The organism is Rhodopirellula sp. SH410 (assembly GCF_055811895.1).
The window spans coordinates 4725001-4840343 of record NZ_CM147949.1; the positions used below are offsets into that span (position 1 = coordinate 4725001).

Consider the following 115343-nt stretch of genomic DNA (forward strand, 5'->3'; position numbering starts at 1 on the left):
GGCCCGACCGAGAGCTTCGTAGTCATGCCAGTTGTGCTCCGAAAACGCATAGGGACGAATGGTGGCGTTCGGGTCCGCATAGAGCGGCACCAGTGATCGGCCCTGGAAGGTATTCGGTCGCTCGATGCCCGCAAGCTCGACGATGGTGGGAGCGATATCGATCACGCTGACCAACGAATCGGAAACCGAACCGGCTGAGGTCACTTGGGGACCCGACAAAATCAGGAACGTTTGCATGCCATCGTCATTCAGGCGAGTCTTGCCGCGAGGGAACGGCCGCCCATTGTCGGACAACACGAATAGATAAGTATTATTCCACAGGCCTTCTTTCTTGAGTTCGTCAACCACTTCGCCGACATAGTGATCAAACCGCGTGACTTCGTTGAGATAGGAAGCGAAGTCCTCGCGGGTTTGCGGTGTGTCGACAAACGCGGGTGGCAATTCGAGTTCCTCGCCACGATGCAGCGGCCCGTATTTCGATTCATCCCACTGGCCATCTGCGTCCCAATTCCGATGCGCATCGAAGCTGGCTAACCACAACATGAACGGCTGGTCGGTGGGCCGGTTTTGAATCGTCTGCACCCAGTTCCCATGCCCGCCACTGTTTTTGGGGGAAGCATTTTTGTCGATTCCCCGGTCAATGTGATCGAACGCCGATGGTGGCGAAACGGCGTCTTCAGGAGTGGGTGTCCACGAGATATGGTTCTTGCCCGAGAGTGCCGTGTAATACCCATTGTCACGCAAGACGCCTGTTACCGAAGGCAGATGCCATGGGATCGGTTTATGCAGTTCGCAGGCTGGGCCATTGTTGTGCGGATAGCGTCCCGTGATGATCGAAGCACGCGAGGGACTGCAACTGCTCGCCGTCAGGAACGCGTTGGTCAGACGTAGACTTTCGCCGGCGAGTGCGTCGAGTCGCGGCGTGCGCGCGTTCACGCTGCCATAACATCCAATGTCTCGGAAGCCAATGTCATCGGCGATGAGCAAGACAAAATTGGGCCGATCAGCTGATTTCGAATCGGTCGATTCGGCTCGTCCCGGCGAAGCCCACAGTAACGACAGCGTGAGGGCGAGAACGGCGGGTGCGGCCGCATGGACAGCGAGCATGGATGAAACCCCAAGAGAGCAATGAGAACATGACAGCTCGCAGCATAGATCCCCCCACCTCCACATTCAACTGATGAAGAGAGTCGGGGCGTCTGCCGAGAAGGTGCAGGCAATTTCCCAGGTGGCTCTCAGTCGACTCAACCCGGATGCGTTTGCAAACGACGTTGATCAGTTTACCCGGATCATTCCCGTGGACAGCATCTCGCGGCTACGTGAAAGTTTTCAATCGCTGACAACGGAGGAACCCGATGCGGTCGCGAACATGGTTGACAATGAGCACTGGAAAATGGCGGTGCTCCGCATCCACGCCATCGGCCAGATCGAGCACGAGGATCTGACGGAAGCGGGGTTTTGGCATTTGGTTTTGCACGGACCGATGGAGTCCTGACTGAAGGAGTAGGGTGATCCATCGGTCCATCTGCCGATTGGCATTCGGCGTTGCAGACCACCGTGGCTGGCGGACGATCCAATGGAATGGGGCCGAATCACAGCACGGACGGTTGATTGAGTCGTCTTCGCGATGTGTGCCGCTGAAGGGGCCCCGGGCGCGTCGGCGAGCCCCCGAATCGAATCTCTCCTCAACACGTCGGGTTGCGACATCAACAAGCCGGCAAGGCGTCGAGTATTGCCCGGTGCCTGACGACGCTCAGTTCACCACTGCGGCACCAAGTTCGATTAAGATCAACGGCCCGCTATCACCGAAGGGGCTGATCATGTCGTCAAACTGATCCCGAGGTGATCTCAACAGCGGCTGGCCTCATTTCAATTTCCCCCAGGGTATCTCTGATGCGACTTCGATCCTCTTTCGCAATCTGTGCCGCAATCGCTTTCGCATGCTACGCGATTGCTCCTGCTGCGCACGGGCAAAGCACCTCCCCACTCTCGGTGATGCCCGATGGGCAGCGACCGCCGGACGGTCGGCTCGGTGAATTGCAAACACTCAACGGGCACTTTCCCTTTGATGTGCCCGAAACGAAAGCCGAGTGGATGTCGCATGCTGAGCATCTGCGGAACACGATCCTGGTGGCCACCGGGTTGTCTCCCATGCCGGAACGGACGCCGCTCAATGCTGTGATTCATGGACGACTGCAACGTGACGGATTCACGATCGAACGGGTGTACTTTGAGAGTCTCCCCGGACACTTCGTGACCGGATTGCTGTTCCGTCCCGACGGTGCGAGCAGCGATCAGGGCAATCCCACCAATGGCCAGCACGCGGGTGTGCTGAGTCCACACGGTCATGGGGGGCGAATGCAAAGATATACCGACGAGCAGATCAAGGAACAGATTGAGGGCGGTGCGGAGCGTTTCGTTCAATCAGGGCAAACCCCCAAACTAGCTCGCTGTGCACAGTTGGCGAGAATGGGCTGCGTGACATTTATCTTCGACATGCTCGGCTACGGCGATTCAAAGCAATTTTCTCAGGACACCGTGCACCGGCATGCGGCGCTGCGTCCGGAAGACCAACGTCCCGCCGACGGTTCGCTGCCCACGTCGTGGCCACTGTTCAGCATTGATGCCGAACTGCGTCTACAGACGGTGATGGGCCTACAAACATGGAATTCGATTCGCGCCTTGGATTTTCTCGCCAGCTTGCCCGATGTCGACGCCGAGCGACTCGGGGTGACCGGAGGCAGTGGCGGTGGAACCCAGACGATCTTGCTCGGCGCGATTGACCCGCGGGTGAAAGTCAGCTTCCCCAACGGCATGGTATCGACATCGATGCAGGGTGGCTGCTATTGCGAGAACTGTTCACTACTACGTGTCGAGGCGGGCAACGTGGAGCTGGCGGCCCTGATGGCGCCGCGGCCCATGGCATGCACGGCAGCCAATGACTGGACGAAAGCCATGCTCGAGGACGGGTACCCAGAACTGCAGCAGTTGTACGGATTGTTTGGCGTTACCGAGAACGTTCATTGCTCAGACCTGTTGAGATTTCGGCACAACTTTAATTACGTTTCGCGTGACGCGTTGTACCCGTGGATGAATCAACATCTTGGACTCGGTATCGACACCCCGATTGTCGAAGCCGACTTTGCAGTGATCACGGATAGCGACGGTGCGGTCTGGAACGATGAGCATCCTCAGCCGACCGAGGTAGGCGTCCAACACGAACAGGCTGTCTGCGACTGGATGGACGATCAGGCGGCCGCTGGTCTCCAAGCATGGTGGCCGAATTCACCGGATCAGATCGCCGACTATCAAGCGCGACTGGGGTCGGCTTGGCGGGCGATTCTCTCGCTCCCCGCCCATTCTGAAGGCGAGCTAAAAATATCCCATGTCAAGGAACAGGGTGAAGCACTCGATTTGGATCGCGTCGAAGTGTCGTCGGGCTTGATCGTGAACTCGCCACGAAAATCGGCGGTACCGTTCGTCTCCCTACGCTCGAAGTCTGCGGCTGACTCCGGCAGCGCCCCAGGAAACACGGTGGTGTGGTTGCGGGATGGCGGCAAAGAATCGCTCAATCAAATGTCCGCTGACGAACGTGAGCTCGTTCAACAATTGGCTGACTCGGGATACGAGATCCTCGTCCCCGACCTGTTCGGACAAGGGGAGTTGTCGTGCGACGGTACCACAGCGGAACGACAGCGAGTGATCGCCGACGAGCGTCCATTCGCGGCGTTCACGTTTGGCTACAACCGCACGTTGATGGCGGATCAAGTCGCCGATGCACTCGACGTACTCGCCTACGGCAGCGAACTCGATGGGAAGACCGTCACGGTCCTCGGCACGGGAGCAGTGGCTCCGGTCGCACTCGCCGCTGCGGCGTTGACCGACACCAACATCGCCGGCGCGGCAGTGATGCTGGACGGGTTCCGCTTCATCGACGCCAATTCGTATCACTCCCCTCGCTTCGTTCCGGGGGCGGTGAAGTACGGTGACATCGAATCCTTGATGACCCTGGCGGCGCCGCGATCGCTGCTGATCCGCGATACCGCGGTTGGCACTGACCGGGCCAGCCAAATCTACGAGTTGTCGGACCATGCCGATCACTTACAGCGATTGGCGACGACCGATGAGGAACTGCCGGTTGATGAATTGATGGAGTTCATGCGAACCTCGACCCATTGATCACGGCTTAGAGCGATTCGCGGGCACGTCAATCCGATCCTCTCGCGGCGATCGCTCGCGGGGATTCCGCGCCACCCAATCGAGTGAAGAGTTCATCGCTGGGTAGCGTGGATGAATGGTGCCTGCCAACTTGGGCCGAGCGACGCATCATCGAGTGTCACGCCGGCCTCGAGAAGGCCGGCGTTATTGACCAGGGGGTTGTCGGGGATCTTGTCCAGCGATCCGGTTGGCAGGAAACCAACATGGCCATCTTCGTAGAGCACATTGATACCGCGGCCACCATGGCTCGTCACGTTGAACCGATAGGAAGCGTGACCGGCAGTCATCGGATTGGGCGGATTGACTCGCACGACCGCCGCATCGCTCATGACTGCAAATCGCGTTCGAGATTCGAACCGTGGCGAGGAGAACTGACCGCCATCGCGGACTCCCAGTGTGTATGCATAATCTCCGCCGGCGGTCATCTGGATCCAACGAAGTATCTCGATGGCCTGCATCTTGCGTTCTCTCGCGTCGGGTTCTCCGATCATGACGCTACGGGCGAGCGATACTTCCCGCCCGATCTCGTCGAGAGTTTCCAGCGTCACCAACACCGAGCGGCTTGGCAGGACAGCGTTTAGTTCCTGCGGGGCTCTCTCAGGTGCCCACCTCTCGCTCCAAAACTCACGGGGACCGATGGAGGGACAAAAGGTTTGTTGGCGGCGATCGAGCAAGCCGCTCCCATGGAGTCGAGGTGCATAGATCCCGGCGAATGCTTGGTATCCGTAAGGTGCGACGGAGGGTAGACGAGACTGAGCATTGCGATCAGCAAACTGCGTCATCGCCAAACCGAGCTCTCTCAGGTTGTTTTGGCAGGCCGCCTTGCGGGCAGCGAACCGCCCTTCGAGCAGGGTTGGCAACGCGAGCGCCAGAAGGATGATCGCCGCAACGACCGACGCCCCCCAATCACGCAGGTTCCATGTCTGGCGACCACCGTCCTCGTCGGTACTGCTTAACGATAACGCACCGAAATCGCTCGCGGGATGCGGTGACTCCCGCTCGTTCGGCCCCCATCCCGCAGGTTCCAGCTCCTCAGCTCCGAATTCCTCAGGCCCCGATCCGGCCGGGACAGGAGCATGATCGAGGGGCGGCAGCGGAGGTAGATTCGCTAATGTTCGTGAAACAAGATCCGCCGGTGGGGCAAGATCGTCGGAATCCAGCGACTCATCGCCATCGAATTCCTCGGCTTCCTCTAAACGCTTGAGCACACGCTCCAATTCGGCCATTTCCCGCCGCGCTTCAGCGTCCTCGCGCAGCCATTGCTCGACTCGACGCATTTCGTCAGGCTCGAGGGCACCGAGCAGATAGCCGAGTAAATCTTCTTGCATCAGCAAGTCAGCCTGGGAAGTGGAGGTGAGAATGTCGTTGGGCTCTCCGAGCCGAACGCGGAGGGTGTTCGCGTTTGACTGAGCGAGAGTCCAAGGGCGTTGCGATACCATGGCTCTACGGAGGTCCTCGCCCGGCGGTTCAGACGGCCTTGGGAACTGGCAATTTGGCCTGTCCAACAGGCTCAGAGCGACGAAAACATCCGTCTACAATGATAGCAGTTTGGCTGCATGCCATTGGTACGGAGCGGGTAGGGCATCGCGTGGGGCGAACTCCAGATGGAGCACGCGGCGGCGCAGGTCCGTGGCGGGGTCGGTAGCGTGGGAACCGTGGCTGAGTAGCGGACGCATGGCAAAAACGTCCCCCGCACGGCAGTAAATGGTCTGGATCTCCTCGGTCGCGGCTGGTTCGGCCCCACCATTTTGGGTCGTCAGATGCGATCGCGGGACGATATACAGCGGGCCATTGTCCGCCCGCATCGGATCCAAATGAAGCCGCAACGTCAGCATTTGCGACATGATCTCGTCGGTCGCTTCGACATGGGGAACCCCCGCTTTGCAGGTCGGCTTCGAGAAGGGCTCCGCAGGCTCGTGATGCTCACGGACCGCGATCGTGCGATCACGATGCAGCGACAACGCCCACCCCTGTCCCGGCGGTTTGTCGAAGTACAAAACTCTCACGACGCAGGCCTTGGGGCCGGCGTAGTCTCGAATCATGCGGGCAATCTGGATATTGTGAATCCACGGTTTCCAGAGCGAATCGTGCTCGATCAAGTTCCGCCCGCCAACGATGTCTCCCTGACGATTCTCGATCCGACTGGCAGCATCCGCCTCGAGGAATTCGGTGATTTCGTTGCCCATCCGCTCACAATCCTCCGGTGAGACGACCTCACGGACGATCCGGTAGCCAAATCGATTTAGCAGTCTCATCGGCATGGTTAGCGGAAATCCCGGGTAGTGGTGGACAGGTTGTTCATCATCTCACTGATGTCTTCGACGCGGCCGACAACCACATGAATCACGCCTTGGCGGTTTTCCAGCTTGCCATCGACCATCCACGCGTTGCTGGCGCGTGCAACCTTGAAAAAGCGTTTCCATACCGCAGCGAATATCACTAAGTTCATCCCCCCCGTTTCGTCCTCGATCGTCACAAATGTAATTCCTTTGGCCGTTGCCGGACGCTGCCGCATCAATACGATGCCTGCGACGCGAACATGCCGGCCATCACGCAGCGACGGTAACTCCTCTGCGGCACGACAGCCCCGTTCTGCTAAAGCACTGCGAAGAAACGATACCGGATGCGCTTTCAAACTCAATCCCGTCGTCTGGTAATCTCGATGAACTTCTTCGACCGGCGTCATCGCGACGAGTTCGTCGGGAACGCTGCAGTCCGGTGCCAGGGACGCCAAGAGCGGCATCGACGCGGACGTGTCATCGGTGGCCAACGACTGCCAAACGGCCGCCCGACGGTCCGCAGCAATGGATGCCAGGGCATCAGCGTCGGCGAGGGTCGCGATCACGCCGCGCGGCAGTTCGGCCCGCCGTGTGAGGTCGTTTAGGTCCGTGAAAGGGCCGCCCGAATCGCGGGCGAGACAAATCCGCTCCGCTGCCGCCGACGCGAGCCCGCGAATCATCTGCAGCCCCAAGCGTATCGCCGGCCCCTCCCGAGTCGCGTCCGCGACCAAGCGCGTTCGCACATCGCTGTGATTGACATCGACGCCATGGACGCCAACGCCGTGTTTCTGCGCATCGTTGATGAGCTGTGCGGGAGCATAGAACCCCATGGGCTGACTATCGAGCAGCGCCGCACAAAACGCGGCGGGGTAATGACGCTTTAAATAGCACGAGGCGTAAACCAACAGCGCAAAACTCGCTGCATGCGATTCCGGGAACCCATATTCGCCAAACCCTTGGATCTGGTGGAACACCTGCTCGGCAAATTCCTCACTCAACCCGTTGGCGGCCATCCCGTCGAGTAGCTTGACACGAAATGCGTCGATCATGCCCGGCCGGCGCCATGCCGCCATGGCGCGGCGAAGCTGATCGGCTTCGCCCGGCGTGAATCCGGCGGCCACGACGGCCAAGCGCATCGCCTGCTCTTGAAAAATCGGCACACCGAGCGTTTTCTCGAGCACCCGCCGGACCGCATCATTGGGATACATCGCCGCGGCGGGGTTCTCGCGGGCGGCCAGAAAGGGATGCACCATGTTGCCCTGGATCGGCCCCGGGCGAACGATCGCGACTTCGATCACCAGATCATAAAAACAACGCGGGCGAAGCCGCGGCAGCATGCTCATCTGCGCCCGACTCTCGATTTGAAAAACGCCCATCGTGTCAGCGGCACAGATCATGTCGTACGTCGGTGTGTCGTCAGCGGGGATCGTTGAGAGCGATAGGTCGCGGCCATGATGTTGTCGGACCAGCTCAAAGCATCGCCGGATCGCCGACAACATGCCCAGGGCCAGCACATCGACCTTCAGAATCCCGAGTTCGTCGAGGTCGTCCTTGTTCCACTGGATGATCGTGCGGCTGGCCATCGCCGCATTCTCGACAACGCATAGCTCGCATAGATTCCCCGCCGTCATCACCATCCCACCGACGTGTTGGGATAGGTGACGTGGGAAACCTATGAGTGTCTCGGTGAGGTACAGAAACCGTTTGCCCAGCGGCGTGTCTGGATCCAGGCCCGCGTCGCGGCACCGCTGGGGCAATTCCGGCTCACTGCTGTAGCTGCCTGCGAGTTTCGCCACCGCGTCGATAACGTCCGGAGAAATGCCGAGCGATTTGCCGACCTCCCGAATCGCACTCTTGGCACGGTAGGTCGTCACCGTGGCCGTCAAACCAGCTCGATCGCGACCGTACTTTTCGTATAGATACTGCAGCACCTCTTCGCGACGCTGATGCTCGAAATCAACATCGATATCAGGAGCTTCGTTTCGCTCGCGGCTGATAAACCGCTCAAACAGCAAATCGGTTTGAGTGGGGTCGACAGAGGTAACCCCCAAACAATAACAGACCGCGGAATTGGCGGCCGAGCCACGGCCCTGGCACAGGATATTTTGCGACCGCGCAAATCGGACCAAATCCCACACCGTTAGGAAGTAAGCCTCGTAGTGCAGCTCCTCGATCAACGCAAACTCATGACGCAGCATCTCGATCACGCGCGGGGCTACCCCATCGGGCCAGCGCTGCTGCGCTCCCTCCCATGCCAGCCGCTTGAGATGCTCGATCGGTGTTTTACCGGGCGGAGCCAGCTCGATGGGGTACTCGTACCGCAGCTCGTCGAGACTGAAGCGGCAGCGAGAGGCGACCTCCACCGTGCGCGCGATCGCATCGGGGACATCACGATACAACTCGCTGATTTCATCCAAGGTACGGAGGTGGTGCTGACTGTTGCGCAGTCGCTCGCGGGCGATTTCGGCGATCGTACTGTGGTTGGCAATCGCGGTGAGGCAGTCGTGCAATACCATTCGCTGCGCCGAGTGATAGCGCACATCACCACTGGCCAACAGCGGCACGTCGCACGCGAGCGAGAGATCCCGTAGCCACGCCGCTTTGCCCGCATCATCGACACCGCGGTGAAACGACGCGAGCATGTAGCCGCCATCATCGAACACGTCGCGAAACGGACCTCGTAAGAAAGATCGCGAATGATTGAGCGCATGTTCATCGCTGCCGGAGTCGACAATCACCCCCGCTAAAATACCCTCAGCGAATCCGGCGATGTCGTCGAAGCTAAGTTCGCAGCGGCCTTTCTCGCAGCGCATCCTGCCCAGCGACAGCAGCCGGCACATGCGCCCGTACGCCGCCCGGTCGGTCGGCCATAGCACCATCGCAGGCGCATCGAGCGGATGCACCTCAGCGCCGACGATGTACTGCAGTCCGAGTTCCTTGGCGGGAGCATGCCCGCGCACCACGCCTGCAATCGATTCGCGGTCGGTCAGGGCCAGCCCCGCGTACCCCAGTTCGGCGGCACGCTGCACCAGTTCATCGGGGTGCGAAGCCGCCTCGAGGAAGGAAAAGTTGCTACGGCAGTGGAGCTCGACATATTGCATGGACGGTTTACTCATGCTGGCGAGTGGTCTTAATACGCTGTTTCCTCATCTTGCCGTACAGGGTCGTCGGCTTGAGCCCCAATGTTTCGGCCGCGCCGCCAGGTCCGTAGATTTTCCCATCGCAGCGTTGGAGTGCGTCCAAAATCGCGTGCCGTTCGATTTCCGCCAGCGTCGCGGGAACACCTGGGGTCCCCGCGAGCGGCCCCTGCTGAGCGAGCGAGCCCTGCTGAGCGCTGCCGGGCGACGATCCACCACCCGCTAACCACGAGGACTCGATCGACAGGGTGTCGCCGCGACTGATGATCATCGATCGTTCGATGATGTTCTCAAACTCACGAACATTGCCTGGCCACTCGTATTGCATCAGAATCTCCATCGTATGGCGATCGACGCGCGTGATCGGCTTATTCATCCGTTTGGAAAAGCGAGCGACGAAATGATTCAACAGTGCGGGGATGTCTTCACGCCGCTGACGCAGTGGTGGGACGAGGATGGGAAAAACGTTCAGCCGGTAATAAAGATCATCTCGAAATTCGCCGGCCTCCGCTGCGGCCTTCAGATCGCGGTTGCTCGCCGCGATCACGCGTGTATCGATCTCGATCGGTTCACTACCGCCGACCCGTTCGATCTCACGCTCCTGCAATACCCGTAGCAGCATGACCTGGGTCTCGGCAGGTACCTCGGAGATCTCATCGAGAAAGATACTGCCGTGATGGGATAACTCAAAACGACCTCGCCGACGCTCGGTCGCCCCTGTAAACGCACCGGATTCATGGCCAAATAGTTCACTGGCGATCAGTGTCGGGGCGAGCGAGGCGCAGTTGACTTTCACCAACAGATTTTTGCTCCGTGAACTGCTCTCGTGAATCGCCCGCGCGATCAACTCCTTGCCCGTCCCGGTCTCGCCGAGAATCAACACGGTCGAATCGGTCAGCGCGACCTGTTCGACGGCAACTCGAACCTGCCGCATCGCGGGCGAGTCGCCGATGATGTTGCCAAAGTCATGATCCGTTCGAATCTCGTCACGCAGATAGACGTTCTGCTGCTCGAGCTCTCGCTTGAGGCGGTCGATCTCGCTGTACGCTGACGCATTGTCCAGTGCGATCGATAGCTGGCTGCATATTTCACGCAATAGCTCAAGGTCCCAATGATCGGGTTGTTGCTCGTCCCGCGAGACAATTCCCAACACCCCCACGCTCTGATCACGTGAGAGCAAAGGCAAGTAAACCTTCGATCCGTATCCCGTTTCAAAAAGTCGCTGATCTTCGGGAAAAGAATGGTCCTGCCGCAGCGATCGAACCACCTGCGGCACATGATGCTGCATCACCCAATCGAATGCCGAACCCGGCAGCGCCTGGGTGGGAACATCAGGCCAGTATTCTCGGTCCCCTGTGAACTCCACCGCGAACCCATGGCGTGTCGGCGACTTTGACGAGGTCAGCAACAAACTGACGCGATCGCAGCCCAGCTGTTTGTGAATCTGCACGGCGGCATGCTGGAACACCTCGCGGATGTCGAGGCTGGAGTTCACCACCCGGCTCATCTCAACGAGCAATCGATACCGGCTTTCGGATTGGCGAAGTTGCTGCGTCTGTTTGTCAACTTCGCTCTGGAGCGTATCGAGAAAGTCATCTTTGGCAGAGTTCGCCAACGCGAGCTCCTGATTGCTCTGCCGCAACTGCCCAATCAAACGAGTCTTCTCAACACCAATCGCAATCGGGCTGGCCAGGCGGCCGAGCAATTCGGCGTGGGCCGCCGTGTAGGTATTCGCCTCTCGCGAGGAGAAAAAGATCACCCCGATCGGCTGGCCATCGGCGAGTAGCGGGAGCGTCAAACTCGACCGCATGCCTTCGCGGACGATCAATGCCGTGGAACTCGACGTCGGCTTGCGACGGGAATACTCGCCGAGGTCGGCGATGATTCGTGGCTCGCCCGTCTCGAGCAGCGGCGCCAGCGTCGACCCCTGGACTCGCGCCGCGTAACCGGTCTTCAGATTCACGTCCCCATCGGACCGACAGGCGACCAACCGAAGGACATGCGCGGGCTCTTCAAGAAGCGCCACGGCAATGCGGTTGTAGGGAACGACCCCCGAGAGCTGGTCGAACACCGACGCCAACAGCTCGTCCAAGCCATGCCCCATATTGAGCTGGCGGAGCATCCGCTCAAGGAGCCGTTCGTAGGTCGGAGTCGAGGCGGTGGGAGTGGGGGCGGTCGGAGTCGAGGCGGTCGGAGTCGAGGCGGTGGGAGTCGAGGCGGTCGGAGTGGGGACAGGCACAGCAATCTTCCTCGGGGCGGACCGGCAGCATCCAACTCAATATCACCACATGACCACATTTCGTCAACCGCAACCTCTAGCGACAAATAGGCTGTCTTTTCGTGTCCGATGCCCCTGCCGCCACCAAAACCAACCATATATGGTCACGCGTGTCCTTTCACTTAAAACTCACTAGGATCCGTAAGTTATTGATGGCAATGGGTTTGCGGGCGATTAAGAAACTTGTTCCGTGAAACTGGCGCACGATATGCATCTAAGGGTTTCGCTGAACGTCCACGAGTGACGTCACGAGCTGTCTGCAGTCGCTGCATCGCGAACGCTTCGTTCTACTGAACCCTTCATTTTTCCATGACCCACGTTGTTGCCGAGCCGTGTTACGAGTGCAAGCACACCGATTGCGTCGTGGTTTGTCCGGTGGAGTGCTTTCACGAGGGGCCGAAGATGCTGTACATCCATCCGGACGAATGCATCGATTGCGAAGCGTGCGTGCCGGAGTGCCCGGAGGAAGCGATCTTTCACGAGGATCACTTGCCGGCAGACTGGGTCCCATTTCGTGACCTAAACGCCACGATGGCTCGACAAACTCCCCCCATGACGGGCTCGATCGAACGCACACCTCACGGTGGTGGTTCACCATAACCGCCCTGCGGGCTAGGCTACGCTTCGGCTCGAAACTCATCCATAATCTATTCTGATCGACCTCATTCGTCCTGCTCTGAATCGACATCCAAGGCCACCCCGGAGAATCAATCATGTCAACTGAAAACGCGATGCTGGAAGAATACGCCCAGCGCGAATACGAGCACGGTTTTGTCACCGACATTGAGGCCGATGCGATTCCAGCCGGTCTCAGCGAGGACGTCGTGCGACTGATCTCATCGAAGAAGAACGAACCGGAGTGGCTGCTCGAATGGCGGCTCAAGGCGTATCGGCATTGGCTGACGCTGGAGGAGCCTACCTGGCATAATGTTCATTATCCGAAGATCGATTACCAAGCCTCGGTCTACTACTCAGCCCCCAAAAAGAAGCCACAGCTGAGCAGTCTCGACGAGGTCGACCCGGTGCTGTTGGAGACATACGAGAAGCTCGGCATCCCGCTCGAAGAGCAGAAGGTGCTCGCCAACGTCGCCGTCGACGCGGTATTCGACAGTGTTTCGATCGTGACCACATTCCGCGAGACGCTGGAGAAACACGGGGTCATTTTCTGCCCGTTTTCCGAAGCGGTCCATAACCATCCCGAACTGATCAAGAAGTATCTCGGCTCGGTGGTCCCCTACTCCGATAACTTTTTCGCGTCCCTGAACTCAGCTGTGTTCAGCGACGGATCGTTCTGCTACATCCCCAAGGGTGTTCGCTGCCCGATGGAGCTCTCGACGTACTTCCGTATCAACGCCCAGAACACAGGCCAATTCGAGCGGACGCTGATCATTGCCGAGGAAGGCAGTTACGTCAGTTACCTCGAGGGCTGCACCGCTCCCAAGCGAGACGAAAACCAGTTACACGCTGCGGTTGTGGAATTGGTTGCCATGGACGACGCCCAGATCAAGTATTCGACGGTTCAGAACTGGTATCCCGGCGACAGCGAAGGCAAAGGCGGCATCTATAACTTCGTGACCAAGCGAGGTGCGTGTCGCGGCGAGAACTCGAAGATTTCTTGGACGCAGGTCGAAACCGGCTCGGCGATCACCTGGAAATACCCCAGCGTGATCTTGCAGGGTGACAACTCGGTCGGCGAATTCTACAGCGTCGCCGTGACCGCCAATCACCAGCAAGCCGACACCGGCACGAAGATGATCCACATCGGCAAAAACACCAAGAGCACCATTATCTCGAAAGGTATCTCGGCGGGCGTCGGTCAGAACAGCTACCGTGGCGAGGTGAAGATCATGAAGGGTGCCACCAACGCACGTAACTTCTCCCAATGCGATTCGATGCTGATCGGCGATCGCTGTGGTGCCCACACGTTCCCCTACATCGAAGTTCGAAACACGACCGGCAAGGTCGAGCATGAAGCGTCAACGTCCAAGGTCGGTGAAGATCAAATCTACTACCTCCGGCAACGTGGCTTGTCCACCGAGGACGCGGTCAACATGATCGTCAACGGATTCTGCAAGGAAGTCTACGACGTGTTGCCAATGGAATTCGCCGTCGAAGCACGCAAGCTTCTCAATGTCAGCCTCGAAGGCAGTGTCGGCTGACCCGTGTCGGCGCACCATTCCAAAACACAAAACACTACTCCACCATCCAATTCATTTTCAACCATGTTAGAAATTAAAAACTTACACGCTCGCAGTGAAGACACGGAGATTTTGCGAGGCATCAACTTGAGTGTTGCCGCGGGCGAAGTCCACGCGATCATGGGCCCCAACGGCTCGGGCAAGAGCACACTGGCACACGTCCTCGCCGGGCGGGAGGACTACGAAATCACCGAGGGTGAAGTACTCTACAACGGTAAAAACTTGCTCGACATGGAAATCGAAGAGCGGGCCGCCGAAGGTGTGTTCCTCGCTTATCAATACCCCGTCGAAATCTCCGGCGTCAGCAACAAGTACTTCCTCAAGGCGGCAATCAACTCGATTCACAAGTATCGGGAAGAGCCCATCATCAGCCGCAAGGACTTTGTCGCCATGCTCAAGGAAAAACTTGAGCTGCTCGGCATGGACAAATCAATGATGGACCGCAGCGTGAATGAAGGTTTTTCGGGCGGCGAGAAGAAACGCAACGAAATCCTTCAAATGGCGATGCTACAACCTAAACTTGCGATTCTCGATGAAACCGACTCCGGCCTGGACATCGACGCGTTGAAAATTGTCTCCGAAGGCGTCAACGCGCTGCGAAGCCCTGAGCGAGCGATCATTGTGGTGACGCACTACCAACGGCTGCTCGACTACATCGTCCCCGATAAGGTCCATGTGCTGGCCGGTGGCAAGATCGTCCGTAGTGGCGACAAATCGCTCGCCCTCGAACTCGAAGACAAAGGCTACAGTTTCTTGCAATCGGGTGCCGAACCCGTCGCCGCCAGTTAGGCAAGTGCAGGGAGTCGTTGCCGCACGATTGCAGCGCCCGCCTCGCCAGACGGCGCGGGATCGCAGTCCCCGTCAAAATCCACGCTCCAACGAGCGTAACGGCGATTTGCAACGATCGGTAAATCGACCCTGACAGCGGCCCGCGCCGCCCGCCTCGCCCCCGTGGCAAATCGAAACACCCCACCACTCAATCACTCTCAACGATCATCATGATTGCTACTCAATCCGACGCGTTTCAAGAATCCTTTGCGGCGTTCGAGTCCGAACAGTCTGCGACGTCACCGACTTGGCTGAACGAAGTTCGCGAATCCGCCTGGGAACGTTTTCTTGCTGAGGGGATGCCGACGCGGCGTGACGAAGATTGGCGATTCACTCCGGTTGCATCGTTGGCGGGGCGTCCGTATCGCAACGTGCAGTCCCTGACACTGGCGTCCGATGCCGTTGACGATCTGCTAGGTCGCGCCAAGCTTGACGACAATTTCCACCGCCTCGTGTTCGTCAACGGCCATTACATTGAGCGTGGCTCGTCGAGTCACGAGCTGCCCGCCGGCGCAATCGTCGAAAGTCTGGCTAGCTCGATTCGAGAGGGCCGTGAACCAGCACGACAACTGCTCTCCCAGCCTGTCGGCAAAGAACAATCAACCTTTACCGACCTGAACACCGCGTTCGTGAGCGACGGAGCAGTGATTGACATCGCTGACGAAGTGGCCTTGGATCGCCCGGTTCACCTGATTTTTCTGTCGGTCGAAGACGGTTCGACGGTCTGCCATCCACGCAACCTGATCCGGCTCGGCAAAGGCAGCAGCGCCACCGTCATTGAAACCTACATCGGGCGTGAGGGCGACGGCTACTTCACCAATGCGGTCACGCAGGTGGAGATCGCCGAAGATGCTGACCTGGACCATCACAAGTTGCAGCATGAGCAACGCGATTCGCTGCATATCGCCAGCACGCATATCGATCAAAAGGATCGTAGTAAATTTCGCTCGCACTATTTCTCGTTCGGCGCGGCGTTGGCACGTAACGAACTGAACTGCATGCTCGATGGCGAGGATATCGTTTCGACCCTCAACGGGCTTTACATGCCCACCGGTGAGCAGTTGATGGACTGCCGCACGCGGATCGATCACGCCAAGCCGAACTGCAACACGTATGAATTGTACAAGGGCATCTTGGACGATCGAGCCCGCGGGGTATTCAACGGCAAGATCTTCGTGCACCAAGATGCCCAAAAGACCGATGCCAAGCAGAGCAACCAAGCCCTGCTGTTGTCCGACGATGCGATCGTCAACACGAAGCCGCAGTTGGAAATCTATGCCGACGACGTCAAGTGCACACACGGCGCAACGATTGGTGAACTTGATGAACAGGCGCTTTATTACCTGCGTTCACGGGGCATCCCAGTCGGACTGGCGCGGAAGATGTTGATCTTTGCCTTTGCCAACGATGTCGTGCAAGGCGTCCAAGTCCCCGCGGTCGTCGATCACCTCGAAGCGATCTTGCTGTCGAGCCATGGACTGCCTGACGTTTAGGATCGAACGCCCCTCGGAATGAGTTTCTTTCGCATTGCTGCTCGCTCCCCATCGGTGAGCGAGAATTGGCCGAGACGTGCCGACGCCGCTCGGAGGCTGTTCGCGCTGCTATACTGTCGGGCCATCCGCACTACGGCCGCCACAATTCACCCGACCAACGGACCTTAGGACACCAGGAACAATAAGTGACGGGTTTACCGTAGTGGATCTTGTTAAAGATCCTGTTCTGGATGGATCTTTAACAAGATCCACTACGCCAGTTATTGATCTCACGTTGCTTATCTTCGGGTTCGCTGACATCAATGGGCGTCGCGGTTCCAGCCTCTCCCTCGTTCAGCATGCAATTCCATCATGAAACGATTTGTCGTCACCCTGAGTCTGTGTTTTTCGGCGTTCGCCACCACTGCCTACGCCAATGAGTCAGCATCATCCGGCCCCGCGGCAACGCCGCCCGTGCTGTTTAACGGCGAGACCCTGTCGGGTTGGCACGTCGCCCCCAAAAAACTGGCGAACCAATGGAGCGTTGTCGATGGGATGATCGCCGGCGACAACGCCGACAAGAAGGGCTCGGTTTTGTGGTCAGACGCAGACTACGGCGATTTTGAATTGACCCTCGAGTACCAAACCGATTCGCCTGATTATGATTCCGGCGTCTTCCTGCACGGCGATTCGCATCAAGTTCAAATTGGCATTTCACGATCCTTGAAAGTCGACCTGACCGGATGCATCTATGCCCCCGTCGACAAACAGGGTGCGTACCCTGCGAAATCGGATCGAGTTGAAGCGGTTCACGACTTGGGCAAGTGGAATAAACTGCGGATGATTGTCAGCGGCAAACGCATCCAAACATTCCTGAACGACCAACCGTTCGTGGACTACACCGCGATCAAGTTTCCCGCCCAAGGTAAAATCGGCCTGCAACTGCACCAGGGCGTCCATCAGAAGATGCTGTTCCGAAACATCGTTCTCACCACTGAGTAGTCAACGAACGACGAGACGCATTTCAATGAACTGATTGCAACGCCCCTTGGGCCGTTTGGGTGTCGTGCTAATCGTGGCCGGCCGCCGGTTCACGCTCAAATTGTTGCCATTTCGGATCGGCGTTGAGGTCGTTGTGACCGGATGCGATTCTGCAAAAGGACTGCGTGCGACCGCCCCCCTCTTCGGCCTCATCCAGGTTCTTGCGGGCATCGAGCAGTTGCTCAAGAGTGCGGCCATTTCAATCGCGTCAGGGGATCTCTCGACCGGCGGATCGACTCAAGCGGCGTGACGACACCCATTCTCTGGCACACAAACCAACCGCAAATGTTGTATCGGAACGACGAGGTAGATCGCATCATGACTCCCATTTGGCAAACATCACAGCGCACGATCACATTCACGGGGCGACCGCGTGTGATGGGAATTCTCAACGTCACCCCGGATAGTTTTTCCGATGGGGGACGTTTGTTCAACGAGGATTCGACGTTGCAAATCGATGCGGCCGTCGCGGCAGGGATCCAAATGGTCGCCGATGGAGCAGACATCATCGACATCGGCGGTGAAAGCACACGTCCCTACAGCGATCCGGTCGATGCATCGGTCGAAATCTCTCGCGTCGCACCGGTCATTGAACAACTGGCGAAGCGGATCACAATTCCGATCAGCATCGACACGAGCAAGTCCCTGGTCGCGGCAGCAGCCATCGACGCGGGAGCGGAAATCGTCAACGACGTTACTGGGCTCGAAGGCGACCCCGCCATGGCGAATCTGGTGCGTGACCATGGCGTTGGGGTGTGCGTGATGCATATGCAGGGTACGCCGCAAACGATGCAGGATGACCCTCGCTATGAAAACGTAGTCGCTGAAATTCGCAGCTACTTAATCGCTCGCCGCGAAGCGTGCCTGGCGGCGGGGATTGAGCAATCCCGCATCTGCTTGGATCCGGGCATCGGATTCGGCAAGACCCACGACCATAACATCGACCTGGTGCGTGGGATTGCCGCATTTACCGATCTCGGATGCGCGTGTTTGATCGGCCATTCCCGCAAAGGATTTATTCGCAAGAGACTCCAAGAGATCGTGGACGCGTCGGGCCGGGAATTTGATCCGCTGGCGGGCAGCCTGGGCGTTTCTCTGGCCGCCGCCGCTGCGGGCGCGCACCTGTTACGCGTTCACGACGTTGCCGAAACGGTACAAGCTCTGACCATGTTCGATGTGTGTGGTGCGATCAATCATCGTCGGTAACTTCGACCACCCAGACTTCACTATTCCAATTCACTTCGTCCCCGGTGTGCAACTGCCGCCGCCGCCGCGTTTCGATGACGTCATTGACCAGCACCTCACCGGCCTGGATACGAACCTTCGCTTCCCCGCCGGTGCCGACAATGCCAGCGGCTTTGAGGAAGTCATCCAAACGGATCATCGGTTGGGCATCACTCATCTAATTTCAAACTCCGCAATCAAAGGATAGTGATCACTGAGATCACGGCTCGCCGCGTCGATTTCCCAGTAGTGGTTCCAGTGTTCATCGGCGACGTCCACACCGCCGCGGATCGCCAGATCAGGACGCACGGCGACACTCCGCAGACAGAGGTCAGGCCGGCCGGATTCGTCTTCGAGCAGCGATTGGCTGACGAGGATCCGATCGAATTGTTTTCCCGCGAGGAGATGCGTCTGGCGATCAGCGGCCGGAACCTGCTCGAGCAAATCCACAAGATCGTCGCGTGGATCGGATGTTCCGCGCGTCATGAGGACTGACATTTCACTGCCGCCTGCGACATGTTCCGCGGTGGTTTCCGTATTGAGGTCCCCGAGCACGATGACATGCGTGGGCTGCTGCCAAAGCTGGAGCCAACGATTCAGGCTCGCCGCTTGCTTGGCCCGCAATTTTGCTCCCGCGACGCCACTTCGCAAATGAACGTTGACGATCAAAATCGTTTCCGTCTCGCCGTCGACGACGACTTCGACAATCGCCGCGAGATGCTTGGGCACGCTCGCATAGGTACCCTCGCGGCGCATCCGCTGCGTCACCTCACCCCGCATCAGCGAAACCACCTCAGCGGGCTGCGTCGTGAGCAGGCCTACATCTTGCTCGGTGTAGCGGTCATTGCCTTCGATCGCATCATCCTGGTATTTCAGCGCATGCTCCCGATCGAGTGCCCGCGACAAATACCACAGCACACGCGGGCCTTCGATCTCCTGCAACGCAACAATTGAGGGCTTCACCTTTGCGATGGAGGCGGCGACGGCGTCGCGACGCCAGTCCCACAAATCTCGCGTCGGGGCTGATTTTTCTTGGGCGAGGTCGCTGAAGTTTCCCTGCTTCGATTCATCAAAGAACCATTCCAGATTCCAACTCATCACTGACAACGCCGGTTCCGCTGCCGACGAGGTCGAACTCGGCACGCTGGCGAGCAGCAGCAACACGAGTAGCGAGTGGATTTTCATGGAATGAATGTTCCGATTCGGAAAAAAACGGTCGATCGAGTGATCCCAGACGCGCAGGCGGCCGGTTCCTCGACGCTGCCCGGTGCCGGAGGGCACTCGGCTCACCGGTGTCAAGTTGATTGACAACCGGCTAACGGTCTGGTGTTGTATGAGGGTTCATGCGGCGCGACGGACGAATCGGGCCGTTCCATCAACCGCCCGATAACCATTCGTTACCATACACGCACTCACTTCAATTTGTCAGCACAGAGAGAATTTCATGGACCCGGTTTTGTTTCGCAGGAATGCCTTCTCCCTGCTTGAGCTCGTTGTCATCCTCACGATCGTCGCCATTCTGCTGGCGATCTCCATCCCAGTCGTCCGTGACATGCGATCGCTCGCGCGACGCAGCAATTGCGACCAGAACCTGACGCATCTGTTGCTGGCCTGCCAAGCTTATGCGCTCGATCACGAGCACTTACCGAGCGGCACGTTTACCGGTTCGGCGGAGGTTTTTCAGGGCGGGAGCATTTCCGACTCCGAAACCGGGGCAGGGCTGAGCATTTCGAGTCTGCCCGATGGCTATCATCAAAATTGGATCTCGTCCCTACTGCCGTACCTCGATCGCAATGCCCTGTACGACACGATCGATTTCGAAGTGGGCGTCTATGCGCCGGCCAACGAAGCCGCACGGGAGACCGACCTCCCATTCCTACGCTGCCCCGCCTCCTTTGGCGAGCAGGTTTCCAACACGACCAGCTATGCAGGTTTGCATGCCAGCGAGAGCAAACCGATTGGTGTTAACGACGATGGGCTGCTGATGCTCAATCGCTGGATTGTGCCGGGTGAAGTCCCTGACGGTATTTCGTACACGATCCTCTTGGGAGAAAAACTCTCTCCACGCGAATACGATCTGGGCTGGATGAGCGGCACCCGGAGTAGCCTGCGCAATGCGGGCACGGCGATCAACGAACCCGTTCCTCTGGAGATCTACCACGACCCCACCTTCGTTGGCGGTCTCGGCAGCCTGCATGCTGGCGGAGCCTCCGTCGGAATGGCTGATGGAGCCGTCAAGTTCTTGCAAGATTCCATCGACATGGACGTCTACCGAGCCATGGTCAACCGCGACGACGGCGATCGACAGCCCGAATAGAAACATCACCGGACGGAAGTTCGCAGCGGGGGCCCCTTGTCCCGAGCGCGCAGTTAGGTCGTGGGCCGAACAATGTTTCATCCACCATCGAGATGGCTAAAACAACGGTACCGCGTCACCATCGGCCGTCATCTGCCATGGTGTCCACACGATCATTGGATCGCTGACTTTCAGGTCGCTCTTGCGTGGCGGAATCTCGGTCGTCTCCAGTTCAAGGTTCTCGATTTTGAGCGAGTTCGTCAAATCCTCCAGTTCGGCTTCCAACCTTACATGCATGTCGTCCATGTCCAGACGGCACTCTTTGAGCTGTTGTTCTGCCCGCTCAACGTCGGCGTGTTGCTGCGCCGTCCGGCCGGCACCTCGGGCGGCGGTGGATACCTTGGAAACATTCGTTTTGCTGAAAACTTTTCGTCCCATGAATGCGCCGAGAACGGACGCTCCCAAGGACACCCATGAACTCACCTTGGCATGATCGTACTGCGCCGATTCGCGTGACAGGCGATCTTCCGCTGTCCGAATCTTGCTCTTGATGGATTCCATTTTCCGTCCATACTTCGCCCGCAATTTGTCTGTTTCCAAGTCCCGCTGCTCCCGTGCCGATTGCTGGAAATGCAGCCGAGCGTCGCTTTCACTCATTCCCGGCGGAGCGTACTCGCCCAGCGCCGGACTCTTGTACAGCTGCATCGGATGATGGCGATACAAGTAGTCCTTGAAATCTTTGAACAGGGATTTTACGGTCGCCTTGCCTCGCAGTGCATCAGGCAGGGGCGAGAACGAAAAGGTCGAATCGGGCTGTTTCTCGAGCTCGGCATCCGGATCGAGCATCTCACTGGATTCCCATGCATCGTTGGGTACCGCCTCACCACAGTCGAGTAACCGTCGCACGTCCACCCAGGAATCGATACCGGCGCGGCTGCGAATGAAATGCAACGTCCCTTCGCCCAACAATGCCGCCCGATAGATTCGCTTGCCCTCACCCCGCACGAACACATTTGGTACCAGGAACGACTCATTCATCCCCGCGGGCAGCACCGGTCGTGTCGGCGTCACAGAACTCTTCGCGACCGACGCGTTTTTGTCTTTGGCTTGTTGGGCCAGGTCCGCCTTGCGGTCGGCCATCAAAGTTTGAATTTGCCCGCGTGCCAAGGGCCCCGCCAGAAACGACATCGCCCAGCGTGTCTGGAAAATGGTCGGGGCTGAGTCGTGAACGTTATTCATCAGGAACACACGGCTGCCCAAAGAAGCGAGCAACTGCTCCATCTCGCCGCGATGGAAGGGTTTACCTGATTGGGCGGCCGCACCCTCGAGCCCCTCGAGCACCCTCGCTTTGTCTCGCTCGGTCTGCAAACGACCGAGAAACCAGGTGCCAATATTCGACAATCCCTTGTAGTCGAGGTCGACGGGATTCTGAGTCGCCAGCGTCACGCCCAGCCCATAGGCGCGGGCCTGTTTGAGCAACGTCAACATCGGCGGCTTCGATGGCGGATTGGCGACGGGTGGAAAATAGCCGGCGACTTCGTCCATGTATAGAATCGCACGGAGGGAACTCGTGCCACTCTGAGTCCGCATCCACGCGACGACTTCATTGAGTAAAATCGTCACAAAAAACATCCGCTCCTGCTCGCTCAAATGTGCGATCGAAAGGATTGAGAGTCGTGGTTTTCCCTCCGCGGTATGCAGCAATTTCTTGATCGACAACGGTTCGCCCTCGAGCCACGACGAGAACGCGGGAGAGGCGAGCAGATTATTCAGCATCATCGCGAGTTTGCTTCGCTCGCTCGCTGGCATGAACGACTCCAGATCCAACACACCGACGCGGGTCATCGGGGGCGCATTGATCAGGCCGATCAAATCACCCACTGAAACGTTACGATGCTCACGCCAGCAATGCTCGAGGATCGAACTGACCAAAATATGTTCGCGTGACAGCAGCGGGTCGGCTTCCATGCCCAAAAGCGTCAACAACCCTGATGCCGCACCGGTGACGCGTTCGCGCATTGCATCGGCGTCGTCAAGTAGTTCCGGAGGCGGTGCGTCAAAGCTTTTTAAGACCGTCAGCGGCAATCCAATATTGCTGCCGGGCGTGTAGATGGCGATGTCCACCGCATCTTTGTACTTCGCAACTCGCTCCGGCGACTCGCCCCAAGACGCTAAACCGTCCTTCCAGGTCTTCGCCGTCGAAGCCGCAAATGCCTCCGGCGTGACGCCCCTCCGACTGGCCTCGCCGGCCTCCAACCAAGGCTGGAAATCGACGGGCTGCATATTGGGAAAGGCCAGCATCAAGTTGGCAAGATCGCCCTTGGGGTCAATGCAGATCGCCGGGATCCCATCGATCGCGGCTTCCTCGAGCAACGAAATGCACAACCCCGTCTTGCCGCTGCCCGTCATGCCGACGCACATCGCATGGGTGCACAAGTCTTTCGCGTCGTAGAGCATCAGGTCGTCGAGCAGTTTGCCGTCCGCTAAGTCATAGTGACGTCCCAAATAAAACGTCGCGAGCTTTTCAAACACATCAGGCGAAGGAGCGGCCATGGCAAAATCAGTCGTCAGAGGCAATGCAAAGAATCATCGTGGCTGATAACATACCCAATTCAAATGTCTTTCGTAGCAGAACTCGTCCACAGCCAAACTATTTCATGCTTCATCTTTACGACAAGATTCAAGAAACCTGCGCCTACATTCGCCAGCACACCGAGCTGACTCCGCGAGTGGGCATCATCCTCGGCACGGGGCTCGGCGGATTGGTCGGAGATATCGACGTCGAAGCGATTCTGGACTATGCCGACATCCCGAATTTCCTCAGTTCGACCGCTACCGGGCACGCCGGTCGGTTGGTGATCGGCACGCTCGCCGGCGTTCCAATCATGGCGATGGAAGGCCGCTTTCATTTTTACGAAGGCTATTCGCTGCAGGACATCACGCTGCCCGTGCGTGTCTTTAAAGAGCTCGGTGCCGAACTGCTGATCGTCAGCAACGCCTGTGGCGGACTGAACCCGTATTTTGAAAACGGGGACATCATGGTCATCGAAGACCAGATCAATCTGCTGGGCGGCAATCCGTTAATCGGCATTAATGACGATCGGCTCGGCCCGCGGTTTCCCGACATGTGCGAGCCCTACGATCACGAGTGGATTGAGCGGACGATGAATGTCGCGCACCGCGAGGGTTTGTACCCGCAGAAAGGCGTTTTCGTCGCCGTGGCCGGCCCGTGCTTGGAAACCCGCGCCGAATACCGCTTCCTACGCAATGCCGGCGCCGATGTCGTCGGCATGAGCACCGTCCCCGAAACAATCGTGGCGGTTCACTGCGGATTGAAGGTCGTGGGACTCAGCGTGATCACGGACATGTGTTTGCCCGATGCGATCGAACCCGCCAATGTCGCCGACATCATCGCCACCGCCAACGCTGCCGAACCCCGACTCCGGGCCATCGTCCGGGGCGTCGTCGGCGAAATCAATAACAGCGACTCTCCGAGTCGTTGAATCCAAGCGAGCGGGCAGCTGGAATGAGCCGCGTCAGCGGTTTGATGGGCAGCGGCTTGGTGGGCAGCGTTATCCGTCTACCGACCGATCATGCCCGGTGCCCTACAGCCCCCCACTCACCGCTACGGCGTCCCCAATCGATGGCACCTATCAGACTGCCGCAGTGGAATCGAGGATCGCAGAAACTCGGCGGCTCAGTCCGATTCTCTGTCGCTGCCATTCTGCTAAAATGCGTCGCTGCTCCTCTTTTCAATCACTATTCGCGAACCCCCCCGGCTCCTATGAGCGACCCCACCTATACCGAGCGTCAACGGCACCTTCGCAATATCGTCGTGATGGCGTTAGCCGATGGCTCGATTGGCCAGCGTGAAGTCGAGTGGGTGGCCGACCGCTGTGTTGGACTCGGTCTCGGGCAAGATGACTTGCAATCGGCACTCGCCTACGGGCTCGGCGATGATGCAGCGCTCGAACTGCCCGCCGAGGAAACGTCGCGGGAAGCCTTACTCGCTGATCTGATCTCGATGATGGCCGCTGATGGTCATCTTGCGGAATCAGAAAAGCGTCTCTTTGCGCTCGCGGCCGCCCGCATGAACATCGTCGGCGAGCGACTCGATCAAATCATCACGTCCGTCATCAGCGGCAATGATGCGTCCCACGGATCCAAGGCAGACCGGACGTGAGCGACGCCACCCCGCGCCGTGCGAGAATCCTGATCACCTCCGGACCCACGCGGCAGTACCTCGACCCGGTTCGATACCTCACCAACGCGTCGAGCGGACGGATGGGCGCTGCCCTTGCCGCTGCCGCGCTCGAGCAGGGGCACGACGTCGTGATTGTGTCCGGTCCCGTCGCGGTGGACTATCCAGCGGCTGCCCAAGTGATTCAGGTGGTCACGACCGAAGAAATGCTCAGCGCTGCGGGCGACGTTTTCTCCCATTGCGATGGGGCGATCGGCGCCGCCGCTCCCTGCGATTACAAGCCACTGGAGGTGTCCGATCAAAAGTTGTCGAAAACCGGTCAGCCGCTTGCGTTGGAGCTCATCGAGACCCCCGATGTGATCGCAGTTCTCGGCCAAAGCAAACGCAGCGATCAATGGGTTGTCGGTTTCGCACTCGAGACCGATGATCGCCACTTTCGCGCCACCGTCAAACTGCAAAAGAAATGCTGTGACCTCATGGTCAGCAACGGTCCCGAAGCGATCGATGCCGCGGATAACAACGTCGAACTGTTGGGGCGTGACGGCCATATCATTGAAACAATTTCGGGCAGCAAACAACACGTCGCCGACCGACTCATCCATCAAATTCATCACCGCTTGATTCAGCCATGACCGTTCCCACGCTGCAAACTACTCTCGGCCGGCTCACGCTGCCCAATCCGATCATGGTCGCGTCGGGCACGTTCGGCTATGCCCGCGAGATGCAGTCGATCGTTGACCTGAATCGGCTCGGCGGTATTCTGCCTAAAACCATCACAGCCGAACCACGCATCGGGAACGCTCCTTGGCGAACGGTCGAAACGTCCGCTGGCTTGCTCAATGCGATCGGGCTCGACAACGACGGCGTCGACGCCTTCGTTGAACACCATCTGCCCTATCTCGCCACGCTCGCCGCACCCATCGTCGTCAGCATCGCGGGACGCACCGTGGACGACTTTACCCAGCTCGCCGCACGCATCGGTCAATGTGAAGGCGTCGCTGGAATCGAGCTCAATCTATCCTGCCCCAACGTCAGCGGCGGAATTGACTTTGGTACCAACGCCGAATCCTGTCAACGCGTCGTAGCCTCGGCACGAGCGGCCACGAACGTCCCGATCCTGGCCAAGCTCACCCCGAACGTCACCAGCATCGCGGACATCGCCCGCGGGGCCGCAGATGGCGGAGCCGATGCGGTCTGCCTTACCAACACTGTGCTCGGCATGGCCGTCAACTGGCGAAAACGTCGCCCCATCCTCGGCAATGGCATGGGCGGGCTGAGCGGCCCCGCAATCAAACCGATCGCCCTCCGCTGTGTCTATCAAGTCCGCCAAGCCGTCGAGATCCCCATCATCGGGATCGGTGGCATCGCCAGCCTCGATGACGTGATGCAGTTTCTCGTCACGGGCGCATCGGCGGTGCAAATCGGGACCGCCAACTACTACGATCCCACGCTCTCGATGCGCCTCATCGATGAACTCCCCGCTGCCCTCGCCGAACTCGGTGCCACGACCATCGCCGACATCGTTGGCACTCTCGAAGTCTGAGCGGCGCGAGTCCGCGCAACAGGCAGATCGCTCTCGGCGAGAGGCCACTCCCCCATGGTGCTTGGCCGGTCGACTCGCTGCCCAGCAAGCTGTTGATTTCGTTGCATTCGCGTTCTTGGGGTTCAGTGGCCGAACGCTCCGCGGTCGGAATGGTCGACCGCAGAGCGTTCGACCACAATTTTAGACCGTCATTTTCTGCACGTTCCTTAATTGGATTCCAATCGCTGCTCGATCCCCAGGAAGGCTTTCAAACACTCGCTGAGCAGCGCCGTGTCCTGTCCGCCCATCCCTGCGAGGGCTTGTTCAATCGCGTTGCGTCGAATCTTGACGTATTCGAGAGGCGTGAGCCCTTCATCGTTTTTCAACGAATCATCAACGCCATGTTCCAGTAAACATGAAACGACTTCGACGGATTGAATGATGACGGCGTGATGCAACAACGATCCGTTGATCGAATCGAATTCGTGTCGGTCAGCCCCCAGTTCGATGAGTACGGACACGTTCGCAGCGTTGCCGGACTGCACCGCAAACATTAACGGTGAAACGCCTTCGTTGCCTTTCCTTTGCAGATCCGCGCCGCGGGAAACGAGCAGGCGGATCGTTTCTGGACTCCCATAACTCGCTGCCATCGCCAGGGCGGTCACTGTGAAGCCCCGTGGAATCCCGTTGACGTCGGTGCCGCTGGCGATCAGTTGCTCAATCGTTTCGAGGTCGCTGCTAGAGGCCGCCGAGTGCAGGGCGGCTCCCGGCAAATCGACCGTTAGCCCTTCGCCATCGATCGGATGGGTGCCGTCACCCGCCCCATCCGTGTGCGCGTAGAGCAAATGGCGATGCTGCACCAAGGTTTGAGCACTTGCGGCTTCCAACCAATAGCGGTAACTCAGGTGCGCCAGCGAAGGATCGCACCCCAACAATCGGAGAAACGCCGCCAGTCCCTCCTCGCCGCTCGCGAGCGAGCCATTCGGGAGTGTCGAAAGGTCGACCGGTGTCAGTGCCTCATCGAACGCAGTTCGAGTGACGTCCTCACCGAGGCAATCAGAGAGGTATCCCCAACGCTCTTCGAAACTGGCCGTGGCCCCATCGGCATTCTCGTCGGGAATATCATCGACATCGCCGAGCACGCCACCGAAGTACTCACGCTCATCCATACTGGTGAATTGATCGACCGTCTCGCCCTGTCGAAAGAATGTATACGTCCAGAAATCGCTGTCGTGAACATGGAAATTGAAGGCACTCGTGGCAAGTGCTCGCGAAAGATTGGCCGGCGTTTCGCTGACCATCGCAGCGGAGTCGATCACGGCGACCCATCCACCCACCGCCTCGCAAACGATGATTCCACGCCGCGCGCCGCCCACACCCCATGTATCTTCGTCATCTAACGGTTCGGTACTCTGTTTCCATCCCTCCTCTGCCAAGAGTCGCTGCAGTTCTTCGGCGACAGACTCCGCATCGGAGGCTCGCACCAAATAGCTCGCTGAAAAACCACCCATCTTCAGAACTCCTAGTAAGGCAATGTCACCATGGGTGACTCAGATTTCTCTTCGGTATAATCGAAGTCGCGGTCGAAGTCATGCGGAGGACAGCATGTTTGCCACCGCAGTCGTGTCGGCCCCGGGAAAACTGCCAACCGCCGGGGACCTGCTCACCATGCCGCCGATGTTTCGCCCGGGGGTGGGAAGGCATGGGAGTTCCGATTGTGTGCCCCCGGGCGGATTCGCAGACGTCGCACCTCGCCACTGGCGCAGGCGTCGGGCATCGCGCATCGGGACATCTCGCATCTCGCATCGGGGCCTCGGGCGGCAACCTCGACGCCTTCTGCTCAGCGGCAGGGACCATCCACACGAGTTTTTTTCGGAGCGTGCCGATTGACAAACCGCGGCGGCCCCATCATTCTGTGATGAGAATCATTATCACTAAGCCGATTTTGATCGCCGACGACGCAGCCAGCCTCCTTGGATGCATCGACCCACTCCGCAATTGCGGATGCTGTGCGTTCGATCTTCTTGCCAGCCACGCTCGGAACTGAAACTGACGTTTCAACGTGAACCGATCAGTGAGTCCGTTTTGGTTTTTCCCCGGTCCAGTGCGCTACCAATGTCTATGAGCATGGTCTAGCGCCCTGACGAGCCGAGGGTTTCAAGGAGCAGAGTATGAGACGTTCTATTGTGTCCGGTATGCCGCATTCCACCCCCCGCGGTTTTACTTTGGTCGAGTTGCTAGTGGTGATTGCGATCATTGGCGTTTTGGTCGGTTTATTGTTGCCAGCGGTGCAGTCGGCGCGGGAAGCCGCCCGGCGTATGTCCTGCCAAAACAACATGAAACAAATCGGGCTGGCGACTCACAATTACCACAGCACCTTCAACCGGTTTCCCACGGTCAACGCGAACAGCACGCTCAGTGGCGGCAGCATCTTCACGTCGATTCTCCCGTTGATCGAACAGGGGGCCGCATTTGAGCAATACGATTTTTCCCTTAGTAATTCCGATCCCAAAAATGTCACCGTGACAGGTCAACGGATTCCGTTTTTCCTGTGCCCGTCATCGCCGATGCGAAGAGATGTGCCGAGTTGCAGTTCCGATTCGGGACGCGCTCCCGGGAACTATGCCGCCTCAATCGGATCAACGGACTACAACCAATACTGGTCGTACTATGGCACGCCACGGCCGAGCCTGAACGGTGCGATCGTGTACAGCGATACCGTGGAGAAACAGACAGGGTTTCGGGATTTCCTTGATGGCTCTTCGAACACGATGATGTTTGGTGAAACCGCCTACAATCTGCCCGACTACAAGTTCAGCAGCGGTGACTGCGCGGGCTCTTCACGATTCTCATTCACCTACTGGGGCAACCCCTACCCCGGCTCAACGGGCATCACAACCCAGTTTGCATTCAACCCCAAGGACATCCCCAACGATGGCATCTACGACAGCGGGTGGGTTCGCTCGTTCCGTAGCGATCATGTCGGCGGGCTGCAGTTCCTCTATGCCGACGGGTCAGTGCACTTTCTGACGGACAGCTTGGACGCCACCATTGTCGATGCCCTTGCGACGCGCAATGGAAGTGAGATCATCGATGCGTTCTAAGCAAGATACCGCGAGGCCATCAGGTCCTTGGTGTCGCGGGATGGTGATGGTGGCGATCGTATCTTGTGCTGGCTGTCATTCCCGCGTCCCACATGACTGGGAAACCGCAGCGGTCAGCGGCAGCGTCACCGTCAACGACAAGCCTCTGGAGGATGGAACGATTCGGTTCGTACCGACCGGTACGACGCTGGGGCCCAAAACGACATTGGAAATTCACGCAGGTGAGTTCCAAGCCGATGCGGAGCATGGCCCGAGTATCGGTACTCACCGCATCGAGATTGAGTATGCCGACGATCAACAATTTGCTCACGACGACGAGCATGTCTTGGCAGAACTAAAAGGCAAACGAATGCCTCGGGGAACCCATCTCGTTCTCCCTGCCATCTACAACACCCAAAGCAGGTTGACCGCCACGGTAGGCATCGACACGCAGCCACTCCATTTTCCATTGAGCAGTAAGTAGCGAACCATGTCCCACACCACTCCCGCTCGCCCTAGGATACCAGGAACAATAAGTGACGGGTTTACCGTAGCGGATCTTGTTAAAGATCCTGTTCGAATTGGATCTTTAACAGACGGAACCGACATTAGGTGGCTTTGCTGCGGGCGACTTTTTTTGGTGGTGCAAAATTTTTTAGCCGGGGCCTCTCTGGAGGCCCTGGTTTGACTGTCGAGGAGTCGCAGGCTCTACATGAACCGTCGTCCTAGTCGCCTATTGCCCCTGTTCCTCCTAGTTGATGGCCAATTGGAGCGAATTCTTTCGCTGGCGGCGCATTGCCACCGCTCGAAGCAGATTCCAACCGGCCAGCTTCAGTAGGATCGAAAGCTTCACCGCATTGTGGCCGCGAACGCGGAGCCGACCCAAGCCCATCATTCGCTTGAGGCAACCGTTGGTCCCTTCGATACCCGACCGCCAACGGTAGCGATCGCGGAACTCGTCGCTCTGCTCGTGGCGACGACGCGCGTCGGCTCGAACCGCACTGCCGGTAAATTGAATGCGGCCGGTCGGCTGCGCGGTGTCCCGATTGCGTTGAACGCGGCAGTGTGCAAGCAGCGGACAGTGCTGGCACTTCTCGGGATCCATCTGTGCGAAAGTGTAGTCGCCTTTGGCGTTGTAGTTGGTCGACTCGGGAGCGTGACCAGCCGGGCAAGACTCCAGTTCACCGGCGCAGTTGAGCTTGAATTGGTCGTAGCCGATTTCATCAGCATCGTACTTCTTCGAGCCTGGCACCGGAGCGACCAATTCGACGCCTTCTTGCTTAGCCGACTCGACGTTGGCGTCGCCACCGTAAGCGGTATCAGCCAGCAGTTCGTCTGGCATGGCGTCCCGCTTTTTCAAGTCCTCCAACACCGGCGAGACCGCATCGGCGTCGTTGTCCGCAGCGGTTTCGACTTTGGCCGAAGTAATCAAGTTCGGCTCGCCGTCTTCGTTGAACGTCTCGGCGATTTGAACCTGGTATCCGGCTCCTTTGTGACCGCTGTAGGTCGCGTCGGGATCCGACGGATTGACGATCACATGGCCGCCGGTTTTCTTGCGAACTTCGACGAATTCTTCCCGAAGTTCGCACTGCTGGTTAAAGATCGTTTGCAGTTGTTTGAAGGAGTCCCAGTCGCAGATCGGTTTGGTTTCGGTTAATTCATTGAGGATTAAGCAGAGGTCTTCGGCGGCTTGCTGCAACGCAATTTTCCGCTGTTCGGTAGTGCGTGCGTCGCCAAAGATTCGGCTGTCGGATTGCTTGCGGTAGCGGGCCAAAAGCTCGTCGTCAAATCGGTCGATCAGCCTAGCCGAACCCGACTGAGCGTCGTGCTTTTCGACTTTCTTGAAGAACCGCCGCAGGGCCACGCCGATCATTTGGGCGCGTCCCAGGGTGGCCATGTCGCTGAGCACATGGGTGGAATCGAGACGCTGCTTTTTGACTTTGACTTCCATGCTTTGCAGCAGGGTGTCGGTAACGCCTGCGAAGATCTCCTCACTGATCTTCTCGTTGCTTTGCATTCGAGCGATGTAGCGTTCAATGGTTCGCTGAGTGACTTCGGTGCTTGGCTCCAGGTTCAGTGCGTACTGGATGTCGGTTCGGAACAGCAGTGCTTCGTGGGCCTGGGGGACAGTCCAACCTTGAAAGTCACGGATCCAAAGGAGCGCGATGATCGCGTGCAACTCAAAGGTTGGTCGTCCTTGATCGTCACTGAGATGCTCACCGACGAGGCCGATGGGCATCTGCTCCAAGAGCACGTCGCGAAGGAGGCCCTGCCATCCGTTGTCGATCATCTTTCGCCCCATGGGGCCGATGACGCCCTCGAACGGGTCGAAAAGTCTTTGCTGCGTAGGTAGTTCGATGGTTTTCACTGACTAACCGACCACTCGAAGAAAAAAGCTAAATCCAGACAGCAAAAGGTAACGCATCTCGCCCACGAAAGATGCTGGTAGCATGAGACTTTTGTCGGGCGCGTCTTAACAAGATCCACTACGGTAAACCCGTCACTTATTGTTCCTGGTATTCTAAGCACATGGGTGGAATCGAGACGCTGTTTTTTGCTTTGACTTCCATGCTTTGCAGCAGGGTGTCAGTAACGCCTGCGAAGATCTCCTCACTGATCTTCTCGTTGCTTTGCATTCGAGCGATGTAGCGTTCAATGGCTCGCTGAGTGACTTCGGTGCTTGGCTCCAAGTTCAGTGCGTACTGGATGTCGGTGTCGGTTCGGAACAGCAGTGCTTCGTGGGTCTGGGGGACCGTCCAGCCTTGAAAGTCACGGATCCAAAGGAGCGCGATGATCGCGTGCAACTCAAAAGGTTGGTCGTCCTTGATCGTCACTGAAATGCTCACCGACGAGGCCGATGGGCATCTGCTCTAAGAGCACGTCGCGAAGGAGGCCCTGCCATCCGTTGTCGATCATCTTTCCCCGCATGGGGCCGATAACGCCCTCGAACGGGTCGAAAAGTCTTTGCTGCGTAGGTAGTTCGATGATTTTCACTGACTAACCGACCGCTCGAAGAAAAAAGCTAAATCCACACAGCAAAAGGCAACGCATCTCGCCCACGAAAGATGCTGGTAGCATGAGACTTTTGTCGGGCGCGTCTGTTAAAGATCCATCCAGCATCAGGATCTTTAACAAGATCCACTACGGTACACCCGTCACTTATTGTTTCTGATGTCCTTAGCGGATCGCGATCGCGGTCTGCAGCGGTTGTAGCACCGATTCAATCAGGTATTCATCGACCAGATCGCGGCAAAGACTCGCCAGACGGTCGAACTCGGCGGCAAAATTCTCGTCGACGCCTAGCGAATCGTAGCGGCGAACCATCAGGTAAACACTCAGGGGTTCCTCCGGGAATTCTCCCGAGCGGACTTGGAACGCCGTCGTCCGAGTTTCGAAACTGATCCGGCATTGGGTGCGGCAGTCATCATCGAGAGAAAACTGAATCGCGGGCTCGTTGGAGAGAATTTTTCCGTAGGGCAGATTGGTGAATTTATCCAATCCAGGGGCGATGCCGATCGCATCCTGCAAGATCTCATTGTGGTTCCCTTTGCAGATGAAATCGAACCCCAGCATGACGCTGAGCGATTCACAGTCCAATGGGCTGATCGACAATTCGTACGGAACCATCTCCAGGACCGCGTGATGCTGCTCGCAGGCGTCCGCGAAAGACTCCGGATTCACCATCCCACTGCTAATCCGCTTCGGCTCGGTTGAGACCCAGCGGTAGGCGCCGCTGTCCTTTTCCTCCTCAAGGACAAATTCGTCCTTCTCGCGGCAATAGAAGTTCGACATGTTCGGATATCGCTTGCGAACCTGTTCGAAATAGTGCAAGACCGACTCACGACCTTGCGGCAGTTCCATTTCGGTGGACAAGTTCATGTTGACGTAATATTCGTCACCGAAGATGCCGTAATCACTCATGTCGTGAATCCAGGAAAAAGAGAAGAATCAGAGGTTCCGGATTCAGGACGCGCCGAATTGGAAATGCTCTCACGGTCATCATAACCGGTTTGAGCTGCTCGAAGCTACAAGCTAGTGGCTGATTGCCAATGAGACGGGGGATTCTTCGAATTCCTGCTCACCGAGCCGATAGGGCAATGTCACCCAGAACGTACTGCCCCGGCCGAGCTCGCTTTCAAAATCGATCTCGCCCCCGAGCAGGATCGAGAGCTCCTTGACGATGGAAAGTCCCAGCCCGGTGCCGGCGAATTCGCGGGTCAACCCGTCGCCCTCGAGCACCTTCCTGCTCTGACGAAACTTCTCAAAGATGATCGGTTGGTCTTCCTCGGCAATCCCCACACCCGTGTCGATCACGGACATGCGGAAGCGACCATCGCCCAGATCGACCACCCGGATCGTGATCATCCCGCCTTCGGGCGTGAATTTGATCGCGTTGCTGAGCAGGTTATTGATGATTTGGCCTAGCTTGTTGGGGTCCTGATAGGCGCTCGGCAACTCATCGGGGACATCCATCGAGAGGGAGATGTTTTTGTCTTCGGAGAGTGACTGGATCATGTCGCACTGAGCACTGATCAGACGCGAAATCTGGAACTCGCTGCGTCGCACTTCCATCTTGCCCGCTTCGACTTTTGCCAAGTCGAGAATGTCGTTGATCATCTCCAGCAGCAGGCGTCCACTCTTCTGGATGTTGGTGGCGTAGCGGCGCTGCTTGTCTTCGAGCGAATCGATGCCCTGGAGCACCTCAGAGAACCCGATGATGCTGTTCAGGGGCGTGCGCAGCTCATGGCTCATGTTGGCGAGGAAGTCCGTTTTTAAGCGGTTGGCCTCGTAGAGCTGCAGGTTCAACTGCGCGAACTGGTCGACCCGGGCGTCGAGTTCACGGTTGACACTCTGGAGCTGCGTTTGAGTTTCCGTGAGGTGCCGGAGCATTCGATTGAACGCGTCGGCGAGTTCGCGAAACTCATCCTCGGTATCGATCACAGCACGCTGGTTGGTGTCGCCGTGTGTGATCGCATCGCTGACATCTCGCAAATGCAACAGCGGCTGCAGAACGAGGTAGCGAACGATCGCGTGTAGCACGAATAGCGTCACCGCGACGATTAACATCGCCATCGCGACCACCGCGGCGCGAATTTGATTGGTGTCGTTGAGAATCTTTTCATCGGGCATACTCACCCGCTTCACCCGAAATGGTAATTCGGCGGCCCGGGTTTCTGGATCGACTTCGGGCGATAAGGCGATTGCTGCGCCAGTCGGTGTATGGCAGGCAATGCAGTCTTGGGTGAGAAAAACGGGCTCGTAGTAGATGTATCGGCCCTGGATCGGCCCGATGGCTTTGAACAGGGGGCGATTGCCCGGTCCGATCCGGCTCATCGCCGCGTCTTCGGCGAGGTTGACGGGTTTTCCGAGGCCCGGCTGGTCCTCACTCAATCGACTTGCCATCCGGGCGCGAAACATCACCTCGAGTTCTTCGAGAAGTTGACGCTCCGAAGGTGACCCCGGCGGTGTTGCCGCAGCCAGATTGTCAAAGGGGTGGGGGTCTTCTAACCCGAGAATGTCAAATTCAATGTCCTCGCTGAGCAGCTGCGATCGCAGCCGCGAGACCTTCTGTTGTGCCCGTTCCAGGCGTTCCTGCGGCACGCCGTCCTGGTACGCCGCGCTGGCGTGCAGCAGCATCATTTCGGTGGCCGCCACGTCGCGTGCCTGTTGCTGCGTCGTCATCCGCACGAATCGGTCAGCTAACAGCAAGACGACGCAAAACGCGCCGCACATCAACACGACCAGCGCCGAGCCAAAGAACAGCAAGCATTTGCGTTCTAGGCTCATCGAGGCGAATAGGCTTTGGAAAAACCGCAGCATCAGCAAAATTGGTGCAAGGGGAATGGGCTGAACGTGCGAATCGATTTTCGAGGGCAGCACTGCTAGTTTGACTGAAACTTGTCACCGTGACGAGACGAATCCTCCCAATAGTTACTTTTCCCGTCATCGGGATACTTTGCCAGCTCGCTAAGGTCTCCGTCGCCCGCATGATTCGCAACCAAAAATAATGCTTGTTTCGCCGCGTGCTGACAACTAGGATTACGTGGGTATTGTCACGGAAGACTGTGAAGAAATTGCCCACGCGGCTGATATTAACTGAATCTGTCCCCCCGCTTTGACCTCTGTAAAACCCTCCGAGACAATGATGAAGCGTTCAATTCGCCACTCCCTGCGATGGAGCCTCGTGGTAACGTTGGCCACCTTTCTAGGCACCGGCCCTGCCGCCGCTGGTTGGCTGCACCGTCACCTGTACGGCTCTCCAGGCGATCCTGTTTGTGCCCCCGCACCGATCTGCTGTGAGCCACCGGCCGAGCCCCTGTGCTGTGGCGAACCCGTTTATTCTCCTCCTGTGATCAACTGCTGCGAGCCTGACCCGTGCTGCGGTGGCGAAATGGTCGGTGCCGTGTCGTCGCCTGAAGACGCTTCGGCCTGGGGGCACACCGTTCTGCAAGAATCAGGTTCGGACGTCGATGCTGAGCCGGCAACGGACGCTGAGCACACGGCGCCAGAGCCTGATGCAAACACCGATAAAACGCCGGAATCAAACGAAGACGCCCAGAACCCCACGTCCACCACGGATCCTGCCTCGACGAATCAGGATGATGCGACAGACGTAACGGACGGTGACAGCGCCGCTGTGAATCCACCAGCACCCGAACCGAAGGCTCCGCCCGAGCCGAAGGCTCCGGCCGAGCCGAAGGCGGCTCCGGAACCACCAGCCCAGCCTGAACCGAAAGCCCAGCCCGAGCCACCAGCCCAGCCCGAGCCAGCAGCACAGCCTGAGCCGAAAGCCCAGCCCGAACCACCAGCCCAGCCCGAACCACCGGCTCAGCCCGAATCGATACCTCAGCCCGAACCGATGCCCGAACTGTTGCCGGAAACGGACTCCAATGCGGCGATCGACGATCTGTTTGGTGGTGCTGAGGGTTCCGAAATGGAATTGCCAGCGGAAGCTCCAGCGGTTGTCCCTGAGCCCGTTACTCCGCCAGCGGATACCGCGATCGACGACCTGTTTGGCGGACCCGATGAACTGGACATGACTGAGCCCGCCCTCGGCGACCTACCCCCGGCAGCCGAACCGGTGGAGTCAGAATCCATCGATGATCTCTTTGGTGCACCTGCCGAAGAGATCACCGCACCAGCGGAAATGCCCGCGCTGCCAGCGGAAGCGGACAGCGTCGACGATTTGTTTGGTAGCGATGGCGATGCCTTCGCACCTGAACCCGCCATGCCCGCTGACGACGCTGCTGGTGACGATCTCTTTGGTGAACCACTCGATCTCGACGCGGCGCCCGCAAGCGATTCGCCCAACGGTATTGACGACCTCTTCGGTAATCCGCCTGCTCAGCCCGAAGCGACGGAACCCGCCATGCCAGAAACACAGGACGATTTGTTCGGCGAGCCGCCCGCGGATGATGCCAACGAGGGTGCCTTGGATGATCTGTTCTCACTTTGGGGCGACGATACCGAGGTGGTCGACTCAGCCGCTGCAGTCGCTACTGCCGAGACACAACCCGCGCCGCAAGAAACTGCTGTCGTACCACAGGCAGTGGATACGCTCGTTGGGCTGGAGAACACCGAACCGCGAACTTGGGTCGATAACACTGGCGGTTTCCGGACCGAAGGTCGCTTGATCAAGATCGGTGACGATTATGTCAAGTTGCTCAAGAACAATGGCAAAACCTGCACGGTGCCTAAGAACCGATTGAGCGATGAGGACAGCGACTACGTGCAGTCGGTTTCCCATCGTGTCGCTTTGTTCGTGATGGCTACCCCCAGCCTGTAAGACTTGAAAAGTCTCCGACACTCAGCACTGCGAGCAAGTTATCTGCTCGCAGTGCTGAGCCGATTGTTAGTTGGGCCGACAGGCCAATTCGAGATCACGAGGGGCACCATTTCTGTGCCCTGAAATGTGGTGGGTCACTTGTCAACGCATGGGAAGCTGTGTTCACTTGTTGCTGGTGCGATAGTCCCCGGCACTTATGGTCTATACTTGATTTATTCGGTGATGACACTGCCCTCACCCAGTCCTGGGGAAGCTCATAGTGGAACACCGGGTGCTGTTGGCTTGTTCTTCTTGTTCGCTGTCGCTCCTGTCTTCGGCTTCAGTACGTTTTTGGTCACGTCGGCAATTGGGGCTGTTCGGCGAAAATGGGACCAATCAGTAGAAGATTAGAAGCCATCTCATGGGAGGAACGCGGTGATCGGCAACAGGAAATGCCACGTGATGCACTGGCGCGTCGAGCTCAAGGGGTAGCCGATAGTCTACCGTTTTTCCTAGGCGGGCAGGGTGTCGCCCATGCTTCGGATCTTCCGATGTCGAAGCGAACGGGCGAATCACACGAAGTACATTACGGCTGTTTCTGCACGAGGCGGCGTACCGCACATCTGCCACCACAGAGGGTCACCGCCGGATGTGTGAGTGTGTTGGCAATCCCGTGCCGGTTCACAGGGCACGTCTTTACAGCCGCACGCTGCGCCTTCCTCGCATTCCCGTAATTCGAGTTGAGGGCGACGAGGCAATCGTGCGATCGGTGGAAGAGTTTTCGGCGAAGTCAAAATGTCCGCCGCCCCACCGTCAAATTCCATGGGCTTCGGCATCTTTACGGAGTCATCTCGCTTCCCCTTGAATGTGCACCTTGACGTGTATGTTTTGTTTGTGTACCTTTGGGTGTAGATAGGAGGTTCGTCTTCTTGGGCGAGCTGACCTGCCGCGATCCCTGACGTTTCAGTCCCTCTACTGCGAGACCCCACTGCCATGCCAACGATCAACCTTCAATCCACTGTCGGCGAGCTCGTCCGCGCCGTCCCCAGTCGCGCTCGCCTCTTTGAATCGATGAAGATTGACTATTGCTGCGGCGGGAAGATTCCGTTGGCGGACGTCTGCGCGAAGAAACAGATTGCCCCGGATGACCTACTCAAAAAGCTGCAGGAGTCGGATGCAACATGCGGCGCCCAAGCCGTCGTTGACGCCGATACGATGAGTCTGACGGCGCTTGCCGATCATATCGAGCAGACGCATCACGCCTTCCTGCGCGAGGAATTGCCGCGATTGGATTTCATGACTGAGAAGGTCGCGCGTGTCCACGGGGAGCACGAACCACGATTGGCAGTGGTTCGCAAGGCGCTGGTGTCGCTCAAGAACGAACTCGAACCCCATATGATCAAAGAGGAACAGGTCCTCTTTCCGATCATTCGCCAGCTCGAGGCGTCTGCCGATCGACCCGAGTTGCACTGCGGTAGCGTTGCCAATCCGATTCGCCAAATGGAACACGAGCATGATCAGGCCGGCGATGAACTCGCCATCCTCCGCGACGCCACCGATGGGTTCGTTCCGCCGGAATGGGCATGCAATACCTACCGTGCGATGCTCGATTTACTCGAGCGACTCGAGGCTGACCTGCACCAGCACATCCACAAGGAAAACAACGTGCTCTTTCCCAAGGCGTTGCAGATCGAAGGCACCCCACATGCAACGCTTCGATGAAGCGACGGGCGTGACGCGGTTTTCAAACGTAGGATGGGACCATTGTCCCGTCCGAGCGATCTCCGCACGAAACGGTCGATGAATGGATCGCGCGGGGGCAATGTCCCGAGCGAGCAGAGGGGATCATCGGGCTCAACGCCCATTTCATCGAGACCCGACCCCTTTTTTGGGGGGCGAGATGGCTTGCCGATGACTGGCGGGGACCCATGATCCCCGCCTCACTTCTCCGTCTTTAACCCCGGCAACTGATAGCATTTCGCGATCGCTTGCCGCGCGTAATCGACTGATTCGGCGAGGACACGGGCAGCTTCTTGGCTGGCGTGGAACCCTTTGCTGTTCTCGCTAGAGATATAGTCGAGTCGCCACATGGCTTTGCGTTGCAGATCCCGAATCGGTTTCAATTCTTCCTCCGTCGCGCCCGCAGCTTGTGCGGCGATGATCGCATCGAACATTTCCATGGAAGCAGCGGCGGCGCGTTCGATGAGCGCACGGGTTCGATCTTGGATCAAATCCACCCGATCTTTGAGTTCTTGCTCCGGAAAATGGTGGCAGGTTTGGCAGGCTTTGTTGATGTTGGTCATTGGGCTACGCACCCAGTGGCTGCTAACCTTGGTGGCTCCGACCTTTTCGTAGGGCATGTGGCAATCACTGCAGCTAACGCCTGAACGGGCATGGATACCCTGGCTCCACAGTTCAAACTCAGGATGCTGGGCCTTGTAGACCTTCGTGCCGGTTTCCTTGTGAACGTAATCGTAGAACTCGCCACCGCCCTTGCCGTCAGCGTCGGTGGGGAATTCGGTTTCGTCCCATTCTTGTTCGAGATCTTCGACTTTCAGACCGTTGCTCCAGGGGTAGGTGAGCGTCATTTTGTTGGCACAGTAGTACTCGACGTGGCACTGTCCGCATACGAACGAGCGAAGCTCTTGCCGTGTTGCGTGCACGTTCGGATCGTAATTTCCCTTTGCGCCATCATCACGCCACTTTTGAATGCTCGGCAGGTGTGGAACGGGATCGTCGCTCTTGGCCAGTTTGTCGATACCGAGAATGAAACCGGGGCGAGTGACACGGATAGCCATCGTCGCGGGGTCGTGACAATCGATACAGGCGACGGGGTGGACATTGCCCAAGTGCGGATCGCCGGCTTCGGCATGGACAACTCCATCGGGTGTCTTCTCCAGTTCCGCATGAACGTCTTCATAATTCTGCTGGCTCACGGCTTGGAATCCCGCCATCACAGCGTCTTGGTTGAACGATTCCGCCAACATCGCCTCGGTCGGCTCGAGACCGGCTTCTTCCATCCCGATGCGCCGGTAGGTGGGGATAATTGAGGTATGGCAATGCAAACACGCCCCGGCCTGTTGAACTTCCGTCACGCGGGGGCTGACCTCTTGGTCGGTCAGCATGTGTGCATGCCCACGAGCTTCCCGATATTCGATGCTGAATGCGTAACCGGCGAACAATCGTTTCAGCCAAGGATGCTCGGCCAGCTTACTGGGAGGCAACGCATGGTTGCCACCATAGTCGGTGTAGTCATCGTCAACCGTTTTGAGGTAATCCTCGTATTGTTGAGGAAAGTTCAATCCCCATGGCGCGGGGTCCGTGCTGACCTCGTTCACCTCGACCACTCTCACGAAGGGCGTACGTGCTTCCTGTTTGCGTTCAAAGATATTGACCAACAGCAAGGCGACACCCACGGTTGCCAGGGCAACTAATCCTGTCAACAAAGCGAGCCATCCATAGCCACGTTTTTGTTCTGTACTCATGTGACGCAATAACTGGTGAGAGGGAGGAGAGAGTGTCGAAGAGCGAAGTTACCGAGCGGCATGGCCAACGTCGGCATGGCAGTGCACGCACGATTGCATGTCTTGACCGGCGACAGCGGGTAACAGGGGGTGAACAAAGTCTTTGTGGCAGGAGATGCAGGCATTTTGCGTCACCCGCTTATTCCGCGGCTTGATCTGGATGGGATCCTTGAAGTCGCCCATTGTGAAGGCCAGCGAGTGGAAGAAGCCATTGTCGGCTTTCGTCACCAGTTTGCCCAATAGATAGTGCGGCAGGTGGCAGTCATTGCACACCGCGACGGCATGATGGGAACTCTGCTGCCATGAGTCCATATGACCCTGCATCACGTGACAGTTAATGCACGTTTTCGGGTCATTGCTCATGTAGCTCGCACCTTTGCCGTAGCCGAAGGTGAAGAATCCCATTCCCACCAGCATTCCAACGCAAATGGAGAACAAGATCGCCCATTTGCTGAGGTGAAACGGCGGCGCAGTCTCGGCCACCGTCGAGCTGGGTTTCGGTTGATGCCCCATGGGTTCATTTTCCGACATGGAATACTTCCGAAAAGGAGATGAGAGAGCTCTTTATAGCTGGTGTCTCACACCGCTGAAATACCCGGGATTTCAAATCCTGGATTGTCAGCGTCTTTGATCAATGCGTTCGCTTCGTCCGCAAAATCTCCCGTGAACCGTTCGGTCGTCGGATCGAATGTCAGCTGTTTGCCCAGTTGGTATTCGGTGCTGTTTTCTGAGATGCCAACACCATCGCGCATGATCGTATGCAGCTTGTCAAAGTGCTGTGCCGCGTCTGCATTTTTGAAAACTTTGCCAGCATCGGCATTGAATGGGATCGGCTCGCCGAGCCGGTAGGAGTTGTTCATCAGGTGCCCGAGGACGCATCCGTAGTGTGCGTCCAGCGCATTCCCGTTGGCCATGTTCGGGTCACCGGCGCGAACGGCTGAGATGAACGAGTTCCAGTTCCCTCCCGGCGTCACGTGGCCTTGCGCCAGTTTCAATTTCTCTGGGCGTTTCGCACCGGGATGGAGAATCTGATAGTTTCCCTCGCCGGTGATGACGCTGCCGTCCTCGAGGTAGTACTCGTTGAAAACCTGATTCTGGTATCCCTTGTAATTCACATTGCGAACGTTGAAAAACACCATTTGACCATTGGGATACTCTGCGAATGAGAACATCGTGTTGGGCGTCTCTCCCTGATCGTCCCACTCGAATCGACCACCGATGGACATTGCGCGAACAGGGTGCGTTTGGTCATCGTCGATGGCCCATCGTGCCACGTCGAGTTGGTGAGTGCCCTGATTGTTGAGATCGCCATTGCCGGTTTCCCAAAACCAGTGCCAATTGTACGGGTGATAGTTGGCGTGGTACTGATCGATGACGGCGGGGCCCTTCCACAGATCCCAGTTCAGCTCAGCCGGGGGCGGCCCGGTGGGTTTGGTACCGATGCCGCCACGGGGCTTGCAGCAATATCCATAGGCGATCTTCAGTCGTGGCAGTTCGCCGGATTTCAACGCTTCATGGAGTCCGGCGATTCCCGCACTGCTACGGCGTTGGGTACCGTGTTGCACGACGACGCCATATTTCTTTTGCGCTTCAACGGCGACTCGCCCCTCACCCACATCGTGACTCATCGGCTTTTCGACATACACGTGTTTGCCGGCTTGGGCAGCCTGGATGGTGATGAGTGAGTGCCAGTGATTCGGGGTCGCAACCGAGATTGCATCGAGGCTTTGGTCGTCGAGGGCCTCGCGAAAGTCAGCCACTCCCTTCGTCGTCAGTGGGCCTTCGGATCTCTTTTCCAGCCCTTGCATACGACGCTGCAGCACATTGGCAGCGGGATCGATCACGTAGGCGATTTCCACGTTATCGGCACCCAACCAACCGCTAATGTGACTTTGGCCACGTCCATTCAGGCCCGCCACCGCGATCCGAACGCGATCGTTGGCACCCTTAATCCCTGCAGTTGCCTTCGTCCCCATGATGATAAACGATCCGCCCACGGCAGAGGTTGTCTTCAGGAACTGACGGCGAGTGGCGGGCGTTTGGGAGGGAATTGGCATGAGTGGATCTTCCATATGCGGTGGGAAATATGTGTTCAATGCAACGGGTCAATATACCACAGTCGCGGGCGCAAGGTTTGCAGCGGGATAATTCTGGACAGTGCTTGGTGGGGTGGATAGAATACCTTGCGTACCCAACGTTCTATGCCTATCGTTCTCCCATGCAGCTTGGATCCATCCTACCGAATCGCCGCCAAACGATTGCCCAATGGCAACGGGGTTTCATCCTGGTCGTTTGTGTTGCGATGCTGCCGCTGCCTGTGCCGAAGATGCACCGTCATGAGGAGATCGATTCACGCGGCGGGCTCGCCTGCCATTTGGTGAGGCAACATGATGTTGCGTTGCAGTTGGGGGCCGATTTGGGAGCCGGTGTCGAGGCGTGTGATGCCACATGCCACGATCCGACGCTCAACGAACCGCATTGGCATTTTGTATTGCCCGCCCAATACCGCGATGCGGGCGAATCCGAGGATGAAGTTCCTCCCGCTGAAAATGCGTTTCTCGCGTTTGCCGACGACGCGGCCACGACGATCACAGCTCCCCACCGCCAAGTCGTTGAGCTGGTTTGTCTCGTCTCGTTTGCGAGTTGCTACATCGAAATGTTCGATGACCGACCCGATCGGCTGGATCGGTGCAGACTCGCCGCGGATGCGGTGCAGGTTTCCCGCTGCGCGTGTTCTTGCGTCATGCAGTGCTAGGTTGAGTTTCGTTTGGTTTTGATGCTTGACGGTGTTACCGGTCGAGCCCGACGAAAACTCTTTTGAACAACCTATCCGATGAAACCCCGAGTTATCCTTGGCGCTATCGCTGCGCTCGCAGCCATGGGGCTTGCCACCTGGCTGTTGCTACCTTCGCCCGACCCGCAGAGCGGAACGCCTGATTTGCCTGAGAGCACGGCGGAGATCCGCTCGCATATCAGCGCGAAGATTGTTCGTCTGACGGATGCGAAGCGATCTGCCGCACAAATCCAAACCGAGTTGGTGCAGCGGCAATCGTTGCAGCTTTTCCGGACGCTGCCTGCACGTTTCGCGTACAACGACACGCGGCACGTGTCTGTCCGGTCGGCCAGCGAGGGGGTGCTCGAAGCGGTGTTGGTCAAGACGGGTGATGCGGTCGAGGCCGGTCAACCCTTGGCCACCCTTCGCAGCCCGACTCTCGGCGATGCTCGTAGCCGGATCTTGAATTGCCAAACACGATTGCAGTTGGCAGAAAAGGCGTTCCAGTGGGAGTCCGACTTGTATGGAGGGATCGAGCGTCTGACGCAGTTGATTCGCCAGGGCGAGCCGCCCGCATCCATCCGCGAAAAGCTGCAGGACCAAGTTCTCGGTGATGCCGGCGGACAATTATTGATGCAGTACGGGCGGTCTGAGCTCGCCGCTCGAATCGCCGACTCGGTGGGCAGCATCGCCGACAGTGGAGCAATCAGTGGCCGTATTATCCGAGAGCGCAGCACCGCACAGCAACAGGCGAAGGCGGAACTCGACGCGAGCATGGAGCAGACACTCTTTCAATCGAAGCTAGCCCGGGACAGCGCCGATGCGGCTGTCGAAGCGGCAAAACGCGATCTGCAGATCGCCAATCAGTCCCTTTCTACACTGTTGGGAGCAGCCGCGAATGAATCCGACACTCGGGATATTTCGCCGAACGATCCCGATTTATCAAGACTCACTATTCGCTCGCCACTGACCGGGACGGTGGAGAGCAAAGTGTATTCAGCGACCGAACGCGTCACTGCGCAAAGCGAATTATTTGTGATCGCCGACACCTCCACCCTGTGGGTCGAAGCGGACATCCGCAGCCGAGACTGGGATGCGGCCGAGGTTTCGCCAGGAGATACCGTGATGGTTTCGACGCCTTCGGTGAATGGGCCCCCGAGCGTTGCGACGGTGTACTACCTGGGCCGCGAAGTCGATCCGGCGTCGGGAGCCCTGCCCCTGGTCGCCGAAATCAGCAATGCCGCTGGCCGGTATCGCCCCGGCTTGTTCGCACGCGTCGCCGTGCCGACCTCAACACTCGACAACGTGATCGCGGTTCCAGGAGCCGCCGTGGTCGATCTCGACGGCGAACCGGCCGTGTTCGTGCAACGCGATGATGGTTTCCTGGCGCAGACGGTCGAATTGGGACAAGCCAATGACGAGCTTGTCGAGATTCGCAGTGGACTCGACGTGGGCGAGTCCATCGTTGTCACGGGAGCGTTCCTGCTCAAGAGCGAATTACTGCTCGGCGGGGAGGAGTGATTGAATGTTAAAAAAACTCATTGAATATTCGCTCGCGAATCGTTTCTTAGTCATCGTAGCGGCCTTCCTGGTGGCCGGCTTGGGCGTCCGCAGCGCCCTATTATTGCCGATCGATGCGGTGCCTGATTTGACCAACACGCAGGTCACCGTCATCACGGCCGCAGGATCACTGCCACCGGTCGAAGTCGAGCGTCAAGTCACCTACCCGATTGAATGGGCGATGGGAGGGCTGCCCAACGTGGAGGAAGTACGCAGCATTTCCAAATTTGGCCTGTCCGTGATCACGATTGTCTTCACCGAAGGCACCGACGTGTACTTTGCCAACCAGCAGGTGAACCAGCGTCTGCCGGGGGCGACGGCCAGCTTGCCCGCAGGATATGGGCCACCGGAACTCGGCCCGATGACGACGGCGCTCGGAGAGATTCTCCAGTTCGAAGTTCGCAGCGAAACTCGTTCGCCCATGGAACTGCGGACGCTGCTGGACTGGGAGATTTCACCTCGGCTGCGAGAGGTCGATGGCGTCGCCGAAGTGAATGTCATGGGTGGATTCTACAAAACGTTCGAAGTCAGACCGAATCCTGACGAACTGATGTACCAGGACCTCACGCTCGCGGAACTCTACGCGTGCATCGAAGCGGCCAATGCGAACGCGGGTGGCGGTTATGTGATTCACCATGACGAGCAACGGTTCATTCGCGGTGAGGCGCTTCTAAAAGGTGTTGACGATCTGCGTAATATCGTGATCCGTCGCAGCGAGAACGGTTCGCCACTCCTGCTGTCGGATGTGGCTGACGTTTCGATCGCCCCCATGCCGCGTCAGGGAGCGGTCAGTCGCGACGGCCGCGGCGAAGCGGTCACAGGCATGGCGATGATGCGCATCGGCGAGAATTCTCGTGAGGTCGTCAACCGCGTCAAAGCACGCCTCGACGAAGTTCAACGTACCCTGCCTGACGATGTCGAGATCGAGGTCATCTATGACCGGGAGGCGTTGATCGACCGGACACTGCACACGGTCATTAAGAATCTGCTCGAGGGCGGTGCGTTGGTGGCGATCGTCCTGTTGGTCACGCTCGGTAGTTTGCGTGCAGGCATCATTGTGGCCCTGGCCATCCCGTTGTCGATGCTGTTTGCCTCCAACCTGATGCTGCTGTTTGGAATCTCCGCCAGCCTGATGAGCCTGGGGGCAATCGACTTTGGATTGATTGTGGATTCCTCTGTCATCATGGTCGAAAATTGCGTTCGGCGTCTGTCGCAAAATCACGAAGGCAAGAGTCGCCTGGCCGTCATCCGCGATGCGTCGATCGAGGTTCGCGGTCCGACCATGTTTGGCGAACTCATCATTGCGGTTGTCTACGTCCCGGTTCTGTTGCTCGAAGGCACCGAGGGAAAGATGTTTCGGCCGATGGCACTGACCGTTCTTTTTGCCCTGTTTGGTTCCTTCATCCTGTCGATGACGCTGATGCCCGCATTGGCATCGCTCACGCTGCCCAAGGATCCACATGACCACGACTTGTGGCCGATTCGCATGTTGAAGAAAGTGTATCTCCCGCTGGTTCGCCGCGCCGTGGCGGCGCCCCTGGCCACGGCCGTGGTGGCGGCCTGCGTGTTCGCCATCAGTATCCCAGTCGCTCGCAACTTGGGCGCTGAGTTCATGCCGCGTTTAAATGAAGGTGACTTGTTGGTCGAAGCCGTGCGGTTGCCGAGTGCGACGCTCGAAGGCGCCGAACAGATGGCCCAAACAATCGAATCCGAACTGCTGGCGCTGCCAGAAGTCAAAACCGTGTTCACGAAGACCGGCCGGCCCGAAATCGCCAACGATGTGATGGGGGTCCATCAAAGCGACGTGTGGGTCATGCTGCACCCGCCCGCGCAATGGCCGGTCGCGAAAGATCGTGAGGAGCTGATCGGTGAGATCCAACAGCGACTCACCGATACCGTCCCCGGAGTCGCATTCGGGTTCACGCAACCGATTGAAATGCGAGTCGATGAACTCGTTGCTGGCGTGAAGGCCGACGTCGCCGTGTTGCTCTACGGAGACTCCTTGGAGATATTGGCCGCCAAATCGAAACAAATCGAGGCTGTTCTGCGGCGTGTTCCCGGTGCCGCCGACGTCAAAGCCGACGTCCAGTCCACGCTCGCGACACTCACCGTCGAACCGAATCGAAAGTCCCTTGCCCAGTACGGCATTGACGCTTCGCAGGTCATGGATGTGGTCGCAGCACTCGGCGGCAGGCCCGTCGGGGAAGTTCTCGAAGGTCGCTCACGGTTTCCGATCCAGGTGAGGTTGCCGCAGTCATGGCGAACGGATGTCAAGCAATTGGAACAATTGCCCGTCGCCCGAGCTGGCGGCAAACCCGTCCCGCTGCATGAAGTCGCGACGATTGTCCTGGAGCAAACGCCGCCTTCGGTCGAGCACGAAGACGGTCGGCGACGAACGTTTGTTTCCGCAAACGTTCGGGGACGCGATGTGGCTTCCTTTGTCATTGATGCCCAAGCATTGGTGGCCAGAGAGGTTCTCTTGCCCGCCAACTATGAACTTCGCTGGGGGGGCGACTTCGAGAATTTGCAGTCGGCCAGCCGGCGGCTGCTGATCATCACGCCCATCGTTCTGTTGGTCATCTTCCTCTTGCTGCATACGTCATTGCGGTCCGCTCGCTTGGCCTCGCTGATCTTCCTCTGTGTTCCGATCGCTGCGAGCGGCGGAGTGTTCGCCCTGATGCTCCGGGAGATGCCCTTCAGCATCGCCGCTGGAGTCGGGTTCATCGCTTTGTTCGGTGTCGCCGTACTCAACGGATTGGTTTGGGTCAGTGACGCCGAGCACCATCGCACGAGCGGCGTTGATGCTCGGACCTCGGCATTGAGAGCCGCCGACGATCGGCTGCGTCCCGTTCTCATGACGGCGATGGTGGCCAGCCTCGGGTTTTTGCCGATGGCGTTGTCGACGAGCGATGGGGCTGAGATGCAGCGTCCCCTGGCCACCGTGGTGATCGGAGGTTTGATTACCAGTACCCTCCTGACCTGTGTGGTGATCCCAGCGATCTATCCCTGGTTTGCCACGGACAAGGTGCCATCGGAGACGGAGACGGAACCGGCGTAGGCGCGATGAACCGGAGAGCATCGCAGCGGCGGGCATGACGAGTCACCACCGTCGTCAGAGGGTGGCTGGGCTGGCAATCATGCGGAGGGCCGTCCGGTGCCGACGCTCTTGCCGAGCGTGGCTGCCTGACGGGATTGCTCTGCGCAATTGCTCAGGCAATGATCTCATGGACGATGCGTCCGTGAACGTCCGTCAAGCGGAAATTTCGACCGGCATGTTGGAACGTTAAACGCTTGTGGTCGAGTCCGAGTTGGTGCAGGAGCGTTGCGTGTAGATCGTGCATGTGGACGCGTCCTTCGATCCCCTGAAAGCCAAATTCATCCGTCGCGCCGTGGGTGTATCCGCGTTCAAACCCTCCTCCGGCCAGCCAGACGGTAAATCCACGCGGATTGTGATCCCGCCCGGTGCCGTTGTTCTGTGCATAAGGCGTTCGTCCAAATTCACTGCCCCACCAAACGATGGTGTCCTCCAGTAAACCTCGCTGCTTGAGATCCTGGAGTAACGCGGCAATGGGCTGGTCGACGGCCTGCGCATGATCGGCGTGCTTGGGCAAATTGGAGTGTTGGTCCCAAGCCGGGTTGGCGGAGTTGTCGCCATAATTGACTTGAACGAACCGCACGCCCGCTTCACACAGCCGGCGAGCCAACAGGCAACGCTCTCCGTAGCGTTTCATGCGGGGATTGTTCAGGCCATACATCTCGTGGGTCTGCGCGGATTCTGTTGAGAAGTCCAGCACCTCTGGCGCCACACCCTGCATCCTCCACGCCAACTCGTGAGACTCAATCGCCGCTTCTAATTCAGCATCGTCATGGCTGCGTCGTTGCAACTGCAGCGAGTTTAGCTGTTGCAGGAGTTCGTATTGCTCTCGCTGCTTCCCCATCGGGAGGTCTGCGCGAGTCAAGCTATCAATGGACAAGGGACCGCTGCCGCCTGCATTGCCCAGTGCAGTGCCCTGGAATTGCGGCGGCAGAAAGGCGCTGCCGTAGTTCCTCGCTCCGCCGTTACCGACCGAAGGAGCGATCGAGACATAACCAGGCAGGTTTTGGTTTTCGCTACCCAAACCATACATCAGCCATGAGCCGAATGAAGGGCGGATGAAGTTGGTCGAACCGCAGTGCAAGAACAACGTGGCGGGCCCGTGAGCGACGCCGTCCGTGTGCATCGCGTGCATCATGCACATCTCATCAATATGTTCGGACATTCGCGGGAACAGGTCCGACGCCCAGCGTCCGGATTCGCCGTAGCGGTGAAACTCCCAGGGCGAGGGCATCAACCGATGTTCGGTCGGCCGCCCGGTCTTCGCCAACTGCCGCGAGTCGTCAAAGGTAAGCCGTTCACCATCGCGTTGAGCCAGTAGCGGTTTGTAGTCAAACGAATCCACCTGGCTGACGCCGCCCTGCATGAATAGAAAGATGATCCGTTTGGCTCGGGGGGGATGGTGTGGCGTTGGTGCGAGCTGTCCCGCCGGCGACGAGCCCCCCGGCGACGAGCCTGTTGTCGACGTGTCCGCTAACAGCGCCTGCGCCGCCAGTGCCCCGAATCCGCAGGCGGTGTGCTGCAGCATCTGTCGACGGCCAACATTGGGAAGATCCATGGTGGTTTCCTATTCGAGATAACGAAAATCAAGCGAGGCGAACATTGCGTGGACCAGGATGGTCATTCGATCATCATCTTTCGTGGCCGCCGCACTCTGCCAAAATTCAGCACACGCGGCCACTTCATCTCGCGTTGGTACGCGATAGAAACAGTCTCGGTAGAGTGCTTCGATCAACGCCTGATGATCCTGCAGATCGGTTCGTTTGCGAAAACGGTCGGCCGCCGCAGAGGCCCGGGCAACGACCCAAGGGTGATTCATCAACACGAGCGCCTGCGTTGCCACCGTACTTCGTGAACGCTGGCCAACGGAAACGCTCGGGTCTGCAAAATCAAACGCTTCAAAGAGTTCGGGTAACGAGTTCCGAAACACGGGCTGGTAGAGACTCCGGCGCGTCGAACGGTGTTGGTAATTATAATCCGCGTTGGTTCCCGGACGAATTGACGAGCCGCCAGGGGTTCTGTCCAACTCGCCGCTGACCGTCAACATCGCATCGCGTAGTTGCTCAGCCGACAATCGCCGTGTCTGCCCGCACCAATACAGCGTGTTCGCTGGGTCGATGCGTTCCTGCGTGGCGTCCGGTGCGCGGATCTGCCGGCGATAGGCATCCGAACGCACAATCGTGCGGACTAAATGTTTCGTTGACCAGCCGCTGCGAATCAACTCAGACGCTAACCAGTCCAGCAGTTCGGGATGCGTCGGATGGGTGCCGGTCGTGCCAAAGTTATTGACCGTTGAGACAATGCCCCGCCCCATCAACCAGCTCCAAACTCGATTCGCGTAGACTCGGGCAGTCAAGGGATTACGCGCCGAGCTCAGCCAGTGGGCGAGTTCGAGTCGACCGCTGGACTGTGGCGAAATCGACGGGCTCTCGCCGAGGGCGCTCAACACGCCGCGTGGCACAACCTCGCCCAAGTGATGGACGTCGCCGCGAAGATGAATGGCAATGTCCTGGGGTGGTTTCGTCTCGGTCAGCGTCAGGTAGCGAGGGCGTTTCTTCAGCTCCGCTCCCAACCGGGCTTTCTCACGCCCCAACTCATTGATTTTTTCTTGGGCCCGCGCCTCGGCGAGCTGTTCGGCCGACAATTCGCTCTGCTTCTTCGCACTGCCGACCGCTAGCGTCCCGGCCGCTACGGCTTCCACGGGCAAGAACTGGACGGCGTCGGCGATCACGTGTCCATCGGCGGAATCGTTGCTCACCAGGACAACCGCCTGCCCATCCTTCTCGAATCGATAGGTGCCCAAGGAGAGCCATACGTCGTCCTCAGGAGGAGCTTTCCGTTGGTTGATTCGCAGCTTCGATTCTCCGTCGGCACTCAACACACCAATCAACGCGTTGCTGGCCCGGTTCGAGCTAGCCGAGTAGGCTACCCGCACCACATACTCGCCCGGCGGTAGCGGCGGTGGCTCGAACGTCGCTGACTTTTCGCCGCGGCCCACCGCGCTGTCGTGCAGGTAGTTGGGACCAACGAAACGCCCCGCGTATACCGACTCGGTCCACTCGCCCACCAGGGTCGCGTCGTGACTATCGACAACGACTCCCGCCAGTTCGCTGACGGCGATGCTTCGCTGCTTCGCAACGGATCGACCTTTCCCGTCTTTCTTCGCCGCCGTGAGCTGTCGATTTATTTCTTCGAGGCGGGTCGCCAGCTGGTCAAAATAGGCGGTCTCGGTTTCTGATAACGGCAAATCCTGCTCTATCCACTGCGACACGTTGGAATGCTTCAACGCGACGGCGGAACTCATGATTCCCGCCAGCGCGTAGTAGTCGCGAGTCGGAATCGGATCGAACTTGTGATCATGGCATCGCGCGCAGCCAATCGTTTGGCCGAGAAATGCACGGCCGATGACTTCTAACTGCTCATCGATATAATCCATCTCCAGCTGTGCCTTGTCCTGTTGCTCCAGGTTCGTATTGCCCGTCGTTAAGAACCCCGTCGCGACCAATTGCATCTGTCGCTGCGTTAAGTCTCCGCTCTGCAGCAAATCACCGGCAACCTGTTCGCGAATCATCTGATCGAAGGGGCGATCCTCTGCGAAGGCTCTCACCAGGTAATCCCGGTATCGCCAAGCCTCCGGCAACACAAACCCACGCAGCGTGATAGACTCCGCATAACGAGTAACATCCATCCACTTGCGGGCAATATGCTCGCCAAAGTGAGGCGAATCCAGCAATCGATCGACCACCTCATCGTACTGCTCATTGTCGACTCGATCGTCTGTCTCAGGTGGTAGACCCGTCAGATCGAAATAGAGTCGACGCACCAGCACCTCCTGGCTCGCGGCAGGAACCGATTTCAGATTCGCAGCGTTCAACTTCCGATTGATCAATCGGTCGATGACCGACGCCCCCTCACCCTCAGGCACGTCGACATCACGAATCGCCTGATAGGCCCAGTGATCCTGAGCGTCCGCAATCTTCAACGCCGTTGTCGGCGGGATCCCCGCTCCCACGGCCTCCCGTGGGTCCTCTGCACCGTCACGGATCCAGTCGGAGAAATCTTGAATGATGTCCGAGGCCAATTTTCCGTCAGGAGGCATCTGCAGGTGAGGGTCTTCATAACGGATCGCTTGTATCAGCAAACTTCGATCCGGGTCGCCGATCACCACCGATGCTCCGGTATCGCCTCCCCGCTGCCAACCTTCACGCGAGTCCAGCAATAACCCGCCGCTCGCCTCCGTGTCCGCCGCGTGGCATTCCGCACAGTGCTCGATGAGTACCGGGCGAATCTTCGCTTCGAAAAAGTCAAGTCTGGTGGCTCGTTCAGCGGCGGCCGATGGCCCGTCAGCTTGGCCGAACACGCGTCCATGGGCGTGATTCACAAACGCGAAAAACGCACAGGATGCGACAATGGTTTTGAGGGAGGCATGCATCTTTCAGCAACGTGACGAAAGCGGGGGCGGGCTGCTCCATGTAGAGCAGTGGTGGCTCTCAATTGACCAGGACAGGTACGCGACGACGTATTCAAACGGCCGCTCGAGCTGCTGGCAATCGAAACAGCATACTGCATCAATCAACCCAATGCAAAAATGCGGCACTCTGAATGCCCATCCGCCCCACCGACACGCCTTCGCCGCCTGACGTAGGATCAATCTCGGAAGACAATGAGTTTTCGCATGACAAAGTTCATGACCGTCGCGGCACCAATGCAAACCACCGCGGCGAGTTCCGTGGCGAGTGCGAAATCGCTGATCAACCATCGACCGAGCTGGGCGCCGAAAAGATAGCTCAGTGTCGAGATGACGAAGAAGAGCGTGATTTCGGTAAACCGCGAGTGTCGTCCGGGCGTGAATACCCAGCGTGCGCTTAACCAATAGCTGAAGCCATTGGCCAATACAAATGCGGTGGTTTTGTTGACAACAAACCGGTAGGCGCGGACCTCGTCGCCCATGGCGGAGTCCAGGCAAGGCAGGACGCAGCTCGCGAGCAAATAGAACACGCTCAAGTCCACCGCCGCGGATAGGCCACCGGCGATACCGTAGCGGACCCACTGCCATCGTTTCAGTCCAGCGACTGCCGTAGCGAACGGAAGCGGTGACGCTAGCGATCCGTCTTCAGCAACATTCATGATGTCCTCTGTAATGAATTCCTAAAAGTCAAACCAAGCGCCCAATCCGATGTAAGATTCGCGTCGTTGGAAGAATGAGTATTGGCTGGTGGGTCCGTCGCTATATTGCAATCCGAAGCGAAGCCGACGCCCCGACTTCGGACCCTGGAAGGACCAACCAACCTGAAGCGTGGTTGAAACGTCGTAGTCGACCGCTTCACGAAAGTTCAGATTGACGGCAGCAAACGGCGCCCCAGCACGCGGCGATTTTGCGACGGGAGTGTATTCGGCACCTGTTTGAAATTGGTATCGTTTCGCGCCGCCGGAGGCACGAAATGCATTGGCAAACTCGCCGTAGAATCGAAACGCGTCGCTGGGCGAGTAGCTGCCCCCGATGAGCCATGATTCGGTCACGTAATTGATACGCTGGAAGGTCGGGTTGCGAACCAAGTACTCGTCGCCCACGTGGGAACTGATATGGAAGTAGCCAAACTTCATCGCCCAGGGACCGTTAGCGGCCGTGATTTCAGTCCCGAAGCGGTAGTCCATGGACTCCACATCTTCCGCATGCAAAATATCCAGTCGCGTGATGCTCGCCCCTTCGAGATCCCACTGGATGCCACTGGGATGCTTCGCCCCCGCGGTCCCGTATCGCAACAACCCAACGCGGCCGCCGACCGTGGCATCCCAAAAAACACCGCCGTTATTATCATTGAAAATCACCGTCGAAATCCGAGGCTCGTGCGGCCCTGCTAAATAGGAACGCCACAACAGTCCATCGGGTAGAAGATGCCAATCAAAAACGGTCTCACGGTCCTGTACGTGATACTCATCACCCTGACGCACACTCTGGCAGATGATTTCGCATTCCGTGTCCGTCTGGTCGAGAGCACGTTGATGGGCGAGGAAAAAGTGAGGCAGCTCATCGCCCGCAGCAGTTCGATCGATCGCGAGGCTAGCCACAAGCACCAGGACCCATGGCACCCACAGTCTCGCTGGACAGGAATTACGGTGAATGAGCAACTAGCGATTCCCCTCAGAAATCGTACGGGCGATCGAAACCGCCATCGGCTTCGCACCCGTTCGAGCCGAGGGAAGCCCCAGCGGAGACGAAGGGTTCACGAGTATTCGCTTCGCAAAGAACAAGTGTTCGTGCGCGTGTGAGCTCTTAAGATCGTGCGTCGATGCGATCGCGGTTCGAGTGCTATCAATGTCCTCGTCCGCCGTGATCACGATCAGGTCCGACGAATTCGCGACGAAGGCGACAAACTCATCTCGCATCTCTTGCGGAAAGTACACGACGCGGCGCCGATCAATCTGCAATTTGATCCCGTGCGGTTTTTCGACGAAGAAGACAATCCGACATTCCGGATACTTTGCCGCCGCAAATTTCGTCTTCACATACAGTGACCGTGTGGTGGCGATTGTTGGCAGTAACTGTACCGACGCGATCATCAGTATCGCGACGGCCAAGCATGCGGTGCCTGCCCACGCCTTCATCGACGACGCGAAGGGCCGATTCCAGTGCCATACGATGACACCCGCAATGACGGTCAGGCATAGGATGGTAGGGGCCGTGGCAAGGGTCATGCCCCCCATCCATGCATCCACGCTTGCGACGATGACACCGCTCATCGTCAAGATAAGCGAAGCTCGTTTGGGAAACGGCTTCAAGTGAGTCGTCACCCCACCCTCGGATGGGCAACGCAACACGGTTTGGTCCAGCATCACGCCAATGATCAATGCCAGGAATGGGATCGCTGGCAAGATGTAGGTTGGCAACTTGCAACTCGCCATCGAGAAAAAGAGCAATACCCACGCGGCAGCACAGAACAAGAACCCAAGGTCTTGCGATCGCAACCGCCGTTTCCGATCGGCGCCGCTGAACAGGAACGCAGCCGCCGACGGGAGTAACAATGACGCGGGATACATGCTCCCAAAGACGATCGGCACGTAGAACCAGAAGGGCTGCTGGTGATTTGAACCCTGGGTAAACCGTTTGAGATTATGTTCTAGAAAGAAGTGGTCAACGAACTCGGGATTGAACCGGATGACCGCGATATACCAGGGCACACAAACCAAGATCATGGGCACGACGAACGCCACCCAATGCAACATTCGCGTTCGAGTTTGATCGCCACGCAGCCAACCAATCACGATCAATGGCGGTGCGCAGAGCACGAGTGCCACGGGGCCCTTGGTCAAAACACCCAGGGCACATGCGATCCCTGACACCATCCACCACGCCCAGCGATGTTGCTGTTCTCGAACGGCGATATAGCCCGTCAGAAAGCACAGTGTCGTGAAGAATGCGAGCAATGCATCGAGGATCAAGAAACGTCCCGCGAGCATGAAGCCACCGCAGAGTGCCAATGACAGGGCGCCGAGCCATGCGCCACGAGTGCCAACGATCCGACGTCCCAAACCGAATGTGATCAGGATGGTCATCAGTGCGGAGATCACCGATGGCAATCTCGCCGCAATCTCATTGACGCCCAGCACACTAAAACTCAGCGCCGTCAACCAATACATCAGCGGTGGTTTATCAAGATAGGGCTGGCCATCGAGCATCGGGTTCACCCAGTCTCGGGATGCATGCATGCCGAGGGCAATCTCCGCGTACCGAGTCTCGTCTGGTTCGATCAACGGATAGGATAAGTTCGGCAACAGAATACACAGAGACGCGACAATTAAGGCGATCCAAGCGAAATTCGATTGCCGACGTGACCAATCGTCCCCAGGGGATGTCGGTTGCGACATCGTGGCGGGAAATAGTTGATCATTCCACCATCGCCGCAGTTGGGATTTATAAGGAAAAAGCATAGGATCACACCGGCCGATAGATTAGTCGACGAAGCAAAAACAAAGCGGCCGCAACGAAGATTGCATTGGCGATCCAAACGCCCGCGGAAGAAATTCGTCCATCTTTCGCCATGTCGAGTGTCAGTGCGAATATGGGGTAGTAGACGAGCACGGTCGGTAGGAAAACCACGCCGAAGGTCGTCATGGTGTCGGACGCTTTCATCCGGATCGCCAGCGGAATACCGATCATCGACATCGCCAAGCACGTGAATCCACTCGCCCAACGTCGCTGCATCTCGGTACCGAGACGATGTAGTCGCTGGCGACTCTGGGTGACGCCTGCGTTGTGTTGGACGGTCTTGGCATCCATCAGTCGGTCCGGGCGCGATGTCAATAAACTGAATCCAACATTGACCGCCATCGCATGCTCGCGACGTAGCAAATCTTCTCGCTGCTGAAGCGCGGCCATCGGCAAATCTCGCATCGGCATGTGAGAGGGATGGGCCGTCAGCAAGGTGTCCTGAGGCGCAACCGCTAGCGGTATGGTTTGTACAAAAGTGTGCGGGAATTGAAAGGATGCGGAGTTGCCAACCGTTGCCGAACCGTCCGTGATGCGAAATTCAAGTGTCTGATCTTGGTCTTGATAGGCCATCTGAGCACTGCGGGCGACGATCGTTACCGGCTCGGAGTTCGGGCGATTGATCTTGATTTGAGGTTCGATCAGATCGCGGCCTTCGACGCCGCGGACGGTGATCGAAAAACCGCTATGTTGAAAGCTGCGTTCCCGTTCGAGCACTTTGTATGCAATGTTTTCGACCGATGACATGACAACACGCTCGATACCGTTGAAACCCCATGTGAAGGCGACGTTAATCAGACCGACTGTGGCGACGCTTAACATGCTCGTCAATACAATCGCGGGCAAAACCGAGGGCAACAATGAAACTCCCACCGACTGCATCGTGATAAATTCATTGTCCGCTGACATGCGTCCATAGACCGAACAGACGCTAAAGAGTGCCGTTCCTGGCACTGCCATCGAAAGAGCATTCGGAAGCGTATAGGGAATCAAACGCAGGATGCTCATCAACCCCAGGCCCTGATTCATCGCTTCTCGAGCTACTCCAATCAACATGACGAGCATGGTGATGACGATCAGCGACGTGAAAAACATGAGCACGATATCAAGGACGATTCGCCGCTGGATGCGTGTCAACATGGCATTGTTTGATGTCGTATCTCGGATTCCAATGATTCCGCCATCGAGAACATCGTATGAATCTCTTGCTCGTTTCCACAATCAAAACGACGTGCACCGAGTCGTGGAAATCGCAGCAAGTCGATGGCAGTGGCCAACAACCGTCGAAGCCGGGTGAGGTGATCGATCATCGGACCACCTGCTGCTTCTGTGCGATTTGTGGTATCGCCTCGGGTGCGTTGACGCGATAGATCAACGCCGTGCCACGTCGACCCAGTTCGGTAAGTTTCGATCCCCGCGGCAGTTGCTCGTGAATTTTGTCGCTGCTGACCTTCTGCTCGACGACGAGCAGGCATTGAGGGTTTTGACGCACAAACTCGGTGAATCGAGCATCTTTGGTATTTGCGAAATTTGGAATGTTGCTGCGGTCGAGATAGAACGGCACCTCGGAAAACTCATGCGCGATTGTCGCAATCGCAGGCGTCGAGGAAACCGCCAATTGCTCATTCAGTGGTGAAGAATCTCCAAAGAGCGTCTGGGCTCGGCTGTACGACGGAACCATGTGGTGCATCACCATCACGGCAAACACGAATGCTACGGCGGACGACGTGATCCAGGCCATCTTCGCTTGATGGCGATCGCTGAGTAACAGCAGTGAAGACATCAGCAGGCTGGTCCACAGCATGGCCCATAAGTAGGTGACGACAGAAACATTGCTTTGCGTCAGCACAACGAAGATGACAAACCCAAATCCCGCCAGGCACGTGGTCGCTGTTGCTGATCGAGCCGACCAGAATCGTGCGAACCAATGGTTGAAAGACCCGGAGGACTCATGGAGCAGTTGATCCAAATAGTGAGCGATCATCAGTGCTAAGGCCGGAGCGGCTGGCAACAGGTACGTCGGCAGCTTGCAACTCGATAGCGAAAAGAAGGCAAACAGCCATCCGCTCCAAAGCAGCAGGAATCCAATCAACGGTGGTCGGGCGTGGCGGAAGTTCTCGCCACGGCCGAATAGGAACCGTACATACGGAATCGTCAGAAAGGACCATGGGTGTCCTGCAATCAGCAATACAGGAATGAAATACCAAATCGGTTTGGGATGGAACTCACCGGCAAATCGCCGCACGTTGTGCGTGACCAAGAATTCCCAGACAAAGTTTGCATCATATGAGCTGACAATGACGAACCACGGCAGGACGATGGCGGACGCCACTGCTCCGATGATTCCGTAGTGCCACCATCGAGGCTTGGAGAATGATTCCGTTAGCCACGCCATCGCGAGGACAGGCGGCAGCCACAGAACCAGTGCCAGGGGCCCCTTGGTCAAGAACGCGAACCCGATCAAAACACCCGACAGAGTCCACCACCCAAGCTTCACTCGCTGCGTTTTGATTGCTTCATAGGCAGTGAAGAGCGATAGCGAAACAAACAATGCGAGCACGCCGTCGAGCAATAGATAGCGACTGGTGAACGCAAACCCGACCGATAACAAGAGCACCACACCGGCCAGCAAGCCGATTCGGCTGCCAAAGTTCCGGGTACCAAACCACATCGTCGCCGCCAGCGTTGACAACGCCGCCAGGGCGGGTACGAGACGCGCCGAGAATTCACTGATTCCAAATAGTTGGAAACTGATCGCACACAACCAATACAGTAGCGGCGGCTTGTCGTAGTAGGTCTGAAAGTTCAGTTGCGGCAATACCCAATTTCCAGTCGCCAGCATCTCACGAGGAATTTCGGCATAGCGGGTTTCATCGCGATCGATCAGCGGGTAGCTCAGGTTGGTGAACATAAAGATCGCGGCGACGATCAACAGAGCAATCTGTAGTACCGAAATCCGGTTCCAACCGCTGGCTAGGCTCGTGATGACGCCGCCTCGCGCCGCGTCTTGATGCGCCTGTGGGGCAGCGGGAGTCGCAACGGACGCCGCGGGGAACTGAACCTGGTTCCACCAGAACCGTGCCAGACTCGCGAGCACCTTGGGGATGTGGTGAATCGACACGGTGCTCTCGCCCGCGGTTCGCGGACGATGCGACACACCGACCTCCACCAAACTGCGCCCCTGCTGTTTCGCTTGCACCAGCAACTCGGAGTTGACTAGGAATCCACTGCCGGTGATGTTCAAGTTCTTCACGACGTCGCGATGAAACACCTTCAGTGCGCAGTCAACGTCACGAACCTCGGTTCCCAACAGGGTTCGCACCATCATGTTGTAGACCCGCGAATAGAGACATCGCAGCGGTGTGTCTTTGCGGTCGATCCGGTAGCCGCACACCACCTCGTAACGCTGCGACAGGAGCATGAAGCGATCGAGTTCCGTTAAATCGAACTGGCAATCCGCGTCCGTGAAAGCGACCAAGTCCATCGATGCCGCAGCGAAGCCGCTCCGCAGTGCCGCGCCATAGCCCTGGTTGGGCGAGTGACGGACAAGCTTCACCGCTGGATTGTCGGCGGCCATTTGTTCCACCAAGTCTGCGGTTCCATCAGTGCTGCCATCATCGACCACAATGATTTCATAGGTGTCGGTGATACCACGCAGGGCCGTGTCGGCTTCGTGGATGGCGGTCGTGATGATCTCGCATTCATTCCAGGCCGGAAGGACGAGCGACAGCGAATGTTGTTTTGAGTCAGTACGAAGTGAAAGCGGGTGCATCCATGCACTCCCTATTTACGAAAGGGTTAGTAGTTTTGCGGAGAGTAGACGCGATTCACTTCGCGTCGCAACCCCGAATTGCGAATTGTTCAGTAATTGGGGCAATCGGGAAATCACGTAGTTGCTTCGTCATTTTTCGCCTTTCGCAATCCATTCGTGGACCTGCGAGCGAGCCTCAAACGATTCATAGTCGCGGACGCTGATGCCGAATGTGTCGTGGCATAGGTGCGCTGACCACGTCGGCCACGGCGACCATTCACTACGACTCGATGCCAGCACGTTGGTCGGCAACCAAACCTGCTGCACCAGGAGAATCAGTATCGCCAATCCGGTGGTAGCCGCCACACTTCGCAGGCGGTCGGCGGGCCGCGAGGCCCCGGCCAGCAGAATCAGGCGATCGCAGCGTTTTAGCAGGGCGCTCTTCTTATTCCCGAATGCGAGCGTGCCTCGGGGCGCGGCCGCTCGTGAAGGATTCCCCGAACATTCGGCTACCTTCGCCAACGTGCGCAAATAGGCACTGATCTTGCCTGACGTGGTGGCGGCGATCTCATCACAGAGATATTCGCGAGTTAAATGCGCACCGCCTGCAGCGATCCACATCAGGGGGTGGAACCAGAAAACGGTCGAACACACTCCTTGCAGGAAATGCTGCATGGGATGTTGCGTCCGCAAGTGCGAGATTTCATGCAGCAGCACATGCCGCAGAGTTGTTTCGTCTTCTTCGATCAGTTCTTGCGGCAGCACAATGGTCGGTCGATGCAACTGCCAGCAAAACGGGCCATGGATCTTGTCGGAAACCAACAGGCGTGTGTGGGGCGCGAATTCCAAGTCGAAGCGAGTCCGCCATGTTTCCACGTCCAGTTCAATGCATCGGTGGCGGAGAAATTGGCTCAACTGAACGCTCAACCAAAGACGCTGCAACACCAGCACCACGACGCCCAGCGACCAGGTCATCGCCAACAGGGTCGCGATGATGGTCTGCCAGTTCAAAATCTGGAGCTTGATGTGTGAGTTGGCTGAGAGTGGGAAATCAAATAGGCGGCGATGGGGCAACAACACGCCAGCGGCAATCAGGCCGAGGATGCCCACAAAGCAGAGTGTCCACAAGCGGCATCCGGCACGCGCGTCGCCCAACCATCGCTGCAGGCAGATCGTTGCCGTCACCACCACCGCGAGTTGCATGCACAGCGAGGTGGCCACTTCGAGGCCCTGCGTCGAGTCCATTATGAATCCTCCATTGCGGCTGCTGCCTTCTTAACCGCCTCGATGTCTTCCGGTGAAACCGCTGATGACTGGATCAAACTCAGCACGAGTGAGCGTGCTGATCCGCCGAATAATTGGTCCATCAACGACCTTAGCATCCCGTCGCGAACCTGTTCTCTCGAAACCTTGGGGGTGTACGTGAACGCTCGCCCGCGTTTCTCGCCGCGGCAGAGGAATCGTTTCCCTTCGAGTATTTTCATCGTCGTCATCACTGTGGTGTACGCCAAATCGCGATCGACGGCATCAACGACATCGTGAACGGTGACACATTCTTTCGCCCACACGACATCCATGACTTCGGCTTCGCATTTGGTCAATTCCATGTGCTGTTTCATTCCACGTGGCATAACATCAAGTTCTCGTTGGAAGGTGATCAGTTATTTCAAATCAGTCGTTGGAAGCGCGGCGTAGCCTTGCCCAGCGATGGTATTGGATTAAGTCAACGTGCTTCGTTACAAAACTGACGTGACCGTCGCCCCACAAAAAGTTGGCGCCGCCGGGGTGCCGACTCGAAAAATCGGCTTCATCGGCCAGTGGGTTGTTAATGCCTTCGAGTGCCGAGCCGACAATTCGAGCGGCGGCGTCCTCGCCTCGCAGACTGACACCGAACCAGGTCGATGGCACTTGCGCCATCGTCCGCTCGCCCACGATGATCGTATTGGAAAGGCCCCGCTGGAAATCGCGAAACAAGGTTGTGCGATTCTCCAGAAAGGTGCCGTCGCCTAAGGGTGCCGGAATGGAGTCGTCGGCCTCGATCGTTCCGAACATTCCGACGTAGTTCGCTGTCGGGAGTTGGACCAGCATCGCTGGTTCAGCGTCGATCTGTTTCCCCGTCTCTTCCCCATCACCACCAAGTTCGCTGCCGGCAAACAAGCGAAATGTCGGTTCGGCGATGTCGGAGGGACACAGTAAAATCTCCAGCGTCGTATCTCGCGCGAGCTGGTGTGCGGGATCGTCTATCGTTTTGGTGTCGTCGATCCGCTCCGCCAACGCGGGTTGCCCAAGATAGGGCAACAACGCCACCGACCATCCATAGGCTGAACGATTCGATGGGTCAAACTTCCATCCCATCGGCAAGTGCTGCATCGCGTGATGGTGACTGTGCAGCGCCAAACCGACTTGTCGAAGGTGGTTAACACACTGGATTCGCCTCGCTGATTCACGTGCGGCGCCAATCGCCGGCAGCAACATTGCAGCCAACACAGCGATGATGGAGATCGTGACGAGTAGTTCAAAAATCGTGAACCCACCGCGCCAGTGGCTTCCGCAAATTGGTCGTGTCATTGCATTATGTCGAGCCATGCGAGTCCTTTCTCATGGAATGTTTCACGGAGTATACGAAGGACTTAGTTATTCCGCCAGTCCATCTTCGACAATGTCTCACGCGGATCGCATGCCGGTTTTGCGAGGAATCTCGGTTCGTGGAACTCGTGTCGGTGGGCGAAGCGATCGCGGTCCTCGACGCATGGAGTAGGCCAGCCGTTCTGCGTTGGCACGGCGATTGCGTTTGACCGGTTTCGTATTCGCATCCGACCGGAGCCGCACCTATGATCCTGCATTCTATCGCTCGTGACCCCCATCAAGATGCCATCTCGGATGGCATCTTGCAGGCTGTCGGCCAGACTCCGCTGGTCCGTTTAAGGCGTCTGCTTGGCGAGAAATCGATTGATCTGCTGGTCAAGCTCGAGTCAGCCAACCCCGGCGGGAGTGCGAAAGACCGGCCCGCAATGCATATGTTGGAAGCCGCTCTTCAACGTGGCGACGTCCACGGCGGTTCGACCGTGATCGAATCGTCTTCAGGCAATATGGGGATCGGCTTGGCGCAAGCGTGCCGCTACCACGGTCTAAAATTTGTCTGTGTGGTCGATCCGCGAGCACAACGACAGAATCTCGACATCATCGAAGCCTTGGGGGGGCGGATCGAACTGGTTCGCCAGCCATTGGGGGGCGATTTTCTGGCAGCGCGCATCGCGAGAGTGCGGCAACTTCTTATCGACACGCCGCAAAGCTATTGGCCGAACCAGTACGCCAATCTCGACAACCCGCGGGCTCATTACCAAGGGACCATTCGCGAGATCGACGAGTCGTTGAATGGCGATTTTGACGTGCTCTTCGTCGCGACCAGCAGCACGGGTACGGCGCAAGGGTGCCGCGACTATCTACGGGAGTTGCGTCGTGATGTCGAAGTTGTGGCGGTTGATTCGGTGGGCAGCGTGCTGTTCGGTGGCGTTGCGGGGCCCCGGATGATTCCGGGTCTCGGGGCAGGCAACGAACCTCCACTTGCTGCCGGGCAGATGTTTGACCACGTCGCCCGCGTCACCGACTTGGATTGCGTGGTCGGTTGCCGACGCGCGGCGCAGCGTGAAGCGTTACTCGTGGGCGGATCGGCAGGTGGCGTCCTCACGACGGTTCAACGTATGGAACCTCAACTTGCCGGCAAACGCTGCGTTGCGGTCCTGCATGATTCGGGGACTCGCTACCTGGAAACGGTGTTCAATGATGCTTGGGTTGAGGCGACGCTCGGATGTGACTCCGAAATGCTGGCAGAATTGGTCGGCAGCGAAGTCTCAGAGACTCAGGTAGGGGCCGAGGTATGACAAATCGGGGGCTCGCGAAGAAACTCCGGATCGCAATCATTGGTTGCGGACCACGCGGCCTGCAGTGCCTCGAAGCAATTTCGCGTCATCTGTCGGGTGAACAATTGCGAATGGTCAGCGTGACCGTTTTCGAGCCCGCCGACGTGCTCGGTGCCGGCCGCGTTTATGATCCCGGCCAATCGCAAGCGTTGCGAATGAACTTCGCAACGCAGTACATTGATTTCTGGAAAGCGAGCGCGGACCACAAGACGGCTCAATCGTCTGCCCTGCTCGGCTGGCTTTCCTCGCGGTACCCTGAACTCGCCGAGACGGATCAGTACATTCCTCGAGCGATCGTCGGCGAATACTTGCGGGACTGCTATGAAGACGTGCGATCGCGATATGAGGATGTCGGCGGGCTGACCGTTGAGCGTTCTTTGGTGCAAGGCATCGCATGGAAGGAACCTGAGTTCACTGTGACGACGGAGTCCGGTAGCTTTCCGTTTGACCGCGTTGTCGTAACGACGGGGCACGAAGGACTTCGAGGCTCACCCATATTGCCAACCGATGGGGCGGTCGTTCCCGCTTTGCCTACCGAACCATATCTTTCACGATCCAGTGTGCCACCGGGCAGTCGCGTGCTGGTGCGTGGTTTCGGGCTGACGGCGATCGATGCGATTATTTCGCTCACCGAAGCACGCGGCGGGCGATTCATCGAAGATCGCTTCTTGCCGCGCTATGTCACCTCTCACGCGGAGCCCTTGAGGATCGACGTGCGGTCTCGTTCGGGGCGTCCGATGTTGGCGAAACCCACCGCCAAGGTCGAACCGATTCAAGACTCGTTTTGGGATCCATTTCGTGCACGGCTGAAGGTCCTGATGGCCGAACATGGAGGACTCAACTTTCAACGTGACATCTGGCCCGTGATTACCGATGCCGCAGCGAGCGTCTTGATTCACAGCGGAACCGAATCGACCCGGCGAGACGTTGAGGGCTGGTTTCGAGGATGGTCTCAATGCGAAATGGATGGCGACGCAGCGAAGCGTGCGATGATCCAATCGTATGCCGCTGCGACCGGGCGGCGTCCTATCGATATTCCATTCGCATTGGGCGATGCATGGCGTCGATTGTATCCCGATTGGGTGCGCCTGGTCAGCCATGGCGGATTGACTGCTGCGTCGTGGAAATCGTTCGCGATAACCGCTCGAGAAATGGAACGCATCGCGTTCGGACCGCCGGCCCAAAGTGTCGCTCGATTATTGAGACTCGTTCGCGTTGGATTGGTGACGATCGGTATCGAGGGCGATGAAAAACAGGATGAACAGGAGCCTGGCTACGATGTGGTCGTCAACGCTGTCATCGCTGGCCCGCACGAACACGACCAGCATGGGCCATTGCGGTCACTGATCGAAGAAGGCCGCGTCGAAGTCGATCCCGTCAGTGGCGGAGTGACCGTTGATGCCAATGGGCATGCATACGGAACAACGAGTGGATTAGCTATCTTCGGCCGGGCCACCGAAGGCTGGATCGTCGGCAACGATACGCTGTCTCGCACGCTGCATGATCACATCGAAAACTGGGCATGCTCGCTTCAAAGCACCATTCAGGCGAATATCGAAAATGAGTTATCCGGCACTACCACAACATCGCGTCTCAACTCTCGGTGCGAAACGCATGTTAGCCAGCGATCTTGATCAGGTTCCAATTAACGATCCCGAATCGTTGCGAAGTGGGTGCGCCGGTTCGCTGCCGTTGCACGCACGGGTTGAACCCTGGATGGAGCGTCTGATCCGGGAAGGTCCGCTTGCCGAATTGGTTGCGGAGCACGGATCTCCGCTCAACCTCATCAACGTTTCGCCGATGCGCCGAAACATCGTCGAGCTAAATCAGACCGTCGAAAATCGGGGCATTGATTTTCGCGTTTTCTTTGCTCGAAAGTCAAACAAGTGTTTGGCCTTTGTCGACGAAGCAATGCAGGCGGACGCGGGCGTTGACACGGCAAGCGAGAATGAGATTCGGCAATGCATTGAGCGTGGCCTTGATCCGGCGCGAATCATCTGCACGGCGGCGGTCAAAAGTGAATCGCTCATCGAGCTCTGCCTCCGTCATCGCGTTTGTATCGTTAACGACAATGATGACGAACTGCAGCTCGTCGCTGCCTCGGCGACTCGAATGGGATGCGTGGCGTTGATCGCTTTACGGATCGGCGGTTTTTACCACCAGGGGAACAAACTCACTACGCGGTTCGGCTTTGATGTGGATCGTGATGCCGATGTTGTTGATCGCTTGTCTCCTTTACCCCTGAACGTCGTGGGGATTCACTTTCATCTGGACGGCTACGACGCGAGTCAACGAGTGAGTGCCATTGGTGAGTCGCTCGTCTGGGTCGAACGTCTGCGAGCGGCGGGACAGCGGCCGAGTTTTGTTGACATTGGAGGCGGATTCCCGATCAGCTACCTCGAATGGGAGCAGCAGTGGACGGATTTTTGGCGTGAGCATGAACGAGCGCTACTTGGCGAGCGTGATCCGATCACCTATCGAAATCAGGGCTTGGGACGGGTGGTTGTCGAGGGGCGAGTTCACGGTGTTCCCAACAGCTATCCATACTTCCAAACACCGACTCGCAGCACTTGGTTTGCTTCCATCCTGGACGCCGATGTCAACGGATGCTGCGTTGCCGAGGCCATTCGAGCGTCAGGCGTGCAACTCCGCTGTGAACCTGGCCGCAGTCTGGTGGACGGTTGCGGAATGACCGTCGCGCGGGTTGAATTTCGCAAGCAGAACGCCGATGGCGATTGGCTCGTCGGCTTGTCCATGAATCGCACTCAGTGTCGAACGTCCAGCGACGACTTCTTGGTCGACCCGATCGTGGTGCCGAGTACGACCGGCAAGGATGTTCCCATGACCGGGTACCTTGTTGGCGCGTACTGCACGGAATCGGAATTGTTGTCGCTGCGGCGATTGCATTTCCCGTATGGAATCCAACGCGGTGACTTGGTGGTCTACCCCAACACGGCCGGTTACCTGATGCACTTTTTAGAAAGTCGGTCGCACCAGTTTCCACTGGCCAAGAATATGATCGTAAGCGGTCCCGACCCTGATTTTGTACTCGATCCGATCGATGAGGAAATGGGATCGCGGAATGACCCGTTTACGTCTGCTGGGTTTCGCTAAGCACCCTCGCGGAATCGTTCTCGTTTCACCGTTTGGTCGTCGGACCGCCGCTCGATTTCCCGTCCATCGCACGAACTGTGTAATTCTCCTCGTGTAGCGTTTAATGCGGTACGTGTTTTGCGGTACCAAAGATGTCCGTTGCCGAGCCGCATTCCACCGAGTAGGCGGCAATGACACAACCTAAATCCAAGCAAGTGCACCATTAATCATGAATCAAATCCAAGTCGGAAGCAGAATCGTCTATCAAGTCGAGGCGCCAACAACCTTCCTGTTTAACATTTCGGTCGCTCAAAATGAGCATCAGCCGATCGTTCAGGAATCGTTCCTTGTTGAGCCGTTCCATAGGATCGAAGAATGTACAGTCAGTCCGCTTGGCAACCGTTTGGTTCGGCTGTCCGTTCCGACGGGGGATCTCACGATTCGGTACGACGCGACGGTCAACTTGGACGTCGATCAAGTGGACGCGACGGCTGTGGGGGAGACGCCCTATGAGCGGTTGTCCGCGGATGCGTTGACATACCTCAATCCGAGCCGGTACTGCGAATCGGACGAGCTGCTCGACTTTGCGATGGATCACTTCGGGACCCTGCTGCCCGGTTACTCACGTGTGACGGCGATCTGCAATTGGACGTACCGCGAATTGTCCTACACGCCTGGCAGCACCGGTCCCACAACGACTGCCCTCGACGTACTCAACCAAAAAAGTGGCGTGTGCCGTGACTTTGCACATGTCGGGATTAGCCTCTGCCGAGCCATGGGCATTCCTGCTCGCTACGTCGCGGGATATGCCGTCAACCTGAACCCGCCCGACTTTCACGGTTGCTTTGAGGCGTATCTGGATGGTCGTTGGTTTTTATTCGACGCCACACGACTCGCCCCCGTCGGCGGCTTCGTACGTATCGGAACGGGGCGTGACGCCGCCGACGTGGCGTTCAGTACCATCCGTGGTCGTGCGACGAATGTCGAGATGGAAGTTTGGGCGCAGGAACAACAACCCGATGACGAGCTGCTCGACCCAGCCAACGTTGAAACGGCGGTCAGCTCCGCATGACATTCTGCATCGGCATCAAAGTCCGCGAGGGGATCGTGGCGCTCGCAGACACGCGAATCGTTCGTGGCAGTGAGCAATCCAACAAGCAGAAACTCGCCGAGTTCCAGCACAATGGGCAAAGCCTGTTCACGATGACCAGTGGCCTGCGTTCGGTCCGCGACAAAGCGATTACCTACCTGGACGAATCGCTCCGTGCCGACTCCGGTGATGTTCAGCGTCTCTACCAACTCGTCAATCGGTTCGGCGAACAACTCCGACGCGTCAAAGCCGAAGACGGAGAGGCACTCCAATCGACCAACCACAAATTCAATTCGCATGCAATCATTGGCGGCCGATTGTTCGGCGACGTCGCTCCACAGCTGTTCTACGTTTACCCGGAAGGAAACTGGATCGAAGCGGCCGAGGACGCTCCCTACTTCGTGATCGGACGAACCTATTACGGCAAGCCCATCCTCGACCGGCTCTTGACGTACGAGACCCCGCTGCGATCGGCGATCAGTTTGGCTTTGCTCGCCTTCGACGCGACTCGAACCAGCGTCACCGACGTCGATTATCCGATTGATATTGCCGTGCTTTCGAACCAAGCAACCGTACCGAGATTCCGGCGATATAACGAAGCTGACTTAGCGACGACGACGGCTTGGTGGTCGACCACTCTCACCGACGCACTGAATCGACTGCCAATGCAATGGGCGAACGATCTGTTGGTTGATTAGCGTTCGAGGGTGTCCTGTGTTTCGCCGTAGGGTTGCATCTGAGTGGGAATGAGCCGCTCGTCAACGATTCCTTTTAGGCATTGGTTCTCAGCGATCGGGGGGCGCGGCGGTATGCTTTGAGGGCAACGCACACCCTATTTTCCGTGCACCCAGCCTCACGTTTCTTTGGACGATTGGACCGCGGGGATCCGTCTTCGGTTTTTTGGGGCGCGTCGCAGGCTGAGCGAGCGATTTCATGGGAACGGGCGGCCATGGCGAAATCTGCGGTAACCCCAGCAAGTTGCAGCTTGCCAACCCGAGGGGTACGATTGCCCTTGCCCGGTCGAGCAGCATGCTACTCGGGCTGTGTCAGTCACTGCCCTTTTTGGACTTCCGAGCCATGTTTCAGCGTTTCGCAACCGGTTTTCACTTAGCCAAGCAGAGTTGGGGCGTACTCAAGACCGACAAGCATCTGTTGCTGTTTCCGCTGTTATCGGGGATCTGCTGCTTGTTCGTCTTGGCGAGCTTTGCAGTGCCGCTGGTCCTCACCGGAGAATTCGAGCAGATCGCCCAGTCCGGTGGAGAGCCAGCGGCGGGCGCGGACGGTGATGCAGTGAGTCCCCAGAATAATCCGATTTACTGGATCGGTTTGTTCCTGTTTTACTTTGCCAACTACTTCGTGATCGTATTTTTCAATAGCGCCCTGATCGCCTGCGCGGTGAAGCGATTTCATGGAGAGCGAGCGACGATTGGCGAAGGGCTCTCGGCGTCGATGGCACGCTTGCCTCAAATCGCTGGTTGGGCGCTGGTCAGCGCCACCGTTGGGATCGCATTGCGTTTCATCGAAAGTCGTAGCGAGCGGATAGGCCAGTTTGTTGTCGGACTGCTGGGCATGGGCTGGTCCGCGATCACGTTCTTTGTCGTGCCCGTGCTCGTCATCGAGCGAGTCGGCCCAATTGACGCGGTCAAGCGTTCGACACAAATCTTGAAGAGCTCATGGGGTGAGGCACTTGCTGGGAACAGCAGCATCGGCTTCTTTAGCTTTCTCGCGATGCTGCCCTGCGTCGCCGTCATTGTTGCCGGCGTGTTTGCGATGGGAAACGAGATGGCCGCACTGGGTGTCATGTTGATGGTTCTGGGGGCGATCGGACTGCTCCTCGTCTCCCTGATTTCAAGCGCTCTCTCGGCGATTATCCAAGCGGCTGTCTACATGTATGGTGCCAGTGGTGAGGCCCCAGCGGCGTTCGAGTCGTCGACATTGCGATCCGCGTTCGCACGCACCTGATCGGCCTTTTTCGGGCCGACAGGTTATGCGTTGCGGTCGCGCCCCGGACCAACGACCTGCTCAATCCTGTGGGGGCCAATAGCACCGGCAGCCGTCCGCCATCATGTGGCGGACGCCGGAGTCCTACAGCCCGAATACCCCGGATCGCTCGGGCTGAAACGACAGGTTTTCGACTCGCTTTCGAGTCTCGTGATTTAAGACATGCAGCGTCAGGCTTTCACCGACGCGGCGTCCGAATACCTCGGTACCCAGCGGCGACAGAATGGAGAGTTTCCCTTCGGCAATGCACGCTTCGTCGGGGTACACCAACGTGAAGGTGTCCGCCTCATTGCGATCTAAATCGAACAGTTTCACCGTCGAATTCATGGTCACGATGTCAGGCAGCATTTCGCGGGAATCGACAACAGTGGCCTGCTCCAGCTTGCTGCTCAGTTTGATCAAGTGCGCACGATCGGTCCCGATCGTTTCGACAACGTTGCTGTCGAGCAATGTTTGTAGACGCTGAAGATCGGTTCGAGTTACGGCGAAGATTCGTGATGTCATGATTGATATTGGTTTGTGAGTGGATCTCGATAAAGATCCGAAATTTGACTTCGGGACGTTTTTGGCAGAACCTCGATGGGCGAGCCGAGAAGGGGGCGCAGTCGAGAGTCGCCTCACGGCGCCCGACCATCGCATCACCCAACCCCATTCGCTCGACAGCGAGATCTACTGGTTCTGCGATCGATCGGTTCACCAACCGCTAGGGAACGAGCGGAAAATAAGTGGCCGAACGCTCCGCGGTCGGAACGGTCGACCGCGGAGCGTTCGACCACAATTTCAGACAGTAATTCACCGCTCGTTCCTAAACGATTGTGCGCAGTAGAATGGCGAGAGCAAACAGCAGGATCAAAATAATCTGACCAAGCAACATCTCCCGAGACGTGTGCACAACGTTTGGTTGATCGACACTGTGCTCAACTTCGAGCGCGCTTGCGACTTGGTGTTCCGGGTTTCGCATCAACATGGCTGGAACTCCTTTGAGTGGGAAACAGAGAGTTGCGTTATGTTGTGAGTATTGCAACGCAACGACTGTGCCAGGAGATCATGTTGGCCGCGAATCGCCGAAATCACGGGGTTTCGAGCTGTCTCACGCGGCGATTGGAACGCCGAAACGTCAATCTGTGTTTCCTGCGTCAACTCAGGGTGACGCTATTTGGCGGTGGAAACGGCCCAGAAATATACGAGTATCCGTTGCTGAGCACTGGCTTTCGCCCTTGCTCAAATGCCGGTGAGCGTTAAAATTCTATCAGGTTTCGGTAGTGTTGCCGCCTTCTCTTTGTCATCTTCGACCGGTGTCCGCCTAAGTGAATTCAATGTTGGAAGTCACGCGATCTTTAAAACGAAACAAGATGATTTGCATCATCATGCTTACGTTTTTTTCGTTAGCCAGCATGGGGATCACGACAACGGCAGCACGCGGCACGATTGGCAGCGAAGTTGAAGTTGAAACGAAAACTCAAGGGTTGCAGGAAATATTGCCCAGTTCCGCGGCCAGACGCGTTCGTTTCCGCAGGCTGAACACACTTGCTCCGCCGACGGTTGCGGTGCTGGATCCGCATTTCAAATTTTCGGCCCTGAGCACCCATCGTCTGCCGGTTGTCGGGCATCGACTTGCCAACGGTTTTCTTGCGCCTATTCGCTGTTAGGCAGCGCTCGGTTTTCCTCTTGAAACCGAGTCATGACGCTAAGTCATGAGCCGGGGCGATGTAGCGATTTTCCGCCGTCTTTTTGATGAAGCACGGGATCTAGCCCGACTGCGTTCACCTTTTGTACCGGCGTTCGTGCGCGCCCTCAGGTTCCATCACGCGATTGCGTAATGTCTCGATATTGGCTGGGCGTGAGTGCGTTTGGACTTCGCTCTGCTCTTGCGCCGAGAGGACTGATTGACTGACCGATTGAGTCACGCCCCCAGCACGCCGTTCGCTGTTGCGCACTACGTCGCAGCTCGATGGCGCTACCACTTCCGACTTTCCTGACACCGATGGACCATCAATGCCTCAACAAACTTCCATGTTTTCAACATCAACTATTTTTCGCGATCTCGTAGCGGGGCTCGTCGTTTTCCTGGTAGCGTTACCGCTCTGCTTAGGCATCGCGTTAGCCTCTGGGGCAGACCTGTTTTCGGGTTTGATCTCCGGGGTCGTGGGCGGGTTGGTTGTCGCCGCGATCAGCGGTTCGCACACCAGTGTCAGCGGCCCGGCAGCGGGCTTGACCGCGATTGTCGCCGCCCAGATCGCGATGCTTGGCTCCTTTGAAGCGTTTCTGTTGGCCGTTGTGATTGCGGGTTTCATTCAAATTGGGTTTGGGATCGCTCGCGGCGGTGCTCTTTCGGCGTTCTTCCCGTCGAGCGTCATCAAAGGGCTGCTGGTTGCGATCGGAATCATCTTGATCATGAAACAAATTCCGCATATTTTCGGCCACGATGCGGACCCGGAAGGTGATATGTCTTTCATCCAGCCCAATCAGGAGACGACGTTCTCTGAGCTGTGGTCGCTTGTCGCTGGCAATATCCACCTCGGCGCGACGGTAATTGGTTTGCTTTCAGTCGCCCTTTTGCTCGCCTGGGATCGTTTCGCGGTTCTGAAGAAATCACTTGTCCCGGCGCCGCTGTTGGTTGTCGTGCTTGGCGTCGGCATGAGTATGCTCTTCGGCGGTATGGGGCCAGACTGGGCAATCGGCGGCAGCCATTTGGTACAGATTCCGGTCGCCAGCAGTGTTTCGGAGTTCATTGGTTTTCTGCGGCTTCCTGATTTTTCACAGGTGGTCAATCCCGCGATCTACATTGCAGCATTCACGATCGCGATCGTGGCATCCCTTGAAACGCTGCTGAACTTGGAGGCCGTCGACAAGTTGGACCCCGCCAAACGCAATTCGCCGGCAAGCCGTGAGTTGGTGGCACAAGGCTGCGGAAACTTGGTCTGCGGGATGATTGGTGGTTTGCCGGTCACCTCGGTGGTCGTTCGTGGTAGTGTCAATGTTGGAGCCGGTGCGAAGACAAAGATGGCGGCGATCTTTCATGGTGCCTTGATTCTGTTGAGCATCGCGATGTTGCCTCAGATCATGAACCGGATTCCCCTGTCGGCCCTGGCGGCAATCCTGCTCGTTACGGGTTTCAAGTTGGCGAGTCCGAAGCTGTTCAAGCAAATGTGGGACGAGGGCCGCTACCAATTCCTGCCCTTTATCATCACGGTTGTCGCGATCGTGATGACCGATTTGCTGGTCGGGATCATGATCGGATTGGCGATCAGCGTGGTGTTTATCTTGAACAGTAACCTGCGTCGACCGATTCGTAGAATTCTGGAAACGCATTTGGGCGGAGATTTGACCCGCGTCGAGTTGGCCAATCAAGTCAGCTTCTTGAATCGCGCCGCGATTGACCGCGCCCTGAACGAAGCGAAGCCCGGCAGCCAACTGTTGATCGACGCGACGGATTCGGATTACATCGATCCGGATGTGTTGAGCTTGATCCGCGATTTCAAAGACGAAGTGGCTCCGGCGCGAAATATTGCCGTTAGCTTAAAAGGGTTTCGGGCTGGTTATCAATTGCAGGACCAGATTGAGTTTGCGGACTTTTCCAGTCGTGAACTTCAGGATCGGATGACCGCGGATCAGGTCTGCGAGATTCTGCGGGCCGGCAATCGCCGCTTTGTCGACGGTACGCGGCTGAACCGTGACCTCGGCCGTCAGGTTGATGCCACTGCCGCCGGCCAAAACCCGTTGGCAGCGGTGCTCAGTTGCATCGACTCGCGAGTGCCCGCGGAGCTTGTGTTCGACCTTGGCGTCGGAGAAATTTTCAGCGTGCGTGTGGCCGGAAACGTTGTGGGGACCAAGTCGCTTGGCAGCCTTGAGTATGCCGTCGGCGTTGCCGGTGTTAAACTACTGGTCGTCCTCGGGCATACACGCTGCGGTGCAGTCACGTCGTCAGTCAAGTTGACCTCCGAAGGCGTTGACGCGATGTCAGCAACGGGTTGCCAGCACCTGCAATCGATCGTTGACGAGATTGCACCGAGCATGCCAGATATTCACACGCGAGATCTCACGAAGTTGACGACGGAGGAATTCGAGGTTTTTGTGGACGAAGTTGCGAAATCCAATGTGCAACACACAGCGGATCAAATCTTGTCGCGGAGCGACGTTATTCGCAAAGCCGTCGACGATGGACGTGCGAAGGTGGTGGGTGCGATGTACGACGTGAAATCGGGCAAGATTACCTTCCTGGGCGATGAAGATCAGCATGTGAGCGGTCCAGTCACCTTGAAGGGCACTGACGAGCTTCAGGAAATCAGTTGAGCCCGTTGGCATCGGCTTTGCATAGCTTCTCAGGTGCCCCCCAACCTCATCAATGGAGTGCTTACCATGGCGTTCGCGCTCTCGTTCAACTTTAGCGGTATCCGATACCGCTCGGTGAAAGACGTGGAATCGAAACGTCCGGTGAAGTTCACTGGCCAGGACGACCTGCGAAATCCTTTCGACGGTTCGTCGTCGAGATCTGGATTGAACGTTATCGGTGAGGGCAGGCATAATCATCACGCCCGCAATGGGGGGCATCCGGTCGGATAAACTATGCGTGTGCCTGAGGAGAACTCTATTGTCTGATGAAAATCCGTTGCTTGATGAGAATCCATTGCCTGAATCAAATCCATTGCCAGACGATACGAACTTCGCGTTTCCGATCCAGCCGATCGACCGGTTGCTGCGACCGCTAGCGAGGTTTTTGCATGTGGAAGCGACCAGCGGGATCGTGCTGGTCATCTGCACGGTGTTCGCATTGGTGGCTGCCAATTCTCCGTTCTCGGAGAGCTATCTGGAACTCTGGCGAACGGATATCACGATCGGATTTGGCGCGTTTCAATTCCATCATTCACTGCATCACGTCATCAATGATGGCTTGATGGCGATTTTCTTCTTCGTGATCGGACTGGAAGTCAAACGCGAGATCGTGCATGGCTCGCTTTCGAATTGGAAACAAGCATCGTTACCGATCGCTGCGGCGATTGGGGGCATGGTTGTTCCGGCGGGTTTGTACCTAGCGATCCAGTACGGGCAACCGGGAATGCGCGGGTGGGGAATCCCGATGGCGACCGACATTGCGTTCGTCGTCGGCTGCTTGGCTCTGCTCGGTCCGAGAGTGCCGCACAGTTTGCGAGTGCTACTCTTGTCGCTGGCAATCGTCGACGACATCGGTGCGATTCTGGTGATTGCGGTTGGATACACCGAATCGCTCGACGTGCAGTTCCTCGTCTTGGCAGCGGTCAGCATTGGGGTTGTGCAATTGTTCTCGCGACTCGGCGTGAGACGTTTTCCGCCGTACATTGCCGTCGGCGCCGTCGCATGGTTTGCGCTGCACGAATCAGGAATCCACGCAACGCTGACGGGGGTGATCTTGGGACTGATGACGCCGGCCAGGTCGGTGTTGGTGCCAGAACGATTTCGTGAATACTTACACGGAAAAACAGCGGAGTTTGGGAACGGTCGCTGGGCCAAGCGAAAGCACCGTGCCGAGGTCGTGAAAGAGCTACAGCAGATAACTCGCGAGACCGTATCGCCGCTCGAGTACCTCGAAATGACACTGCATCCCTGGAGTGCTTACCTCATCATGCCGGTGTTCGCCCTGGCCAATGCGGGCGTCCCGATCGAGTTGTCTCACCTGAGCGATTCGGTGGCGTTTGCGGTCATCCTGGGTTTGGTCGTCGGCAAACCATTGGGAATCGTGCTACTGAGCTGGGTGGCAATTCGTATCGGTTGGGCTCGGCTTCCCGACGGGCTGCCCTGGTCGATGCTGATCGCCGGGAGTTGTTTGGCAGGTATCGGGTTTACGATGGCGTTGTTCATTGAGGGGCTGGCATTTGGTGTCGAAGGGCCTAACACGGCCAAGATCGGCGTCCTCGTCGGTTCGGCAGTCAGCGGGGTGCTGGGCATGGTTCTGCTGTACTGGACATCGTCGAAACGCGTCACCTGATGCGCATCGGCTCAGCGAAAATCGTCCGCGTCAATTCCATGGCGTTTGAGGAGCTTGTTCATTCCCTGGCGGGATAAACCGGCTTGTCGCGCGGCGCTGGCGATGACACCGTTGTGTTTTTTAAGCACCACCGTCAGGTAGGTGCGATCGGCATTGTCGAGTGCGACGTCACGCGAAATTTCAGAGAGAACGGACACGTCGACGCTGCCCGATTCGGGCGATCGCATCTGCGGTGGCAAGTCGGAAACCTCGATTGTTTCACCGCGAGCAAGCGTGATCGCTCGTTCGATAACGTTTCGCAATTCGCGAATGTTTCCAGGCCAGCGGTAGGTGCGGAAGCATTCGATTGCTTCATTGGAGAATTCCTTCACCGTCGCTCCGCTGGGACGATGTCGCCCGAGAAAATAGTGAGCCAGCGTAACCACGTCGTCACCGCGGTCGCGCAGCGGCGCCAGTTCAATCGGGATCACGGCGAGACGATAGAACAGGTCCCTGCGAAAGCGTCCCGCGTCCACCTCGGCTTGTAGGTCTCGGTTGGTCGCGCAGATGAACCGCGTGTCGACCTTCACTGATTTGCTCTCACCGACGGGGGTGAATGTTTGCTCTTGGACAGCCCGCAGCAGTTTGGCCTGCGACGCCGCGGGCAGTTCGCCCAGTTCGTCAAAAAAGGCGGTACCACCATCACAATGACGCAACAATCCCGTTTGGTCCTTGATCGCTCCGGTAAAGGATCCTTTGACATGCCCGAACAACACTGACTCAAACAGCGCGTCGGGAATCGCTGTGCAGTCGATGACCTGAAACGGATGATTGCGGCGAGCACCATGGTTGTGGATCGCAGCGGCAATCACCTCTTTGCCCGTGCCGCTTTCGCCCGTAATCAAAACGTTCGTGTTGCTGGCGGCGACACGCTCGACGATGTCTAGCAACTCCAACATAGCTGGGCAATCGCCGATGATCTCCGGAAATGAGCCCTGCCGGCCCGGTTCCGATATGATTTCGGGCTCCGGTTGCGGCGACCTGCCCGGACGAGCGAGTGCTCGCTGGACGGCCATGTGCAGCTCGTCAAACTTAACGGGCTTGAGCAGGTAGTCTGCGATCCCCAGTCGCACGCTCTCGATGGCGGTCGGGATCGAGGGTACCCCCGTAACGACAATCATCGGGATATGTGAGTACTTCGAGCGACTCTCTTTGAGCAGTTCGAGTGTTAAGTTGCCGGGCATATTCAAGTCGGACAAGATCAGATCGAAGGAGTGCTCGCGAAGCAGGTGAATGGCATCGTCGGCGTTCTCGACGCAGATGCACTCGTATCCCTCTTCACGTAACAAATCCGCCGTCGTATCGCGGTAAAGCGGCTCGTCGTCGGCAATTAAGATCCGCTGTTTCGTTTCCATGTGATCCTATTCAAGGTAGCGTGGAGATCCTGTTGTGGATCACTCCGTCGATCCATCGTTTGGGATTGATTCAAAAAAACCGCTGATCATCGACGCGATCAGCGGCAATCTTCTTCGCGCAATCGTCTTGGCAGCCTGACAATAAATTGGGTGCATCCACCCACTTCGCTCGTCACATCGATGGTCCCGTTCATCGCCTCCACGATTCCTCGCGTGACGGACAACCCCAGCCCCATGCCTTGGCCGACGGTTTCAATTTTGGTGCTAAAGAACGGGTCAAAGATTTTGCCGAGAACTTCTTTGGCAATGCCATGCCCGAAATCGGTCACTGTTAAAACGGTGTGCTTCGCATCCACTTCGGCGCTGACTTCGACCCGATCACCCGCTTCAGAGGCCTGAATGGCGTTGTGAATCAGGTTCAAGAGTACCTGCCTCAGTTCGCCCTCACGCAAGACCACTTCGTCGAAACGAAGCCCTTTGGCGGCGGCGGATGAAACGAATGAAGCGGTCACTTTCACGTTTGCGTTTCGCGACATTGGCAACGCGAGCACGATGACTTCTTCAACGGTCTGCTGGAGCGAAAACGTCGACGCGCGCTGCTGACTGGGGCGGTAGAGTTGGTACATCTGATGCGTGATACCACTAATCCGCTCGATCTCACCATCGATTAAATCAAGTTTGTCATAGTGCTTCACATCAACGGGGATATGTCGCTTCAGCAATACAAACGCATTCCGGATGCCAGCCAACGGATTGTTGATCTCATGAGCCACACCCGCAGCGAGTTCGCCCAGCGCCGCGAGCTTCTCCATCTTCAAACGATGTTGTTCCAATTCGGCGACGCGAGCGGTGCGTTCTTGCACGAGTTGCTCCAAATGCTCATTGTGCAACCGCAACTGATCACGCATGTGTCGTTTCTCCGAAACGTCCCGCACGCTGGCTCGAAAGCCTAGCGATCGCCCGTCGGAATCCGTCATCGGTTGCCAGGAACCCGCCACCCAACATTTCGATCCGTCACGGCGCAGTGACTCAAACTCGATATTGTTTTCCGTGCTACCGACTCTCGCCTCTGCGAGGTAGCGAGCGATCCGTTCCCGGTGCTCCGGTGAGACCAGTGGCAACGGGTAGTCTGCCATCGCCAAGCACTCCGCGGGCGAGTAGCCCGTAAACCGCTGCACAGCGTCGTTCACCCACAAAATTTCACCTTCGCACGACAGCCAACTCTCCCAATCGACGGTGCAGTTAGCGATCGAACGGAAGAACTCGGGTGGGATCGGCTTCCCGCGCTTTGGAATGTCCGGTAGTGATCGTTTCATGCCATAATTCTAGCCACGCGGAGGCCGATATCGCAGGGGGCACTCGGTGCATCGAATACGCCAACCCAAGCGGTCGGCACCGCAACGGCAGCCTGCGTGTTCTCACGCCCGCTGAACGATCTGCCGTGCGATCCACCTGGTTTTGAGCGTTGGTCCGGACGAGCTACATTCTTGAGAATGCACGGTGATGCGGGTGAGTTCCGTGGCTATTTCAAAAGGCCATCGATCATCTCCGCAGCTCGTTCCGCGGCCGGAATGGTGGCCTCGTCGGGGGCTGGGGCGAACTGATCGTGAGTCACCAGCTTGGTGAGCGCCGTGGGGAGGTCGCGGTCGCGGCGGAGATACATGCCCAGGTGAAACCTCTCGACCCTCGCCGCATTATCAAATTGATCGAAGGCCATCGGGCGAATCAGTTGAGGGACTCCCGCATGGATGGCACGGCTGGTGGTCCCGATCCCACCGTGGTGAATGATGGCGCGGCAGTGTGGTAGCCATTGACCGAGCGGCACGTAGCCGACGCTGCGCAGGTTAGGATGCGAAATCCCGCCGGGGTTGGTGGGGCAACACCAGACGACAGGGACGAGCATGGACTGGCACTGCTGAGCGACCTGGAGCACAAAGTGTTCATCGCCGGGGTGTGCCGAACCGGTCGTCACGATCACGGGGCGATCGGTTGGTAGTTCGGCTGCCGAGACCGGTTCGATTCCGTCATCGAGCGGGAATCCAAGGCACTGCAAAGGCGCAGTGTTGGCGGTGGGGCCGGCGTACCGATCGGCGATTTCCGGGGCAAACCAAGCAGGGTACAAGCCCAGCATCTGGTCTGGCGACCGACACCAATCTTGCATCAGCCGCGAAGTTGGGCGTAGCCCCGCACGCCGATGCCGCGCCTCGTTGATCACCGGACTGATCGCACGATCGATTAGGAAACGGTCACCGATCCAGTATGAGAGTCGATTCAGTCGCGGCCAGCCGGGGGGCATCGCGGTCCGAAACCAACCGTGGTCGGGCAATAATCGTGGCGGCGTCTCAGGATGCCGCATCATCGCAGGTGCCAGATGAATGCTCGACAGCGGACAACCTGGCGTTGTTTCACGGTATACCCGCGAGGCAAAATCGAGCGGATGGGCGACCAGCACGGTGCGGCCCGGCTGGACCATTTCATCGAGGAACCGCAGGTGCGGATGAAAAAACTGTTCAGCGACTTCCGTCAGCACACGGCGGGCACCCGAGAAGGGACGCCAAAATTCGCGGTGTGATGCAACCGCGTGAAAGGTTTCACTATCGATCACCACATGGGCGTGCAGTCCAGCATCGCGGACGACATCGGCGTACGGTTCGGCGACGCTAACGAAACACTCGTAACCGCGTGCGGCGAGACGGCGGCCGATGGCCACGATGGGATTGACGTCGCCCCGCGAACCGGGAGCCGACAGGATCGCCCGGCGGCGGCTCACGTGCGCTCGATGTCGTATTCGGTGATCTTGCGATACGCCGTGGCGCGGCTGATGCCGAGCAGTTTGGCGGCTTCGGGGACACCACCGCTGGAGCGGTTGAGTGCTTTTTCGATTAAACGTTTTTCCCAGACGTCGATACGCAGCGTGTCGATGTTTGAGAGCCCGGCATCTCGCAACCCCAGATCATCATCAACAATCTCCGGTTCATCGGCCATGACGACGGCGCTGTCGATCACGTTGCGAAGCTGGCGGACATTGCCCGGCCAAGCATACGACAGCAAGCGTTCACGGGCAGTCGACGAGAGCGTCAGTTGCGGTCGACCGTGCTGCAGGAGGAAATGGACGAGGAAATGGTCGATCAAGACATTGATGTCTTCGCCGCGATCTCGCAGGGGCGGCACCGGCAGCTCGAACACGCTGAGCCGATAGAAGAGGTCCTCGCGAAAACGTCCATCGCGAACGAACTCGGTGAGATCACGGTTGGTCGCAGCGATCACGCGCACGTCCACCCGGACCTGCTTACTGGCACCGACCGGTAGGAAGGGGTGACCTTCCAGAATCCGCAGCAGCTTCGCTTGTCCCTCCATGCTCATCTCACCGATTTCATCGAGGAAGAGCGTCCCCTGGTCGGCCTGCTCGAACAGCCCGACATGGTCGCTATCGGCGCCGGTGAACGATCCCCGCTTGTGACCGAACAGTTGGCTTTCGAGCAGATCACGAGGAATCGCGGCACAGTTTACGGTCAACATCGGGCGGTCGCTGCGGTTACCCGCGCGATGGACGGCGCGGGCGACGAGCTCCTTGCCCGATCCGCTCTCGCCGCGGATCAGCACCGATCCGCTGGCCCGGCCCACGCGTTCGATCCGCTCCTTGAGCTTTCGCATCGGGGTGCTCTCGCCAATCAATTCGTCTTGATCCGCATTGCGATTGGCAATGCGTTGATGTTCGACGCGCAGGTTTTCGTTGGATATCGACTGCGCCAGCCCCATCGCGAGTAATCCCGCCGCACCGAGAGCCAAGTCGATCAATGCGTCACCGTAGGGTGCCGAATTGCGATGGAAAATCAACACGCCGAGGACGCGTTCGTCCGCTGTGATGGGCACCAATAGTCGCTGCGTGACCCCGCCTTTGCTATCGGAAGGATCGGGGATCTCGTTCAGGTAAACTTCGCCGCTCTTCGTCACCCGCCGCAATTGAGCTCGATCAAGTTTCACCGGGGTGCTCTTTTTGGGGAACTGCCGGCGCATCTTCCAACGCCCGTCCCCCCCGTCAATCGCCAGTCCCGTTATATCGGAATCCGTTCGGGCGAGCAGCAGTTCGAGGGTCGTGTCGATCACGTCATCCGGTTTCTGACCGTGCATCAGCGCGAGACTGAGTTGATAAAGATCGAGCAAGTGTTGTGGCTGCTCGATCAAATCCCTCGCTTCACGAACCATTTCCGCATCGCGAGCTTTCCAGCACTCGACGTCTCGAAAGACCGTTTGCGACAAGTCTTCGCCCGACCCCGACTCGTCGTCGTTTGAAATCAGCAACAAAGCGGTCTTGCCAATCACAATTTGTGTTTGGTCAATCAATCGCGCGTCATCGACTCGTTGTCCGTTGACCAGGGTGCCGTTGCGGCTGTTGGTGTCCCGCAAGTGCCACGCGTAATCTTCGTAGTAGACAACTGCGTGGAATCGGCTGCTGTTAGGGTCAGACAGCATGATGTCACACCCATTGGCGCGGCCGATGTGCATCGGACGATCGCGGTCGAGAGGATATTGCGTCCCCTTTTCATGACCATTCTGAATGGCCAGATAGGCAGCCATCAGCGTGTTCCTGTGTGTGTGAGTTCAGCGAGCCGAGCGGACAAGTCTTTCAATGCGATCGGAAACGCGTGGGAGGTGCGGCCGACATCGCACCACCAGCGATCGAGTACGTTCGCAAGGTCGCCACGGTTCCCGCTTGCGGTCGTCCCATGCGGCGTCGGCCATTGGATGGCGATGGGATCGTCGCTGGCCCAACCCAGGTCCATCGCCGTCGCAATCGGAAGACTCTCCGCAGCAATCATCCCAGCGTCAGCGGCACGGTCGAAGATGAGCGGGATGACGCCGAGCGACCACGGTAGTTCGGTGGGTGATTTGCCCTCGCCGAGGTGTTTGGCATCACCTCCGCCGGACGCATGCGTACGCGTGTGCGAGTCGATCGCCATTTGTGTCAATTGGTAAACCAAACGCAACCATTCTGGAACCGTCGGCGAGATATCCGTCAACACGGCTTCGATCCAAACGGATCCTTGGCACGAACTTCGCCCCGCCGCACCTGCCTCGAGAGGCTGAACCGCATGCACACTGACGCGGTTTGGCCACCAGTTTTTGGGTGGGGCGCCGTTCCAAATCTGATTGCCAATCGATCGTAGGAGGCCGGGCCCGCAAGCTTCATAGGCTTGCTTCAGCGGTGCATAACGCAGTCGCAGTTGATCGGCCAACCGTGGCTGGTCGCTGGCCAGCAACCGGCGGCAACTATCGAGTGATCGATGGACCGCTGCGGCGGTTTGCTCGGATTGCAGTTGCGAATGTCCCGATCGCAGCAGGGCAACTTCGCATAGGGCGGGTGTCAGCGGGGCATCGCTGCTCGCCGAGACCAGCTCGTCACTCAACCGTTCCCAAAACAGGTTCTCGTCAACGGTCGCGGAAATCAGGCGATCAGTCATTCGCTGGGCCTCACGCACGAAGGCGTTGCCCGCTTCGGGATCCTTCAGCGAAAACCTGGCTCCGCCTCGCCGCACGGGGGCGGCGGGATGGTTGACCGCAGCGCAGGACTGCACCATTCGGACCAAGCTCAGCGATGTGGAGGCGATCCAGTGAAGTTTCAACAGTCGTCTCGCAAGTGCTCTTGGATCCACACCTCGAGTTCTTCAAAGTCGACCGTTGGCACTTGCGTCAGGTCTGGACGCAGCTTGACAGCGTCACGAATATAGACGTGATTGATTTCCGTCTGCGTCCGATCGGTATTCCAGTGCAATAGAATACGGATGCAGCGGGGCAGCGAGCGTTCCACTGAGACCTCGTAGCTGCACAACAAGGGGACTTCGGCCCACCCCAATTGCCGTGCCGCTAAGGCGGGGAACTCGCTTTGCAAATCCTTCGTGACCGTGAAGATCGCGCTGGCGATATCCGCCGTCTCAATATGATTGAGACGGATCATCAGGGCGAGCAACTGGGTCGTTGCTTTTAGAATCTCATCTCGATCGTCCGACGCGACTGTCGTCGCACCGCGAACCCCCCGGCATACCGTCATCGTCAATGCAAATTGTTCAAGAATTGAAACTGGCCCATGGCTGGGACGTTTCACCAGCGGCGATCAGAATACCGTTTATCTCAATTTGCGACTAGGTGGGTTTTCAGATCATTGCGCTTTGCCGAAGACGGCTTCTCCGCACTGTCGCTCCGTTTTTCGAGTTGTTTTCAGATCGCTCGCCGCTTTCCCCTTCGCAACCCAATGGGGGGTCTGCGCTGCCTTGCCGGCCAAATCGTGCCCAGCCTTGCCCGCCCAGGCGTGCCCAGCCTTGCCTCCAGGCGTGATTTTGGCCGGGCCGGTGAGTGAGGGGCTGGTCCGATTACGCCACGGTCATCGTTTCGCCGGGCTCAGCCGAGGAGTCCTGTCGTTCGGGGTCGCTGGGAGCTTCTGCTCCCGAGTCATCGTCATTGCTGCGGCGAACGACCCACCACAGGGCGAACATGATGATCAAGATGGAGGCGATTGCCGTTAAGCCTTTTCGGAAAAAGTCTTTTCGCAATTCGCCAACCGGTCCTAGCACGTCGGAGAGGCGGTACTGCACCAGGACGAGCAATTCCGTCTTACGTTTCCGACTGGAGACGCTCCGGATTTCTTGGTCTCGGCGTGAGGGGTCGATGGGCTGATTTGCCTCTGCCGACGCGTCGACGTCATTGCGACTCTGGCTCGGAGCTTTGGGCAGCGTGACCGGTTGCATGGCCGCGAGCCATTCTCCTGCGTACGCCTTGCCGCCAGGGGCCTGCGCCATCGGATCGCGATAGCCCACGTCGCCGCCCTCGAGCAATTCGTCGACCAAATCGGAGTCGACTTGGAAACGATTGCTGGACAATGTCTTGCCCTCGCGGCGCTGTTGATCCATCAGAGGATGTTGCAGCACGGTGCCACGCAGGGGGCCCTGCCGAGCTTCGACGAGCACGGCGACCTGGCTGCCGGATCGCTGGCCGATCCATCTTTCGCTGGAGACGGAGTCGGTTTCACGCAGAAGTTCAAAATCGCCCAGATTGATGGTCGCGACAAAAATCGCATCAACCTGTCCCGGTGCTGTTTCGGGGTGCAGCATAATCGGCGTGCTGATCGCGACTTTCCATAGACCCGTCGAAGTACTCTGAAACGCGGACGACAGGTGGGTTGATTGCAGGGGGGGGACGTCGCCGAGCGGTACGGTATTGGGCAGTTCATCCAGCAGACCGTTGAAATAGGTCCGGAAGGCAAAGTTGCGTCCCGCGCTGTCTTTGTCGCGAGTGACCGACCCGCCGAAGGCGCTGGCGAAAATCGTGCCTGACGAATCAACGATAAACAGCGAATCGAGAAGTTGGCGATGGACTGAGTGTTCGGCATCGGAGGTGTAGATCCGCAATCGCTCCTGGAGATAGTCGTTGAGTTTCAGGCGGGTTGGGTTGTCCAGCAGCGCGTCGCGTTCCTTGGTTTTGTCCATCGCGGCCAGCGGAGTTGCGGATTCGCCAATCGCCGCCAACGCGGATTTCACTTCAGGGTTCGCCAGCGTTTCGTTCAGCAACGTGTTGAACTTGTGGCGTGACGCTTCATTTTCTGACAGGTGAAAGTAGTGCTCAATTTCGGTTTCGAGCGTTTGCGCGGCGAAACGGGCCGCCAGCTGGTTGCTGCCGAAGGCCTCGCGGCGGAGCGCCGTCGTCGCTGTCTGAGTCGCGTCGGTGATGCCATCGTACACGTACGCGCATGTCGCGATGAGTAGCAGTAGAGGGCCGGCGATTCCCAGCACCATGAGCGGTCGTTGTTGCCGCTTGGCATCGCGTCGTTTCAGGTCATCGAGAACCTGCTGCATATTGCTGTACCGCAGCTGTGGATCGACGTGCAAGCACTTTTCCAAGATTCTTTTTAGCGGGCGGTCGACGTCGCGACGCGAAAGCGAGTCCACTGCGGGCGGGGACGCGGCAATGGCCTCTCGATAGCGTGCCAATCGCCCGGGTAACGATCCCGCGGTATCGAGTTGCGACAACAACGACTGATCGCGGTGAGGTGCGTTGCCCGAGAGCATCCGATAGAGGAGTGCGCCCACGGCATACACGTCCCAGGCGCTATTGGGGGTCGAATTCAAGTCGGCTTGTTCGGGTGCCATGTAGAACAGGGTGCCCATCGCCGGGGTTTGGTCGTGCGACATCCGGCTCTGGCCAAAATCCGCCAGCCGGGGTTCGTTGTCGTCGGCGATTAGAATATTGGCGGGTTTCACGTCACAGTGCAGCACACCCTTGCCATGGCAATGGTTCAAGCCGACGCAGATTTTGTGAAACAGTATGACCGCTTCGCCCAGCGGCAAGCGACCGCGCCGCAGCAGGAGGTCTTCGAGCGAGCCGCCTTCGACTAATTCCATCACATAGTACGGTGGGTCGGCGTCCCAGCCCACCTCGAGGACTTGGACGACGTACCGATCACCGGAGAGTTGGACGAGGTTTTTTACCTCGCGTGAGAGCAGTGACCAGTTCACCCCACCGCGATGCAGGTAGAACTTGACCGCGACACCGCGTCCGGTATTCAAATTGCGACCGACCCAAACCTGCCCGAACGCACCCGACCCGAGGAACCGTTCGACCCGCACACCGGGGACTTCGGCCGGTGGCATGGTGGGCATCATCGACCGCCGCCGCGCCGCGGCTTGATCATGCACCCCCTGAGCTTCCGTGTGTTCGGGCTGCTGATCCTCGATGTCGCGATCGCGTTGGTTGGTATCGCGTTCGTCGGGAGGCATCGGTAGGGAGGGATCGGACACCCTGGTTTCCACTTGGGTTGGTGGGTTTCGTGACGGGAAGGGAGTACTCGGATGCGTTCTCATCATCGGATGCAAGCCCGGTCGCACGCAACCCGGCAACGAACTGGCACGGGTGGGTGAAAGCATCGACCCGGCAGGTTAGAATGCCGCCTCCCCTATTATTGCAGGGAGTACGCATTCACAGTCCCTAGTCTTATCTTTTCGCCAGCGAGTCGCGATGTCGATTCAAGTCACCTGTCCGCATTGTTACAAACGATTTCAGGTCAGCGACAAATTCGCAGGCAAATCGGGGCCATGCCCAGCATGCAAAAAATCAATCAAGGTCCCTGAACTGACCGAACAAGTCGTCGTTCATGCACCGGAAGACGATTCGCCGAAAGACTCCAAGGGACGCAGCGTCCTCAAACCGATCACCGCTGAAGATCCCGTGCTGACCCATCGCATGTTGTTCATTGCGACCGGATGTGTCGTCGGGCTGTTCGCGATCGCGCTGGGATTTCGATTCTCTCAATGGAGCCCGCTGTGGGCACAAATTCTCGGCGTGATCTTGCTGGCACCGCCACTGACGCGGATCGGATACACGTTCGTGCACGACCGGGAGTTAGCGCCCTATACCGGTATTGAGCTGCGAAACCGGGTGCTGATTTGTTCGGGTTTGTTCATTGCGACGTGGATCGTCTACGCGTTTGTCCCCGCCTACGTGTTCGAACTGCAGGCTCCCCGGGAAATGTCGTGGACGGTTGCGGCAATCACGTTCGGGGTGATGTTGGTCCTGGGAGCGTTCGCATCGGTCGGCTGTTTTGAACTTGAATTTCCCAACGGGCTCGCCCATGCCGGTTTCTACTACTCGATTGTGATCATTTTAGCACTGGTTGCTGGCGTGACGCTGGCCGGCGTCGAACCAACAGGTCGTCGTCGCGCCCTGCCGGACGCCGCCGTCGAAACTCCGGTGGAACGTCCCGCCCGGTGAAGCTGATCATAAACCGCCGCTTGGACAGGGCAATCGCGTGACGACTCCTATTCCCGAAATTGCCGCGTTGCGGCGTGGCTCCTCACGCATCCGGATCCCGCCATCGATCGACGTACCGATGACCGAGCGGATCGGCCGGCTCGTCGATACACCGCCGCTGCGGCGACTGACATCGATCAGCCAACTCGGTTTGGTGTCGCTGGTTTACCCCGGGGCAACGCACAGCCGTTTCGAACATTCACTCGGGGTGTATGCGAACTCGCTGCGACTTCTCGACCAGTTCAGCTCGCAGTTCAGCTCGCACGACGACGCCCTCGATCGACGTGCCCAAGAGGCGTTCGTCGTTGCGGCGTTGGTCCATGACGCTGGCCATTGGCCATTCTGTCACCCGATTGAGGATATGGGCGAATCCTTGAATGCTTGCTCGAGCAATGGACGCTCCAATCACGGGCATGCGAGCAGCAGGCGTCCAGGCATCCTGAAGCATGAAGATCGCGTCGAAGCGATCTTGGGCAACTCGGAAATCGCCGAGTGCTTGCAGCAAGATTGGAGCTGCAACGCCGATGATGTGATGGTGATCCTCCGCCCCAAAACGCTGGCCGATCGCCCGCGATGTCAACTCGCCCGCAGGGATGTGTTATTCCTCGCCAGTTGTCTGAGCGGTCCGATCGATATTGATAAACTCGATTACTTGCAACGCGATAGTCTGCATGCGGGGGTGCCGTACGGCCGCAATTTTGATCCCGATCGAATCATTTCAGCATTGTGTGCACATCCCGCCCGACCTCAGCTCGCCATCAGTGAGAAGGGGCGTACCGCCGCTGAGATGATGGTGTTTGGTCGTTATGTCATGTTCAGTGAAGTGTACTGGCATCACACCGTCCGCGCGGCCACGGCGATGTTGCAACGCGCGTTGTTCGCTCTGCAACATGAGACTGAGCACTGCAGCGGACAACCGACCTTTGATCTCTCAGCATGGTGCGACCTATCGGATGCCGACTGGACAATGTCGCTGCGTAGCGTCGCGGCGCAAGTTCGGTCTGCTCCGGTGCAGGAACTGGTTGAAGGCCTGTTTGGATCCGCACGAGTGCTGCTCAAAAGTGCCGCTGAGTTCAATGTTGAATCGGGCGGCGAGGTGCACGCGATGCTGGCTCGTCGCCCGTACTGGTGGTTGGTTGAGTGCTCACGCTGCCTTGCCAAGTTGCTCAGTCGTGAGATCGGTAGCGACGTCGATCCGGCGCTCGTCTTGATCGATGCACCGCCAGTCAAGCTGGAGGTGGACATCAACATCGACGTGATCACCCGCGCCGGCGAGGTTAACTCACTCGGGGATGTTTCTCCGGTCGCGTCGGTGCTCGCCAATCGCCAATTCGACAACCATGTCAAGCGGGTGCGAGTATTCGTGCCCGCGGCAGTCCGCGACACGCTTCGGCTCGCGAATACGGACTTGAATCGAAAAATGCAAAACTGGTTAAAACAGGCCGCTGAGCAAACTCGCGAGACAATTGTCTGATAAGGGAGGGAACCCCTGAATCATCGATCGGTGAAGAATGCCAAACGAATCCACGGGGGCCAAACGCTCCCCTGTCGGCGGCATCCAACGAGACTGCGGTGCGTTTACCCACCCGAAGCGGCGAATTGTTGATTCGCTGTCCCTCGGTAAGGGGGACCTTGCTGGCCGGAGATGTGGGAAGCAAACCAAATTAAATCCAGTTTCGATCTTGACCAGATGCTTCAGATGGGAACAATTGACTACTGACGTCGAGCGAGTCGAGAGGAAACTCTCGAAGTACTCTCGCTCGGCGAACACGGGAACGGATTTCCTGTGGATGTTTTTCCTCTCACGGGGGCACATGGATTACGAACCTGTTTCGTGACCCAGATGCCAGAATTCCGCTTGGGGAGAGCGATTCCGACCATTGTGCGTCAGCAAGGAGGCGACGAAATGCATCATTCTATTCATCGTTCGTTCGGATTTTCCAGCAATCGAAAGCACTTCGGTTCAGCGGTTTCGAGACGCCCGACAGCAGGCTTGGAAGCTGCGGTAGCGATCCAGACACCTGAGACGTGCATTGATTTCTCCGCTCGCGTGACCGCAGGTGTCGAGCATGAGTACGCGGCTGCCCCATCACCCCCGGTTCCCGAGGGTACTGAACCCGGACTTCGTTCCCTGGCATCGCTCCTACCGAATTTGCGATTCTTTTCTGGCAGCGACATACAATTCCACTCGGTCGCCGCGTCGGCGGCAACGTGTGAAGCGGGCCAATTAGTCGTCTATCGAATTGGCTTGGATTGCCCCGAAGAACTCATCTGTGATGCGCTAGCTCGCGGTGCGGCGGGGATTCTGACTGAGCAGATTCTGCCCGTTCCGTTGCCGCAGTGCATCGTCGCGGATACCGACCGTGCGCTCGCGGAGATTACTGCCCAGGATTCGGTCGCCCAAAACGGCGTCCGTCCCGATCAGCGTCTGTTGACGATCGGGATTGTTGGTGAGAGCGGTAAAGGGACGACCGCACTTTGTCTGGCCACCATTCTCCGGGACATCCCCTGCCGTGTGGCGTACCAAACCGACCTCGGCCACAGCGACGGAATTACCACCGAGGTTTCGGAAAAAGCGAAGCTCACGGGCGCTAGCTTGATGGAACACCTCACCGAGGCTGCTGACGCGGGAGCGGCCGTATCCATTTTCGAACTCGATTCGAATGTTCTCCGGCGTGGCGGCTATGACCAGATCGGTTTGGATGTGTTGGTCATCACCTCGAACAACGCCGCGAGAGCCGATTTCGGTCCCTCGGCTGTACTCTGCGCCATCGAACGCGTGCGCTGTGACGGCGTGGTTGTGGTCGCGAGCAAGGACCGCCGCAGTGTGGCGGCAGTTGAGGAGGCGGGTTTGCCCTGCCTCACCTATGGTGTCAATACGAATGCCGATGTCTCGTTGCAAACCATCGGTATCCAGGATGGTGTGTTGACGGGAATGATTCGGCATGAAATGAATTCCGCCATGATGGAATCCTTTCTTGGCCAAGGCGTGTTCACGGAATCGCTCGCGGCCGCCGCCGCGGTGGGCGTGGCGACGAATAGTCCCTTGGTGCAGATTGCCGAGTCCCTGAGCGATTTGCGAGAGATTCCGGGACGCTGCCAAGCGATCACGGCTGAGGATTGGAATGTTACGCAGGCGAGTCCCAACATGCTGGTCGATGTCGCTGGTTCACCGCAGCGGATGGAGTTCGTGTTGCAAGCGATCGGCGAGCAGCGGCGAACCCTCTCGACCAACGTGATCTCGATGGACCCCCGTGTTCGTGCCAACGCTGCGAAAACCGCGAAGGTCTGGTGCGTTTTGGCGATCTCCAACCTGGATGACGATGATACATTGGCTCGCTACGGTCGCCTGCTCGAAACGATGGCCGATCATTGCGTGTTGACCTGCGATCCGGGCTGTAAAGATCGGTTTTTGGGGCTCAGTCACAGCGTGCTTGATGGCGTTGACGATTGCGCAGTCATCCGCCTGGTCGCGGATCAGGAGCGAGCGATCGCCTGGGCAGCCCATGCGGCCAGCCCGCACGATACGATCGTGGTACTCGGCGGCGTCGATCGATGCTCGGCGCAGGCTCAACGCCAAGACTTGCAGCGACTGCAGGACCTAATGAAGGGGCTGCAGAAGGACGTTGCCGGGGTGGTTGCCAAGCCCGCAGCGCCGTCGGCGTTGAAAGTTTATCAACCCGAAGGCTGAGTCGCAGAGCAATCGAACGCGTGACGTGAGAGCGTCGATGGGCCCACGTTCCGGCGAGCCGCGCCATCAACGCAAACGCGACCAAGGATCGATCGGGGAATTCACAGCCGAATGCTCCGAGAGGGGAATGGGCCCGCGCGGAGCGTTCGACCATTTCTCAAGTCCGGAGCATTCCGCTCGATCCCCACTCGGCTGTCTGGGCTCGCGATGGGAGTGGCAAGCCCCTCTCTCTCTCCTCCCGCAAATTGCGGTGTTCAGGGGAGACTCGGGGCGCTGCGCCGCCGAGAGGGAGTATGCGAGCAGGCTACCCCAGCAAAAGTGCCCGTCTCTTTGGAGGCCTAGCCAACCCATCGGGCGTCTCATCAATGGTATACCTTTCATCTTTCCTTTCGCTATTTCTTCCCTGCTGCGACCATGCCTGAGAGTTTATATCTTGCCACGAATGAAAATGCGTCCGGAAAACGGATGGTTGCGCTCGGTGTGATGGAGTTGGCGATGCGGCGGTTTGGTCGCGTCGCATTTTTTCGGCCCGTCGTCCATGCTGACCCACGCGACGATCTGAGCATCCGTTTGATGCGATCGCGATATCGGCTCACCGCGACACCGGAACAAATGCATGGTGTCACGCGGCAGGAAGCCCGTCAGATGCTCGCCGAGGATCGCTACGACGCGTTGATCCAACGGATTCAGCAGCAATTCAAGCTCTTGCAAGCATCCGCGGATTTCACGGTTGTCGAAGGCACGAGTTTCCAGGGGTTGGCGAACGAGATTGAGTTTGAGCTCAACGCGGATATCGCTGTCAATCTTGGCTGCGCGATCATGGCGATTTACAACGCTGCGAAATACAGTGTTGAGGAAAGTGTGCAGTCGATTCGAATCGGCAATGACTCCTTGACCGATCATGGCGGTCAACTGTTGGCGACGATTGTCAACCAAGTCCCGCCCGACCAGCGAGAGATGTTGAGCGACGCCTATCGGCAGGCGGGACTCGATAAAGCGGGGCCGATTTACGTTTTGCCCGAGGAACCGCTGCTTCGCCAGCCGACGGTGCGAGAGATTCAGGTCGGTCTCGGCGCGCGGGTGATCGGTGGCGATGAGAAAACGTTCGATCGTGAGGTTGCGCGGTTGAAGGTCGCCGCGATGCTGCTGCCGGATTTTTTGCAGCGTTTGGAGACGGGCAGTCTCGTGATCACGCCGGGCGACCGCAGCGATATTATTGTTGGCTGTGCGCTCGCGAGTCTGGATGCGGCCAGTCCATCGCCGGCGGGGCTGGTGCTGACCGGCGGGATGTTGCCGCCGCCTGTTGTGCTGAGAATGGTCAGTCCCAAGGGTGGGTTGCCGATTCTGACAACGGGTGACGATACTTTTACAACCGCGAATCAGGCCTCCACGATCCGCGCTGAAATTGGTGAGCATTCGCCTCGCAAAGTCGAGTCGGCGATCGGATTGTTCGAGCGTAACGTCGATATCAATGATCTCGCCCACCGCTTGGAGGCTCCCAGCGTGCAGCGCATCACTCCGATGCTGTTCGAGCATTCTTTGATCGAGCGGGCACGCCAGAAACGGGTGCGGATCGTTTTGCCTGAAGGGCATGATCCACGCATCTTGCAGGCCGTTGATGTGCTCCGCCGCCGTGATGTCGCAGACATCGTTTTGCTCGGTGATCCAGATCAAATCCATGGTGCCGCCAGCCAGGTGGGGGTGTCTCTCGACCTGACGGATCTCAGCAGTGATCGCTCGATGGATGGAAAGCCCACCGTGGAGATCATCCATCCCGCACACAGCCCATTATTGGCGTCGTTTGCGGAGGAGTACTACCGGCTGCGGAAGCACAAAGGTGTGACTCGTGATGTCGCCCGTGACCGCATGCAGGAAGTCAGTTACTTTGGCACGATGATGGTCCGTCGAGATTTGGCGGGTGGGATGGTGTCCGGCGCCCTGCACACCACGGCGGCCACGATTCGGCCGGCGTTCGAATTCATCAAAACCCGCCCCGGCATTGGGTGTGTTAGCAGCGTGTTCTTGATGTGCCTGAAAAGCGGAGTTCTGGTGTACGGTGACTGCGCGGTGGTACCCAACCCGACGGCCGAGCAGCTCGTCGAGATCGCCAGCTGTAGTGCCGATACGGCAGCCCAGTTCGGCATCGAACCACGCGTCGCGATGTTGTCTTACTCAACGGGCGAGAGCGGCCGCGGTGAAGACGTGGATCGTGTTCGCTCGGCGACCGCCATGCTCAAATTGGCCCGGCCCGAACTGCTCGTCGAAGGGCCACTGCAGTATGATGCCGCGGTTGATCCCGTGGTCGCGGCGCAAAAGCTACCTGGCAGCAAAGTCGCTGGCCGCGCGACGGTCCTCATTTTCCCCGATCTCAATACGGGCAACAACACTTACAAAGCCGTCCAGCGATCGGCTGGTGCATTAGCGATCGGCCCCGTCCTGCAAGGTCTGCGGCGGCCCGTCAATGACCTATCACGAGGCTGTACCGTGGCCGATATCGTCAATACCGTCGCCATCACTGCGGTACAAGCGCAGGCCAGTCACACGATTGAACTTGACCCGGTGCCGGAGCTCGATGAAGCGTGAATGTATTCGTTTTTAATGTTGGCAGTACGACCCTGAAGTACGCATGTATCGATGTTCTTTCGGGTAAACGATTGTACGAGGGGCTGATCGATCGGATCGGACAACCCGGCGGCGACGCGTCCAATCACCTCACCGCCGCGCACACGGCGCTGCGGCATGCCGGGTTGCTGAAACATCCGGGCGATCCAGTGCAAAGCGATGCACCTGAGATATCTGCGATTGCCCATCGGATTGTTCAGGGTGGCAATCTGTTTCATGGACCAGTGGAGGTCGATCCCGTGGTGCTGGCGAATCTCGCCAAGCTCGATACGCTCGCGCCACTTCACAACCCGCCGGCGCGGTGCGTGCTCGAAGCGGTTGTGGCGCTCGACCTGCCGCAGAGACAAGTGCTTGTGTTCGACACGGCTTACTTCGGTACGCTTGAGCCGGCGGCGTATCGGTATGCGATTCCACCACAGATTTATCATGACTACGGAGTCCGCCGATACGGTTTTCACGGAACGTCGCATCAGTATGTGACGATGCGAGCGATTGATCATCTCCCGGACGCCGCGCCGATGCGGATTATCTCGCTGCACTTGGGCGGTGGCGCCAGTGCAACGGCGTCGATCGACGGTCTGGCCGTGGATACCTCCATGGGGATGACGCCGCTCGAAGGTCTTGTGATGGCGACTCGCTGTGGCGACATGGATCCGTCGGTGCCGCTACACCTGATGCGGTCTGCCGGAATGTCGGTGGATGATGTCGATCATCTGCTGAATAAACGCAGCGGATTGGTCGGATTGTGTGGTGACGCGGACATGCGCGCGGTGTTGGCCCGGAGGGATGAGGGCGATGAATCGGCGCTGCTGGCCATTGAGATTTACGTGCGCCGCGTACAGAAACAGATCGGCAGCTATTTCGCAATTCTCGGTGGACTCGACGCGTTGGTCTTTACCGCCGGCGTGGGTGAGCACGCTACCGAAATCCGACGCCTCGTTACCGATCCGCTGCGACATTTAGGCATCGCTGTGGATCCCGAGCACAATCAATCACCCGCGTTGGTCCAGGGCGTGGCAGACATCAGCCGCGTGGGGGCACGCGTCCGTACGCTCGTTGTCTCGACGGATGAAGAGCTCGCGATTGCGAGACAGACGGCAGCAACTTTAGCCGCGCAAGACGTCGGCTAGTCTACCAGTCGCGGAGCGACGTCCGCATGACGCCGGGCGGTTTGTCGACGGCGACATCGGCCCGGTGGATTACCCGACTTTCGAGTGCGCCGTATTCGTCGACGCCAGTCGCCGGCGGGCGTATACCGCTGGATAGCGATCCGTGAAACGCGAGTGCGTTTTTCCCAACGCCTGGGGCTTTCGCCCCAGGCGATAGATTTTCGAGACTCTGACACTGAAACTTCAGTGCCTGGGGTCCGGCGACTTAGCCGAGTGTCCAGCCTTCGCGATATTCGCGGCCGACGAACTGGTTAACCGCTTCGACGTTGGGGCTGGTCAGGTCTTTTGCATTCCACTCGATGCGTTGGCCTTCGCCAGCACGCATGGCCAGGTTGCCGACCAGGATGGTTTCCGTCAAACGACCTGCATGGCCGAAGTTCGACATCGTGCCAGGCTCGTATTCGCCCTTGACCGTTTGGACAAACTCCCATTTCTGACGTTCGTCACCGCCCGCCTTGTAAGGGATCCGAGGCAGCGTTTGCTCGGGCAGCTTGTAGTCGGTGAATTTGTCTTCGGGCAGGAGATAGTACTTCGCCCCATAATCGTCTGGCGAGAACATGATCCCCTTGCTGCCGACGAGCACAGCACCCGACATCTTCGGTCCGCCTTCGCGTTGTTTGGCAACGCGATTTTGGAACGACTTCGGCAATTGCGAGATGATTCTTTCCGGTGGCAGATTGCCGCCGTCGTACCAATGGAACTTGCAGGCGGCGAGGCCATCACGCTCGGGGAATTCGAACATCAGCTCGCTGCTGGCGGGAAACTGCTCGCCCTCGACGATGCCGAGATTTTTCACTGCGGTGACGGCGACGGGATCCCACAGTTGGAGAGCCATGACGGGCATGTTGGTGGTATGGCATGCCATATCGCCGAGTGCTCCTGTGCCGAAATCGACCCAACCACGCCAGTTGAACGAGTGGTAGATGCCCGAGACGAACGGACGCATGGGGGCAGGGCCGATCCAGGCATCCCAGTTCAGCGAATCCGGCACGGGATCGACTTTGTCAGGCCGTCCACCGCCCTGTGGCCAAACCGGTCGGTTGGAGAAAATGTGAATTTCGGTGACGTCACCGATCGCACCGCTGCGAATGACTTCGACCGCTTCTCGGAGTCCGTCTTCACTGGTCCCCTGGTTCCCCATTTGCGTGACCACGCCGGTCTTTTCGGCGGTTTCTCGCATCACGCGAGCTTCCTTGATCGACCAGGTCAGTGGTTTTTGACAATAGATGTGCTTGCCCATGTTCATGGCTTTGACACACGCCGCAGCGTGATTGTGATCGGGCGTGCTGCACGTCACGATGTCAACTTTATCGCCGAGTTTGTCGAGCATTTCGCGGTAATCGCTGAAGTGCTCGGCGTCGGGGAACTCACGTCCCTTTTTCGAGAGGGTGTCCCCGTCGACGTCGCACAGGGCAGCGATTCGGACGCCCTGTTTGCCGATGTGGCTGGTATCGCTGCCGCCCTTACCGCCGACACCGATACAGCCAGCGGACAATGCGTTGAGGGCCGAGGCGGGCTTCTCATCCGCAGCGACCGAGGTGCCAGCAAAGTAGCCAACGCCTGCAGTCACAGCCGCCGATTGACCCAGGAAACGACGTCGATTCGTTCGATTGCTCATAAGAGGTTTGTCCATTTAAAAAGAAGTGGAGGAGGGGGGCAGCCCGCGTGGTCGAAAATCAACCAACGAGCGATCTGGTGGGGCAGGTGGGCAGGATTCCGGGCTGTCTCTTCGCGAGAACGTTCGGAACGCTGCCGTCCCCGACAATTCTGTCGGGCCTACCTAATTTAACAAGTACGTTTGCCCACCACAATTGTTTGCCCAACGGAAAATTCGGCACCATTTCACGTCAGTTTAGGAACGAGTGGAAAATTACTGTCGGAAGCTGTGGTCGAACGCTTCGCGGTCGACCATTGCGACCGCGGAGCGTTCGACCACTTATTATCCGCTCGTTCCTGAACACGAAAAAACCCCGTGACTGGAATTCAATTCCGATCACGGGGTTTACTATTGGCAGTTCAGGATCTGGCCTGAAATACAGGGATCTTGCTCAGTGGGGACCCCACCGGTTGCGGTGGAGTCCGCTCACACGAAGCCGTTCGCTACTGCAACTTTACTAGTTGCATCCGCAAGATGCTTCGATACCGCAGGTAGGTTCGCAACCGCAGGTGGGTTCGCAAACAGTTTCGCAAGGGCTGTCACAGCAGCTCTTCTTTTCGAACATGCGAGCGAAGAAACCACCGAAAGGACGGCAGGGCTTCGAATCGCAGCAAGAGGTGTCGCAACCGCAGGCCGATTCACATCCGCAAGCAGGTTCGCAGCAGACGGGGGCAGCAACTTCGCAGCAGCCAGTGTCACATGAGCTCTTGTGGTGATGGAACAATTTGTGCAGCAGGCCCGTCTTGGGTGTGCAGCAAACAGGTTCGCAGCCACAAGCTGGTTCAACAATGGTTTCGCAACCACAAACTGGCTCGCAAACAGCTTCGCAGCCACAGACGGGCTCACAGACGGTGTCACAACACGAGTCATTACCGCCGAAGAGCGATTTCAGGTGGCCAAAGGCACTCGCGTTGGAAGCATTTCCGGCGAGCAGTGCAACGGCCAAAACAGCAGGTACTAAGATACGACGCATCGTAAGGTCTCCATGGATTCATTTGAGAGGAAATTTAATCATCTGCACCGACGTTGGCGATTGGCCGCTGGGAGGCCCAATTCCGACTCAGTGCGATTTGCCGATTCGGTAAGCCAGGTGAGGCTTACCGGTGCACAAGAAGGTATCGGTCACGAAAACAGTTCTGTCAGTGGAAAGTTTGCCAATTGGCTCGGTTATGACTCACGCGGTGGTGGACTGTCCTGCTTCTAACCGTTCGCGCGGTCGTGACGATTCTCCGGCTCAACGGTTCCGGTTTGACCCCGTTTCGAGGCGTCTTGTCTTGACGGTTCGCCCCTCGTGTGCGTCACTGATACGTTCTGTTATGAATCATTCTTCTAGCCCCATCGTATTGATGAATCACCGTTTTTTCCGAGCTGTCGCTCACCGGTTGCAGGACGACCCGTCAACAGGCGAGTCGCTGATGCGGCCGATGCTTTGTCTGGCCGCCGTCATCGTCACTCTCGCTCTGGGGCCGTACCGTCGCACGTCTGCCGATGAAGGACAGCAGGTTGTACCGGAGGCGGTCGCCGCTGAAGGGGCGCAAGGCACCCCGGACCAAGGCACCCCGGACGCTGCCCAGGGGATGACCGACGAGCAATCGGCCCACGACAACCTGCTGCGTGAAATGACAACGACCGGGATTGCCCTGAGTCCTGACGTTTCCTACACGCTGCCCACGCCGACGTTTGTCTCGATCACGGGCGAACTCGTCGACCCGGCGAGTGCTGAGAAATCGCTGGAACAAATCGCTGGCCCGCAAGGGGTCAGTCGGTTTGTCCGAAATTCAATTGTCGCTCCGCTGGCAGTGCGGACCGATGCGATCGAGAACGCTGCAGGTCAGCGCATCGGCCACTTCATCGACGTAGCATTTGTGGTCCACCAATCGATTGCCGAGATTCGGCAATCGAAGGTGCTCGATGATTTCAAGTCCGATGCCGATGCGGAATCGGGCGAGGAAACCGGCGACCTTTCTAAAAAAGATCAGGACCCTGATGATCTTGAGAAGTCGCTGACTCGGTCGCTGACTGCGGCGGAACGATCACAGTATGGCGTCACACTCGACAAATCGTTTGAGTCCCTGGGGGTTTTGCAGTTACCGATCATGAGCAAAGTCGTGTTACGTGGCGTTGCCCGCGCCCGTCGGTCGGTCTGGTCGACGGAAGACGAATCGGCGCCGATTATTCTGACGTGGTTGCTCGATGCTCGTTTTGGCTCGGCCTCGCCCCAGATCGATTCCATCACCAATCAGTGGCGGGCGATCCAACGGAACGAAGTCGGCCAGCGTGTGCTCGGACCACCGCACCCCTACGCTGGCATGGGAGGGTACGTGGCCGTCGCACCTTTACCCGGGGACGCAGCATCCTCGATCGTGCAGATTCGCTTTGTCATTCACGAGCCGCCCGATTGGTTTCACGGTCGCAATCTGCTCCGCAGCAAGTTGCCGCTGCTGATTCAGGACCGTGTACGCAATATTCGCCGTGAATTACAGGACTGAGGGCCCGTGATTGCGAGGCCATGGGCATTGACCAACGGTCCGTTTCACTTTTTCGTTTTCCAGATCTCGAGTGTCTCGCCGTCGCCACGATGGGGCTCCCGTCCCTGCGTTACCGGCCTACCCGCCGTAATCGCGACGACCCGAACCCCAATCCATGGCAATTCGTAACGAAAATTCAGTTCGGCGCGTGTGATCGCCACTTTGTGCGAATACAATTAGGTGCAACCGTTTCTACTTCCTCCTAATCCACGATCCTCATCATGGCCGCACGCGACGATTCCGTCATCCGTGGCAGCTTGATCGCTTGCCTGATCTTTCTGGTCCTCTCTTTGGCCCTGAACTTCTTCCTCTATCAATGGGGCAGCACTTCGTCGCAGACCGCTGATAGCGCGAAGGATCGGCTGAACTCCGCGCAAGGTGAACTGCAGACCATGCAGAGCCAAGCCACGATGATGAAATTCATGCTTGGCGTCGGCAATTTGACGGAAGCTCAAATCGAACAATTGTCCACGAGCACGGGCGGTGATCCTGACATGGACACAATCGAACAACTGTTCGTCCGTAACATGTCGTATTTTGGCGAGGAAGTGGACAAGCAGAATCAGAACTATCCCGCCCTCCCTGAGTTCCTCGTCAATGCGATCCGCTCGCGGAATGTGCAATACAGCCAGGCTCGGGAAGAAGCGACTAGCATTCGTACGCAAGCCGATGCGGAAGTCGAGCTAGCGAGAAAGGCTCAGTTGCAAGCCGAATCCGACCAGGACAAAGCCAATAAGAAACTCGAAGAGGAACAGTCCAAGTTCACCGAGGATCGCGAAAAAATGAATCTCGCCAGTGCGGAGAATCGCGATACTCTGTTGCGAACGTCCAAGGAACTCAACACCGAGCGGAAACGACTCAAAACCAGTCTGGCAACCTTCGAGAAACGCGAAAATACGCTGCTCTCGACAATCAATACCCAGCTCATTGAACTGCAGAAACTTCGCAGCGATAATTTTGAGAGCACCCAGGGGCAGATCGCCTATGTGGTCCGCGACGGCAACGTCGTCAATATTAACCTCGGCTCGGCCGACGATCTGCGGCCGGGCGTTACCTTCGGCGTGATTGATGCCGACGAAACCCGGTTGCAAGACGCCAAGGTGAAAGCCACGATTCAGGTTACGAAGATTCTGGGCCGACATCGCGCCGAAGCACGCGTGGTCGCACGTCCGGAAATTCGATACCCAATCATCGCCGGCGATCAAATCTATTCGCCATTCTGGGCCCCTGGACGCCGCGTCAAGATTGCCCTGGCGTGGAATATCGATCTCGATGATGACGAACGTCCCGACACGGACGCCGTGGCATCCATGGTCCGGGCCGCCGGAGCAGAGGTCGCTGCGATCATGAATGCCGATGGCAGCAGCGAAGGGAAACTCGACAGCAGCGTGCGATTCCTGGTTCTCGGTGAGTCATCCGAGGGCGTCGATGAAGCCGACTCAGCCGACGTGATCGCGCTTGGGAAGCTGAAAACGCAAGCCAAAGAGCTCGGCGTCACGGTTATTCCGGCTTGGAAGCTGCAGGCTTACCTGCGGACGATCGATGATTCGCTCACGACCCCGCTCGGTTCCGCTGTGCGAGGCAAGGATTTCGAACCCGAGCCATCCGGTGCAGCCGGATCGATCCCCAATAATCTGCCGTCGCTCTACAAAGATGTTGACGAAAAACAGCAACAAGGCAACAGCATCCTCGCACCCTAGGTACGAGGGGGAGCCGGGATGAATCGAACACCAAAATGATCGGTGCCGCTGCCGAGCAGGCACCGATCGTGTTCGGGGCTGCCTGATTTCAGGTTCGAGAACCTTGCTGACGAGCCTTCGATTCCGTGAACCGGGGCGCGGCCGGGGGGGCGGCTTCGCTACCCGGTGCCTTACGGCACTTCGGCTCATGGGGCGTTGGATTTACCCGGTGCCTTACGGCACTTTGGCTCATGGGGCGTTGGATTTACCCGGTGCCTTACGGCACTTCGGCTCATGGGGCGTTGGATTTACCCGGTGCCTTACGGCACTTCGGCTCATGGGGCGTTGGATTTACCCGGTGCCTTACGGCACTTCGGCTCATGGGGCGTTGGATTTACCCGGTGCCTTACGGCACTTCGGCTCATGGGGGCGTTGGATTTACCCGGTGCCTTACGGCACTTCGGCTCATGGGGGCGTTGGATTTACCCGGTGCCTTACGGCACTTCGGCTCATGGGGGCGTTGGATTTACCCGGTGCCTTACGGCACTTCGGCTCATGGGGGCGTTGGATTTACCCGGTGCCTTACGGCACTTCGGCTCATGGGGGGATCGTGGTTGATTATGCTGACAGCCCGATCAAGATCCCTCCCCGGGGCTCGTGTGGAGAGTTAGGATATGGGAAATCACTTGCTTTCCCAGGCTACCCGATGTCCTCTGCCACCACTCCTTCCGACGCCAACGTCCACGATTCTGAGCCCTTCGCCAGCGATGCCCCGCTCCGGATTGGTAAACATGTTCTCGATAGTCGTCTGATTGTCGGGACGGGACGCTATGATTCGATGGCTCAAATGCGTGATTCGCTGGTTGCGTCGGGCACGCAGTGTGTGACCGTGGCGGTGAGGCGGGAGCGGCTCTACGACAAAACGGGCCAGAACATCCTGGATTTCCTCGATCCGTCTCGCTACACGCTGCTGCCCAACACAGCGGGCTGTTACACCGCCGCGGACGCCATTCGGGCCGCCCGACTCGGTCGCGAAATCCTCAAGACACTCGAAAATCCTGGCCAGGACTGGGTCAAGCTCGAAGTCCTGGGAGATTCCAAGACGTTGCTGCCCGACCCTAGCGAAACGGTGCTGGCCTGCGAAAAACTCGTCGCCGATGGTTTCTCCGTACTCTGCTACACGAGTGATTGCCCCGTCACAGCCCAGCGACTCAAAAACGTGGGCGCGGCCAGTGTGATGCCGGCGGGGAGCCCGATCGGCAGCGGCCAGGGAATTTTGAATCCCGGCAACCTACAAATCATTCTGGAGTATCTCAAGCAAGACGATCCCGATTATCCAGTGATCATCGATGCGGGCGTGGGGACCGCTAGCGACGTGGCCATCGCGATGGAGCTCGGGGCCGACGGCGTGCTATTGAACACCGCCATCGCTCACGCTCGCGATCCGGTCCGGATGGCCGCGGCGATGAAACATGGGGTGATCGCAGGCCGGCACGCAGCACTGGCCGGCCGCATTCCGCGTCGACTCTACGGCACGGCGAGTAGCCCCAGCGAGGGTGTGATCAGCACTCGCCCCTACGGCAGCGAACAGGACGGGACGGCAACTTAGGCAACGGCCGCCGACGTGACGTAGCACGTCAATATCTTCAATCAACGTCTCAGGGAGTTCGCGATTTTGCGGTCGCGTCGCGTTGGATCTCTTTGACCACCCGCACTGCATGACGTTCAGGCCGGATGCCCGCGCCATAGCGAACCGCATACACCTGCGTCGCTTCGGCACCCAACAACACGATCATGGCCGTGTAATACACCCACACCAGTAGCACGGCAAGCGATGCAGCGGCAGCGCCGAGTTGAGCGCCCGGCGAGCTGACCGAGAAATACAAGTGCAGCCCGTATCGGCCGACTAGAAACAGGGTCGTCGTGATCAACGCGCCGACCATCACATCCTTCCAATCCACGATCGCGTCGGGCATGAATTTGAAGATCGAGGCAAATATGGCGAATACAACGAGAGTTTGCGCAAGCATGTTGATCCCTGAGGCAAATGCTTCGGATAGCCCGATCAAGCTGCCGACCTGATCGCCCAGCGCCGCCAGCACGGAGGAGACGACCAACGAGACGAGCAGCAAGAAACCGAGTCCGAGAATCATCCCGAATGACAGCAACCGTTTGCCAAGCAGATTTTTCCAACTCGCACGCTCAGGGTCTGCTTGAACTTCCCACACTTGGTTGAGCGAAGCCTGAAGAGCCGCCACGACGCCGGTGGCACCCACGACGATGCCGGCGAAACTCAACAGCGTCTTCCACCACTTGCCACTCGACTTCTTGTCGTTCTCCAAAATGGTGGAGATTTGCTCGGTGGCGGCTTGGTTGCCGAGCATCTCGGCCGCTTTGCCAGTCAATATGTTGCGCGCCTTTGTTTCAGCTTCATTGCTGTTGTACATCACCGACATCCCGAGTGTCAGGATCGTGAGCAGCAGGTACAGCAGCGGCGGCAATGCAAAGGCGGTGTAGTAAGCCAAGGCCGCCGCCAACGTGGTGCAATTATTTTTCGAGAATTCAGCAAAGGTTTGTTTCAAAAATCCCATCGATTCAACTTGTTCGGAGAAGCATTCAGTTCGCGAGCATTAGAGTCTTCGTAAAACCGCTTGGGCATCGCCCTGGGGTCGCCCGCATTCGGCGCCCGCATTCTGCGTCCCGCACTCGGCGGATCGACGGGCCCGCACACGGCGGATCAGTATTCGTTTCTCAACGGGTCATGGCACGCGGTTCAACGAGATGTCTCTGGACGCAATTTCTGCGCCACGCAATCACTACGGTGTTTTTTCTTTACATCGCTGGATGATTGCGTTAAATTTTCGTCCGCGGCCGATTTTTGCGATGGTGTCGTTCTCTCCACATCACAGTCTTCCACTTCTTTTCAGGGCCCCATCGATGTCCCGTTCCATCGAATTGACCGGCATCCGCAGTGCTGTCACGCTGCTTTTCCTTTCCTTTTTCGCCGTCACGACCGCGGCACAGGAATCCGAGACGCCGGCTGGCATTTCTCAGGAACAAATGGCTTTGATGCAGCGATTTGCTGCGATTGAGTGGCAGGAAGGACCCAGCCTGGGCAAGATTGGTGACGTTGCGGAGATCCAGGTCCCCGAAGGCTATTCCTTCACCGGTGCAGAAGGGGCCCAGGAGCTGTTGGAACTTTACGGCAACCCCCGCAACCCGAACATGCTCGGGGCCATGATCCCCAACTCTGACGACGAGGATTGGACGCTCGTGTTCCAATTCGATGACATTGGTTACGTCGACGATTCCGATCGTGATTCGCTCGATTCAGAAGGTTTGATGAGCGATTTTCAAGCAGCCATTCCTGCCGGTAACGAGCAGCGGAGGTCGATGGGTTTGGAGGAAATGACCGCGATGAGCTGGACGAAGCCTCCATTCTATGATCCCAAAACCAACAATCTCACCTGGGCTTTGAAGCTCGAGTTCCCCAGTGGCAATTCCGTGAACTACGACATCCGAATGCTCGGTCGGCGCGGCGTGATGGAAGCGACACTGATTGGCGATCCCGAAACGTATGCGACCGCCCTGCCCGCCGTGAACGGCATCCTCGAAGGGTATCAGTTCACTTCGGGCAATCAGTACGCCGAGTGGAAACAGGGCGATAAAGTCGCAGCGTACGGGTTGGCGGGTTTGGTGGGCGGCGGAGCATTGGTCGCTGCCTCGAAGACCGGGTTGCTCGCTAAGCTCGGCTTGCTGTTGGCCAAGGGCGGCAAAGCGGTCATCCTGGGGATCGTTCTTTTCTTCGGCGCACTGGGATCGTTTTTTGGGAAACTGTTCCGTGGTGGGAACACCAATGAAACAGTTCGGTAGGGGCCGCTGTTGATGCCGTCACTTTCGGACGTGGAATGGATTTTCATCGTCTTGGCCGTCCTGTATGCATTGGAAACACTCGTGTGGGTGCGCAGCGGTGTGTCCGCGTTCGTGTCACGCCATGGTTCTTTTCAAAATCGACGTCCCGCAGCCCGTTTGACCGGCAATGACCAGGGGACGCTCGTCATCGGCGGGTGGCTGCCTTGGGACATGACGCTGCTGTGCCACGAATTGCCCGTCTCGATGTCAACACGCGGGGTCGCGGCATTTGTGCCGATGTCGCCCATGACCAGCGATCGACCGATGCGATCGGGAGACGTATTCACATGGACGCAGTTGACGGACTGCTACTGCCGCGAACGCGATGTGGTCAGTGGCGAGCATGTCCTCTGCAGGATGGGGAGCACCGTGATGGCGAAACATTTTGCAGGCGTGCTCAGGCAAATCGCCAACGCGTCGGAAAGCGAACGAGCTGGTCAGATCGATCAGTTTTACCGCAGCCTGTTGGACACCGATGCGATTTCGCAGCGTTTGGATTGTTTGCGGTCGCTGACTCCCGCCATGGGGCGTGTGGCGTGTTTGCTGTTTGCATGGCTGGGACCCGTTGGATTGTTGCTGTACTACGGCGTCGTGCCACTACGAGTGGACGAGCAAACCACAGCGGCTTACCTCGTGATTCTATTTGCGTTGTGGTGGATTACCGTCGGCCTCGTAGGGCGCGCACATCGACGCATGTATCGCGGGGACCGCAGCGGCCGATTCAAACTGATCGCGTGCTCGCTATTGTCCCCCGCGGTGCCGCTGCGTGCGATTGACTACCTCGCTCGCGAGCTGTTGGCGAGTTCGTTGTACCATCCACTCGCCGTCTCGGCCGCGATCGACTCGCCCGGTCGCCTGCGAGAGTTCGCCGAGCAAGCGGTTCGAGATCTTGTTTACCCAATCGCTCCGGAATGCCCCGACGGTGAACGCGGCACCAGCATTGTGAACGATTGTCGAGCTGCCCTGCAGCAACGGATCACCGAGTTTCTCGCCGCCCGTGAGATCCGGTTCGAGGATTGTTTGGCGCCACCGGCGGCCGAAGACGAATATTCGGTGACGTACTGCCCACGGTGCCAGCAACAATTTGAACGTGACGATGCCGTCTGTGACCTGTGCGGGGGCCGGGGGACGTTGAAGTTGGTGGTGTGATGCCAGCTGAGATTCCCCGTGCCGGACGCAGGGGAGGATTGCGAGCATCCTAGCGAATAGCAGTGGGCGAATCGCGGTCGGCGGTTGGTGAAACCACCCGACTCGGCTCCCCACTCAGCGGCGATTGTCTATACTCAAACGACGCCCACGATCGATCGTGGCGTCCGCTCTGTTCAATCTGCATCATTTATCCCCACACCGCCATGTCTGATTCCAACGAAACTCCCGACATCCCTGCTGAACCTGAATTCTCCAAGGAAGAGCTGCGTTTAGCGATGAAAGCGTTTCGCAAACGTCTGAAATTGACACGATTGGACGACGAGTCCCGACTCGGCTACGGCCCGATGTCCTCGGGCAACAAATCCGGCGTCGCAGCGATCCGACCACCCGACCAATACCCGATCGGCGTCTGGCGATTGCTGGCCGAGCAGGGGAAGCTCCGCCGCGATGGTGGCGGGTTGTATTCGTTGGTTGAGTGAAAACGAGGGAGCGGTGAATCGATGCGTCTGAACACTCGGGGGATCAGAATCGACCATCATGACCGCGGAGCGTTCGCGCACAATTTGACGTCGATGACTGGTCCGCGATCGCCGCTCTAAAAGAAGGGCGGCTCAGGTGTCTTGGATTTCATGGTTGAGGATTTCCAGCAGCGTTTGCAGGAACACCACCACCATGGGGCCGACGAGTATCCCGATCGGGCCGAACACTGAGACACCCCCGATCACACTGAGCAGCGCGAAGAGCGGATGCAGTTGGCTCCGCCCTTGCAGCACGTAGACCTTGATCACGTTGTCGATCGACGAGACGACCGCCGTGCCCCAGAGGGCCAACAAACCGGCGGCGAGCCAGCGTTGTTCGACGAACCCGAGCCAAAGCACGCAGGGGACCCACACCGACGCGGCACCGAGAAAAGGGACCAACGCCATCAAACTTGTTAAAAACAAGAGTAGGATGATTTGGTCGAACCCGCACAGCCAAAACCCAATCGTGGACAAGATTCCTTGCACGACCGCGCTCGCGACGCTCGCAAGGACCACCGCTCGGCTGGTCCGATCGAACTGCATCAATAGTTGACGCTCGTAGGCGTCATCCAAGGGCGACAGACGCATCAGCGTCGTCGTCATCGCGGGGCCATCGATCAGGAAAAAATAGACCGAAATCACGAGGATCGCCATGCCGAAAAGAATCTTGGCGAGCATGCTGCCGGTGGCACTGGTCAGTTTCACGAATCGAGGCTGTAGCGAGTCTCGTGCGCCGCGAATCAAGCGAGTGAAGTCCGCCTCGTCGGGGTTGGCCAATAGCTTCACTTGACTCAACATCGCCCCGCCGAGTTTGAGGTGCATCCAGGCTCGGATCGATGCCGCGGCGTGGACTGCGTCTTGTTCAAACTGTTCCGAGACATTTAGCCGCAACAGCGGGTTGGCCTGTTCGATCGAGTCCGCATCGGTTTCCTGTTCGGCCGTCTCGCGGAGGGCAGCGGCAAAGCTTTTGATATTGTTGACTGCATTGTCGGCCGCCTCGACGGCCGATTCCGGGCCAGCCACATCCGCCTGGAGGTAGGCCACGATCGCGGCAGCCTGGTCGAGTTCTTTGGCCTTGGCGGTTAAGTCGCCGCGATGACTCGAGGCGGTTTCGACGGTCGCATTGTACCTGGGGATACTCCCGACACCCATGGAGTCGGTGATCCGGTCGAGTGCGCGAAAGTATTCTGCGTGGGGGAGACTCAAACCGAGTTGGTCACGCACTCGATCTCGAGCCACCGACGCGCTGCCGTTCATTCGCGACAGCAGTACGGTGAACTGCGTCGTCGCGATCGAGACAAGCATCCCGAGCGGCAGCAGCACGATAAAGAGCACCAACGCCGTCGTCAGGCCAGCGGACAACCGCCTGCGCTGGTTCGTTTTCTGCAGGATCCACATGTAAACAGGGCGAAAGATCACTACCAACAGTGCCGCCATGAACAGAGGGATGAAGAACCCGACCATGACCTGATAGAACAGCACCCCAATGGCGAGAATGCCAATCACCAGCATGACGACCGACATGATCCGCGAAAGGGACGGCAATTGCGGGAAAAACGCTGGTTTGCCGCCGCTGGGGGAGCCCATCGCGAGTCGCTCGGTGATGCGTTTGCCAGGCATCGGTTCAGCCGTCGTGCCGGCGTCGGCGGGCTCCGCCTGAGCCGACCGACTCGCCGACGATGTTTCTGGCCGCGCGTCGACTGGCTGCTCGGCCCCTGGCTCCTCAGCCCCTGGCTGCTCAGCCCCTGTTTCACGCGCGGCTGTTTCACGGGGCGGATTTTGACGCGTTGAGTGGGTTTTACCTCGGTTTCGTCGCTTGCTCATCAATCGCTCAGGCTGTGTTTGTCGGAGTTTTCATTTTTATCGTTAAATTCGTCAGAATCGTCAAAGGTTACCAGCCGCCCTGGTCGATAGCATTCTTGGGCAAAGTTCTCATGTCGCTCGGTGGAGCGTACGGCGTGAGAACTTTGTAGGGGGGCTTTCCAATTCAACGGTATACGGGAATGCATGACACGACTGCTTTGTGGCAGTCGCGATTCATGGATTTGCCGGTGACCGCCGATCCAGGGAAGTCCAGGGCATGAATCGCTCGCTGCTATACCGCTACACTGCTTATCTGCAACTCGGGCTCTCGCTCTTGTTCGCCTGCGGTTGTGCACCCACTCAACCATTCTTTCTAAACGAATCGCCGGATCTGAAGTATTACCTTCAGGCGGCGACGCAGATTGAATATCCCGATGTGGATGTCGAGAGTCTACCCGATACGACGCAAACACTGCGTCCGCTGTCGATCAATAATCACGATTATGAATTCTGGAACCTGGGGATCGAAGAAGCTGTTTCGATCGCACTGGGCAACGCCAAGTTCTTCGTGACTACCAGCGGAATCCTGGAGAATCGTCAGAATGTTGCTGACCAATTCATCAGCGGCACGGCGGACCAGTTCGGCAGCGTTTACGATGTTGCGATCACGCAGTCCACGACCCAATCGGTTCCGTTGACTGTCGACGCAAACGGCAATCGTATCCTGCCACGGGGCGTGCTTCGTGCCAACCAAATCGGCGGCGTCGAAGACGCGTTGTCCGAGTTTGATGCTCAAGCGAGTGGATTCCTCAACTACGGCAACACCGACCGCCCACGTAACTCGGGCAACAGTATCGTATCGCGTGCCGACTTCCAGTCCGACGACGCGACCGCACAGGGTGCGATCAGCAAACGCTTCGCTACCGGTGGCGTGGCGACTGTTCGAAACCAACTCATCTACGGCCGAAACAATCTACCTTTGGGGCCGATCAACTCAGCCTCACGCCAAGTCCACAGCGATTACACCGTCACGATGGAAGCTCAGGTGCAACAGCCCCTGATGCGGAACCGTGGCACGCTGATCAACCGTATCCCTGTCGTGCTCGCCAGCTTGAACGAGGACGTTTCGATTACCCAGTACGAAGTTCAGGTCCGGAACCTCGTCCGCGACGTTGAGGTTGCTTACTGGGACCTGTACGTCTCCTACCGCAACGTTTCGACCGCAATCATCGGGCGTAACAGTGCCATCGCAACGGCCCAATACGCTCGCTTGAACCTGGAAAACGGTACCGGCACGCGGCAAGAACTCGCCCAATCGGTCGAGCAATACTATCAGTTTCGGGGCCTGCTCGAATCCTCGATCGGTGGCTCGAACCTGCCCGGAGCGGATCGCCAAGGCGTCTATGGAGCCGAACGTCATCTGCGTGAGTTGCTCGGTATCTCGCCGACCGACGGTCGCTTGATTCGTCCCATCGACGAACCCACCAGCGCCCGAGTGGAATATGACTGGAACGAATCGGTCGCTCAGGCTCTGTACCTGTCGCCGGAACTGCGTCAAACCAAGACTCGCATTAAGCAACAAGAGCTCGAATTGATTTCTGCGAAGAATCAAATCCTGCCGGATGTCAATCTGTCATTGCTCTATCGTTATGTCGGCGTGGGCGACACCCTCGGCCCGCCATCGGGATCCGATGTCGACTTCCCCGCCGCCGGCAGCAGTGCGTTGTCCAGCCTGACGGGTGGCAACTATCAGGAAGGTGTCGTGCGACTGGAAATCACTCCTCCGGCCATCGGTGCTCGTCGTGAACTGACCCGGATTCGCGGTGCGAAACTGCGTCTGGTCCGCGAAAAGGCGAACTTGCAAGAGAAGGAGCGTTTGCTCGTCAGCCGGTTGTCCGACGCCGAAGCCAAAGCCGCCACGCACTACCAACTCATCCAAACCAATGCTCAACGTTGGCAGGCCGCCGAACAAGAAGTAGAAGCTCGCCTGGCGGACTTCAAGAACGACCGTAACGGCCGAAGCCCCGTCAACGTGGTGCTGCAGAGTCAACAACGCAAGGCTCAGGCTCAGATTGAGTACTATCGATCCCTGGGCGAGTACAACAAATCACTCAACTATATCGATTATCTCAAAGGCACCATGTTGGCTAACAGCAACATCATGCTGCGAGAAGGTCCTTGGAACAAGAAAGCCTATTGGGACGCCCTCGAACGGGCTCGCGAACGAAGTGCTGGTCACGAACTCGTCTACGGTGTGAGCCGGCCGAGTGTCGTCCGCACTGGACCGCTGCGAGACGCCGCTTCGGCATCCCAAATCATCGGCAGCGGCACCATGACCGAGGGTCAGACTTTGCCTCCTGATGCGATGATGCTCAACGGAGCCGATAGGAACGATCCGATGGGAATCGACTTGAATCCCTACCGCAGTTCGATTGAGGTCAACGACAAGCCGTTGTCGGAGTTGGGCGAGAGCCCCGCCGAACTGCTCGCACCCCAGTCGCCGAGTATCCCCACGCCGGCTCCATCGCTGAATCAACCGACACCCGCATCGGTGCAGCCAAGCGTGCTTGATACCACCTCGTCGGCACCCGCTGAGGGAGCCTGGCAAACGGCTCGTCATGTCAAACCAAGCGGTCCCGTCAACGCGGTCGCTCCTGCGGCCTATCAAAGTCCCGCTGCTGGCGAATACGCACCGCAGCCCGTACGAAAGATGGCGATCCCACGCTGAGACCGACGTGCTCCCTAGCACTCGCTAAACATACAATTGGTTTTTCCGTGTAGGGGCGGAGGCTTGAGTGGTTGTCGCCGGGTACGCGCCTGGATTGACGACAACCCTCCCACGACTAGCTCGATCGGTCCGCTTCGGCAGACCCTTCGGGCTTTTCGTCGTTGCACACAGCTTCCTCCGCCCATACCGTTCTCGTCGACGACCAACCCGGAGACTTGCAGGATTCTCGAGGGCAATCGCGTAACCGTGCTCGGCGTTGATGAGTGAGCCTCGCCACACTGACGAATTGTTGGTGCAATGACCGTGCCGGTGGGCGGTGTTTGACTCGAATCGCGATCAATCCGCCCGCCCGACGACAGGTTGAGGTGCCCCCCTGAACCGTCGTGCCACGTTGTCGGTGTCAACTCGAGTGAGCGTTGTGAGGGTGTTGGTTGTGGTGGATCGCGCCGCTGATCAGTCTGTTCGCCTGGGACGAGGCACTCTTGGCATCGGTTTTGCATGATCTTCGTTGCAATCGCTATACCATCTCATCAACGGAGTGAACCTCGTGTCATTTGACTTGTCCACCGATTTTGGCGGCTTAAAACTCCGCTCACCGATCATTGTCGGCTCCTGCCCGCTGACCGCGAACACCCAGACTCGTATCGCGTTGGAGAGTGCTGGTGCGGGAGCGATCGTGCTGCCCTCTCTGTTCGAAGAACATGTCATTGCGTGGCGGATTCGCAATGGTGGGGTGACGACGCGGCGCGAACAACGCCTGCTCGATCGCATGACGGACATGACCCGCGAAGCATTGGTCCCCAACGTTGAAATGTATCTTTCGATACTCAACCGAGCGAGTGTGCAGTCCAACATTCCTGTCATCGCCAGCCTGCATGGTGGCACCGATGGCGATTGGCTCGATTTCGCCGGCGAGCTGCAAGAAACCGGAGCGAACGCGATCGAATTGAATGTGCATCATCGACCCGATAATGAGTACAACGATCCGCGTGAGTTGGAGGATCAGGTCGTGGAGTTGGTCAAGACGATTCGGGCGTCAATTTCGGTGCCTCTGTTTTTGAAATTGCACCGCGAGTACACCGCCGTCAGTCATTTGGCGCGACGATTGGTCTCAGGCGTGCAAGGTTTGGTCTTATACGCACGTGATCCAGAGATCGACATTGCCTTGGATAGTCTCAAACTCAAATGCCGATGGGGAATGTCTCCGCCCGGTGTGCTCTCTCCGAGCCTGCGAGCGATAATGAGTGTTTACGGTCATTGTCCCGCCATGCCGTTGGCCGGTAGCGGCGGCATCGGTCGACCCGAGGACGTGATCAAAACGCTGCTGGCAGGTGCGGATGTGGCGATGGTCGTCTCAGCGGTGTACCGCGATGGCCCGTCCGTTATCCGTACCATGCTCGATGGTTTGACGCAGTTCATGGAGAGCCATCGAACCTGCACCCTCAACGAACTGCAATCGAAACGACCGCTGGAGTTCAGTAGCGAAGAAGATCGCCGAAACACGATCGAGGGCTTGTCACCCAACCCCGTTTGGAACGGGACAGCCGAAGGGGAGCGTGTGATTCAGTCGGACAGGTGGGGCCACCCGGTCGGGTAAGGAACGAGCAACAAATTACTTTGATTGTGGTCGAACGCTCCGCGGTCGATCATTCCGACCGCGGAGCGTTCGGGCACATATTTTCCGCTCTTTCTAAGCGGTGAAACTGTCAGGCGAAGCGAGCTCGAACCTGATCGCATGATCAGCAGTCGGAACACTTCGAAGCTGGGGGCGACAGAACCACTGGAGAATTTGCGTCGCAGAGTTCTGCATACGCATCCGAGCGAAACGTTTTTACTTGGACTGCGTGGGTGCCGCTCCACGCGGCCACCATCGCTGTCATCGCTCGGTAGGGTCATCGCTCGAGGGTGATTGCCCGGTAGGGGTCATCGCCCGGTAGACACGCAGCCCATGCGAGATGGTCTCTGTGCCCATCATTTGAATCTTCAAATTCATTGGCACGGGCCGCATTTTGCATGCCACTCGCTCATCACACCTTGCCCGGAATCGCTTGCGAGATGGCAGGTCGAACAGAGGTGTGATGAGGCTTCGATGGCAGAGCGATCGATTAGAACTTGAATCGCAGACCGAACTCGATCGAGTGATTGTAGAACTGATCGCTGAATGTCGTGCTGGGCAAATTGCTGGACGCAACCGTTAGCGATTCGCTGCCAAGGAAGCGATAGCCGCTGAACAGTTCTGCTCGCTCAGTGAACGAGTAGGTTGCTCCGACGCGTGCCTGGTACGCCAATCCCAAATCGCTAGTGGCTTGGGCGACGTCACCGAAGACGCCCAGGCTGTTTGCATGGACTTGAGCCACCCCGAGTCCGCCACCACCGTAGACCGAAATTGCGTGGGTGATGGGCAGGTCCAAATAACCGCTCATCATGTAAGCATTCAGGTCGACATTGCCGCTTTCAGCAGGGACACCTCCGGCCGTGTCCAAACTGTTGTTCAGCTTGCTGTATTCGAATTCAATTCGCCCGGAACCTTCTCGCCAGCCCAGGAACGTATTGAATGCGCCACCGGCATCGAAGTCGGCCCCGGCACCGTCGTCTTCCACGTCCTGCAGCAACGATAATCCGCCGGAGACACCGATGTAGAAGGGATGTTCGTCAGCCTGGCAAGTCGAGCCGAGCATCAACGCCAACACACACATTACGATATTTCGCTTCATAGCTAAGTCCATTTAGTGGGGATTCATTTTAATGCAGAAATGACGGATTCAACGAAATTGCCCCGAATAGCCCCCAAGTGCGTCCCTTTGAGGGGGGTGGGCCGTTGCAGTTCTGTCTCTGCAGGGGTAGTTTTCGGACCGTTCCAACGCATCTATGCAATCCCAATGACATATTCCGAGCAAATGGGCAGGAGATGGATCGCATTTTGGATGCAATACAAATGGCTTACCTGAGCTGCATAACCGGATCGCGCCGTCGCGGGACGGGTGGACTCCTGTGATTCGGTCCGCTTGCTCTGGCGACGGGTTTGGAACGCGTCTGGCGCTTTTTGGGGCCGCGCACGCGTGTTTTGGTGCCACGCGTCGAAACCACGCTTGGCTCACCCACTGGACTCGGCATGCCGCAGAGATGCGTTCGACGCGGCTTGGAACGAATATTCTTGTTCGGCAATCGAGTCGGCCGCGTTCGACGTGAACTCAGCGGTAGACGTCTGTCGTTCTGGTTGGTTTGAGATGACTATCTCGAGCTTCCGCTCTGCGGCGGATCGTGTGAAAGCACCATGATCTGTCCGACCCAGAGGTTGGTGCCCTGGTACTTCGGTGACTTCAGCTCAACGTCCGGGTCTTTCAGACGCGACGCGACGCCCTGCCGATCGGGTTGTTCGGAATCGACTTCGACGGTCACGGTATGGACTTCATTGGGGTCCAATCCGCCTGCGACCCGCAGCGTCGCGATGCGATGGTAGGTGCAGTAACTGTCGAACCGCGGCACGGGCACTTCTTTGCGTTCCCCATCGACAGTGATGATGACTTGCCCGCCGTCGGGGCCCACGAGGTCGTATAGTCTTGCACCGGAGCCTTGGAACTGGAACGTTAATTTGCTGCCTGGCTGCGTGGCCTCCCAAATCGTCCCCAAGCGATTGCCAAATCTCTTTGCCAGCGTGGCGTCTGGTGGCAATGCTTTCCACTCCGGCGACAACATGCTGGGGGAGATTGGCACCATCTTGGCTGCTTCCCAATGATCCTCAACAAACGAATCCGCTAGCTTCGATTGGTGGTCGATCGGGATCGACGACTTGGCCATCTCGCTCACGGCTTCAGCAACGAGTTCGGTGTAGATCTGATGTCCATCATCGAGCGGGTGAACACCATCGGAGGAGAATCGCACGACATCCTTCTCGGTCGGTTCGGCCGATTGGAAGATCAGATTTCCTGCCGTCTCCAATTCAACAATTTCTTTCGCGAAATTGATGGAAGGGATTCCGTAGTGATCCGCCAGCATCTCCATTGCCGAAGCCGCCCGTGGGTTGAACCCCGTTCGTAGGTCATCCTCGTAGCCAACCCTAAAGGTGTAGACGAAACAGATATCGGTGCGTCCATTGGCGGCCCAAGTCTGTCGTACGATCCCCTCCATGGCCTTCCAAATTTGCTCCGGCTGTGCCCCGCCATCGTTGACGGCGAACTCGACGAACAACAGATCAGGCTGGTACTGCAATGCATCACGTTCGACTCGGTAGACACCGAGATCGCTACCCGTCCCGCCGATCGCCGCGTGAATCTCCGATACCTCGGCCTCCGGAAACTCTTCGCTGAACCATGCTCGTGACTTCACACGCCATCCGTTGGCGGCGGTAATCGATCCACCGAGATAAGCGATGCGAACCGTTTTGCCTTCATGCAG

84 protein-coding genes (2 of these 84 only partly in view) are annotated in these 115343 nt (G+C 58.0%); 43 read left to right on the plus strand and 41 right to left on the minus strand.

Annotated elements, in window-relative coordinates; genetic code table 11:
- On the minus strand, positions 1-1107 hold the 5' portion of the coding sequence (locus SH410x_RS17305) for a sulfatase family protein (RefSeq protein ID WP_473669276.1). Its footprint begins 444 nt before the window's first position; 1107 of the gene's 1551 nt are visible here — the first part of the coding sequence; the start codon lies at positions 1105-1107; its stop codon lies beyond the left edge, outside the window.
- A 73-nt stretch (positions 1108-1180) separates the two neighbouring features.
- Here SH410x_RS17305 and SH410x_RS17310 point away from each other — a divergent pair, with 73 nt between their 5' ends.
- Together SH410x_RS17310 and SH410x_RS17315 are read left to right on the plus strand one after the other, a co-directional pair.
- Entirely contained in the window at positions 1181-1495 is a 315-nt protein-coding gene (locus SH410x_RS17310) for a hypothetical protein (protein ID WP_473669278.1), read from the plus strand.
- Positions 1496-1893: 398 nt separating this feature from the next.
- The gene (locus tag SH410x_RS17315; protein WP_473669280.1) at positions 1894-4179 is read left to right on the plus strand and encodes an alpha/beta hydrolase family protein; all 2286 of its coding nucleotides are present in this window, start codon (positions 1894-1896) and stop codon (positions 4177-4179) included.
- A gap of 92 nt (positions 4180-4271) precedes the next feature.
- On the opposite strand, the gene SH410x_RS17320 is transcribed toward SH410x_RS17315, so the two are convergent.
- From SH410x_RS17320 to SH410x_RS17335, 4 genes are all read right to left on the minus strand, one after another.
- Positions 4272-5657 carry an anti-sigma factor family protein gene (locus tag SH410x_RS17320; RefSeq protein ID WP_473669282.1) on the minus strand — a complete coding sequence of 462 codons (1386 nt, stop codon included), beginning with the start codon at positions 5655-5657 and terminating at the stop codon, positions 4272-4274.
- Between the two features lie 93 nt (positions 5658-5750).
- Complete coding sequence (locus tag SH410x_RS17325; RefSeq protein WP_473669284.1) at positions 5751-6473, minus strand: phytanoyl-CoA dioxygenase family protein; 723 nt, start codon at positions 6471-6473, stop codon at positions 5751-5753.
- An 8-nt stretch (positions 6474-6481) separates the two neighbouring features.
- Positions 6482-9613 (minus strand): error-prone DNA polymerase, encoded by a 3132-nt coding sequence (locus SH410x_RS17330; protein ID WP_473669286.1) that lies wholly within the window; start codon positions 9611-9613, stop codon positions 6482-6484.
- Positions 9606-11873 carry a sigma 54-interacting transcriptional regulator gene (locus SH410x_RS17335; RefSeq protein WP_473669289.1) on the minus strand — a complete coding sequence of 756 codons (2268 nt, stop codon included), beginning with the start codon at positions 11871-11873 and terminating at the stop codon, positions 9606-9608. The genes SH410x_RS17330 and SH410x_RS17335 overlap by 8 nt, the downstream gene beginning before the upstream one ends.
- 348 nt (positions 11874-12221) lie before the next feature.
- Here SH410x_RS17335 and SH410x_RS17340 point away from each other — a divergent pair, with 348 nt between their 5' ends.
- From SH410x_RS17340 to folP, 7 genes are all read left to right on the plus strand, one after another.
- Positions 12222-12512 carry a 4Fe-4S dicluster domain-containing protein gene (locus SH410x_RS17340; protein ID WP_473669291.1) on the plus strand — a complete coding sequence of 97 codons (291 nt, stop codon included), beginning with the start codon at positions 12222-12224 and terminating at the stop codon, positions 12510-12512.
- 113 nt (positions 12513-12625) lie between these two features.
- Positions 12626-14071 (plus strand): Fe-S cluster assembly protein SufB, encoded by a 1446-nt coding sequence (gene sufB / locus SH410x_RS17345; RefSeq protein WP_473669293.1) that lies wholly within the window; start codon positions 12626-12628, stop codon positions 14069-14071.
- Positions 14072-14134: 63 nt separating this feature from the next.
- A complete protein-coding gene (sufC, locus tag SH410x_RS17350; protein ID WP_473669295.1) occupies positions 14135-14899 on the plus strand; it encodes a Fe-S cluster assembly ATPase SufC in 765 nt (254 codons plus the stop codon).
- Between the two features lie 209 nt (positions 14900-15108).
- Positions 15109-16431, plus strand: a complete 1323-nt coding sequence (gene sufD, locus SH410x_RS17355) for a Fe-S cluster assembly protein SufD (RefSeq protein ID WP_473669297.1) — start codon at positions 15109-15111, stop codon at positions 16429-16431.
- Positions 16432-16782: 351 nt separating this feature from the next.
- Positions 16783-17412 carry a 3-keto-disaccharide hydrolase gene (locus SH410x_RS17360; RefSeq protein ID WP_473669299.1) on the plus strand — a complete coding sequence of 210 codons (630 nt, stop codon included), beginning with the start codon at positions 16783-16785 and terminating at the stop codon, positions 17410-17412.
- Between the two features lie 34 nt (positions 17413-17446).
- Positions 17447-17701, plus strand: coding sequence for a hypothetical protein (locus SH410x_RS17365; RefSeq protein ID WP_473669301.1), 255 nt, complete (start codon positions 17447-17449; stop codon positions 17699-17701).
- A 68-nt stretch (positions 17702-17769) separates the two neighbouring features.
- A complete protein-coding gene (gene folP, locus SH410x_RS17370; protein WP_473669303.1) occupies positions 17770-18657 on the plus strand; it encodes a dihydropteroate synthase in 888 nt (295 codons plus the stop codon).
- Here folP and SH410x_RS17375 read toward each other — a convergent pair.
- The gene (locus tag SH410x_RS17375) at positions 18641-18853 is read right to left on the minus strand and encodes an RNA-binding S4 domain-containing protein (RefSeq protein WP_473669305.1); all 213 of its coding nucleotides are present in this window, start codon (positions 18851-18853) and stop codon (positions 18641-18643) included. The two genes, folP and SH410x_RS17375, sit on opposite strands and share 17 nt — an antisense overlap.
- Entirely contained in the window at positions 18850-19860 is a 1011-nt protein-coding gene (locus SH410x_RS17380; protein ID WP_473669307.1) for an endonuclease/exonuclease/phosphatase family protein, read from the minus strand. The genes SH410x_RS17375 and SH410x_RS17380 overlap by 4 nt, the downstream gene beginning before the upstream one ends.
- Positions 19861-20119: 259 nt before the next feature.
- Between SH410x_RS17380 and SH410x_RS17385 the strand changes: the two genes are divergently transcribed.
- Entirely contained in the window at positions 20120-20992 is an 873-nt protein-coding gene (locus SH410x_RS17385; RefSeq protein ID WP_473669309.1) for a DUF1559 family PulG-like putative transporter, read from the plus strand.
- 96 nt (positions 20993-21088) lie between these two features.
- On the opposite strand, the gene SH410x_RS17390 is transcribed toward SH410x_RS17385, so the two are convergent.
- Positions 21089-23524 carry an ATP-binding protein gene (locus SH410x_RS17390; protein WP_473669311.1) on the minus strand — a complete coding sequence of 812 codons (2436 nt, stop codon included), beginning with the start codon at positions 23522-23524 and terminating at the stop codon, positions 21089-21091.
- 104 nt (positions 23525-23628) lie between these two features.
- On the opposite strand from SH410x_RS17390, the gene SH410x_RS17395 reads away from it, so the two are divergent.
- From SH410x_RS17395 to SH410x_RS17410, 4 genes are all read left to right on the plus strand, one after another.
- On the plus strand, positions 23629-24474 hold the full coding sequence (locus SH410x_RS17395; protein ID WP_473669313.1) for a purine-nucleoside phosphorylase: 846 nt from the start codon (positions 23629-23631) through the stop codon (positions 24472-24474).
- Positions 24475-24755: 281 nt separating this feature from the next.
- Entirely contained in the window at positions 24756-25154 is a 399-nt protein-coding gene (locus tag SH410x_RS17400; RefSeq protein ID WP_473669315.1) for a tellurite resistance TerB family protein, read from the plus strand.
- On the plus strand, positions 25151-25804 hold the full coding sequence (locus SH410x_RS17405) for a phosphopantothenoylcysteine decarboxylase domain-containing protein (protein ID WP_473669317.1): 654 nt from the start codon (positions 25151-25153) through the stop codon (positions 25802-25804). The genes SH410x_RS17400 and SH410x_RS17405 overlap by 4 nt, the downstream gene beginning before the upstream one ends.
- Positions 25801-26715 (plus strand): dihydroorotate dehydrogenase, encoded by a 915-nt coding sequence (locus SH410x_RS17410; protein ID WP_473669319.1) that lies wholly within the window; start codon positions 25801-25803, stop codon positions 26713-26715. Before SH410x_RS17405 ends, SH410x_RS17410 begins: the two co-directional genes overlap by 4 nt.
- Before the next feature lie 206 nt (positions 26716-26921).
- Here SH410x_RS17410 and SH410x_RS17415 read toward each other — a convergent pair whose 3' ends face one another.
- Positions 26922-28205, minus strand: coding sequence for an ankyrin repeat domain-containing protein (locus SH410x_RS17415; RefSeq protein WP_473669321.1), 1284 nt, complete (start codon positions 28203-28205; stop codon positions 26922-26924).
- A 660-nt stretch (positions 28206-28865) separates the two neighbouring features.
- Between SH410x_RS17415 and SH410x_RS17420 the strand changes: the two genes are divergently transcribed.
- Together SH410x_RS17420 and SH410x_RS17425 are read left to right on the plus strand one after the other, a co-directional pair.
- Positions 28866-29798, plus strand: a complete 933-nt coding sequence (locus tag SH410x_RS17420) for a DUF1559 domain-containing protein (RefSeq protein WP_473669323.1) — start codon at positions 28866-28868, stop codon at positions 29796-29798.
- A complete protein-coding gene (locus SH410x_RS17425; RefSeq protein WP_473669325.1) occupies positions 29788-30261 on the plus strand; it encodes a hypothetical protein in 474 nt (157 codons plus the stop codon). Before SH410x_RS17420 ends, SH410x_RS17425 begins: the two co-directional genes overlap by 11 nt.
- A gap of 267 nt (positions 30262-30528) precedes the next feature.
- Here the strand turns inward: SH410x_RS17425 and SH410x_RS17430 are convergent, their stop codons facing one another.
- The 5 genes from SH410x_RS17430 to SH410x_RS17450 form a co-directional block, all read right to left on the minus strand.
- The gene (locus SH410x_RS17430) at positions 30529-32145 is read right to left on the minus strand and encodes a transposase (protein WP_473669183.1); all 1617 of its coding nucleotides are present in this window, start codon (positions 32143-32145) and stop codon (positions 30529-30531) included.
- Between the two features lie 136 nt (positions 32146-32281).
- A complete protein-coding gene (locus tag SH410x_RS17435) occupies positions 32282-32623 on the minus strand; it encodes a hypothetical protein (RefSeq protein ID WP_473669327.1) in 342 nt (113 codons plus the stop codon).
- Complete coding sequence (locus tag SH410x_RS17440) at positions 32583-32771, minus strand: hypothetical protein (protein ID WP_473669329.1); 189 nt, start codon at positions 32769-32771, stop codon at positions 32583-32585. Before SH410x_RS17440 ends, SH410x_RS17435 begins: the two co-directional genes overlap by 41 nt.
- Before the next feature lie 183 nt (positions 32772-32954).
- Entirely contained in the window at positions 32955-33698 is a 744-nt protein-coding gene (locus SH410x_RS17445) for a hypothetical protein (protein WP_473669331.1), read from the minus strand.
- A gap of 111 nt (positions 33699-33809) precedes the next feature.
- Entirely contained in the window at positions 33810-35597 is a 1788-nt protein-coding gene (locus tag SH410x_RS17450) for a sensor histidine kinase (RefSeq protein WP_473669333.1), read from the minus strand.
- Positions 35598-35922: 325 nt separating this feature from the next.
- Here SH410x_RS17450 and SH410x_RS17455 point away from each other — a divergent pair, with 325 nt between their 5' ends.
- Both SH410x_RS17455 and ric read left to right on the plus strand, forming a co-directional pair.
- Entirely contained in the window at positions 35923-37563 is a 1641-nt protein-coding gene (locus SH410x_RS17455) for an SHD1 domain-containing protein (RefSeq protein WP_473669336.1), read from the plus strand.
- 972 nt (positions 37564-38535) lie between these two features.
- The gene (gene ric, locus SH410x_RS17460; protein ID WP_473669338.1) at positions 38536-39264 is read left to right on the plus strand and encodes an iron-sulfur cluster repair di-iron protein; all 729 of its coding nucleotides are present in this window, start codon (positions 38536-38538) and stop codon (positions 39262-39264) included.
- A 218-nt stretch (positions 39265-39482) separates the two neighbouring features.
- Here the strand turns inward: ric and SH410x_RS17465 are convergent, their stop codons facing one another.
- The 3 genes from SH410x_RS17465 to SH410x_RS17475 are packed head-to-tail and all read right to left on the minus strand — an operon-like array spanning position 39483 to position 43123.
- On the minus strand, positions 39483-41027 hold the full coding sequence (locus SH410x_RS17465; protein ID WP_473669340.1) for an ammonia-forming cytochrome c nitrite reductase subunit c552: 1545 nt from the start codon (positions 41025-41027) through the stop codon (positions 39483-39485).
- Between the two features lie 48 nt (positions 41028-41075).
- Positions 41076-41597, minus strand: coding sequence for a cytochrome c nitrite reductase small subunit (gene nrfH / locus SH410x_RS17470; protein ID WP_473669342.1), 522 nt, complete (start codon positions 41595-41597; stop codon positions 41076-41078).
- Between the two features lie 47 nt (positions 41598-41644).
- Positions 41645-43123 carry a Gfo/Idh/MocA family protein gene (locus tag SH410x_RS17475; protein ID WP_473669344.1) on the minus strand — a complete coding sequence of 493 codons (1479 nt, stop codon included), beginning with the start codon at positions 43121-43123 and terminating at the stop codon, positions 41645-41647.
- Between the two features lie 161 nt (positions 43124-43284).
- Between SH410x_RS17475 and SH410x_RS17480 the strand changes: the two genes are divergently transcribed.
- From SH410x_RS17480 to SH410x_RS17490, 3 genes are all read left to right on the plus strand, one after another.
- The gene (locus SH410x_RS17480) at positions 43285-43821 is read left to right on the plus strand and encodes a hypothetical protein (protein ID WP_473669346.1); all 537 of its coding nucleotides are present in this window, start codon (positions 43285-43287) and stop codon (positions 43819-43821) included.
- A 78-nt stretch (positions 43822-43899) separates the two neighbouring features.
- Entirely contained in the window at positions 43900-45360 is a 1461-nt protein-coding gene (locus SH410x_RS17485; RefSeq protein WP_473669348.1) for an efflux RND transporter periplasmic adaptor subunit, read from the plus strand.
- A 4-nt stretch (positions 45361-45364) separates the two neighbouring features.
- Positions 45365-48457 (plus strand): efflux RND transporter permease subunit, encoded by a 3093-nt coding sequence (locus tag SH410x_RS17490; RefSeq protein WP_473669350.1) that lies wholly within the window; start codon positions 45365-45367, stop codon positions 48455-48457.
- A gap of 151 nt (positions 48458-48608) precedes the next feature.
- On the opposite strand, the gene SH410x_RS17495 is transcribed toward SH410x_RS17490, so the two are convergent.
- The 10 genes from SH410x_RS17495 to SH410x_RS17540 all read right to left on the minus strand — a co-directional run bounded on the left by SH410x_RS17495 (position 48609) and on the right by SH410x_RS17540 (position 62799).
- The gene (locus tag SH410x_RS17495; RefSeq protein ID WP_473669352.1) at positions 48609-50051 is read right to left on the minus strand and encodes a DUF1501 domain-containing protein; all 1443 of its coding nucleotides are present in this window, start codon (positions 50049-50051) and stop codon (positions 48609-48611) included.
- Between the two features lie 9 nt (positions 50052-50060).
- Positions 50061-52925, minus strand: a complete 2865-nt coding sequence (locus SH410x_RS17500; RefSeq protein ID WP_473669354.1) for a DUF1553 domain-containing protein — start codon at positions 52923-52925, stop codon at positions 50061-50063.
- A gap of 215 nt (positions 52926-53140) precedes the next feature.
- Positions 53141-53620, minus strand: coding sequence for a GtrA family protein (locus SH410x_RS17505; protein ID WP_473669356.1), 480 nt, complete (start codon positions 53618-53620; stop codon positions 53141-53143).
- A gap of 21 nt (positions 53621-53641) precedes the next feature.
- Positions 53642-54622, minus strand: coding sequence for a DUF1207 domain-containing protein (locus SH410x_RS17510; RefSeq protein ID WP_473669358.1), 981 nt, complete (start codon positions 54620-54622; stop codon positions 53642-53644).
- Positions 54623-56359 carry an ArnT family glycosyltransferase gene (locus tag SH410x_RS17515; protein ID WP_473669360.1) on the minus strand — a complete coding sequence of 579 codons (1737 nt, stop codon included), beginning with the start codon at positions 56357-56359 and terminating at the stop codon, positions 54623-54625. It lies immediately after the preceding gene.
- 67 nt (positions 56360-56426) lie between these two features.
- The gene (locus tag SH410x_RS17520; RefSeq protein ID WP_473669362.1) at positions 56427-57620 is read right to left on the minus strand and encodes an LptF/LptG family permease; all 1194 of its coding nucleotides are present in this window, start codon (positions 57618-57620) and stop codon (positions 56427-56429) included.
- Between the two features lie 166 nt (positions 57621-57786).
- Entirely contained in the window at positions 57787-60252 is a 2466-nt protein-coding gene (locus SH410x_RS17525; protein WP_473669364.1) for a glycosyltransferase, read from the minus strand.
- A 129-nt stretch (positions 60253-60381) separates the two neighbouring features.
- Positions 60382-61476: a M56 family metallopeptidase gene (locus SH410x_RS17530; protein ID WP_473669366.1), complete on the minus strand. Its 1095-nt coding sequence runs from the start codon at positions 61474-61476 to the stop codon at positions 60382-60384.
- Positions 61476-61838, minus strand: a complete 363-nt coding sequence (locus SH410x_RS17535; RefSeq protein WP_473669368.1) for a BlaI/MecI/CopY family transcriptional regulator — start codon at positions 61836-61838, stop codon at positions 61476-61478. The genes SH410x_RS17530 and SH410x_RS17535 overlap by 1 nt, the downstream gene beginning before the upstream one ends.
- Positions 61839-61902: 64 nt before the next feature.
- Positions 61903-62799: a DUF1559 family PulG-like putative transporter gene (locus SH410x_RS17540; RefSeq protein ID WP_473669370.1), complete on the minus strand. Its 897-nt coding sequence runs from the start codon at positions 62797-62799 to the stop codon at positions 61903-61905.
- Positions 62800-63062: 263 nt separating this feature from the next.
- Between SH410x_RS17540 and sbnA the strand changes: the two genes are divergently transcribed.
- The 6 genes from sbnA (at position 63063) to SH410x_RS17570 (ending at position 70296) form a co-directional block, all read left to right on the plus strand.
- On the plus strand, positions 63063-64112 hold the full coding sequence (gene sbnA / locus SH410x_RS17545; RefSeq protein ID WP_473669372.1) for a 2,3-diaminopropionate biosynthesis protein SbnA: 1050 nt from the start codon (positions 63063-63065) through the stop codon (positions 64110-64112).
- A complete protein-coding gene (locus SH410x_RS17550) occupies positions 64109-65785 on the plus strand; it encodes an FAD/NAD(P)-binding protein (RefSeq protein ID WP_473669374.1) in 1677 nt (558 codons plus the stop codon). The genes sbnA and SH410x_RS17550 overlap by 4 nt, the downstream gene beginning before the upstream one ends.
- Positions 65766-67265 (plus strand): Y4yA family PLP-dependent enzyme, encoded by a 1500-nt coding sequence (locus tag SH410x_RS17555; protein ID WP_473669376.1) that lies wholly within the window; start codon positions 65766-65768, stop codon positions 67263-67265. The genes SH410x_RS17550 and SH410x_RS17555 overlap by 20 nt, the downstream gene beginning before the upstream one ends.
- 208 nt (positions 67266-67473) lie before the next feature.
- Complete coding sequence (locus tag SH410x_RS17560; RefSeq protein ID WP_473669378.1) at positions 67474-68316, plus strand: transglutaminase-like domain-containing protein; 843 nt, start codon at positions 67474-67476, stop codon at positions 68314-68316.
- A complete protein-coding gene (locus SH410x_RS17565; protein ID WP_473669380.1) occupies positions 68313-69032 on the plus strand; it encodes a proteasome-type protease in 720 nt (239 codons plus the stop codon). The genes SH410x_RS17560 and SH410x_RS17565 overlap by 4 nt, the downstream gene beginning before the upstream one ends.
- Before the next feature lie 379 nt (positions 69033-69411).
- Positions 69412-70296 (plus strand): DUF6159 family protein, encoded by an 885-nt coding sequence (locus tag SH410x_RS17570; RefSeq protein ID WP_473669382.1) that lies wholly within the window; start codon positions 69412-69414, stop codon positions 70294-70296.
- Positions 70297-70419: 123 nt separating this feature from the next.
- Here SH410x_RS17570 and SH410x_RS17575 read toward each other — a convergent pair whose 3' ends face one another.
- Positions 70420-70839 carry a GreA/GreB family elongation factor gene (locus SH410x_RS17575; RefSeq protein ID WP_473669384.1) on the minus strand — a complete coding sequence of 140 codons (420 nt, stop codon included), beginning with the start codon at positions 70837-70839 and terminating at the stop codon, positions 70420-70422.
- A gap of 301 nt (positions 70840-71140) precedes the next feature.
- Positions 71141-71302 (minus strand): hypothetical protein, encoded by a 162-nt coding sequence (locus SH410x_RS17580; RefSeq protein WP_473669386.1) that lies wholly within the window; start codon positions 71300-71302, stop codon positions 71141-71143.
- Between the two features lie 400 nt (positions 71303-71702).
- On the opposite strand from SH410x_RS17580, the gene SH410x_RS17585 reads away from it, so the two are divergent.
- The 3 genes from SH410x_RS17585 (at position 71703) to nhaA (ending at position 76297) form a co-directional block, all read left to right on the plus strand.
- Positions 71703-71984 carry a hypothetical protein gene (locus tag SH410x_RS17585; protein ID WP_473669388.1) on the plus strand — a complete coding sequence of 94 codons (282 nt, stop codon included), beginning with the start codon at positions 71703-71705 and terminating at the stop codon, positions 71982-71984.
- 346 nt (positions 71985-72330) lie between these two features.
- A complete protein-coding gene (locus SH410x_RS17590) occupies positions 72331-74628 on the plus strand; it encodes a SulP family inorganic anion transporter (RefSeq protein WP_473669390.1) in 2298 nt (765 codons plus the stop codon).
- A gap of 403 nt (positions 74629-75031) precedes the next feature.
- A complete protein-coding gene (nhaA, locus tag SH410x_RS17595; RefSeq protein ID WP_473677333.1) occupies positions 75032-76297 on the plus strand; it encodes a Na+/H+ antiporter NhaA in 1266 nt (421 codons plus the stop codon).
- Positions 76298-76308: 11 nt separating this feature from the next.
- Here the strand turns inward: nhaA and SH410x_RS17600 are convergent, their stop codons facing one another.
- The 7 genes from SH410x_RS17600 to SH410x_RS17630 all read right to left on the minus strand — a co-directional run bounded on the left by SH410x_RS17600 (position 76309) and on the right by SH410x_RS17630 (position 86480).
- Positions 76309-77691 (minus strand): sigma-54-dependent transcriptional regulator, encoded by a 1383-nt coding sequence (locus SH410x_RS17600; RefSeq protein WP_473669392.1) that lies wholly within the window; start codon positions 77689-77691, stop codon positions 76309-76311.
- A gap of 98 nt (positions 77692-77789) precedes the next feature.
- Positions 77790-79007, minus strand: a complete 1218-nt coding sequence (locus tag SH410x_RS17605; protein ID WP_473669394.1) for a PAS domain-containing sensor histidine kinase — start codon at positions 79005-79007, stop codon at positions 77790-77792.
- 206 nt (positions 79008-79213) lie between these two features.
- A complete protein-coding gene (locus SH410x_RS17610; RefSeq protein WP_473669396.1) occupies positions 79214-80461 on the minus strand; it encodes a nucleotide disphospho-sugar-binding domain-containing protein in 1248 nt (415 codons plus the stop codon).
- Positions 80458-82269 carry a sigma 54-interacting transcriptional regulator gene (locus SH410x_RS17615; protein ID WP_473669398.1) on the minus strand — a complete coding sequence of 604 codons (1812 nt, stop codon included), beginning with the start codon at positions 82267-82269 and terminating at the stop codon, positions 80458-80460. Before SH410x_RS17615 ends, SH410x_RS17610 begins: the two co-directional genes overlap by 4 nt.
- Positions 82269-83315, minus strand: coding sequence for a hypothetical protein (locus tag SH410x_RS17620; RefSeq protein ID WP_473669400.1), 1047 nt, complete (start codon positions 83313-83315; stop codon positions 82269-82271). Before SH410x_RS17620 ends, SH410x_RS17615 begins: the two co-directional genes overlap by 1 nt.
- A complete protein-coding gene (gene aroH / locus SH410x_RS17625) occupies positions 83312-83740 on the minus strand; it encodes a chorismate mutase (RefSeq protein ID WP_473677334.1) in 429 nt (142 codons plus the stop codon). The genes SH410x_RS17620 and aroH overlap by 4 nt, the downstream gene beginning before the upstream one ends.
- 319 nt (positions 83741-84059) lie before the next feature.
- Positions 84060-86480: a protein kinase domain-containing protein gene (locus SH410x_RS17630; RefSeq protein ID WP_473669402.1), complete on the minus strand. Its 2421-nt coding sequence runs from the start codon at positions 86478-86480 to the stop codon at positions 84060-84062.
- A gap of 217 nt (positions 86481-86697) precedes the next feature.
- Here SH410x_RS17630 and SH410x_RS17635 point away from each other — a divergent pair, with 217 nt between their 5' ends.
- From SH410x_RS17635 to SH410x_RS17655, 5 genes are all read left to right on the plus strand, one after another.
- Positions 86698-87450, plus strand: coding sequence for a hypothetical protein (locus SH410x_RS17635; RefSeq protein ID WP_473669404.1), 753 nt, complete (start codon positions 86698-86700; stop codon positions 87448-87450).
- A gap of 37 nt (positions 87451-87487) precedes the next feature.
- Complete coding sequence (locus SH410x_RS17640; protein WP_473669406.1) at positions 87488-88963, plus strand: HD domain-containing protein; 1476 nt, start codon at positions 87488-87490, stop codon at positions 88961-88963.
- A 432-nt stretch (positions 88964-89395) separates the two neighbouring features.
- On the plus strand, positions 89396-91180 hold the full coding sequence (locus SH410x_RS17645) for a UDP-N-acetylmuramoyl-L-alanyl-D-glutamate--2,6-diaminopimelate ligase (RefSeq protein WP_473669407.1): 1785 nt from the start codon (positions 89396-89398) through the stop codon (positions 91178-91180).
- 414 nt (positions 91181-91594) lie between these two features.
- Positions 91595-93763: a phosphate acetyltransferase gene (gene pta, locus SH410x_RS17650; RefSeq protein ID WP_473669409.1), complete on the plus strand. Its 2169-nt coding sequence runs from the start codon at positions 91595-91597 to the stop codon at positions 93761-93763.
- Entirely contained in the window at positions 93760-94932 is a 1173-nt protein-coding gene (locus tag SH410x_RS17655) for an acetate/propionate family kinase (protein ID WP_473669412.1), read from the plus strand. The genes pta and SH410x_RS17655 overlap by 4 nt, the downstream gene beginning before the upstream one ends.
- A gap of 244 nt (positions 94933-95176) precedes the next feature.
- On the opposite strand, the gene SH410x_RS17660 is transcribed toward SH410x_RS17655, so the two are convergent.
- A complete protein-coding gene (locus tag SH410x_RS17660; protein ID WP_473677336.1) occupies positions 95177-96589 on the minus strand; it encodes a Gfo/Idh/MocA family protein in 1413 nt (470 codons plus the stop codon).
- 1355 nt (positions 96590-97944) lie between these two features.
- On the opposite strand from SH410x_RS17660, the gene SH410x_RS17665 reads away from it, so the two are divergent.
- The 3 genes from SH410x_RS17665 to SH410x_RS17675 all read left to right on the plus strand — a co-directional run bounded on the left by SH410x_RS17665 (position 97945) and on the right by SH410x_RS17675 (position 102444).
- On the plus strand, positions 97945-99117 hold the full coding sequence (locus SH410x_RS17665) for a hypothetical protein (protein ID WP_473669414.1): 1173 nt from the start codon (positions 97945-97947) through the stop codon (positions 99115-99117).
- Positions 99118-99377: 260 nt separating this feature from the next.
- Positions 99378-100856, plus strand: coding sequence for a hypothetical protein (locus SH410x_RS17670; protein WP_473669416.1), 1479 nt, complete (start codon positions 99378-99380; stop codon positions 100854-100856).
- Between the two features lie 685 nt (positions 100857-101541).
- Positions 101542-102444 (plus strand): thiazole synthase, encoded by a 903-nt coding sequence (locus SH410x_RS17675; RefSeq protein WP_473669418.1) that lies wholly within the window; start codon positions 101542-101544, stop codon positions 102442-102444.
- Between the two features lie 49 nt (positions 102445-102493).
- On the opposite strand, the gene SH410x_RS17680 is transcribed toward SH410x_RS17675, so the two are convergent.
- The gene (locus SH410x_RS17680; RefSeq protein WP_473669420.1) at positions 102494-103426 is read right to left on the minus strand and encodes a YihY/virulence factor BrkB family protein; all 933 of its coding nucleotides are present in this window, start codon (positions 103424-103426) and stop codon (positions 102494-102496) included.
- A gap of 346 nt (positions 103427-103772) precedes the next feature.
- On the opposite strand from SH410x_RS17680, the gene SH410x_RS17685 reads away from it, so the two are divergent.
- The 3 genes from SH410x_RS17685 to SH410x_RS17695 all read left to right on the plus strand — a co-directional run bounded on the left by SH410x_RS17685 (position 103773) and on the right by SH410x_RS17695 (position 106375).
- Positions 103773-104708 (plus strand): DUF2167 domain-containing protein, encoded by a 936-nt coding sequence (locus SH410x_RS17685; protein ID WP_473669421.1) that lies wholly within the window; start codon positions 103773-103775, stop codon positions 104706-104708.
- Between the two features lie 12 nt (positions 104709-104720).
- Positions 104721-105896, plus strand: coding sequence for a hypothetical protein (locus tag SH410x_RS17690; RefSeq protein WP_473669423.1), 1176 nt, complete (start codon positions 104721-104723; stop codon positions 105894-105896).
- 203 nt (positions 105897-106099) lie between these two features.
- Entirely contained in the window at positions 106100-106375 is a 276-nt protein-coding gene (locus SH410x_RS17695) for a hypothetical protein (RefSeq protein ID WP_473669425.1), read from the plus strand.
- Positions 106376-106507: 132 nt separating this feature from the next.
- On the opposite strand, the gene SH410x_RS17700 is transcribed toward SH410x_RS17695, so the two are convergent.
- A complete protein-coding gene (locus SH410x_RS17700) occupies positions 106508-108241 on the minus strand; it encodes an AI-2E family transporter (RefSeq protein ID WP_473669426.1) in 1734 nt (577 codons plus the stop codon).
- A 256-nt stretch (positions 108242-108497) separates the two neighbouring features.
- On the opposite strand from SH410x_RS17700, the gene SH410x_RS17705 reads away from it, so the two are divergent.
- Together SH410x_RS17705 and SH410x_RS17710 are read left to right on the plus strand one after the other, a co-directional pair.
- Entirely contained in the window at positions 108498-110948 is a 2451-nt protein-coding gene (locus tag SH410x_RS17705) for a TolC family protein (protein ID WP_473669428.1), read from the plus strand.
- 547 nt (positions 110949-111495) lie between these two features.
- Complete coding sequence (locus SH410x_RS17710; RefSeq protein WP_473669430.1) at positions 111496-112545, plus strand: beta/alpha barrel domain-containing protein; 1050 nt, start codon at positions 111496-111498, stop codon at positions 112543-112545.
- 508 nt (positions 112546-113053) lie between these two features.
- Here the strand turns inward: SH410x_RS17710 and SH410x_RS17715 are convergent.
- Positions 113054-113662, minus strand: coding sequence for an outer membrane protein (locus SH410x_RS17715; RefSeq protein ID WP_473669432.1), 609 nt, complete (start codon positions 113660-113662; stop codon positions 113054-113056).
- 517 nt (positions 113663-114179) lie between these two features.
- On the minus strand, positions 114180-115343 hold the 3' portion of the coding sequence (locus SH410x_RS17720; RefSeq protein WP_473669434.1) for an SGNH/GDSL hydrolase family protein. It continues 111 nt past the right edge of the window; 1164 of the gene's 1275 nt are visible here — the last part of the coding sequence; its start codon lies off the right edge, out of view; the stop codon is at positions 114180-114182.

Bases quoted from the DNA above. Each gene is read 5' to 3' on its own strand.
- SH410x_RS17600 (WP_473669392.1), bottom strand. From the start codon at position 77,691: ATGGAAACGAAACAGCGGATCTTAATTGCCGACGACGAGCCGCTTTAC.
- SH410x_RS17665 (WP_473669414.1), top strand. From the start codon at position 97,945: ATGAATCATTCTTCTAGCCCCATCGTATTGATGAATCACCGTTTTTTC.
- SH410x_RS17550 (WP_473669374.1), top strand. From the start codon at position 64,109: ATGACAAATCGGGGGCTCGCGAAGAAACTCCGGATCGCAATCATTGGT.
- SH410x_RS17690 (WP_473669423.1), top strand. From the start codon at position 104,721: ATGCCGTCACTTTCGGACGTGGAATGGATTTTCATCGTCTTGGCCGTC.
- sufB (WP_473669293.1), top strand. From the start codon at position 12,626: ATGTCAACTGAAAACGCGATGCTGGAAGAATACGCCCAGCGCGAATAC.
- SH410x_RS17575 (WP_473669384.1), bottom strand. From the start codon at position 70,839: ATGACATCACGAATCTTCGCCGTAACTCGAACCGATCTTCAGCGTCTA.
- SH410x_RS17615 (WP_473669398.1), bottom strand. From the start codon at position 82,269: ATGGCTGCCTATCTGGCCATTCAGAATGGTCATGAAAAGGGGACGCAA.
- SH410x_RS17645 (WP_473669407.1), top strand. From the start codon at position 89,396: ATGCATCATTCTATTCATCGTTCGTTCGGATTTTCCAGCAATCGAAAG.
- SH410x_RS17325 (WP_473669284.1), bottom strand. From the start codon at position 6,473: ATGAGACTGCTAAATCGATTTGGCTACCGGATCGTCCGTGAGGTCGTC.
- SH410x_RS17475 (WP_473669344.1), bottom strand. From the start codon at position 43,123: ATGCCAATTCCCTCCCAAACGCCCGCCACTCGCCGTCAGTTCCTGAAG.
- SH410x_RS17375 (WP_473669305.1), bottom strand. From the start codon at position 18,853: ATGAGTGATGCCCAACCGATGATCCGTTTGGATGACTTCCTCAAAGCC.
- SH410x_RS17380 (WP_473669307.1), bottom strand. From the start codon at position 19,860: ATGAAAATCCACTCGCTACTCGTGTTGCTGCTGCTCGCCAGCGTGCCG.
- SH410x_RS17535 (WP_473669368.1), bottom strand. From the start codon at position 61,838: ATGGAATTGACCAAATGCGAAGCCGAAGTCATGGATGTCGTGTGGGCG.
- sufD (WP_473669297.1), top strand. From the start codon at position 15,109: ATGATTGCTACTCAATCCGACGCGTTTCAAGAATCCTTTGCGGCGTTC.
- SH410x_RS17685 (WP_473669421.1), top strand. From the start codon at position 103,773: ATGTCCCGTTCCATCGAATTGACCGGCATCCGCAGTGCTGTCACGCTG.
- SH410x_RS17395 (WP_473669313.1), top strand. From the start codon at position 23,629: ATGCTTCATCTTTACGACAAGATTCAAGAAACCTGCGCCTACATTCGC.
- SH410x_RS17570 (WP_473669382.1), top strand. From the start codon at position 69,412: ATGTTTCAGCGTTTCGCAACCGGTTTTCACTTAGCCAAGCAGAGTTGG.
- SH410x_RS17660 (WP_473677336.1), bottom strand. From the start codon at position 96,589: ATGAGCAATCGAACGAATCGACGTCGTTTCCTGGGTCAATCGGCGGCT.
- SH410x_RS17540 (WP_473669370.1), bottom strand. From the start codon at position 62,799: ATGACACGACCAATTTGCGGAAGCCACTGGCGCGGTGGGTTCACGATT.
- SH410x_RS17560 (WP_473669378.1), top strand. From the start codon at position 67,474: ATGAATCAAATCCAAGTCGGAAGCAGAATCGTCTATCAAGTCGAGGCG.
- SH410x_RS17675 (WP_473669418.1), top strand. From the start codon at position 101,542: ATGTCCTCTGCCACCACTCCTTCCGACGCCAACGTCCACGATTCTGAG.
- SH410x_RS17520 (WP_473669362.1), bottom strand. From the start codon at position 57,620: ATGTTGACACGCATCCAGCGGCGAATCGTCCTTGATATCGTGCTCATG.
- SH410x_RS17420 (WP_473669323.1), top strand. From the start codon at position 28,866: ATGAGACGTTCTATTGTGTCCGGTATGCCGCATTCCACCCCCCGCGGT.
- SH410x_RS17530 (WP_473669366.1), bottom strand. From the start codon at position 61,476: ATGGACTCGACGCAGGGCCTCGAAGTGGCCACCTCGCTGTGCATGCAA.
- SH410x_RS17680 (WP_473669420.1), bottom strand. From the start codon at position 103,426: ATGGGATTTTTGAAACAAACCTTTGCTGAATTCTCGAAAAATAATTGC.
- aroH (WP_473677334.1), bottom strand. From the start codon at position 83,740: ATGACGGTATGCCGGGGGGTTCGCGGTGCGACGACAGTCGCGTCGGAC.
- SH410x_RS17590 (WP_473669390.1), top strand. From the start codon at position 72,331: ATGCCTCAACAAACTTCCATGTTTTCAACATCAACTATTTTTCGCGAT.
- SH410x_RS17490 (WP_473669350.1), top strand. From the start codon at position 45,365: ATGTTAAAAAAACTCATTGAATATTCGCTCGCGAATCGTTTCTTAGTC.
- SH410x_RS17465 (WP_473669340.1), bottom strand. From the start codon at position 41,027: ATGAGTACAGAACAAAAACGTGGCTATGGATGGCTCGCTTTGTTGACA.
- SH410x_RS17455 (WP_473669336.1), top strand. From the start codon at position 35,923: ATGAAGCGTTCAATTCGCCACTCCCTGCGATGGAGCCTCGTGGTAACG.
- SH410x_RS17705 (WP_473669428.1), top strand. From the start codon at position 108,498: ATGAATCGCTCGCTGCTATACCGCTACACTGCTTATCTGCAACTCGGG.
- SH410x_RS17500 (WP_473669354.1), bottom strand. From the start codon at position 52,925: ATGCATGCCTCCCTCAAAACCATTGTCGCATCCTGTGCGTTTTTCGCG.
- SH410x_RS17700 (WP_473669426.1), bottom strand. From the start codon at position 108,241: ATGAGCAAGCGACGAAACCGAGGTAAAACCCACTCAACGCGTCAAAAT.
- folP (WP_473669303.1), top strand. From the start codon at position 17,770: ATGACTCCCATTTGGCAAACATCACAGCGCACGATCACATTCACGGGG.
- pta (WP_473669409.1), top strand. From the start codon at position 91,595: ATGCCTGAGAGTTTATATCTTGCCACGAATGAAAATGCGTCCGGAAAA.
- SH410x_RS17415 (WP_473669321.1), bottom strand. From the start codon at position 28,205: ATGGGTGGTTTTTCAGCGAGCTATTTGGTGCGAGCCTCCGATGCGGAG.
- SH410x_RS17605 (WP_473669394.1), bottom strand. From the start codon at position 79,007: ATGAAACGATCACTACCGGACATTCCAAAGCGCGGGAAGCCGATCCCA.
- SH410x_RS17525 (WP_473669364.1), bottom strand. From the start codon at position 60,252: ATGCACCCGCTTTCACTTCGTACTGACTCAAAACAACATTCGCTGTCG.
- SH410x_RS17670 (WP_473669416.1), top strand. From the start codon at position 99,378: ATGGCCGCACGCGACGATTCCGTCATCCGTGGCAGCTTGATCGCTTGC.
- SH410x_RS17315 (WP_473669280.1), top strand. From the start codon at position 1,894: ATGCGACTTCGATCCTCTTTCGCAATCTGTGCCGCAATCGCTTTCGCA.
- SH410x_RS17360 (WP_473669299.1), top strand. From the start codon at position 16,783: ATGAAACGATTTGTCGTCACCCTGAGTCTGTGTTTTTCGGCGTTCGCC.
- SH410x_RS17505 (WP_473669356.1), bottom strand. From the start codon at position 53,620: ATGAATGTTGCTGAAGACGGATCGCTAGCGTCACCGCTTCCGTTCGCT.
- ric (WP_473669338.1), top strand. From the start codon at position 38,536: ATGCCAACGATCAACCTTCAATCCACTGTCGGCGAGCTCGTCCGCGCC.
- SH410x_RS17695 (WP_473669425.1), top strand. From the start codon at position 106,100: ATGTCTGATTCCAACGAAACTCCCGACATCCCTGCTGAACCTGAATTC.
- SH410x_RS17385 (WP_473669309.1), top strand. From the start codon at position 20,120: ATGGACCCGGTTTTGTTTCGCAGGAATGCCTTCTCCCTGCTTGAGCTC.
- SH410x_RS17515 (WP_473669360.1), bottom strand. From the start codon at position 56,359: ATGTCGCAACCGACATCCCCTGGGGACGATTGGTCACGTCGGCAATCG.
- SH410x_RS17635 (WP_473669404.1), top strand. From the start codon at position 86,698: ATGTCGATTCAAGTCACCTGTCCGCATTGTTACAAACGATTTCAGGTC.
- SH410x_RS17410 (WP_473669319.1), top strand. From the start codon at position 25,801: ATGACCGTTCCCACGCTGCAAACTACTCTCGGCCGGCTCACGCTGCCC.
- SH410x_RS17450 (WP_473669333.1), bottom strand. From the start codon at position 35,597: ATGCTGCGGTTTTTCCAAAGCCTATTCGCCTCGATGAGCCTAGAACGC.
- SH410x_RS17425 (WP_473669325.1), top strand. From the start codon at position 29,788: ATGCGTTCTAAGCAAGATACCGCGAGGCCATCAGGTCCTTGGTGTCGC.
- SH410x_RS17400 (WP_473669315.1), top strand. From the start codon at position 24,756: ATGAGCGACCCCACCTATACCGAGCGTCAACGGCACCTTCGCAATATC.
- SH410x_RS17715 (WP_473669432.1), bottom strand. From the start codon at position 113,662: ATGAAGCGAAATATCGTAATGTGTGTGTTGGCGTTGATGCTCGGCTCG.
- SH410x_RS17445 (WP_473669331.1), bottom strand. From the start codon at position 33,698: ATGAGTGATTACGGCATCTTCGGTGACGAATATTACGTCAACATGAAC.
- SH410x_RS17495 (WP_473669352.1), bottom strand. From the start codon at position 50,051: ATGGATCTTCCCAATGTTGGCCGTCGACAGATGCTGCAGCACACCGCC.
- sbnA (WP_473669372.1), top strand. From the start codon at position 63,063: ATGATCCTGCATTCTATCGCTCGTGACCCCCATCAAGATGCCATCTCG.
- SH410x_RS17340 (WP_473669291.1), top strand. From the start codon at position 12,222: ATGACCCACGTTGTTGCCGAGCCGTGTTACGAGTGCAAGCACACCGAT.
- SH410x_RS17330 (WP_473669286.1), bottom strand. From the start codon at position 9,613: ATGAGTAAACCGTCCATGCAATATGTCGAGCTCCACTGCCGTAGCAAC.
- SH410x_RS17585 (WP_473669388.1), top strand. From the start codon at position 71,703: ATGCTTACGTTTTTTTCGTTAGCCAGCATGGGGATCACGACAACGGCA.
- SH410x_RS17555 (WP_473669376.1), top strand. From the start codon at position 65,766: ATGTTAGCCAGCGATCTTGATCAGGTTCCAATTAACGATCCCGAATCG.
- SH410x_RS17310 (WP_473669278.1), top strand. From the start codon at position 1,181: ATGAAGAGAGTCGGGGCGTCTGCCGAGAAGGTGCAGGCAATTTCCCAG.
- SH410x_RS17580 (WP_473669386.1), bottom strand. From the start codon at position 71,302: ATGTTGATGCGAAACCCGGAACACCAAGTCGCAAGCGCGCTCGAAGTT.
- SH410x_RS17565 (WP_473669380.1), top strand. From the start codon at position 68,313: ATGACATTCTGCATCGGCATCAAAGTCCGCGAGGGGATCGTGGCGCTC.
- SH410x_RS17480 (WP_473669346.1), top strand. From the start codon at position 43,285: ATGCAGCTTGGATCCATCCTACCGAATCGCCGCCAAACGATTGCCCAA.
- SH410x_RS17320 (WP_473669282.1), bottom strand. From the start codon at position 5,657: ATGGTATCGCAACGCCCTTGGACTCTCGCTCAGTCAAACGCGAACACC.
- SH410x_RS17390 (WP_473669311.1), bottom strand. From the start codon at position 23,524: ATGGCCGCTCCTTCGCCTGATGTGTTTGAAAAGCTCGCGACGTTTTAT.
- sufC (WP_473669295.1), top strand. From the start codon at position 14,135: ATGTTAGAAATTAAAAACTTACACGCTCGCAGTGAAGACACGGAGATT.
- SH410x_RS17485 (WP_473669348.1), top strand. From the start codon at position 43,900: ATGAAACCCCGAGTTATCCTTGGCGCTATCGCTGCGCTCGCAGCCATG.
- nrfH (WP_473669342.1), bottom strand. From the start codon at position 41,597: ATGTCGGAAAATGAACCCATGGGGCATCAACCGAAACCCAGCTCGACG.